Origin of the sequence: Streptomyces monashensis (genome assembly GCF_001866665.1) — a bacterium.
Classification (GTDB): domain Bacteria; phylum Actinomycetota; class Actinomycetes; order Streptomycetales; family Streptomycetaceae; genus Streptomyces; species Streptomyces monashensis.
On record NZ_MLYO01000062.1, the window covers coordinates 115,343 to 203,675 of the forward strand.

Annotated in this window: 81 protein-coding genes and 9 pseudogenes (1 of these 90 only partly in view); 46 read left to right on the forward strand and 44 right to left on the reverse strand. The window is 70.3% G+C overall.

What is annotated here, in order from left to right:
• The 3 genes and pseudogenes from BIV23_RS32755 to BIV23_RS32765 form a co-directional block, all read right to left on the reverse strand.
• Positions 1 to 267, reverse strand: a pseudogene (locus tag BIV23_RS32755) (molybdopterin-dependent oxidoreductase) (its annotated part extends 2,130 nt beyond the left edge of the window); the annotation flags it as partial.
• A 16-nt stretch (positions 268 to 283) separates the two neighbouring features.
• Positions 284 to 2,137: a chloride channel protein gene (locus BIV23_RS32760; protein ID WP_079173556.1), complete on the reverse strand. Its 1,854-nt coding sequence runs from the start codon at positions 2,135 to 2,137 to the stop codon at positions 284 to 286.
• Positions 2,138 to 2,276: 139 nt separating this feature from the next.
• Entirely contained in the window at positions 2,277 to 2,540 is a 264-nt protein-coding gene (locus BIV23_RS32765; RefSeq protein ID WP_071384693.1) for a hypothetical protein, read from the reverse strand.
• Between the two features lie 313 nt (positions 2,541 to 2,853).
• On the opposite strand from BIV23_RS32765, the gene BIV23_RS32770 reads away from it, so the two are divergent.
• The 4 genes from BIV23_RS32770 to BIV23_RS32785 all read left to right on the forward strand — a co-directional run bounded on the left by BIV23_RS32770 (position 2,854) and on the right by BIV23_RS32785 (position 6,943).
• Positions 2,854 to 3,384, forward strand: coding sequence for a MarR family winged helix-turn-helix transcriptional regulator (locus BIV23_RS32770; RefSeq protein WP_071384614.1), 531 nt, complete (start codon positions 2,854 to 2,856; stop codon positions 3,382 to 3,384).
• Between the two features lie 572 nt (positions 3,385 to 3,956).
• Entirely contained in the window at positions 3,957 to 4,850 is an 894-nt protein-coding gene (locus BIV23_RS32775) for a methylenetetrahydrofolate reductase (protein WP_177240119.1), read from the forward strand.
• Positions 4,851 to 4,937: 87 nt separating this feature from the next.
• Complete coding sequence (locus BIV23_RS32780) at positions 4,938 to 6,419, forward strand: AlkA N-terminal domain-containing protein (RefSeq protein ID WP_071384615.1); 1,482 nt, start codon at positions 4,938 to 4,940, stop codon at positions 6,417 to 6,419.
• A gap of 23 nt (positions 6,420 to 6,442) precedes the next feature.
• Positions 6,443 to 6,943, forward strand: a complete 501-nt coding sequence (locus BIV23_RS32785) for a methylated-DNA--[protein]-cysteine S-methyltransferase (protein WP_071384616.1) — start codon at positions 6,443 to 6,445, stop codon at positions 6,941 to 6,943.
• Positions 6,944 to 7,218: 275 nt separating this feature from the next.
• On the opposite strand, the gene BIV23_RS32790 is transcribed toward BIV23_RS32785, so the two are convergent.
• On the reverse strand, positions 7,219 to 7,758 hold the full coding sequence (locus tag BIV23_RS32790; RefSeq protein ID WP_071384617.1) for a MarR family winged helix-turn-helix transcriptional regulator: 540 nt from the start codon (positions 7,756 to 7,758) through the stop codon (positions 7,219 to 7,221).
• 68 nt (positions 7,759 to 7,826) lie between these two features.
• On the opposite strand from BIV23_RS32790, the gene BIV23_RS32795 reads away from it, so the two are divergent.
• Both BIV23_RS32795 and BIV23_RS50715 read left to right on the forward strand, forming a co-directional pair.
• A complete protein-coding gene (locus BIV23_RS32795; protein ID WP_245790762.1) occupies positions 7,827 to 9,119 on the forward strand; it encodes an MFS transporter in 1,293 nt (430 codons plus the stop codon).
• A 179-nt stretch (positions 9,120 to 9,298) separates the two neighbouring features.
• Positions 9,299 to 9,808, forward strand: a complete 510-nt coding sequence (locus BIV23_RS50715; RefSeq protein WP_177240120.1) for a transposase — start codon at positions 9,299 to 9,301, stop codon at positions 9,806 to 9,808.
• Positions 9,809 to 10,399: 591 nt separating this feature from the next.
• Here the strand turns inward: BIV23_RS50715 and BIV23_RS32805 are convergent.
• The 4 genes from BIV23_RS32805 to BIV23_RS32820 form a co-directional block, all read right to left on the reverse strand.
• Positions 10,400 to 10,684 (reverse strand): hypothetical protein, encoded by a 285-nt coding sequence (locus BIV23_RS32805; RefSeq protein WP_071384618.1) that lies wholly within the window; start codon positions 10,682 to 10,684, stop codon positions 10,400 to 10,402.
• A gap of 151 nt (positions 10,685 to 10,835) precedes the next feature.
• Positions 10,836 to 11,078, reverse strand: coding sequence for a DUF6233 domain-containing protein (locus tag BIV23_RS32810; protein WP_071384619.1), 243 nt, complete (start codon positions 11,076 to 11,078; stop codon positions 10,836 to 10,838).
• 853 nt (positions 11,079 to 11,931) lie between these two features.
• A complete protein-coding gene (locus tag BIV23_RS32815; RefSeq protein ID WP_071384620.1) occupies positions 11,932 to 12,426 on the reverse strand; it encodes an NUDIX domain-containing protein in 495 nt (164 codons plus the stop codon).
• Between the two features lie 28 nt (positions 12,427 to 12,454).
• Entirely contained in the window at positions 12,455 to 13,546 is a 1,092-nt protein-coding gene (locus tag BIV23_RS32820) for an ADP-ribosylglycohydrolase family protein (RefSeq protein ID WP_071384621.1), read from the reverse strand.
• Between the two features lie 150 nt (positions 13,547 to 13,696).
• Between BIV23_RS32820 and BIV23_RS32825 the strand changes: the two genes are divergently transcribed.
• Positions 13,697 to 14,848: a glycerate kinase gene (locus tag BIV23_RS32825; RefSeq protein ID WP_245790763.1), complete on the forward strand. Its 1,152-nt coding sequence runs from the start codon at positions 13,697 to 13,699 to the stop codon at positions 14,846 to 14,848.
• A 72-nt stretch (positions 14,849 to 14,920) separates the two neighbouring features.
• Here the strand turns inward: BIV23_RS32825 and pssA are convergent, their stop codons facing one another.
• The 9 genes from pssA to BIV23_RS32870 form a co-directional block, all read right to left on the reverse strand.
• Positions 14,921 to 15,742, reverse strand: coding sequence for a CDP-diacylglycerol--serine O-phosphatidyltransferase (gene pssA, locus BIV23_RS32830; RefSeq protein ID WP_071384623.1), 822 nt, complete (start codon positions 15,740 to 15,742; stop codon positions 14,921 to 14,923).
• 22 nt (positions 15,743 to 15,764) lie between these two features.
• A complete protein-coding gene (locus BIV23_RS32835; RefSeq protein WP_071384624.1) occupies positions 15,765 to 16,421 on the reverse strand; it encodes a phosphatidylserine decarboxylase in 657 nt (218 codons plus the stop codon).
• A 183-nt stretch (positions 16,422 to 16,604) separates the two neighbouring features.
• Positions 16,605 to 17,810: an acyl-CoA dehydrogenase family protein gene (locus tag BIV23_RS32840; RefSeq protein ID WP_071384625.1), complete on the reverse strand. Its 1,206-nt coding sequence runs from the start codon at positions 17,808 to 17,810 to the stop codon at positions 16,605 to 16,607.
• Complete coding sequence (locus tag BIV23_RS32845) at positions 17,810 to 18,322, reverse strand: MaoC family dehydratase (RefSeq protein WP_071384626.1); 513 nt, start codon at positions 18,320 to 18,322, stop codon at positions 17,810 to 17,812. Before BIV23_RS32845 ends, BIV23_RS32840 begins: the two co-directional genes overlap by 1 nt.
• A 5-nt stretch (positions 18,323 to 18,327) precedes the next feature.
• Complete coding sequence (locus tag BIV23_RS32850; protein ID WP_071384627.1) at positions 18,328 to 19,290, reverse strand: HpcH/HpaI aldolase/citrate lyase family protein; 963 nt, start codon at positions 19,288 to 19,290, stop codon at positions 18,328 to 18,330.
• Positions 19,287 to 21,335, reverse strand: a complete 2,049-nt coding sequence (locus BIV23_RS32855) for a protein meaA (protein WP_071384628.1) — start codon at positions 21,333 to 21,335, stop codon at positions 19,287 to 19,289. Before BIV23_RS32855 ends, BIV23_RS32850 begins: the two co-directional genes overlap by 4 nt.
• Before the next feature lie 25 nt (positions 21,336 to 21,360).
• Positions 21,361 to 22,698 (reverse strand): crotonyl-CoA carboxylase/reductase, encoded by a 1,338-nt coding sequence (gene ccrA, locus BIV23_RS32860; protein WP_177240127.1) that lies wholly within the window; start codon positions 22,696 to 22,698, stop codon positions 21,361 to 21,363.
• A 405-nt stretch (positions 22,699 to 23,103) separates the two neighbouring features.
• Complete coding sequence (locus BIV23_RS32865; RefSeq protein ID WP_245790764.1) at positions 23,104 to 23,919, reverse strand: TetR family transcriptional regulator; 816 nt, start codon at positions 23,917 to 23,919, stop codon at positions 23,104 to 23,106.
• Between the two features lie 160 nt (positions 23,920 to 24,079).
• Positions 24,080 to 25,891 (reverse strand): 3-hydroxyacyl-CoA dehydrogenase family protein, encoded by a 1,812-nt coding sequence (locus tag BIV23_RS32870; RefSeq protein WP_071384631.1) that lies wholly within the window; start codon positions 25,889 to 25,891, stop codon positions 24,080 to 24,082.
• Between the two features lie 385 nt (positions 25,892 to 26,276).
• Between BIV23_RS32870 and BIV23_RS32875 the strand changes: the two genes are divergently transcribed.
• Positions 26,277 to 26,861 (forward strand): adenylosuccinate lyase, encoded by a 585-nt coding sequence (locus tag BIV23_RS32875; RefSeq protein ID WP_071384632.1) that lies wholly within the window; start codon positions 26,277 to 26,279, stop codon positions 26,859 to 26,861.
• Positions 26,862 to 26,891: 30 nt separating this feature from the next.
• Here the strand turns inward: BIV23_RS32875 and BIV23_RS32880 are convergent, their stop codons facing one another.
• The 6 genes and pseudogenes from BIV23_RS32880 to BIV23_RS32905 all read right to left on the reverse strand — a co-directional run bounded on the left by BIV23_RS32880 (position 26,892) and on the right by BIV23_RS32905 (position 32,941).
• Entirely contained in the window at positions 26,892 to 27,290 is a 399-nt protein-coding gene (locus BIV23_RS32880; RefSeq protein ID WP_071384633.1) for a RidA family protein, read from the reverse strand.
• A gap of 59 nt (positions 27,291 to 27,349) precedes the next feature.
• Positions 27,350 to 28,915 (reverse strand): alpha/beta hydrolase, encoded by a 1,566-nt coding sequence (locus BIV23_RS32885; protein ID WP_071384634.1) that lies wholly within the window; start codon positions 28,913 to 28,915, stop codon positions 27,350 to 27,352.
• A gap of 177 nt (positions 28,916 to 29,092) precedes the next feature.
• Positions 29,093 to 29,629: pseudogene (locus BIV23_RS32890) on the reverse strand (Rv2578c family radical SAM protein); the annotation flags it as partial.
• Between the two features lie 167 nt (positions 29,630 to 29,796).
• Positions 29,797 to 31,650, reverse strand: a complete 1,854-nt coding sequence (locus BIV23_RS32895) for a hypothetical protein (protein WP_143079158.1) — start codon at positions 31,648 to 31,650, stop codon at positions 29,797 to 29,799.
• Between the two features lie 13 nt (positions 31,651 to 31,663).
• A complete protein-coding gene (locus BIV23_RS32900) occupies positions 31,664 to 32,116 on the reverse strand; it encodes a hypothetical protein (protein ID WP_071384636.1) in 453 nt (150 codons plus the stop codon).
• 99 nt (positions 32,117 to 32,215) lie between these two features.
• Entirely contained in the window at positions 32,216 to 32,941 is a 726-nt protein-coding gene (locus BIV23_RS32905; RefSeq protein WP_071384637.1) for a dienelactone hydrolase family protein, read from the reverse strand.
• Positions 32,942 to 33,104: 163 nt separating this feature from the next.
• Between BIV23_RS32905 and BIV23_RS32910 the strand changes: the two genes are divergently transcribed.
• Positions 33,105 to 33,332: a hypothetical protein gene (locus BIV23_RS32910; protein WP_071384638.1), complete on the forward strand. Its 228-nt coding sequence runs from the start codon at positions 33,105 to 33,107 to the stop codon at positions 33,330 to 33,332.
• A 43-nt stretch (positions 33,333 to 33,375) separates the two neighbouring features.
• On the opposite strand, the gene BIV23_RS32915 is transcribed toward BIV23_RS32910, so the two are convergent.
• On the reverse strand, positions 33,376 to 33,960 hold the full coding sequence (locus BIV23_RS32915) for a hypothetical protein (protein ID WP_342746394.1): 585 nt from the start codon (positions 33,958 to 33,960) through the stop codon (positions 33,376 to 33,378).
• Positions 33,961 to 34,127: 167 nt separating this feature from the next.
• On the opposite strand from BIV23_RS32915, the pseudogene BIV23_RS47235 reads away from it, so the two are divergent.
• Positions 34,128 to 34,391 (forward strand): annotated as a pseudogene (locus tag BIV23_RS47235) (Tn3 family transposase); the annotation flags it as partial.
• 157 nt (positions 34,392 to 34,548) lie between these two features.
• Positions 34,549 to 34,686: pseudogene (locus tag BIV23_RS54100) on the forward strand (IS630 family transposase); the annotation flags it as partial.
• Between the two features lie 29 nt (positions 34,687 to 34,715).
• Here the strand turns inward: BIV23_RS54100 and BIV23_RS32925 are convergent.
• Positions 34,716 to 35,693: an SMP-30/gluconolactonase/LRE family protein gene (locus BIV23_RS32925; protein WP_071384641.1), complete on the reverse strand. Its 978-nt coding sequence runs from the start codon at positions 35,691 to 35,693 to the stop codon at positions 34,716 to 34,718.
• 72 nt (positions 35,694 to 35,765) lie between these two features.
• Positions 35,766 to 36,626: an SDR family oxidoreductase gene (locus BIV23_RS32930; RefSeq protein ID WP_071384642.1), complete on the reverse strand. Its 861-nt coding sequence runs from the start codon at positions 36,624 to 36,626 to the stop codon at positions 35,766 to 35,768.
• Between the two features lie 145 nt (positions 36,627 to 36,771).
• Here BIV23_RS32930 and BIV23_RS32935 point away from each other — a divergent pair, with 145 nt between their 5' ends.
• The 5 genes from BIV23_RS32935 (at position 36,772) to BIV23_RS32955 (ending at position 41,061) form a co-directional block, all read left to right on the forward strand.
• A complete protein-coding gene (locus BIV23_RS32935) occupies positions 36,772 to 37,158 on the forward strand; it encodes a winged helix-turn-helix transcriptional regulator (RefSeq protein WP_245790765.1) in 387 nt (128 codons plus the stop codon).
• Between the two features lie 194 nt (positions 37,159 to 37,352).
• Entirely contained in the window at positions 37,353 to 37,607 is a 255-nt protein-coding gene (locus tag BIV23_RS52485; RefSeq protein WP_071384644.1) for a hypothetical protein, read from the forward strand.
• 126 nt (positions 37,608 to 37,733) lie between these two features.
• Positions 37,734 to 39,275 carry a circularly permuted type 2 ATP-grasp protein gene (locus tag BIV23_RS32945; RefSeq protein WP_071384645.1) on the forward strand — a complete coding sequence of 514 codons (1,542 nt, stop codon included), beginning with the start codon at positions 37,734 to 37,736 and terminating at the stop codon, positions 39,273 to 39,275.
• Positions 39,272 to 40,204 (forward strand): alpha-E domain-containing protein, encoded by a 933-nt coding sequence (locus BIV23_RS32950; RefSeq protein ID WP_071384646.1) that lies wholly within the window; start codon positions 39,272 to 39,274, stop codon positions 40,202 to 40,204. The genes BIV23_RS32945 and BIV23_RS32950 overlap by 4 nt, the downstream gene beginning before the upstream one ends.
• A complete protein-coding gene (locus BIV23_RS32955; protein ID WP_071384647.1) occupies positions 40,204 to 41,061 on the forward strand; it encodes a transglutaminase family protein in 858 nt (285 codons plus the stop codon). The genes BIV23_RS32950 and BIV23_RS32955 overlap by 1 nt, the downstream gene beginning before the upstream one ends.
• Before the next feature lie 136 nt (positions 41,062 to 41,197).
• On the opposite strand, the gene eutC is transcribed toward BIV23_RS32955, so the two are convergent.
• From eutC to BIV23_RS32985, 6 genes and pseudogenes are all read right to left on the reverse strand, one after another.
• Complete coding sequence (gene eutC / locus BIV23_RS32960) at positions 41,198 to 41,980, reverse strand: ethanolamine ammonia-lyase subunit EutC (protein WP_107471333.1); 783 nt, start codon at positions 41,978 to 41,980, stop codon at positions 41,198 to 41,200.
• Entirely contained in the window at positions 41,977 to 43,410 is a 1,434-nt protein-coding gene (gene eutB, locus BIV23_RS32965; RefSeq protein WP_071384648.1) for an ethanolamine ammonia-lyase subunit EutB, read from the reverse strand. Before eutB ends, eutC begins: the two co-directional genes overlap by 4 nt.
• A 46-nt stretch (positions 43,411 to 43,456) precedes the next feature.
• Positions 43,457 to 45,016 (reverse strand): APC family permease, encoded by a 1,560-nt coding sequence (locus tag BIV23_RS32970; protein WP_342746395.1) that lies wholly within the window; start codon positions 45,014 to 45,016, stop codon positions 43,457 to 43,459.
• A 623-nt stretch (positions 45,017 to 45,639) separates the two neighbouring features.
• A pseudogene (locus BIV23_RS54105) lies at positions 45,640 to 46,535 on the reverse strand (zinc-binding dehydrogenase); the annotation flags it as partial.
• Positions 46,498 to 47,721, reverse strand: coding sequence for a PP2C family protein-serine/threonine phosphatase (locus BIV23_RS32980; protein WP_071384649.1), 1,224 nt, complete (start codon positions 47,719 to 47,721; stop codon positions 46,498 to 46,500). The gene BIV23_RS32980 and the pseudogene BIV23_RS54105, both read right to left, overlap by 38 nt.
• A gap of 575 nt (positions 47,722 to 48,296) precedes the next feature.
• Positions 48,297 to 48,791 (reverse strand): annotated as a pseudogene (locus BIV23_RS32985) (MFS transporter); the annotation flags it as partial.
• Positions 48,792 to 49,063: 272 nt separating this feature from the next.
• Here BIV23_RS32985 and BIV23_RS32990 point away from each other — a divergent pair.
• The 3 genes and pseudogenes from BIV23_RS32990 to BIV23_RS54115 all read left to right on the forward strand — a co-directional run bounded on the left by BIV23_RS32990 (position 49,064) and on the right by BIV23_RS54115 (position 51,913).
• Entirely contained in the window at positions 49,064 to 50,422 is a 1,359-nt protein-coding gene (locus BIV23_RS32990) for a cation:dicarboxylate symporter family transporter (RefSeq protein ID WP_071384650.1), read from the forward strand.
• Positions 50,423 to 50,569: 147 nt separating this feature from the next.
• A pseudogene (locus BIV23_RS54110) lies at positions 50,570 to 51,308 on the forward strand (IS5 family transposase); the annotation flags it as partial.
• Between the two features lie 335 nt (positions 51,309 to 51,643).
• Positions 51,644 to 51,913: an integrase gene (locus BIV23_RS54115; RefSeq protein ID WP_425443548.1), complete on the forward strand. Its 270-nt coding sequence runs from the start codon at positions 51,644 to 51,646 to the stop codon at positions 51,911 to 51,913.
• Between the two features lie 66 nt (positions 51,914 to 51,979).
• On the opposite strand, the gene BIV23_RS33005 is transcribed toward BIV23_RS54115, so the two are convergent.
• Positions 51,980 to 53,161: a PucR family transcriptional regulator gene (locus BIV23_RS33005; RefSeq protein WP_071384652.1), complete on the reverse strand. Its 1,182-nt coding sequence runs from the start codon at positions 53,159 to 53,161 to the stop codon at positions 51,980 to 51,982.
• A 261-nt stretch (positions 53,162 to 53,422) separates the two neighbouring features.
• Between BIV23_RS33005 and BIV23_RS33010 the strand changes: the two genes are divergently transcribed.
• The 7 genes from BIV23_RS33010 (at position 53,423) to BIV23_RS33040 (ending at position 62,008) form a co-directional block, all read left to right on the forward strand.
• Positions 53,423 to 54,490: a Glu/Leu/Phe/Val dehydrogenase family protein gene (locus tag BIV23_RS33010; RefSeq protein ID WP_245790767.1), complete on the forward strand. Its 1,068-nt coding sequence runs from the start codon at positions 53,423 to 53,425 to the stop codon at positions 54,488 to 54,490.
• A complete protein-coding gene (locus BIV23_RS33015; RefSeq protein WP_071384654.1) occupies positions 54,487 to 55,677 on the forward strand; it encodes an MFS transporter in 1,191 nt (396 codons plus the stop codon). The genes BIV23_RS33010 and BIV23_RS33015 overlap by 4 nt, the downstream gene beginning before the upstream one ends.
• A gap of 475 nt (positions 55,678 to 56,152) precedes the next feature.
• The gene (gene hppD, locus BIV23_RS33020; protein ID WP_245790768.1) at positions 56,153 to 57,205 is read left to right on the forward strand and encodes a 4-hydroxyphenylpyruvate dioxygenase; all 1,053 of its coding nucleotides are present in this window, start codon (positions 56,153 to 56,155) and stop codon (positions 57,203 to 57,205) included.
• Positions 57,202 to 58,341: an alpha-hydroxy acid oxidase gene (locus tag BIV23_RS33025; RefSeq protein ID WP_079173563.1), complete on the forward strand. Its 1,140-nt coding sequence runs from the start codon at positions 57,202 to 57,204 to the stop codon at positions 58,339 to 58,341. The genes hppD and BIV23_RS33025 overlap by 4 nt, the downstream gene beginning before the upstream one ends.
• Positions 58,335 to 58,880, forward strand: coding sequence for a type 2 periplasmic-binding domain-containing protein (locus tag BIV23_RS33030; protein WP_071384656.1), 546 nt, complete (start codon positions 58,335 to 58,337; stop codon positions 58,878 to 58,880). Before BIV23_RS33025 ends, BIV23_RS33030 begins: the two co-directional genes overlap by 7 nt.
• Complete coding sequence (locus tag BIV23_RS33035) at positions 58,867 to 61,008, forward strand: malate synthase G (protein ID WP_071384657.1); 2,142 nt, start codon at positions 58,867 to 58,869, stop codon at positions 61,006 to 61,008. Before BIV23_RS33030 ends, BIV23_RS33035 begins: the two co-directional genes overlap by 14 nt.
• 37 nt (positions 61,009 to 61,045) lie before the next feature.
• Positions 61,046 to 62,008 carry a quinone oxidoreductase family protein gene (locus tag BIV23_RS33040; protein ID WP_071384658.1) on the forward strand — a complete coding sequence of 321 codons (963 nt, stop codon included), beginning with the start codon at positions 61,046 to 61,048 and terminating at the stop codon, positions 62,006 to 62,008.
• A 1,122-nt stretch (positions 62,009 to 63,130) separates the two neighbouring features.
• Here BIV23_RS33040 and BIV23_RS33045 read toward each other — a convergent pair.
• A complete protein-coding gene (locus tag BIV23_RS33045) occupies positions 63,131 to 64,063 on the reverse strand; it encodes an SRPBCC family protein (protein ID WP_071384659.1) in 933 nt (310 codons plus the stop codon).
• Between the two features lie 3 nt (positions 64,064 to 64,066).
• Positions 64,067 to 64,864 carry a hypothetical protein gene (locus BIV23_RS49810; RefSeq protein WP_079173565.1) on the reverse strand — a complete coding sequence of 266 codons (798 nt, stop codon included), beginning with the start codon at positions 64,862 to 64,864 and terminating at the stop codon, positions 64,067 to 64,069.
• A 148-nt stretch (positions 64,865 to 65,012) separates the two neighbouring features.
• Between BIV23_RS49810 and BIV23_RS33055 the strand changes: the two genes are divergently transcribed.
• From BIV23_RS33055 to BIV23_RS33095, 9 genes are all read left to right on the forward strand, one after another.
• Entirely contained in the window at positions 65,013 to 65,369 is a 357-nt protein-coding gene (locus BIV23_RS33055) for a gas vesicle protein GvpO (RefSeq protein ID WP_079173566.1), read from the forward strand.
• A 33-nt stretch (positions 65,370 to 65,402) separates the two neighbouring features.
• The gene (locus BIV23_RS33060) at positions 65,403 to 65,915 is read left to right on the forward strand and encodes a gas vesicle structural protein GvpA (protein WP_107471336.1); all 513 of its coding nucleotides are present in this window, start codon (positions 65,403 to 65,405) and stop codon (positions 65,913 to 65,915) included.
• A 2-nt stretch (positions 65,916 to 65,917) separates the two neighbouring features.
• A complete protein-coding gene (locus BIV23_RS33065; protein WP_071384662.1) occupies positions 65,918 to 66,631 on the forward strand; it encodes a GvpL/GvpF family gas vesicle protein in 714 nt (237 codons plus the stop codon).
• 12 nt (positions 66,632 to 66,643) lie between these two features.
• Positions 66,644 to 66,898, forward strand: a complete 255-nt coding sequence (locus tag BIV23_RS33070) for a gas vesicle protein GvpG (protein ID WP_071377853.1) — start codon at positions 66,644 to 66,646, stop codon at positions 66,896 to 66,898.
• 21 nt (positions 66,899 to 66,919) lie between these two features.
• Positions 66,920 to 67,348 carry a gas vesicle protein gene (locus tag BIV23_RS33075; RefSeq protein WP_071384700.1) on the forward strand — a complete coding sequence of 143 codons (429 nt, stop codon included), beginning with the start codon at positions 66,920 to 66,922 and terminating at the stop codon, positions 67,346 to 67,348.
• The gene (locus BIV23_RS33080) at positions 67,341 to 68,165 is read left to right on the forward strand and encodes a GvpL/GvpF family gas vesicle protein (RefSeq protein WP_071384663.1); all 825 of its coding nucleotides are present in this window, start codon (positions 67,341 to 67,343) and stop codon (positions 68,163 to 68,165) included. Before BIV23_RS33075 ends, BIV23_RS33080 begins: the two co-directional genes overlap by 8 nt.
• Positions 68,162 to 68,395 (forward strand): gas vesicle protein, encoded by a 234-nt coding sequence (locus BIV23_RS33085; protein ID WP_071384664.1) that lies wholly within the window; start codon positions 68,162 to 68,164, stop codon positions 68,393 to 68,395. The genes BIV23_RS33080 and BIV23_RS33085 overlap by 4 nt, the downstream gene beginning before the upstream one ends.
• Positions 68,392 to 68,826, forward strand: a complete 435-nt coding sequence (locus BIV23_RS33090) for a gas vesicle protein K (RefSeq protein ID WP_071384665.1) — start codon at positions 68,392 to 68,394, stop codon at positions 68,824 to 68,826. Before BIV23_RS33085 ends, BIV23_RS33090 begins: the two co-directional genes overlap by 4 nt.
• Before the next feature lie 129 nt (positions 68,827 to 68,955).
• Positions 68,956 to 69,129 carry a CsbD family protein gene (locus tag BIV23_RS33095; protein ID WP_071384666.1) on the forward strand — a complete coding sequence of 58 codons (174 nt, stop codon included), beginning with the start codon at positions 68,956 to 68,958 and terminating at the stop codon, positions 69,127 to 69,129.
• Positions 69,130 to 69,268: 139 nt separating this feature from the next.
• On the opposite strand, the gene BIV23_RS52505 is transcribed toward BIV23_RS33095, so the two are convergent.
• A complete protein-coding gene (locus BIV23_RS52505; protein WP_143076795.1) occupies positions 69,269 to 69,424 on the reverse strand; it encodes a DUF6131 family protein in 156 nt (51 codons plus the stop codon).
• A gap of 402 nt (positions 69,425 to 69,826) precedes the next feature.
• Positions 69,827 to 70,594 carry an ANTAR domain-containing protein gene (locus tag BIV23_RS33100; protein WP_071384667.1) on the reverse strand — a complete coding sequence of 256 codons (768 nt, stop codon included), beginning with the start codon at positions 70,592 to 70,594 and terminating at the stop codon, positions 69,827 to 69,829.
• A gap of 117 nt (positions 70,595 to 70,711) precedes the next feature.
• Here BIV23_RS33100 and BIV23_RS33105 point away from each other — a divergent pair, with 117 nt between their 5' ends.
• Positions 70,712 to 71,056 carry a helix-turn-helix transcriptional regulator gene (locus tag BIV23_RS33105; RefSeq protein ID WP_071384668.1) on the forward strand — a complete coding sequence of 115 codons (345 nt, stop codon included), beginning with the start codon at positions 70,712 to 70,714 and terminating at the stop codon, positions 71,054 to 71,056.
• A 138-nt stretch (positions 71,057 to 71,194) separates the two neighbouring features.
• Entirely contained in the window at positions 71,195 to 71,395 is a 201-nt protein-coding gene (locus tag BIV23_RS49820; RefSeq protein WP_143079160.1) for a hypothetical protein, read from the forward strand.
• 96 nt (positions 71,396 to 71,491) lie between these two features.
• Here BIV23_RS49820 and BIV23_RS33110 read toward each other — a convergent pair whose 3' ends face one another.
• The 3 genes from BIV23_RS33110 to BIV23_RS33120 form a co-directional block, all read right to left on the reverse strand.
• Positions 71,492 to 72,553: a 1-acyl-sn-glycerol-3-phosphate acyltransferase gene (locus BIV23_RS33110; RefSeq protein ID WP_071384669.1), complete on the reverse strand. Its 1,062-nt coding sequence runs from the start codon at positions 72,551 to 72,553 to the stop codon at positions 71,492 to 71,494.
• Entirely contained in the window at positions 72,550 to 73,425 is an 876-nt protein-coding gene (locus tag BIV23_RS33115; protein ID WP_071384670.1) for a patatin-like phospholipase family protein, read from the reverse strand. Before BIV23_RS33115 ends, BIV23_RS33110 begins: the two co-directional genes overlap by 4 nt.
• 63 nt (positions 73,426 to 73,488) lie before the next feature.
• A complete protein-coding gene (locus BIV23_RS33120; protein ID WP_071384671.1) occupies positions 73,489 to 74,382 on the reverse strand; it encodes an NADP-dependent oxidoreductase in 894 nt (297 codons plus the stop codon).
• Between the two features lie 70 nt (positions 74,383 to 74,452).
• Between BIV23_RS33120 and BIV23_RS33125 the strand changes: the two genes are divergently transcribed.
• Complete coding sequence (locus tag BIV23_RS33125; RefSeq protein WP_071384672.1) at positions 74,453 to 75,052, forward strand: TetR/AcrR family transcriptional regulator; 600 nt, start codon at positions 74,453 to 74,455, stop codon at positions 75,050 to 75,052.
• A gap of 13 nt (positions 75,053 to 75,065) precedes the next feature.
• On the opposite strand, the gene BIV23_RS33130 is transcribed toward BIV23_RS33125, so the two are convergent.
• A complete protein-coding gene (locus BIV23_RS33130) occupies positions 75,066 to 76,067 on the reverse strand; it encodes a YihY/virulence factor BrkB family protein (protein ID WP_071384673.1) in 1,002 nt (333 codons plus the stop codon).
• Between the two features lie 281 nt (positions 76,068 to 76,348).
• Positions 76,349 to 76,698, reverse strand: a pseudogene (locus BIV23_RS52510) (SDR family NAD(P)-dependent oxidoreductase); the annotation flags it as partial.
• A 648-nt stretch (positions 76,699 to 77,346) separates the two neighbouring features.
• On the opposite strand from BIV23_RS52510, the gene BIV23_RS50730 reads away from it, so the two are divergent.
• Positions 77,347 to 77,487 (forward strand): hypothetical protein, encoded by a 141-nt coding sequence (locus tag BIV23_RS50730; protein ID WP_177240124.1) that lies wholly within the window; start codon positions 77,347 to 77,349, stop codon positions 77,485 to 77,487.
• Between the two features lie 85 nt (positions 77,488 to 77,572).
• Here BIV23_RS50730 and BIV23_RS33145 read toward each other — a convergent pair whose 3' ends face one another.
• Together BIV23_RS33145 and BIV23_RS33150 are read right to left on the reverse strand one after the other, a co-directional pair.
• Positions 77,573 to 77,779, reverse strand: coding sequence for a hypothetical protein (locus BIV23_RS33145; RefSeq protein ID WP_071384675.1), 207 nt, complete (start codon positions 77,777 to 77,779; stop codon positions 77,573 to 77,575).
• 35 nt (positions 77,780 to 77,814) lie between these two features.
• Positions 77,815 to 78,075 (reverse strand): annotated as a pseudogene (locus tag BIV23_RS33150) (Rv2578c family radical SAM protein); the annotation flags it as partial.
• 148 nt (positions 78,076 to 78,223) lie between these two features.
• Here BIV23_RS33150 and BIV23_RS33155 point away from each other — a divergent pair.
• The 7 genes from BIV23_RS33155 to BIV23_RS33185 all read left to right on the forward strand — a co-directional run bounded on the left by BIV23_RS33155 (position 78,224) and on the right by BIV23_RS33185 (position 88,159).
• On the forward strand, positions 78,224 to 78,667 hold the full coding sequence (locus tag BIV23_RS33155) for an SRPBCC family protein (protein ID WP_071384677.1): 444 nt from the start codon (positions 78,224 to 78,226) through the stop codon (positions 78,665 to 78,667).
• A 153-nt stretch (positions 78,668 to 78,820) separates the two neighbouring features.
• The gene (locus BIV23_RS33160; RefSeq protein ID WP_071384678.1) at positions 78,821 to 81,241 is read left to right on the forward strand and encodes an MFS transporter; all 2,421 of its coding nucleotides are present in this window, start codon (positions 78,821 to 78,823) and stop codon (positions 81,239 to 81,241) included.
• 180 nt (positions 81,242 to 81,421) lie between these two features.
• Positions 81,422 to 83,887 (forward strand): ATP-binding SpoIIE family protein phosphatase, encoded by a 2,466-nt coding sequence (locus BIV23_RS33165; RefSeq protein ID WP_071384679.1) that lies wholly within the window; start codon positions 81,422 to 81,424, stop codon positions 83,885 to 83,887.
• Between the two features lie 174 nt (positions 83,888 to 84,061).
• Entirely contained in the window at positions 84,062 to 84,781 is a 720-nt protein-coding gene (locus BIV23_RS33170; protein ID WP_071384680.1) for a class I SAM-dependent methyltransferase, read from the forward strand.
• A gap of 341 nt (positions 84,782 to 85,122) precedes the next feature.
• Positions 85,123 to 86,502 carry a family 2B encapsulin nanocompartment shell protein gene (locus tag BIV23_RS33175; protein ID WP_071384681.1) on the forward strand — a complete coding sequence of 460 codons (1,380 nt, stop codon included), beginning with the start codon at positions 85,123 to 85,125 and terminating at the stop codon, positions 86,500 to 86,502.
• On the forward strand, positions 86,489 to 87,757 hold the full coding sequence (locus BIV23_RS33180) for a cysteine desulfurase (protein ID WP_079173567.1): 1,269 nt from the start codon (positions 86,489 to 86,491) through the stop codon (positions 87,755 to 87,757). Before BIV23_RS33175 ends, BIV23_RS33180 begins: the two co-directional genes overlap by 14 nt.
• A gap of 114 nt (positions 87,758 to 87,871) precedes the next feature.
• Complete coding sequence (locus BIV23_RS33185) at positions 87,872 to 88,159, forward strand: hypothetical protein (RefSeq protein ID WP_071384682.1); 288 nt, start codon at positions 87,872 to 87,874, stop codon at positions 88,157 to 88,159.
• Positions 88,160 to 88,333: the final 174 nt, after the last annotated feature.

Below are 88,333 nucleotides of genomic sequence, written 5' to 3' on the forward strand. Positions count from 1 at the left end.
CCGCGCCAGGCCGCCCTTGCCGCGCGCCGACTGGTGGCGCCGCCGCTTCACCGGGTCGGAGGTGACCTCCGCCCACGCGGCCACGGGATCGCCGAGCCGGGCGCGGGCCTCGCGGTACAACTCCAGGAGCACGCCGCGCACATGGGGGTACCGCACGCGGGTGGGGGAGTAGGTGTACCAGGAGAACGATGCGCCGCGCGGGCAGCCCCGCGGCTCGTACTCGGGCCGGTCGGGTCCCGTCGAGGGGTAGTCCGTCTCTCCATCTTCATTCCGCGACCGGGTTTCAGCTGGTGGCCGGGGCCGGAGCCGGGGTGCGGCGCCGGGGGCGCAGGGTCAGGACCCGCTCGGCGTGATGCTCCTCGTGCAGGTCGATGCGGCGCGCGGCCAGCAGATGGCGGAGGCTGACGATGCCCTCCAGACGGGGCTTCGGCTCGCGGGTGACCACCAGCAGCCGGGTGACCTCGTGCTCGGCCATGCGGTTGGCGAGTGTGCGCAGGGTCTCGTCGGGATGGGCGGTGACCGCGGGCCGGGCCAGCTCGCCGAGCGGAGTGGGGTCGGCCGGGTCGGCGTGGACGAGCGTGCCGCGCGTGACGACTCCGGCGAGAGCGCCGTCCGCGTCCAGGACCGGGTACAGCCGCTGCGCGAGCAGCCCCTCGGGGTCGCCCGCCTCGTGCGCGGCGCGCAGCTCGGCGGTGACCTCGCCCGCGGTACGGCCGGCGGCGAACGTGACGCCGACGGGCGTCTCCAACTGCCGTACGAGATGCACCTCCAGCGGGTCCACGGAGTACTCGCGGGTGAGGTGCATGCCGCGCCGGGCGAGCTTCTCGGTCAGTACCGAGCGCTTCAGCAGCACCACCGACAGCAGGTACGCGGCCGACGCGGTGATCACCATCGGGATCAGGGCGTTGACCTCGTGGGTGAGTTCCAGGCAGAAGACGATGCCGGTGAGCGGGGAGCGCATGACGCCGCCGAGCACGCCGGCCAGCGAGACCAGCGCCCAGAAGCCGGGGCTGACGTGCGGGAAGACCAGGGCCTCGGCCGCGCCGAGTGCGCCGCCCACCATGAACATGGGCGCGAGGACGCCGCCGGAGGTGCCCGAGCCCAGCGACAGTCCCCAGATCAGGGTCTTCACGACCAGGATGCCGATGATCAGTCCGGTGGTGGCGTGCCCGGTCAGCAGCGCGCCGATGACGTCGTACCCCACACCCAGCGCGCGCGGCTCGACGAGCCCGCCGAGGCCGATGATCACGCCGCCGATCGCGGGCCACCACATCCAGTGCACGCGCAGCCGGGCGAACAGGTCCTCGGAGAGGTACACGAGGGCGGTGGCGCCGAGAGCGAGCAGTCCGGCCGCGGTGCCCGCGACGACGCACAGCCCGTACGCGGACAGGCCGATGTGGTCGGGCACGTGCGCGCCGGCGAAGAGCGGCTTCGTGCCGAGCAGCGGACCGCGCACCAGGGTGGCGGTCACGGCGGCGACGGCGACGGGCAGGTAGGAGCGCGGCCGCCACTCGAAGAGCAGCAGCTCGACCGCGAGCAGGATGGAGGCGAGCGGCGCGTTGAAGGTCGCGGCCATGCCGGCGGCGGAACCGGCCACCAGCAGGGCCTTGCGCTCGTCCGTGGTGACCTTGAGGAACTGGGCGAGCAGGGAGCCGACGGCACCGCCGGTCATGATGATCGGCCCCTCGGCGCCGAACGGGCCGCCGGTGCCGATGGATATCGCGGCGGAGGCGGGCTTCAGCACGGCGACACGCGGCTGAACGCGGCTGCCTCCGACGAGAATCGACTCGATGGCCTCGGGCATGCCGTGCCCGCGTATCTTCTCCGAGCCGTAGCGGGCCATGAACCCGATGACGAGGCCGCCCACGACCGGCATCACGGCCAGCAGCCAGCGGTGCGCGGTGTCCGCGGGAACGGCGGTGCCGAAGCCGAGCCGCCCGAGGAAGGCGAGGTCGGTGATGAGCGCGATCAGCTTCAGCAGCCCCGTCGCCACGAGTGCGGCGACGGCGCCGATGGGTATGGCGAGCGCCGAGATGAACACGACGCGCGGGGGCACGTGGAAGTCGCCCAGGTGCGGGATCTTCAGGGCGGGTCGGTGGCGGCCGGGGGCAGGGGAGGGCGGTGCGGAGGTGGGCATGGTGGCTCCAGGTCGCGTACGGATGTGGCTACGGCGGCAGGGGGCGGCGCGCGGGCGGCGCTGCCCGCGCGGGAGGGCGTGGTGAGTGCGTCAGTGAGGGTGGGTGGTGAGCGGTGCGGCGAGAGGTGTCGTCGGCTCGTCACCGGGGCCGGGGCGCGGCCGCCCCGGTGCGGGCGGCGTCGACCCGGCCCGGGCGCAGGATCCGCACCCGGTGTCCGCCGCACACCCGGCAGGTGTTCGCCGTAAGCGGGGACGGCACGCGAAGCCCGCCGCGCACGTAGTAGGCGGCACGCAGGCGCCCGGCGGCATCCCGGACGTGCCGGATGTCGTAGGCGCCCTCCCAGGCGTGCCCGCAGCGCAGACACACGAAGGAATAGGCTTCGTGGATCGGCTCGGATCTCATCGTCATCACCTTCGGCACCGGCTCCGTCGCGCCCGCTCGGACCGGATGACCGGAGCTTACCATTGCATTCTGCAATGGTCACCATCGGTGAGGGACGATGTCCGGTTCGTGGACAGGATCAGAGGAACGAGGAGCCATGGCCCAGCAGGACACCGGCCCACGCCGGACCCCGGAACCGGAAGCCCGGGGGCGGGCCGCGGAACGGGGGACGACGGAACACGGGCGCCCGGGGCGCACGCCGGAGCACGGGAGTCCGGGGCGGGACACGGCGCCGGGGGCCCCGGAGCAGGGCCGGGTCCGGGGCAGGGGTCGGGTGGGTCTGTCGGAGGAAGCGCTGGACCGGGAGGCGGAGGAGGTCACCGTCGCCGTGATGGCGGCCTCCCGGCTGATCGTCGCCCTCTCCGCCCGTGCCCTCGCCTCCGTGGACGTTCCGCTGACCCTCCCCCAACTGCGCTCCCTGGTCGCCCTGCACACCTGCGGCCCGATCAAGCTGGCCGCCATGGCCGCGACCCTGGGCGTCACCCCGTCGACCGCGCTGCGCATGGCCGAACGCCTGGAGGGGCTCGGTCTGACCGACCGCCGGGTCAACCCGGACAACCGCCGCGAGGTCGTCCTACGGCTGACCGGTGCCGGTGAGGATCTGGTGGAGCGCGTCCTCGGCCACCGCCGAGCGGAGATCCGGGCCCTGGTCGAGCGCCTGCCCGCACCCCAGCGCGCCGGCCTGGTCCCGGCCCTCACCGCACTGGCGACGGCGGCCGGCGACCTCGACCCCGGCCTCGCCCCGACCGACGAGGCGGGCCGCCTGGCCGGCGTGCTCGACGACCCCCTGAACCCGGCACCGTAGCCACCCCGCCACCGAGCCGCCGCCCCTCCCGCGCCTGCGCCGCGCGGCGTCGGGCGACGGATCACGTGGCGGTGGGCTCAACGGCTTTCGCGGTGCTGGGCCGGCTGCGACGGTGCGAGCGGCGCCGCAGCCGGCGGCCGGGGTGACTCCGGATCTCCGGGTCGTCGTTCCGTGGCTCCGGGGCGGCGTCTCGGCGGCCACGAGTCGGCGGCTCCGGCGGTGCTGGGTCGGCGGCGTCGCTGTCGTGGGCCGGCCGCGGTTGCTTGAACAGCCTCCCGATCAGCGACCTCAGCGCCCCGGGATCGGCGCCTGCGGCGGGCGTTCCGTAGCCGTAGCCGTAGCCGTAGCCGTAGCCGCTGGCCCGGCGCCGAGCCGACGGCTGCGAGCGGACGGGATCGTGCCGCCGTGGAGGTGCCGCTCCGGCCCTGAGCCCCGTACGCTCCCTCAGCCCTCAGCCCTCAGCCCTCAGCCCTCAGCCCTCAGCCCTCGGCTCCCAGCCCCCTCCCTCCAGGCCCCCACGCCCCCGTGACATCATCGGTCGAGGTCAGGACCCCACCCGTACGAGGAGCGCGATGAAGCCCGGTGTCAGCGTCATGCCGGCGGTCGGCGCCGCTCTGCTGGACGACTTCTCGCTGGAGATGACCGCGAAGGACGTGTCCCGGCTGGAGGAGGCCCGGGACGGCATTCCGCCGGGTACGCGGATCAACATCACCTTCCTCGCCGGTGAGGACCTCGGCATGCGGCGCGCGGCCGCCCGCGCGGTCAAGCGCCTCGGCTTCGTCCCCGTGCCGCACATCTCCGCCCGCCGCCTGCCCTCCCGCGGTGCCCTCGACGCGTTCCTGTCCGCCCTCGCCGAGGACGGCACCGCCGAGAACGTCTTCGTCGTCGGCGGCGACCCCGCCCGCCCCGAGGGCCCCTACGAGGACTCCCTCGCCGTCCTGCGCACCGGTCTGCTCCAGCACCACGGCGTCCGCCACGTCGGCATCAGCGGCTACCCCGAGGGGCACCCCGCGATAGCCGACGGCACACTGTGGTCGGCGCTCACCGACAAGGCCGCGGTCATCGGGGCGCAGCGCTTGGGGGGTGACGTCATCACCCAGTTCGGGTTCGACGCCGACCCGGTCCTCACCTGGCTGGAGGCCACCCGCGCCCGGGGCGTCCACCTCCCCGTCCGCATCGGAGTGCCCGGCCCGGCCGGGGTCCGCCGGCTGCTCGGATACGCCACCCGGTTCGGCGTCGCGACGAGTGCCTCCGTCGCCCGCAAGTACGGTTTCTCGCTGACCAACCTCATGGGCACGACCGGCCCCGACCGCTTCCTGCACACCCTCGCCCGGCGCTACGACCCCGAGCGGCACGGCACGGTCAAGGTGCACTTCTACACCTTCGGCGGACTGCGCCACACCGCCCAGTGGATCACCGCCTTCCGGCACGGCGAGGGCACGGGCAGCGAGCGTCGTACCCCCTAGCCGCCGGACGTGACCGGGCCTTGCCGGGGAACGCTGGTGTCGGATTTCCGCCAGCGGCGGCCCCCGCCCGTGGTCGATCCTTGAGGCATGCAGACAGCGACGCACCTCGACCGGGAACACTGCGTACGCGCCGTGCAGTCCAAGGACGCGCGATTCGACGGGTGGTTCTTCACGGCCGTCCTGACCACCCGGATCTACTGCCGGCCCAGCTGCCCCGTCGTCCCGCCCAAGCCGGAGAACATGACGTTCTACCCGAGCGCGGCCGCCTGCCAGCAAGCGGGTTTCCGGGCCTGCAAGCGCTGCCGCCCCGACACCAGCCCCGGGTCCCCGGAGTGGAACCAGCGCGCCGACCTGGTCGCCCGCGCCATGCGGCTGATCGCCGACGGTGTCGTGGACCGCGAGGGCGTGCCCGGACTCGCCGCCCGGCTCGGCTACAGCACCCGCCAGGTCGAACGGCAGCTCCTCGCCGAACTGGGCGCCGGCCCCCTCGCGCTCGCCCGCGCCCAGCGCGCCCAGACCGCGCGCCTGCTCATCGAGACGAGCGCGCTGCCCATGGCGGAGATCGCCTTCGCGGCCGGCTTCTCCTCCATTCGCACCTTCAACGACACCGTCCGCGAGGTCTTCGCCCTCTCCCCGAGCGAGCTGCGCGCGAAGGCGCCCCGCAGCAGCCCGGCGAACACCCCGGGCACGCTCACCCTGCGGCTGCCGTTCCGCGCCCCGCTCAACCCCGACAACCTCTTCGGCCACCTCGCCGCCACCGCCGTACCCGGCGTCGAGGAATGGCGCGACGGCGGCTACCGGCGCACGCTGCGCCTGCCGTACGGCCACGGGATCGTGTCCCTCGCCCCGCGCCCCGACCACATCGCCTGCCGGCTCACCCTCGGCGACCTGCGCGATCTGACCGTGGCGATCAGCCGCTGCCGGCGTCTGCTCGACCTGGACGCCGACCCGGTCGCCGTCGACGACCGGCTGCGCGCCGACCCGTTCCTCGCGCCCCTGGTCGACAAGGCGCCGGGCCGCCGGGTGCCGCGCACGGTCGACGAGGCGGAGTTCGCGGTCCGTGCCGTCCTCGGCCAACAGGTGTCCACGGCCGCCGCCCGCACCCACGCGGCCCGCCTGGTCACCGCGCACGGCAAGCCCCTGGACGACCCCGAGGGCGGCCTCACCCACCTCTTCCCGTCCCCCGAGGCCCTCGCCGGCGTGGACCCCGGGACGCTGGCCATGCCCCGCACACGACGGACGACCTTCACCACCCTCGTCCGCCAACTCGCCGACGGAACCCTCCACTTGGGTGTCGAGTCCGACTGGTCCGAGGCCCGCGCCCGGCTCCTCGCCCTGCCCGGCTTCGGCCCCTGGACGGTCGACGTCATCGCCATGCGCGCCCTGGGCGACCCCGACGCCTTCCTCCCCACCGACCTCGGGATCCGCCGCGCCGCGGCCGAGTCGGGGCTGCCCGCCACGCCCGCCGCCCTCACCGCCCGCGCCGAGACCTGGCGGCCCTGGCGGGCGTACGCGGTGCAGTACCTGTGGGCGACCGACAGCCACCCGATCAACTTCCTTCCCGTATGAGCCCGTACAAGGAACAGCGACACATGAAGCAGCACACCGTCATCCCCAGCCCCTACGGCCCCCTCACGCTCGTCGCCGAGGACGGCGCGCTGTGCGGCCTGTACATGGAAGGCCAGCGCCACCGCCCGCCGGAGGAGTCCTTCGGCAGCCCCGGCAGCCCCGGCGACGCCCCCTTCGCGGCAGCCGAGGAACAGCTGTCGGCGTACTTCGCGGGCGAGCTGACCGAGTTCTCCCTCGAACTGCGCCTGGCCGGAACGCCGTTCCAGCGCAGCGTCTGGGGGCAGCTCTCCCGCATCCCGTACGGCGAGACCCGCTCCTACGGCGAACTCGCCGACGCCCTCGGCAATCCCCGGGCCTCCCGCGCGGTCGGCCTCGCCAACGGCAGGAACCCGATCGGCATCATCGTCCCCTGCCACCGGGTCATCGGCGCGGGCGGCGACCTCACCGGCTACGGCGGCGGCCTGGACCGCAAGCGCCGCCTGCTGGACTTCGAAACCAGAACACGCTCGTCTGAATCCAGCTGACCCACCCTCTCTCGCCTGCCGGAGCACCGAGATACAGCAGGTCAGAGCCTTGCTTGAGACGACAAAGGCCCTCCGTGGTCTTCACGGAGGGCCTTCGTCACGTCAGATGGGAACGGGAGGGGAACGTGCGGTCAGGCGGCCGACTTGCGTAGTCGCTGTTTTTCGATCCGATCTTGCGGGGTGCCGGTCGAACGCGAGTGCCCTTGGGTGGCTGTGGCGGCGGCCAGCGAGATACCGAGACCTGACGGCGAGAAGCAACACCATCGACTCGGGGTTCACCGGTGGCGGCTGTCCGCCTCCGCCTGGATCAGCATCCGCTTGAGCAGGGCGCTGAGTGCGTCCTGCTCTGCCGGGTCGAGCGGGGCGACCATCGAGTCCTCCGCCTGCCCGCGCAGCTCCATCGCGGCCAGCCAGCGGGTGCGCCCCGCCTCGGTGAGCTCCACGTCCACCCGGCGTCGGTCCTGACTGCTGCGCACACGCCGCACCAGCCCTGACTGTTCCAGGGTGTCCAGACGGCCTGTCATACCGGCAGGGGAGAGCATGAGTTCAGCCGCCAGCTCGGAGGGGGTGGCCCGCCCCGGGGCCTCGCGCGCGCCGAGCCGGTGCAGCGTGGCGAACTCGAACTCCTGCAGGCCAACCTCGGCCAGGGCGCGGTCTTTGGCTTGGCCGACATGCTTGGCCAGGAGCTGAATGCGGGTGATGATCCCCTCCACCCGCGCGTCGAACGGAGCCTTGCCGCGCCAGCGCGCAAGGTGCACGTCGACGGAGTCGTCCCCTTCGGCGGGCCGCTCCCGGCCCTGACTCTCGGTGTCCATGCCCTCAGTATGCTACGCCAGCTTATATTTCGTTGCCAAACTATTAGCTGGCGAAATACTATGTGTGCATGACGCAACCCATGCGCCGACTGCTGGTCGGCCGTACCTGCGCGGCGCTGGCCACCGCGCTGATACCCACCACGCTCACGCTCGCGCTGCTTCGAGGACACGCCGCAGGCTCGACGGGTTCGGCAGGGGATCTGGGCCTGGTGCTGGCATGCGAACTGCTGCCCATGCTGGTGCTGCTGCCGGTCGCCGGCGTGCTGGCGGACCGCTTCCCGCCACAGAGGGTCGTGCTCGCTGCCGATCTACTCAGGGGCGCGGCGCAGACCGCGATCGGCGCGGAGCTGCTCTGCGGCCTGGTCCGGGTGCCCGACCTCGCCGTGCTCGCCGCGGTCACCGGCGCCGCGGTCGCCTTCGGCACCCCGGCGGTCCGCACCCTGGTCGCGGCGACCGTCGACGCCGACCAGCGGCTGCGGCTGAACTCGCGGCTGGACGTCGCCACCGGCCTGGCCCAGACCGCCGGCCCTGCTACGGCGGGCGGCATGATGCTGACGCTCGGCGCCGGCTGGTCCTCGCTACTGACCGGCGCGCTCTTCATCGGCTCTGCGACCACCCTGGGCGGCCTGCACACCCGCCGGGCCACCAGGCCGGCCGACGGCGGCCACGCGGGGTTCCGGGCGCAGTTGCGCGAAGGCTGGACCGAGACCCGGCGCCACCGCTGGTTCCTCACCAATGTGCTGGGCCATGGAGTATGGCATCTGGCGGCCGGTTTCCTGCTCACCCTGGGACCGCTGATCGCTGTCCGGAGCATGGGCGGTGACGGCGCGTGGGTCCTGGTGGCCCAGCTGGGGACCGTCGGCGTGCTGGTCGGTGCTTTTGCCGCCGGACGGCTGCCGATACGCCGCCCGCTGGTCGGCGTGGCCGTGGGCGCGGCCGTCTTCGCGCTGCCGCTGGCGGCCTTCGGGCTGGGACTGGCGCTGCCCTGGGCGGCGTCTGCGTACTTCCTGGCGATGTTCGGTCTAGGAGTGCTCAGCCCGCTGTGGGAGACCGCCATCCAGCACCGCATCCCGCAGGAGGTGCTCGGGCGGGTAGGCTCCTTCGACGCGCTGATCTCGTTTGCCGCCCGCCCGTTGGGCCTGGCCGTGGCCGTTCCGGTTGCCACCCTCCTCGGCACCACGGCACCACTGCTGGCAGGCGCGGTGCTCGTGGCGGCGGCGAACCTGGCCGTGCTGCTGCTGCCCGAGGCATGGGAGCACCCGGAGCCGGTCACGGCACGGGGCGATGCCAGGCGCGAACCTGTGGCCACGGCGGGCCAGGGTCAGTCGGAGGCTGGCTCCAGGGCGGCGGACGGCAGGTAGCCGGAGGAATGCAGACCCGGTGTCGGCCCGTGCCGTTGCCTGACTGGCTGTCGTCGTGCCCATCTTGAGGGCCACGATGGGGTCCCGATGGGGTGATCGTGGCAGCTGCCGTGCACAGGAACAGAGCCTCTTGGCAGCTCGAAGGGTGTCTACGCCAACAAGCTGTCCAGGAGGCCCTGTTGCCGCGGTTCTACGGCATGGTGGGAGCGGAGTCCGCATCGGTCGCTCTCGCGTGTGACCGCCTGGCGCACGGGTTCGGGAACGCCGGCGACCACGGGGCGCGCCAACGCCGCTACCCGACCGGCATGTCGGACGCCGAGTGGGCGGTGGTCAGGCCGCTGCTGCCGGTGCCGGGCTGGCCGCGGGGCCGGGGCGGCCGGCCGGAGGCCCACTGCCACCGAGGGACACTGGACGCGATCCGCCACCTCGTCGACAACGGCACAAAGTGGCGGGCGATCCCGATCGACTTCCCGCCGCGGGACCGGGTCCATGCGTTCTTCCGACGCCGGCGCGATCACGGTCTGGTCCGGGAGTTCCACGACCGGCTCCGCCGCCGAGTGCGCGAGCAGGCGGGGCGGGATCCGGAGCCGAGTGCGGGCGTCATCGACTCCCGGTCGGTCAAGGCGGACGCGGTGGTCGGATCCGACAGCCGGGGCTTCGACGGCGGGGCCGTCGACCCTAGTACCTGAACAGCGGAAACACAGCCATCAAGACCGGAAAGACATCAATTACTCAGGCCATTGCTGGGAACGTCGGGCATGGCCTGGCGCTCCTGTTGCTTTCCGGCTCGCGGTACCAGGGCGACCGGTGCTTCGGCCCAAGGGGCCATCGCCCGAACGGTCAACCTGGTCGGTGCAGGCGGCCTGCTCGTCGGCCACTCCGAAGCCCTTGCGCCAGGTCGATACACAGTTCGGTGTCAGGCCGGCAGAACGTTTCCCTGTCAACTCCGAGTGTGTTGCATGTGCTCCGTGTCGATGTCCGGCACAATTCGGCTGACGCCGAGAACACCGTGTCGACGGCATCAGTGGCCGGCTGTGCGCACACCACTGCTGCCGGAGCTCCGAACTGCTGTGGCGGGCCTGCCGGATGTGGAGAACCCGGCTTGCCTGTCGTGGCACCTTGGGATCCGGCCCGGCGTCAACCGGGCCCACCGGACATCTCGGTCTGAGACCCGACCGACCGCCCCGCTCCTCCACAAAGACGGGGCGGTCGTGCGTCTGACATCCATCCTGATGCGAGACGCGGCGCGCCCCTCGATCCGCTGAGAGGCGCGCCTGCCATTAGAAGGCGCTGTTGTTGCAGCCCATGGTCGAGCCGAGGCTGCTGGCCTGGGCGCCCGGGTTGCCCTCGCCGTTCAGCGCGTTGCCCAGCGCGCCGTTGATCAGTCCGACCTCGCCGAGGACGTCGGCGTTCAGGTCATGCGACCTGCATTTGGAACTCTGCTGGATGTTGAAGCCGTCGCCGTGGCCGCCGCCCTCGCCGCCGGCGTGGGCGGTACCAGCGGCCATGAGTCCCACGCTGCCGAGGGCAGCGACCAGGACGGCAACCTTGCGAAGCTTGTGCATGTCGTTCTCCGTGAAAGTGAATGGATGCGATCTCCGATAGACCGACTTCTTTCTCTTATGGGACATTAATGCGAAGAGTTGTGAATCAGACATTGACGCGCCGGTTGCATAGTCATCGTGGGCGCCCCGCCCTGTGCGGGGCCACCCGCATTCAGTTGAGGATCCCCAACTCCGAATCCGGCCGGCAGTGGGGACACGGCGCGATGTTCGAGTCGGTGAGCGCGGCCTGTGCCTCGTCGGGTCTGATCCGGTGTGTCGTGCATTCGATCATGGCGCAGTCCGGCAGATGGAGGAAGGCGGGCTCGGGCCCGTGCGGGGTGCGTTCCTGCTGAACGACGTGGCCGGTCTTCGTACGCGCCGGGCTGAAGCCGGGGAGTGAACGGCTGCCCTTCATGCCACGTGCCGGTGGCTGCTGCTGAGCCGGACGTTCCGCTTGGGCGAGAGCCTTGTGTACCGCGTCGCGCTGGATCCGGAGGCAGGTGGCGAGCCTGGACCGGCAGGACCCACTCTCCGAACTCCACGTGCTGGTCAACGAAGTCACCGGGTACGGCTCGCTTCGAGTGACGGCTGGGGGCTGCCTGAGGCCGTCGTCATCCGGTCCGGCAGTGCCGACAGGTCCGGTAACGCGCCGCGAAGACATGCTCGCTGGAGCCAGGCCGCACGGGAGTGCGTTCTCGCGCCTGACCTGCTCCGCCAGTCGTGCCTCGTTCGCGTCGCTTGCGGGGATCGTGGCCGTGGAGCGAACGGCCGGGGCCAGTGCCGCAGCCGGCACTGCTTCGACGTGCGCCGGCCAGGGCCGCGCTTGGGCCGGCCAGAGGCGCACCCGGGCGCAGCCTCACGCTCGGGGCTGGTCAGTCGACCATGCAGAGGTCCCAACCCTGCCACCCGCCGTCCTGTGAGGGCCCGTTGCAGGGGTAGCCACGCAGCAGGTCCGAGCCGCCGCTACCGGCGTCGGAGTCGTCCAGGCAGCGGCCGGTGCCGACATTCCGGAGCACCTGCTGGAAGTAGGCGGGGTGGGTACCGGTGATCCGGCCGACGACCTTCCACTTCTGCCAGTTGTAGCCGTTGCACGGGAAGCTTCAGCAGCGGCCTTCTCCACCCGGTCGCGCTGGGCCTCGTCGAAAGCGAGGGGAGAACAGCAGCGCCCCGTTCCCGTGCAGGGAGAAGACGTCCGGCATGCCTCTTCCTCGGCGTCGGCTCTGTCGGACTGGCTCGCAAACCGGCGACGAGGACCGGAGAAGCACCCCTCAGGCCACCCGGTCGCCGTTCTCCAGTTCCGCGGTTCCGGAGCCGTCCGCGAGGACGTCCAGACAGACCACAACGCGGCGGCCGAGCGCGCCGGGCAGGTGGTCGGTGATCTCCTCGCGCGCCACCAGGCGCCAGGACAGCAGCTCCTCCTCCTGGAGCCGGATGGACTTCAGCTCGGACTCCGTGAGCACTCCGCCGTCGTACAGGTAGGCCACCAGCGGCGGGCGGGCCTCGCCGCGCACCCAGTCCACGGCCAGCAGCCGGCCCGGCGCCCGGTCGAGGCCGATCTCCTCCAGCGTCTCGCGGCGCGCGCCCTCGCGCGGGCCCTCGCCGTCGTCGGACTCGATCGTGCCGCCCGGAAGCGCCCAGCCCTCGCGGTAGTTGGGCTCGACGAGCAGCACCCGCCCCTCGGCGTCCCGGAAGAGCACGGCGGCACCGGCGAGGACGCGCGGCAGGCTCGCGATGTACGCGGTGAAGTCATCAGTCGTGGTCATTGCGGCAGCCTAACCAGCCGCCGCACGGCTACGGCACGGCCGTCGCCAGGCGCAGGGTGCGTTGGGCCAGCGCACTGATCCGTACGCCGTCGAAGCCGGACACCGCGCTCCGTACCGTGTCCCGGAGCGGTTCCGTCCACGGGGCGGGGATACCGGCCGCGCCGGTGCGGACTCCGGCCACCGAGCCGGCGGTCGCCCCGTTGGAGTCGGTGTCCAGGCCGCCGCGCACGGTCAGGGTGAGGGTCCGGGTGAAGTCGCCGTCGCCGTACAGCAGCCCGGCGGTCAGTACGGCGGCGTTCGGGACGGTGTGGATCCAGCCGAGTCCGGCGGTCTCCTCGGACAGCGTGGCCAGGGTCTGCTCCCAGGACATCCCGGACTCGTGCAGGGCCGCGACCCGCCGTACGGTCCGGGCGAGCCGGCAGCCGGCCGGGATCACGCCGAGCCCGCCCTCCACCGCGTCGCGCACGCTCGGCGCGGTGAACGCCGCCGCGATCAGCGCGGCCGCCCACATCGCGCCGTACACCCCGTTGCCGGTGTGCGAGAGCACCGCGTCCCGGCGGGCCAGCCCGGCGGCGCGGACCGGGTCGCCGGGGCAGACCCAGCCGTAGACGTCGGCGCGGATCAGCGCCCCGATCCACTCCTGGTAGGGGTTGTGGTACGTCGCCGTCAGCGGCGGTCCGAGCCCGGCGACGAGGTTGCGGTACGCGGCCCGCTCCGCGGTGAAGGTCTGCAGATACGGCAGCCTGAGCAGCCACAGGCCGCCGACCTGCTCCGTGCTGAAGCCGGGGCCGTGGGTCTCCAGCAGGTCCAGGCCGAGGATCGTGTAGTCCACGTCGTCGTCCCGGCAGCTGCCGTCGATGCGCCCGCGCACACAGGCGCGCCACTCCGGGCGCAGCACCGCCCGGTCGGCGGGGTCGACGGGCTCGGGCAGATACCCGGTGAGCGGCAGCGCCCCGGCGCGGCGCAGATAGCGGTCGATGCGGTCGCGGGTCCACACCTCGCCCTGTTCGACCGGTTTGCCGAGCATGTTGCCCGCGATCCGGCCGAGCCAGCCGCCGTGGATGCGGTCGGCGAGGTCGGGCTCGGTGCGCTGGGGGGCCGAGGCGGGCCGGAGCGTCATGGCTGGGGTGTACCCGTTTTCCCCGGGGCCCTCCCAGCCGCTTCCCAGCCTTCGGTCGGGGCATGACGACGGGGGCCGCTTGCGGTTATGGTCGCAGCGGCGCGACTGGCCCTGACGTGCGCGGGGCCCGGAGAGCAAGGGGAAAGCAAGGTGGCGGACGCAAGCGTGGACGAGCCCTGTCGGGTGCTCGTCGCCGCGGACAAGTTCAAGGGCTCGCTGACGGCCGTACAGGTCGCCGAGCGGGTGACGGCCGGGCTGCGCCGGGTCGTGCCGGACGTCGAGGTCGAGGCGCTGCCCGTGGCCGACGGCGGCGACGGGACCGTGGACGCGGCGGTCGCGGCCGGTTTCGAGCGGCGCGAGGTGCGGGTCGCGGGACCGCTGGGCCAGGAGGTGACGGCCGCGTACGCGCTGCGCGGCACCACCGCGGTCGTGGAGATGGCGGAGGCCAGCGGCCTCCAGCGGCTCCCGGCCGGTGTCTTCGCGCCCCTGACCGCCTCGACGTACGGCTCCGGAGAGCTGCTGCGGGCCGCGCTGGACGCGGGCGCGCGCAGGATCGTGTTCGGCGTCGGCGGCAGCGCCACGACGGACGGCGGCGCCGGGATGCTGTCGGCGCTGGGCGCCCGGTTCCTGGACGAGGACGGCGAGCCGGTGCCCCCGGGCGGCGGCGGCCTCGCCGACCTGGCCCGTGCCGACCTGTCCGCCCTGGACCCCCGCCTCTCCTCGGTCGAACTGGTCCTGGCGAGCGACGTCGACAATCCGCTGACCGGGCCGAAGGGCGCACCGGCCGTCTACGGCCCGCAGAAGGGCGCCTCGCCGGACGACGTGGACACCCTGGACGGGGCGCTCGCGCACTACGCGAAGGTGCTGGAGGCGGCTGCCTGGCCGCGGGCCGCCGAGTACGCGTCGGCGCCGGGCGCGGGCGCCGCGGGCGGCATCGGCTACGGCGCCCTGCTCCTGGGCGCCCGCTTCCGCCCCGGCATCGAGGTCATGCTCGACGTCCTCGGCTTCGCGCCCGCGCTGGAGCGGGCCTCGCTGGTGATCACCGGCGAGGGGTCGCTGGACGAGCAGACGCTGCACGGGAAGGCACCGGCGGGGGTCGCCTCGGCGGCGCGGGCCGCGGGCCGGCCCGTGGTCGCGGTGTGCGGCCGGCTGGCGCTTCCCGAGGAGGCGCTGCTGCGGGCCGGCATCGAGCGCGCCTACCCCCTGACCTCGGTCGAGCCGGACGTGGCCAGGTGCATCGCGGACGCGGGACCGATCCTGGAGCGCGTCGCGGCGCAGATCGCCGAGGACTACGTGGCCTGAGGCCCCGGGCGGGCTGCACACGCACAGGGGCCCCGGACCAGGAACGGTCCGGGGCCCCTCGTGCAAGCGCCGCTACGGCAACTGCGCCGTCCGCGCCTCGCGCCGGTTGTCGCGGAAGTTGTTCACCCGGCGGGCCGTGGCGAACAGCGGGATCACCGCGCCCATGACCAGCTGGAGCGCACAGCCCGTCTGGAGCAGCAGCTGCCCGCTGGGCGCGTCGAAGGCCCAGGCGGCCAGCAGGCCCATGTTCAGCACGATCCAGGACAGCATGGCCCCGGCGAGGCGGCCCCGCGGCTTCGGGTACTCCACCCGGCTCACCATCAGCCACGCGGTGCCGAGGATCGCCAGCAGCGTCGCCACGAAGGGCAGCTCCAGGAGCACGATCGAGACGACCGTCAGCGCCCCGAACGGGCTCGGCATGCCCTGGAACATGCCGTCCTTCATCGTCACGCAGGAGAACCGGGCGAGTCTGAGCACGACCGCCAGCAGCACCACGATCGCGCCCAGCGCCGCCATCCGCTGGTGCGCGTCGTCGGCGACCATGCCGTAGACGAGGACGAAGTACGCGGGCGCGAGCCCGAAGCTGATCAGGTCGGAGAGGTTGTCCAGCTCCGCGCCCATCGGGGACGAGCGCAGCTTCCTGGCCACCAGTCCGTCGAACAGGTCGAAGACGGCCGCGCAGAGCATCAGGATGACGGCCGTGGCCGCACTGTGCCGCGCCATGCCCGCGGACTCGTCCTTGCCCGTCAGGTGCGGGATCAGGATGCCGGTGGTGGTGAAGTACACCGCCATGAAGCCGCAGGTGGCGTTGCCGAGGGTGAGGGTGTCCGCTATCGACAGACGCAGAGAAAGAGGCATCTCCTCTTCTTCGTCCACCTCGTCGGCCTCGGGCACCCAGCCCGCCTGGGTCTCCGGATCAATCACGGTCAATGCGAGTCACCCCAGCCACGGTCTTCTGTCCGACCTCGACCGCGACCTCCACGCCCTCGGGCAGGTAGAGATCGACACGCGAGCCGAAGCGGATCAGACCGATTCGGTCGCCCTGCTCGACCTTCGTGCCCTCGGGGAGGTAGGGCACGATGCGGCGGGCCACCGCGCCGGCGATCTGGATCATCTCGATGTCGCCGAGTTCGGTGTCGAAATGCCAGACTACGCGCTCGTTGTTCTCGCTCTCCTTGTTGAAGGCCGGAACAAAGCCGCCGGGGACGTGCTCGACGGACGTCACCGTGCCCGCGAGGGGCGCGCGGTTGACGTGGACGTTCAGCGGGCTCATGAAGATCGCGACGCGGGTGCGCCCGTCCTTCCACGGCATGATGCTCTGCACCACGCCGTCGGCGGGCGAGATGACCCGGCCCCGGGCGATCTCGCGCTCGGGGTCGCGGAAGAACCACAGCATGCCCGCCGCGAGCGCGGTGGCGGGCACGGCGACGGCCTTGGCGGCGCCCGAGCGGCGGGCGCGGGCCAGGCTGAGGGCTGCGGTGGCGACGGTCGGGAGGAGCCACGGCGATGCTCCGCGCGCGAGGCGTACGCCGGCCAGGCTGTCTCGATGTGCAGAGGTTTGGCTGTGGGGCATGGATGACCTTCGTAGCGGATGATGCCGCGCGGTATGACGGGGGACGGCGGCTTTCCGGGGATCGTACCGGTCGCGGGCCGCAACTGGGCAAGCCAGGAAGCCGAGTCGGCGGCCGAAGACCGGCTGAACAATGAGTACAGGGTGTGATCTTCTTCTCGAAGAAAACACCCCGTACCCGGACAATCAGCCCTGGAATCGATACTCTTCGAGCAGTCTGCGGCCGATGATCATTTTCTGGATTTCGGCGGTACCTTCACCGATGAGCAGCATCGGCGCCTCGCGGTACAGACGCTCGATCTCGTACTCCTTCGAGAAGCCGTAGCCGCCGTGGATGCGGAAGGCGTCCTCGACGACCTCCTTGCAGTACTCGGAGGCCAGGTACTTCGCCATCCCGGCTTCCAGGTCGTTGCGCTCCCCGGAGTCCTTCTTGCGGGCAGCGTTGACCATCATCGCATGGGCGGCCTCGACTTTGGTCGCCATCTCGGCCAGTTTGAACTGGATCGCCTGGTGCTGGGCGATGGGCTTGCCGAAGGTGTGGCGCTGCTGGGCGTAGCTCACCCCCAGCTCGAAGGCGCGCTGGGCGACGCCGCAGCCGCGGGCCGCCACGTTCACCCGGCCGACCTCGACGCCGTCCATCATCTGGTAGAAGCCGCGGCCGGTGACGCCGCCGAGCACCCGGTCGGCCGGCAGCCGCAGGCCGTCCATGATCAGCTCGGTGGTGTCGACGCCCTTGTAGCCCATCTTGTCGATCTTGCCGGGGATGGTGAGGCCCGGACGGACCTCGCCGAAGCCAGGCTCCTTCTCGATCAGGAAGGTCGTCATCGACTTGTGCGGGGCCGTGCCTTCGGGGTGGCCTTCGTCACTGCGGACGAGCACGGCCACCAGCGACGAGGTGCCGCCGTTCGTCAGCCACATCTTCTGGCCGTTCAGGACGTACTCGTCGCCGTCCCTGACCGCCTTCGACGTGATCGCCGACACGTCGGAGCCCAGGCCCGGCTCCGACATCGAGAAGGCGCCGCGGATGTCGCCGGCGGCCATGCGGGGCAGGAAGTGGTCCTTCTGCTCCTGCGTGCCGTGCTGCTTGAGCATGTACGCGACGATGAAGTGGGTGTTGATGATGCCGGAGACGGACATCCAGCCGCGGGCGATCTCCTCGACGCACAGCGCGTACGTCAGGAGGGACTCGCCCAGGCCGCCGTACTCCTCGGGGATCATCAGACCGAACAGGCCGAGTTCCTTCAGCCCGTCCACGATGGCTTGCGGGTACTCGTCGCGGTGCTCCAGCCCGGTCGCGACAGGAATGATCTCCTTGTCGACAAAGTCCCGGACGGTGGAGAGGATCTCCTGCTGGACGTCGGTCAGACCGGCGGTCTGGGCGAGGCGCGCCATTACTTCTCCTGCTGCTTCAGCTCCGGGCGGCCGGGCTGCTCGCCGCCGCGCTCCTTGATGTACGTCTCGGTCGGCACCATCACCTTGCGGCGGAAGGTGCACACGAGCGTGCCGTCCTGCTTGTAGCCCTTGGTCTCGACGTAGACGATCCCGCGGTCGTTCTTCGACTTCGAGGGCCACTTGTCGAGCACGGTCGTCTCGCCGTAGATCGTGTCGCCGTGGAAGGTCGGCGCCACGTGCTTGAGCGACTCGATCTCCAGGTTGGCGATCGCCTTGCCGGAGATGTCCGGCACGGACATGCCGAGCAGCAGCGAGTAGATGTAGTTCCCGACCACCACGTTCTTGCCGAAGTCCGTCGTCTTCTCGGCGTAGTTGGTGTCCATGTGGAGCGGGTGGTGGTTCATGGTGAGGAGACAGAACAGGTGGTCGTCGTACTCCGTGACCGTCTTTCCGGGCCAGTGCTTGTACGTCGCCCCGACCTCGAACTCCTCGTACGTGCGTCCGAACTGCATCGCGCTCAGGCCTCCGGGATCTCGAACTTGCTGGTGCGCTGCATGCCGGCGGCCCGGCCCTTGCCGGAGATGACCAGGGCCATCTTGCGGCTGGCCTCGTCGATCATCTCGTCGCCGAGCATCGCGGAGCCCTTCTTGCCGCCCGCCTCGGACGTGTAGTAGTCGTACGCGTCCAGGATCAGCTCGGCGTGGTCGTAGTCCTCCTGGGAGGGCGAGAAGATCTCGTTGGACGCCTCGACCTGGCCCGGGTGCAGCACCCACTTGCCGTCGAAGCCGAGGGCCGCGGCGCGCTGGGCGACCTCGCGGTAGCCGTCGATGTTGCGGATCTGCAGGTAGGGGCCGTCGATCGCCTGGAGGTTGTTGGCGCGGGCGGCCATCAGGATCTTCATCAGGATGTAGTGGTAGGCGTCCGCCGGGTAGCCGGGCGGCTGCTCGCCCACGACGAGCGACTTCATGTTGATGGAGGCCATGAAGTCGGCCGGGCCGAAGATGATCGTCTCGACGCGCGGGGAGGCCTGCGCGATCGCGTTGACGTTGTTCAGGCCCTGCGCGTTCTCGATCTGCGCCTCGATGCCGATCTTGCCGACCTCGAAGCCCATGGTCTTCTCGATCTGCGTCAGCAGCAGGTCCAGGGCGACGACCTGCTCGGCCGTCTGCACCTTCGGCAGCATGATGCAGTCGAGGTTCTGGCCGGCGCCCTCGACGACGGTGACGACGTCGCGGTACGTCCACTCGGTCGTCCAGTCGTTGACGCGCACGACGCGCGTCTTGCCCGTCCAGTCGCCCTCGTTGAGGAACTTGACGATGGTGTGCCGCGCCTCGGGCTTGGCGAGCGGCGCGCAGGCGTCCTCCAGGTCCAGGAAGACCTGGTCGGCGGGGAGGCCCTGGGCCTTCTCCAGGAAGCGCGGGTTGCTGCCCGGCACGGCCAGGCAGGAGCGCCGCGGGCGAAGGCGGTTGACGGTCGTCATGCGGGGACCTCCAGGGGGTCGAGCTTGTTCGCTTTCCGGATCTCGTCGACGATGGCGCCGATGATCCCGGTGATGTCGAAGTCCTTCGGGGTGAAGACGGCGGCTACTCCGGCGGCCCTGAGCTGCTCGGCGTCACCATTCGGGATGATGCCACCGGCGATCACCGGTATATCTGTGGCACCGGCCACACGCAGTCGCTGGAGCACGTCCGGGACGAGCTGGGCGTGCGAGCCGGACAGGATCGACAGGCCCACCGCGTGCACGTCCTCGGCCAGGGCCGCGTCCACGATCTGCTCCGGGGTGAGCCGGATGCCCTGGTAGACCACCTCGAAGCCGGCGTCACGGGCGCGCACCGCGATCTGCTCGGCCCCGTTGGAGTGGCCGTCCAGGCCGGGCTTGCCGACCAGGAAGCGCAGCTTGCCCACCCCGAGGTCGCGGGCGGTGGCGTCGACCCGGGCGCGGACGCCGGCGAGCGCGGAGCCGGCCTCGACGGGGACGGCGACGGGCGCCGAGGAGACCCCGGTGGGGGCCCGGTACTCGCCGAACACCTCGCGCAGGGCGCCCGCCCACTCGCCGGTCGTGACCCCGGCGCGGGCGCACTCCAGCGTGGCCTCCATCAGGTTCTCGGTGCCCCTGGCGGCCTCCTTCAGCCGCTCCAGCGCCTTGCAGGGCCGCGGGTGGTTGAAGGGCGGCTGGTAGCGCGTGTCGCGCCAGTGCTGGAGCGCGCCGATGACGCGGGCCTCGACCGCCGGGTCGACCGTCTGGATCGCGGTGTCCAGGTCGGCCGTCAGCGGGTTCGGCTCGGTGCCCTCGAAGGCGTTGACACCGATGATCTTCTCCTCGCCGGACTCGATCCGGGCCCGGCGCTCGGCGTGCGAGGAGACCAGCTGCGACTTCAGGTAGCCGGACTCGACGGCGGCCATCGCGCCGCCCATCTCCTGGATCCGGCCGATCTCCTCGAAGGCGTCCGCGACCAGCTGGTCCACCTTCGTCTCGATCACCTTCGAGCCCTCGAAGATGTCCTCGTACTCCAGCAGGTCGCTCTCGTAGGCGAGCACCTGCTGGATACGCAGGCTCCACTGCTGGTCCCAGGGCCTGGGCAGGCCCAACGCCTCGTTCCAGGCGGGGAGTTGGACGGCGCGCGCGCGGGCGTCCTTGGACAGCGTCACGGCCAGCATCTCCAGCACGATGCGCTGGACGTTGTTCTCCGGCTGTGCCTCGGTCAGGCCGAGTGAGTTGACCTGGACGCCGTAGCGGAAGCGGCGCTGCTTGGGGCTCTCGATGCCGTACCGCTCGCGCGTGACCTCGTCCCAGATGCGGCCGAACGCCCGCATCTTGCACATCTCCTCGACGAAGCGGACGCCCGCGTTGACGAAGAAGGAGATGCGGGCGACGACGTCACCCATGCGCTCCGGCGGCACCTGGCCGCTGTCGCGCACGGCGTCGAGGACGGCGATCGCGGTGGACATCGCGTACGCGATCTCCTGCACCGGCGTGGCGCCGGCCTCCTGCAGGTGGTAGCTGCAGATGTTGATCGGGTTCCACTTGGGGATGTGGGACACCGTGTACGCGATCATGTCCGTCGTCAGCCGGAGCGAGGGCCCCGGCGGGAAGACGTGCGTCCCCCGGGACAGGTACTCCTTGACGATGTCGTTCTGGGTCGTGCCCTGGAGCCTGGTGATGTCCGCACCCTGCTCCTCGGCGACGACCTGGTAGAGCGCCAGCAGCCACATGGCGGTCGCGTTGATCGTCATCGAGGTGTTCATCTGCTCCAGGGGGATGTCCTGGAACAGCCGGCGCATGTCACCGAGGTGCGAGACGGGCACGCCGACCCGGCCGACCTCGCCGCGGGCGAGGATGTGATCCGGGTCGTAGCCGGTCTGCGTCGGCAGGTCGAACGCCACCGACAGGCCGGTCTGGCCCTTGGCGAGGTTGCGCCGGTACAACTCGTTGGACGCCTCGGCCGTGGAGTGACCGGCGTACGTGCGCATGAGCCACGGCCGGTCCTTCTCCCGCTTGTTCTCGGCAGGCTGACGCTCTGTCATCTATGACCCCGGTGTCCTCGTGTCCTCAGATGTTGCGGAAGCGGTTGATGGCGTCGATGTGCTGGGCGCGCATCGCCTCGTCGCGCACGCCGAGACCTTCCTCGGGTGCGAGGCACAGGACGCCGACCTTGCCCTGGTGCAGGTTGCGGTGGACGTCGTAGGCGGCCTGCCCGGTCTCCTCCAGGGAGTACACCTTGGACAGGGTCGGGTGGATCTTGCCCTTGGCGATGAGGCGGTTGGCCTCCCAGGCCTCGCGGTAGTTGGCGAAGTGGGAGCCGATGATGCGCTTGAGGGACATCCACAGGTAGCGGTTGTCGTACTCGTGGTTGTAGCCCGATGTCGAGGCGCAGGTGACGATCGTGCCGCCCTTGCGGGTGACGTAGACGGAGGCGCCGAAGGTCTCGCGGCCGGGGTGCTCGAAGACGATGTCGACGTCCTCGCCGCCGGTGAGTTCGCGGATGCGCTTGCCGAACCGCTTCCACTCGCGCGGGTCCTGGGTGTTCTCGTCCTTCCAGAACCTGTAGCCCTCGGCGCTGCGGTCGATGATCAGCTCGGCGCCCATCTTCCGGCAGATCTCGGCCTTCTGGGGCGAGGAGACGACACAGATCGGGGTGGCGCCGCCGGCGAGCGCGAACTGCGTGGCGTACGAGCCGAGTCCGCCGCTCGCGCCCCAGATGAGCACGTTGTCGCCCTGCTTCATCTGGGCGCCGTTGCGGGAGACCAGCTGGCGGTAGGCGGTGGAGTTGACCAGGCCCGGGGCCGCCGCCTCCTCCCAGCTCAGGTGTCCCGGCTTCGGCATCAGCTGGTTGGACTTGACGAGCGCTATCTCGGCGAGGCCGCCGAAGTTGGTCTCGAAGCCCCAGATGCGCTGCTCGGGGTCGAGCATCGTGTCGTTGTGCCCGTCGCTCGACTCCAGCTCGACGGACAGGCAGTGCGCGACGACCTCGTCACCGGGCTTCCAGGCGTTCACGCCCGGGCCGGTGCGCAGGACGACGCCCGCGAGGTCGGAGCCGATGATGTGGTACGGCAGGTCGTGCCGCTTGGTGAGCTCGCTGACCTTGCCGTAGCGCTCCAGGAACCCGAACGTGGACAGCGGCTCGAAGATCGAGGTCCACACCGAGTTGTAGTTGACCGAGGAGGCCATGACGGCCACCAGGGCCTCGCCCGGGCCGAGTTCGGGCACGGGCACCTCGTCGAGGTGGATCGACTTGCGCGGGTCCTTGTCACGGGTCGCAAGCCCCGCGAACATCTCCGTCTCGTCCTTGTGCACGGTGATCGCGCGGTACGACTCGGGGAGCGGCAGGGCGGCGAAATCGGCGGACGTGGCGTCCTTCGACTGGATCGCGTCCAGGATGTCCTTCACGGTCACGGTGTTGCCTCCGGCGGTGAACGCCCCTGAGGGAGGGGGCGCTGAGGGTTCGTCGGTGCTGCTGAGGGTCTGTGGTGCGAAGAAGGTGCCGTCGGTTCGGCGCGGTGGTGCTTCGGCAGCGCTTTGTGGCGCGGGAGGTTGCCTGTGACGCAGGCGTCCGGCACACGAGCTGGTGGGCTCGCCGGGACAGGCCGGACACCTTCAACGTATGACACCGCGTGTCAGGTGGCAAGGCACTGAGTGCCAGAACAACCCCTCAGATGAAATCTTTACGTAACAAATGAGCGATGATCGATCGAACGCGCTGGGAATTCTGCTCGAAAACAGGCCCTGACATGGCAAAACGGCCACCCCGAAGGGTGGCCGTCATCACAGCCGGGAGGCGGGAGGGGAAGGCCCTCAGCGCTCCTTCAGGGCCTCCTCGATGGTCCGCATGACCTCCTCCAGCGGGGCATCCGTCCGTGCCACCGTCACCAGGACCTCCCCCTGCACCGAGGTCGTGGCCGGCGCGGCGGCAGTGCGCGGGGCCGGGCCGCGGCCCGCGCCGATCCCCGTGCCGAACGTCTTGCGCACGATCGCGAAGGCGTGGTCGAGCTGCGTCTCCACGTCCCCCTGCCCGCCCGCCCGCAGCCAGCGCCGCAGCACGTGGTTGTGGGCGGTGACGACGGCGGAGGCGGCGACCTCGGCCAGCAGCGGGTCGTCGTTGGCGTCGTCGGCGTGCGCGTGCTCGTCGAAGTGGCCGAGCAGGTAGCGCGTGAACAGGCGCTCGTAACGGGCCACCGAGGCGATCTCGGCCTCGCGCAGGGTGGGCACCTCGCGGGTGAGCTTGTAGCGGGCGACCGAGATCGCCGGCTGCGCCGCGTACATCCTCATGACTTCCTTGATGCCGCGGCACACGGTGTCGAGGGGGTGCTCGTGCGCCGGGGCGGCGTTGAGGACCGCCTCGGCGCGGACCAGCGTGTCGTCGTGGTCCGGGAAGATCGCCTCTTCCTTGGAGCGGAAGTGGCGGAAGAAGGTACGGCGGGCCACGCCGGCGGCGGCCGCGATCTCGTCGACGGTGGTCGCCTCGTACCCCTTGGTCGCGAACAGCTCCATGGCTGCGGCCGCCAGCTCTCGACGCATCTTGAGCCGCTGGGCGGCGGCGCGACTGCCTGCGGCACTTTCCGGCGCGTCGGGCGTAGCTGGTGTACGTGAGGACTTGGCGGGCTGGGACATGCCCCGAACGTACTGCATGTGCGCAGCTCTTTGCGCAGGTGTGGGGGTTTCCCCACCCGGGACGGGCGGGGGACCGCCCGCCCGGGTGGCGAGGAGCTGCGCAGCGGGGTCGAGCAGCCCGCCCCAGTCCGTCTCCGCGTGGGACCAGTCGCCGACGCCGTCAGCGGCGGGCATACTCGCGGAAGCCGCGGCCGGTCTTGCGGCCGAGGCAGCCCGCCGCCACCAGATGCTCCAGCAGCGGGGCCGGGGCGAGACCCGGGTCGCGGAACTCGCGGTGCAGGACCTTCTCGATGGCCAGCGAGACGTCCAGGCCGACCACGTCCAGCAGCTCGAAGGGGCCCATCGGGTAGCCGCCGCCGAGCTTCATCGCGGCGTCGATGTCGTCGAGGGACGCGTAGTGCTCCTCGACCATCTTGATGGCGTTGTTCAGGTACGGGAACAGCAGCGCGTTCACGATGAAGCCGGCCCGGTCGCCGCAGTCCACCGCGTGCTTCCTGATCTTCGCGCAGACCTCGCGGACGGTGGCGTGGACGTCGTCGGCCGTGAGCACGGTCCGCACGACCTCGACCAGCTTCATCGCGGGCGCCGGGTTGAAGAAGTGCATGCCGATGACGTCCTGCGGGCGTGAGGTGGCGCGGGCGCAGGCGACGACGGGCAGCGAGGAGGTGGTGGTGGCGAGGACCGCGCCGGGCTTGCAGACCTTGTCCAGCGTCCGGAACAGCTGCTGCTTGACCTCCAGGTCCTCGGCGATGGCCTCGACGGCGAGGTCGACGTCGGCGAAGGCGTCGTAGGACCCGGCCGGGGTGATCAGGTCCAGGACCTGGGCCGCGGCCTCGGCGGTCAGCCGGCCCTTGTCGACCGAGCGGGACAGTGACGTGCCGATCCGGGCCTTGGCGGCCTGGGCCTTCTCCGCGCTGCGGGCGGCCAGCACGACCTCGTAGCCCGCCTTGGCGAACACCTCGGCGATGCCGGAGGCCATGGTGCCCGAGCCGGCGACGCCGACCGAGCGGACGGTGCGGCCGGCGGCCCCGGCGCCCCCGTCCGCCGGGGTCAGGGCGTCCGGGACGACCGTGGCGCTGCCCGGCGCCTCGTAGCTGTAGAAGCCGCGCCCGGACTTGCGGCCGGTCAGGCCCGCCTCGCTGAACTGCTTCAGGATCGGCGCGGGGGCGTGCAGCCGGTCGCGGGACTCGGCGTACATGGCCTCCAGGACCGTGCGCGCGGTGTCGATGCCGATCAGGTCCAGCAGGGCGAGCGGGCCCATCGGCAGGCCGCAGCCGAGCCGCATGGCCGCGTCGATGTCCTCGCGGGAGGCGTAGCGGGCCTCGTACATCGCGGCGGCCTGGTTGAGGTAGCCGAACAGCAGGCCGTCGGCGACGAAGCCGGGGCGGTCGCCGACCGCGACGGGCTCCTTGCCCAGCTCGACGGCGAGGTCGGTGACGGCGGCGACGGCGCTCGGCGCGGTCAGCACCGAGGAGACCACCTCGACCAGCTTCATCGCGGGCGCCGGGTTGAAGAAGTGCAGGCCCAGCACCCGCTCCGGGTGCGCGGAGTCGGCGGCGAGCCGGGTCACGGACAGGGCGTTGGTGCCGGTGGCGAGGATCGTGTCGGGGCGGACGACGCCGTCCAGCTCGCGGAAGATCCGGTGCTTGACCTCGTACGACTCCGGGGCCACCTCGATGACGAGGTCGGCTTCGGCCGCCGCCGCGAGGTCGATGCCGGTGCGCAGCCGGCCCAGGGCGTCGGCGCGCTCCTGCTCGGTGAGCCGGCCGCGCTCCACGGCGCGGGCGGTGGAGGTCTCCAGGGCCGCGACGCAGCGCGTGGCCTGCGCCTCGCTGACGTCGATGCCGATCACCTCGCGGCCGGCCTTCACGAGGACCTCGGTGATGCCGGTGCCCATGGTGCCGAGACCGACGACGGCGATCGTCTTCGGCGTGGCGGGGGTGCCGGACTGGGGGGACAGGGGAGTGGCCATCGCGGGACTCCAGGAATGAGGGTGACGACGAGGAGCGCGCCGGGTGCGCCGAAGACGCACCACGGGGCGTGAGGAATGCGGGTGTTGCCGGGCTGCGAGCGCACACGCCCGGTGCTGCCGGCGCCACGGGCGCGCACAACGCCCGTACGAACGGCGGGAGTCCGACCGGCCCTGTCCCGGAGCCCGGTCGTCCATCGGTACTGACGTACCGAACCGACTGCGCCTGCGACGGCTGCGTCACCAAACCATCGCCGGCGGAATATACGAGTGGGTAACTCGCTCGTCTGAGCTTAACCGGCCAGTAACGAGCGCGCCAGAGGGATGCGCGCATCGGACTGTGTGATGTAGCTCCCCCTGCGGTCGCCACCCGCCTACGCTGGACTTCGTGGACGAAGAGTTGCGATCGCTCACGGAGCGCTTACGGCAGGAGTCGCGCGGCTCGGCGGCGTTCGACCGGCTGCTGGCGACGCAGGACGACGACGAACTCGCGGAGGTGCTCACCGCTCCAGGACAGCCGCTGTGGGCCAGGGAACTGGCCGCGTTCCGACTCGGGCGCGCGGGCGACCGGCGCGCATTCGAGTCGCTGGTCCTGCTCCTGAACCACCGCGACCCCCCGCGCTGCGCCTCCGCCGCGCACGCCCTGGCCCGCCTCGGCGATCCGCGCACGGCCCGCGCCGCCGCCGCCCTCGCCACCAACGAACTGCGCGTCGCCTACGCGCTGCACCCGGTGCGCCTGCTGGCCCTGCTGCGCGCCCCGGAGTCCGTCCCCGCGCTCATCACGACCCTGGAGCGCCGGCTGCGCCCGCACGATCCCTACCGCAGGGTCGCGCTCGCGTGCGTGGAGGGCCTCGGCACCCTCGGCGATCCCCGCGCCCGCCGGGTCCTGAACGAGGCGCTGGCCCACCCGGCCCTCGCGGAGGCGGCCGTGCACGCCCTGGCGCGCATCCCCCAGCAGCGGGAGGCGAGATGACACACGGTCAGCGGCCGCCGCCCCGGGCGCTCACCCGGCCACCACCGCGAGCGCCTCGATCTCCATCAGGAACTCCGGCGCGACCAGCCCCGCCACCCGGACCGCGGAGGACGCCGGCAGCCGGTCGTCGGGTATGTGGGCGGCGCGGGCGGCGCGGATCGCCGGCAGATGGGCCGTGTCCGTCACGAAGTAGGTCAGCTTGACGACGTGCTCGAAACCGGCGCCCGCGGCGGCCAGGCACCGCCGCAGGTTCTCGAACACCTGCCGGGCCTGCGCCGCGGCATCACCCGCCCCGACCAACTCCCCCTTCTCGTCGAGGGGAAGCTGACCGGACACGACGACGAGCCGCCCGCTCGCGGTGACCACATGGCTGTACTGGGCGGCGGGCGCGACGCCCTCGAGGGCGGGAATACGGATCGGTTCGCTCATGGGTCCCATGGTGGCCCACGGCACTGACAACGCCCCGGGAAGGGGTCCCACCGGTGCCTCTACGGGCGCGTCCCGAGCAACCGGTGAAGCGTCGAACCCTGCGAGGACGGCGACGCCGCCCGCCCCTTCAACGGCTTCGGGTCGGCGGACTTCGCACACACCGCGTCGGCCACGTCGGTGGCCCTGCGCGGTACCCGGCCGTCCGCCAGATAGTCGCCGAGATACCGGTCCAGACAGCGGTTCCCGCCCAGCGTGATCCCGTGGTTGCCGCCGCCCTGCTCGACCACCAGGCTGGAGCGGGCGAGCAACTGGTGCACCCGGACACCGCCGGGGTACGGCGTGGCCGCGTCCTCGGTCGCCTGGAAGAGCAGCGCCGGCGGCAGCTCGGCGTTGGCGACGTTCAGCGGCGCGCGCCGCGCGCCCGGCCAGAAGGCGCACGGCGCGTTGTACCAGGTGTTGTTCCAGGCGAAGAACGGCGCCTTGTCGTACACCTGCCAGGTGTCCGCGCGCCACCGGTTCCAGGAGGCGGGCCAGGAGGTGTCCCGGCACTGCACCGCCGCGTAGACGCTGTAGCCGTTGTCTCCCGTGTGGTCCACGGCGCCGAGGTTCTCGTACGCCTCCACCAGCGGCCCGGTCTCGCCCTCGCGGACGTACGCCGCGAACGCCTCGGCGAGGTAGGGCCAGTAGCCGTCGTAGTAGCCGCCGGGGACGAAGGTGTCCTCCAGCTCGGCGGCGCCGATCCTGCCGTCGGCCGGCTTCTTCGCCAGGGCCGCGCGCATCGCGTACCAGCGGGCCTCGACCGCCGCGGGGTCCGTGCCGAGGTGGTACGTGGCGTCGTACCGGGCGATCCAGGCCATCAGGGCGCGGTGGCGGTCGTCGAAGGCGTAGTCCTGGCCGATGTTGTCCCGGTACCAGACGCCGGTCGGGTCGACGATCGAGTCGAGCACCAGGCGGCGCACCCGCGCGGGGAACAGCTTGGCGTAGACCGCGCCGAGGTAGGTGCCGTAGGAGTAGCCGAAGTAGTTGAGCTTCGGGGCGCCCAGGGCAGCGCGGATGGCGTCCATGTCGCGTACGGCGCTGACGGTGTCGATGTACGGCAGCACGTCGGCGTGTCTGCGGAAGCAGGCGGCGGTGAAGGCCTTCGCGCGCGCGAGGTTCGCCTCCTCCAGCGCCGGTGTCGTGGGCAGGGAGTCCGGGCGCACCGGCTTGGCGTGGCCGGGCGAGCAGTCCAGCGCGGGGGAGGAGCTGCCGACGCCGCGCGGGTCGAAGCCGACGACGTCGTACTGGGCGGCGACGTTCCTCGGCAGCGCGGAGGCGACGAATCCGGCGAGCCGCAGTCCGCTGCCGCCGGGGCCGCCGGGGTTGACCAGCAGCGGCCCCTGGAAGGTCCTCGCCGTGTGCGGGACGCGGGACAGCGCGAGCGTGATCTGCCGGCCCTGCGGGTTCGCGTGGTCCAGCGGCACCTTCAGGAAGGCGCACTGGAGCGTCGGGTAGTCGCTGGATCCGCAGGTCTTCCAGGCGAGCCGGGCAGCGGGGGCGGCCGGGGTCCCGTGCGCGGGGACGGCGGTGACCGAGCCCGCCATCACGGCGGCGGCAGCGCACAGCACGGCTGCGCGTCTTCTCATGGGTCCTCCCGGGATGGCGGGGTCGGCGGACCGTGATGATCACGCCGCTCGCCGCATCGTCCCGGCGCAGGGCCCCGGAGCTAACGCATGACGGGCGTACGTGACCCGATTGCGCCGCCCGATGCCCTCGAACGCTCCCACCCGGAGCCGGTCGTGAACGCCGCCGCCCGGCTCCGGTCACAGGGGGATCAGCTGGACCGGCTCGGCCGCGGCGTCCGGGGCTTTCGGGGTGTCCGGGGCGTCCGGGGCCGGGTCGGCGGGCGCCGGGGGGATCCGGCGGGCCAGTCCCGCGCGCGTGGGCCCGATGCCGTACTCCCGTGCGGGCTCGTGCACCTGACGGGTGATCCGGCGCTGGTACCACGTCGGGGCGCAGGCGCCCGCCGCGTACAGCCGCTCGTAGCGCCGCACCAGGTGCGGGTGGTGCCGGCCGAGCCAGCACATGAACCACTCCCGGGCGCAGAGGCAGCGTCAGCGGTGTGACCGAGGTGGCACCGGCCGCCGCGATCGCCCTTACCGTGGCCCGCAGTTGGTCCGGGCGGTCGCTCAGGAACGGGACGACCGGTGCCATCGGCACCCCGCAGCCGACGCCGTGCGGGCCGAGGGTGCGACGACGTCCGGACGGCGCTCGGGCGCGGGCGTGCCCGGTTCCACCGTGCGTCACAGCTCGGTGTCGAGGAAGGCGACCGAGACCGAGATGCCCACGCCCGTCACCTCGACGGTCGGGATCCTGTTGTCGTTCATGTCCGTCCCGGCTGGTCAAAGGCCCAGGTCAGAGCCCCAGGTCAGCCTGTCACATCACGGACTTACATGTTCTTTCAGACGCGCTCCCAGGGTTCGTGGGCCCTGGATGATCGCGCCGTCGGCGACCTGCGGGTCGGCTCTTATTGCCTGACGGTGAAGTACTGCCATGCGCCCCATGTGTTGAGGCTTCCGGTGTCCTTGTTGCTGTGGACGTACTCGGCGCGCAGCCGGAACCTGCTGTTGACTGCCTTGGTCAGGCCCAGCGTCGCGGAGGTGGTGCTCGTCATGCTGAGCGTGTGGCACGAGGAGGTGCTCTGTGTGTGCCAGGCACCCCCGTGGTATCGCTGGGTCTGGAATTGCACGCACTGGCCGGCCTTGTTGGGCGTGACCGTGACGTTCAGCTTTGCGTGGGCGGTGTGGTGGTAGACCCGGTAGAGGATGCTGCCGTAGTGAGTGCTTCCGTCATGGCCGCTGAGTGACTCGGACACCTTGGCGTAGGCGAATACGGTGCGGATGGCCGTGGCCGCGGCATAGCGGTAGTCACCGGCGAAAGATGCGGTGAAGACGGTACTGCCGGAGACCTTGTAGCTGGCGGTCAGGTTGCCGTGGCTGTCCACCGTGCCTGTCCTGACCAGCGCCTTCTTACCGTGGTAAGGCTCGGCGTAGATCGACAGTGTGTGTCCGTTGTAGGTCGTGCCGAGGTGGGCCGTGATCTTTGCGGTCGCGCTGTAGGCGTATGACGACGCGTTGCTGCTGATGCTCATTGCGGTCGTGCTGCGTGAGACTTGGACGGTTGCAGAGGCGCTGGTGGCCTGGTGTGTGGAGTCACCGGGGTAGGTCACGGAGTAGGTGTTGGCTCCGCCGACCTGCGGGACGTCGGTAATGTGGAATGTGCCGTCGGCGGACAGTGGCGCGTCGGGCAGCGCCACGCCGGCGGGATGGGCGAGGTCGCTCTTGACCACCTTGACGGCCTCACCGGACGGGTACGTATCCGCCGACAGCCGGCCGGACACGGTCAGCTGGGACGCACGGCCGCTTTGCGCCGGGGCGGCGAGGTTGATGGTGGTCGGCGCCGGGAGCTGCCATGGCACGTAGAACGTGTAGGCCGTCGGTTGCGTCGTCTGGTTCCCGGCTACATCGACGCCGACGACGTGGAGGGTGTGGCTCCCCCAGGTCAGGGAGGCTGTCAGGGTTCCCTTGCCCTGGGCGTCGGCCGGGGCCTGGGCGGCGCCGATGCCGGGCTGCTGGTCGAAGGCGTACTCGAAGTGATCCAGACCGCTGGCCCAGCAGTCCGGAGCCTCCGCTTCCGCGCATCCGCGGGGCAGGGGATCACGGGACGTGAAGCTGAACGTTGTGGGCTGCCCGGCACCCTTCTTGGGCGTTCCCGGGCTGCCCGCCGGGGGGAAGTCCGGGTTCGTGACGACCGGGGCGAGGGGCGCGCTGCCGTCGACCCGGAAGTAGCAGGACGCGGTTGGGTTCGAGTACGCCGTCCCGTCGTACGTCGACGCGTGCCAGCCGTAGGTATGTCCATCCGTCAGGGCCAGCGGGACATACACGGATTGGTAGGGAACCGGCACGCCGGAGACGGACCCGTCGGCTTCCTGCGAGCCGTCGACGTCCCCTGCGTGGACGACCCCCTGGTACGACACCCCACCCACCGTGGGCCGCGGCACGCCGATGGAGACCGTCATGCCCGCGGGAGGCGGAGTGGTCACGGTCTGCCAGGTCGGGCTGCCGTCGCTGCCGCAGGCCGAGCCGGCAGGCAATGTAGGCGTTGGCAGTGCCGGGTTGACGGGGGTTTCGTCGGCGACCGCTGCCGCCGGAACCGCTGCCATGACGGCGCAGGCCAGCAACAGCGCGACGCAGCCGCGCTGACGCACGGTTCGATTCACAGGTGTCTTCCTTCCGGGCCGCGCCCGCACATCGGTATCGAAGTCCTGCGCTCTCGCGGGGGCAGCGCCCGCAGACCTGGTCGCGCGCCCGGCGACCGCCATGACGGCATGCGTCTCACCATCTACGCGACCGCCCGCCCCCCTTGCTGCGGTACGGGACCGCAGGGTTCAGGTCGGGAATCCTCACGGCGACGGTGTCGCCTTGGGCGCTGTCGCCCGGGCGTAGCCGGGAGATGCTCCCGTCGCCGTTGGCGAAGGGCGGATTGCAGGTGGCCGCGGTGTCGCAGTCGGTCGGGGCGAGGGAATCACTGAACCCCGGCTCGGGGCCGTAGGAGGGCGGGGAACCCGGCTGGATGCTTCGGTCGTAGACGTAATCACCACCGCCTGCCCCGCGCTCGACCGTGTACAGCTTCCCGCCGCCGAGGGCCAGGCCGTCGACTGGGGCGGGCACGGCGGGGTCGGAGTCGACGGCGGTGCCTGTCGGGGTTCCGTCCGGTCCGGCGGTGAACAGGTGGGCCGCCCAGTCGGTGGCGGCCGGGCCGCCGTCGGCGACCGCCCCGTCAGCCACTGCCTGAGCGAGTTGACATAGACGTGGTCTCGCGGCGTTTGCCGAAAAGCCCCGTTCGACCGGCTTGGTTGCGGTCCAGGCTCGTGGTTGCCGACCAGATCACTCCGTTATGGGCAGGCGCTCGGCGAGCAGGTCGACGATGTCCCGCCAAGCTCGCTGCGCGTGCTGCGGGTGGTAGCCGATCCCGGGGCGCACGGTGTGGTCGACCGGCGGGTGATGGAAGGCGTGCAAGGCGCCGCCGTAGACCACGAGGCGCCAGTCGACGCCCGCAGCCTGCATCTCGTCGGTGAATGCGTCCCGTTGCGCGGGCGGCATGATCGGGTCTTCCGACCCGACCCCGGCCCACACCGGGCAGCGAATGCGCGCCGCCTCGCCCGGTCGGCCCGCGGTCAGCGCGTTGACTGTCGCGATCGCTCGCAGGTCGACGCCGTCGCGCCCGAGTTCCAGCGCGATTGCGCCCCCGGTGCCGTAGCCGACGGCGGCGATCCGGTCCGGGTCGGTCCGCGGCTCGGCGCGGAGCACGTCGAGCGCCGCGTGGCCGATGCCTCGCATCCGGTCGGTGTCGGCGAGCAGCGGCATACAACGGGCCAGCATCTCCTCGGGGTCGCCCAAATAGCGCCCGCCGTGGAGGTCGAAGGCCAGCGCCACGTATCCCAGCTCGGCGAGCGCATCGGCCCGGCGGCGCTCGACATCGCTGAGCCCCACCCCCTCGGGCCCGACCAGGACCGCCGGCCGGCGGTCGACACCGGCCGGGAGCGCGAGGTGCCCGATCATCGTCAGGCCGTCGGCCGCGTATTCGATCGTGCGCGTGGTAACCGTCGTCATGAGCCTGGACTGTAGTGATCGTCGAGCCCGGTCGGGCCGGTGTTCTGCCGCTGGCAGAAGGCAGGCCTATGGCGTATTCCGGAACCATCCCACGGACCAGACACTCAGTCAGTTCAGAGAAGCTTGCACCAGATGCCCCGTCCTTCGGCCGGATCCCGAGCAGATGCCCCGCCTGGAGGAGATCCACGCGAACCTGCTCGACCGGCTCCAGGAGGCCAAGGAACAAGGCTGGCTCGGCGAGGTCGCCGCGATCGAGGCACGCCTCGCCGCCGCCGAGCAGAAGCTCGCCGCCATGTGCGACCTCGAAGCCCGGCACGCCAAAGTCCACCTCGGCATGCCCGACTTCCGCACCAGCGCCGGCCGACTCACCGACAGCCCTGACAGCGGCTGACAGCCGTCCGACCCAGGGCCCTTCGCCCCTGGCTGCCCTGGTCTCAGGCGCGAGGCGGCAGGACCTCGATGATTTCGGCGATGCCAGCGGCCGGTTGGGCCTCGTGCATGGTGATCACGTCACCGGGCTTCAGATGCTGCCATTGCTCGGGCTGCAGGGGAGCCAGGCGAACGTCGGCTGTCTCTCCAGGGCCAAGCTGCGGCTCGAACTCCACCCAGAGCCGCGCGATGTTCAGATCCTGCTGTCCGTCTGCGGTGCGGTGACCGATGTCCCACAGCGGTCTGAGCTGGCCGTCCCCTGAGAAGGCACTCTGGCGTCCGCTCTCGTCGGCTCGCAGAAGGGTCAAGGTGGCACGGATCGTGCCGTGTTCGACTTCCCAGCCCCGCCACTCGCACCAACGGCGGCTGCGGTCGAGCATCATCTGCCCAGCAGCCTCGGAGAGCATCTCCCAGAACGTGATGGATACCGGATGGACATCCGCGATCTCGATGAGCACATCGAGCGCCATCTCCCACTCCTGGAGCTCGATCTCCTTGCGAACATCTGCAACCGTCTGGCCGTTCTCCGCCATGGCCTCCTCCGGCAGTACGTCAACGGCCTGGCGAAGGAGTGTGAACGCGTCATCCATATGCGGGATTGTCGCCTGGCCCCGGGCGCCTTGTCACAGGTGCGCAGGCAGAACGCAGCGGCGCGCGACACGCCCGGACACTCCAGGGCTCCAAGATCTCAGACAATTGCTTTCAGTGACTCGACCCGCGCATACCCCTGCCGGGCCGTCGGCTGGGCTCGTTCGGACAAGACCAGCTCGCCGCCCTCGGCCTGGTCCTCAACGCCGTCGTCCTGCGGAGCACCCGCTACCTGGATGTCGCCGTCGCCCAGCTCCGTGCCGAGGGCCACGACATCAAGGACGAGGACGCCGCGCGCCTCTCCCCACTCAAGGACCGGCACATCAACTTCCTGGGCCGCTACCTGTTCGACATCAAGGCCGGCGGTCCCGGCCAGGGCCTGCGGCCCTTCCGGGACCCGGACGCCAACGAGGACGACGAGGACGGGACCTGATCACGCATGGCGGGCGGACTTGACCGCCGAGACGAGCAGGATCACGGATTGTTCTCGAAGAAGGCCGGATACCCGGGGACACCGACTTCGGCGTTTCGGGGTCTGGATCTGTGTCGGGACTCGTGACGCGATGTGTCCGGGCTGGTGCACCGGAAGCATGCGGTATCCGGACGGGGGCGCGCTGACCGCCGAGCAGCGCAGGCGCCGGGAAGAGGTGCGGATGCTGGCCGTTGACCTCTTCGAGGAGAGCGTGGAAGTCCCGCGTATCGCCCGGGAGTTACGCGTGAGCTCCCGACAGACCGGACGGACCCCGATACGCCGAGATCAGTAGTGCAGGGGCAGGCTTTCGAGGGTGAACACCGGGCTGGTCAGCGGGTCTCCGTACAGGTAGGTGTCCATCTGGGAGTTGCTGACCAGGAGCTGGTCGCCGCTGAGGGCGACGGCGGTGGTGGTGTCGGCTCCGGGGTAGGTGCGTTCGGAGTCGAGGGTGGCCCGGGTGTCGTCGTCGGAGAGCCGCAGCGTGGCGATCTCGTTGTTGACGGAGCGGGCGATATAGAGGGTGTTTCCTCGTCGTGCGATGCCGTCGGCGCTGGTCAGGGGCGGTGCGGCGATCTTGTGGACTTCGCCGGTGGCGAGGGTGAGCCGGTACAGCGCGCCGCTGTACCAGTAGCCGATGATCAGGGACGTGCCGTCGGGACTGGTGGTGATGCCGTTGCCGTTGGACTGGCCGGCCACGTAGTCCGGCAGGTGGTAGGCCACCTGGAGGGTCCGGTGGGTGCCGGTGGCGGGGGCGTTCACCTGTGCCGCCGGGATCCGGTAGACCACGGAGCGGAAGGAGTCGGTGACGTAGACGTCCCCGTTGGGGGCGACGGCCGCGTCGTTGACGAGGGTCGACTCGCCGGTGCCGGGGACGGTGTAGCGGGCGACGAGCTTGCCGGCGTCGGTGTAGACGAAGAACCGTCCGGTGAAGGCGCCGGCGATCAGCAGGCGGTTGCCGGTGATCTTGATGCCGGTGGCCTGGGTGCGGCCGTCCTGCCCGGCGGGCAGGAAGGGTTCGAGCGTCCTGGATCCGACGCGGCCACGGTAGATGGTGCCGTCGTCGATGCTGCCGGTGTAGATGTACCGGCTGCCGGCCGCGATGCTCTCGGGGAAGGCGTTGGCGCCCTCGACCGTGATCGTGTGGGCGCTGTCCGTGGCGTCGTGGGTCGTTGCGGCGGTGGCGGGGACGGTGAGCGCGGCCAGGGCGGCGGATGTCGCGGTGAGAGTGGGCAGAGCGCGTCGCGCGGTGCGGCGGTTGGACATGATGACGGACCCTTCCGTTCGGTTTACAGGGGGTGTGGCTCTCTTCTTCGGTGCTCGCGGGCGGGGCCGGTGTCAGCGCAGGGCGGCGGCGAGCGCGTCGGCGAGGGTGGTGGTGGGCCGTCCGATCAGGCGGCGCAGGTCGCCGGTGTCGGTGAACAGTTCGCCGCGGCCCAGTCCGAGATCGGAGTCGGCAAGGATCCGGGCCAGTTCGGGGGGCACGCCTGCGCCGGTGAGCGCCTGGGTGAATGCGCCTGCGGGCAGGTCGCTGTAGGCGATGGGGGTACCGGTCGCGGCGGAGGCGGTGGCGGCCAGTTCGGCCAGGGTGAACGCCTGGTCGCCGCCCAGCTCGTAGAAGGCGCCGGTGTGGCCTTCGGTGGTCAGGACGACCGCGGCGGCCTCGGCGTAGTCGGCGCGGGTGGCCGCACTGACCCTGCCTCCGCCGGCCGCTCCGAGGAAGGTGCCGTGCTGGAGGGCCAGCGGCAGTTGGTCGGTGTAGTTCTCCAGGTACCAGCTGTTGCGCAGCACCACGGCGTGGGCGTCGCGCTCGCGCAGGTACTCCTCGGTGGCGCGGTGGGTGCCGGCGAGGATCGTGCGGGCTGTGTCGGCACGGGTCATGCTCGTGTACGCGATCAGGGACACCCCAGCGGTCAGTGCTGCGTCGATGGCGCGGCAGTGATGGGCCAGGCGCTCGTCCACGGGGATCGAGGCCGAGATCAGCAGTAGCTTCTCCGCTCCCGCGAAGGCCGCGGCAAGGCTGTCGGGGTCGGCGAAGTCCGCCCGGCGCGTCACGACACCACGGTCGGCCAGGTCCTTGATCCCGGCGGTGTCCCGGCCCGTGGCGACGATGTCCGCGGCTGGCCCTCCACGCCGCAGCAGCGCCTCGACGGTGAGTCGGCCCAGCTGGCCGGTGGCTCCGGTGACGACGATGGACATGTGAGGTTTCCCCATTTCCGCCGCGGCTTTCGCGGCACGACATGATCCTGACCTGGGAACTCTCCATCGGTAAGTAGCCACCTTTTGGTAAGGTAGCCACCCGGATGAAAGAAATGAGGTGGGAGCTGTGAGGACTGTCGAGACTGTGACCGACGCGACATCGTCCTGGGACCCGTACGAGCAAGGCTGCCCGTCACGGGACCTGCTCGACCGGATCGGCGACAAATGGTCGATCCTCGTTCTCGGCGAACTCGGGGAGCACGGGACATCCCGGTTCACCGAGCTGCGCAAGCGCCTGTCGGGGGTCAGCGAGAAGATGCTCACCCAGACGCTGCGCGCCCTCGAACGCGACGGCCTGGTCCTGCGAACGGTCCACCCGGAAGTGCCGGTGCGCGTCGAGTACGAGCTGACCCCGCTCGGGCACACTCTGCGCGGCCCCCTCAGAGGGCTCACGCAATGGTCCCTGCAGCACATGGCCGAGGTCCTCGCAGCCCGCGAGGCTTACGACGTCCGCACCGGGCAGACCGGCTGAGCACGCCGAAACGCAGTGGGTGCAAGCCGTGCGGACCCGCCAGGCAGGCGCGGTCGTCACCGAGCCGCTCTCCCAGCCCCCGGCAGGCCCGAGACGCCGACCGTCGGCAGCCGACGAGCCCCGAAGCCCTCACCGCCTCACTGCGCCCGACCCACCGCGCCCCCCGCGGACGCACGCCCCGCGGTGTCCTGCGCGTGTCCTGGACGGGGAGTCAGAACACGCCCCGTTCCTGCCTGCTCACTGTCGCCGTCGACTGCTGCCCCTCCGGCGAGCACCGTGTCCTGGCGCAGGTCCCCTACCGCGAAGCCGCCGAGCGGTTTCGTGCCTGGTCGGCCGAGACGGTCCCTGCCGTGGCCGCCGCGGCCGGTCCTGACCTCCTGGACGGCCTCCCTGCCCAGGCCCGGCCCGTCATCGCGGACACCAGCGGCGAGGGCCTGGCACTGTTCTGAGCGGGCGCCGGGAGACCTGACACCCCAACGTCACCGCGTGGCACCCCACAGGCTGCGCGGCCGCGAGTGCGCTGCCGGAAATCACGTAGAGATCGTCGCGTTACGCGCCGCACTTAACGTCCCCTCATGGCGGATATATTCGACGCATACGCGTTGGCCGACGCGTGGGACGAGATGTTTGTGCGGCCGGGTGAGGTCAGGACCGCCTATGAGCCGGTACTGGCGGCGCTGCAGCCGATCGCACCGAGTGAACTGCGTTTCAGAGCCGACCAGATGGCCCGGTCGTTCACCGACCGTGGTGTGACCTACGCCTTCGCGGGCGAGGAGCGGCCGTGGCCGCTGGACCTCGTGCCGCGCATCCTCGACGCCCTCGAATGGGATCTCATACAACGCGGCGTCGGCCAGAGAGTCAGGGCCCTGGAGGCCTATCTCGCCGATGCCTACGGTCCCTGCCGTGCCTTCGAGGACGGCGTCGTGCCCTGGCGGCTGCTCCTCAACTCCCCCCATTTCCACCGGGTCACGCACGGGATCGAGCCTCCCGGTGGTGTGCGCATCCACGTCGCCGGCATCGATCTCGTGCGTGACGAGGCCGGGGACTTCCGGGTGCTGGAGGACAACGTGCGGGTGCCCAGCGGGGTCTCGTACGTGATCGAGAACCGGCGCGCGATGACCCGCATCTTCCCCTCCCTCTTCGCCGAGCAGCACGTGCTGCCCGTCGACGGTTACGGACACCGTCTGCTGGCCGCCCTGCGCGCCGCCGCGCCCGACGGGACCGCCGACCCCCGGGTCGTCGTACTGACCCCCGGGCCCAACAACGCGGCCTACTTCGAACACGCCCTGCTCGCCCGGCTGATGGGTGTGCAGCTGGTGGAGGGGCACGACCTGCTGTGCCGGAACAACCGCGTGTGGATGCGGACCACGCGCGGCGAGGTGCCCGTCCACGTCGTGTACCGGCGTCTGGACGACGACTTCCTCGATCCGCTGCACTTCCGGCCCGACTCGGTGATCGGCTGCCCGGGGATCATGAGCGCGGCGATGGCGGGCAACGTCACGCTCGCGAACGCCGTCGGAAACGGGATCGCGGACGACAAGCTGCTCTACACCTACGTCCCGGATCTGATCCGGTACTACCTGTCCGAGGAACCGGTCCTGCCCAATGTGGAGTCCTACCGGCCCGACGAACCAGAGCAGTTGGAGGCAGTCCTCGACCTGATCGAGCAGCTCGTCGTCAAGCCGGTGGACGGAGCGGGCGGTCAGGGCATCGTCATCGGACCGAAGGCCGACCCCGACACCCTCGAACGCACCCGCAAAGCCGTCATCGCCAACCCGCGCGGCTTCATCGCGCAGCGGCCCGTCGCCCTCTCCACCTCCCCCACCCTCGCGGGCGAGCGCATGGCCCCGCGCCACATCGACCTGCGCCCGTTCGCCGTGCACGACGGCAACGATGTCTGGGTGCTGCCCGGAGGCCTCACCCGCGTCGCCCTCCAGGAGGGCAACCTGATCGTCAACTCCAGCCAGGGCGGCGGCTCCAAGGACACCTGGGTACTCGCCGAGGGCCCCGCCGAGCGGCCGGCCTCCGTCGGCTCCGGTGATCTGCCCGAGGTCGCTCCCCGCCAGCTGGGTCCCGACGGCACCACCACGGTCGTACAGGAAGGGGCGCAGCAGTGAACGACGTGATCCTCTCCCGGATAGCGGAGGCGCTGACCTGGACCGGGCGGTACGTCGAGCGGGCGGACGCCACCGGCCGGATCCTCGACGCGTATCTGCACCGCATGCTGGAGGACCCCTGGCGCGACGAGGACGCGGCCTGCCGGTCGCTGTACGCGATCCTCGGCGTGGACGCGGGGGCGCAAGCGGTGGACATGCAGCAGGTGCTGGACCAGCTCGCGTTCGACGCCCGCTCGACCGGTTCCATCGAGGGTGCGCTGGGCGCCGCCCGGCTCAATGCCCGCAGCGCCCGTGAGGCCGTCTCCTCGGAGATGTGGGAGTGCCTCAACTCCACCTGGCACGCCCTTGCCGACCAGCGGCTCGCGGCCCGCCGTACGGGCCCGTACGCCTACCTGGAACTTGTCCGGCGCCGCGCGGCCCTCTTCTTCGGGCTCGCCGACTCCACGATGAGCCGGGACGACAGCTGGCGGTTCGTCGTCCTGGGCCGGAGTCTGGAGCGGGTCGACATGACCGTACGGCTGCTGAGCGTGCGCGTGCTGGACGCGGCGCACGCGCCGGACTGGCCGACGCTGCTGAGCGCGAGCGGTGCCGACGAGGCGTACGCGCGCGTGTACGGCGGTTTCGGCGACACCCCGCGCGTGGCCGAATTCCTGCTTCTGGACCGGGACTTCCCGCGCTCGGCGCTGCACGCGCTGACGACGGCCGAGGAGTGCCTGACCGCGCTGGGCCGCCCGCGCCAGGACCCGGCACGCCGCCCGATAGGCCGCCTGCGTACCCGCCTGGAGTACCTGGACTCGCACGCTCTTGAGGAGCAACTACCGGTACTGCTGGGTGACTTGCAGCAGGCCTGCATGACGTCCGCCGACGCGGTGGCGGAGCAGTTCTTCCCGTACCAGGGGGCCGTCGAGTGGGCCCAGGAAGGAGCGTGATGGTGACCGACAAGGGAATCCGCCGCCTCCGCATCCGGCACGAGACCCGCGTCTCCTACGCGCAGGCCGCCGTCTCCTCGCACAACGAGGTCCGTATGACCCCGCTGACGCTGCCCGGCCAGACCACCCTGGACGGCCGGGTGACCGTCGGCCCGGCGGCCGCGACCTGGTCGTACTGGGACTACTGGGGCACTCAGGTGACCGGCTTCGACCTGATGGACCCGCACTCCGACCTCACCATCACCGCCTCCAGCCTGGTGGAGACGGCCCCGCCCGGTCCGCTTCCCGGGCCGCCCGGCTGGGCGGAGGTGGCCGAACGCACCGCGCGCTCCCGCCTGCTGGAGTTCGCGATTCCGACGGCGCGTACGACGGTCCCGGCGGAGCTGATCGCCCACGCGCGGGAGGTCACGGCGGGCCTCGACCCGCACGAGACGGCCGTCGCCGTCTCCTCACTGGTCGCCGACCGGGTGTCGTACCTGCCCGGCACCACCGGTGTGAACACCTCCGCCGCCGAGGCCTGGGAGCAGGGCACGGGCGTCTGCCAGGACATCGCCCACGTCACCATCGCCCTGCTGCGGGGCCTGGGGCTGCCGTCCCGCTACGTGTCCGGCTACCTGCACCCGGAGAAGGAGGCCGAGCTGCACCGCCCGGTCGCCGGACAGAGCCACGCCTGGATCGAGTACTGGGCGGGCGACTGGTGCGGCTACGACCCGACCAACCGCACCCGCGCCGACGAGTCCCACGTGGTGGTCGGCCGCGGCCGCGACTACGACGACGTGCCCCCGCACAAGGGCGTGTACCGGGGGGTGGCGGGCGGGCCACCGGAGGTGACCGTGGAGTTCACGCGGGTCGCCTGAACGCGGCGGGGGGCCGGGAGCCGCTCCCGGCCCCCCGGACGACCGGTCTGTGGTGGGAGCGAGGTCGCTCGGTGCATGGCGTGTGACGGCGCCGCAGACGATCGACGGCGCATCGCGGCACGGCCGGCGTGCTGGGTCAGCTCTCCAGCGCGGCAGGCTCCTTGACGGCCACTCCGCTCCGCCCGTCGGCCATCAGCGCCTCCACCAGCCCGACGATCCGACTCGCGGCTTCCCGCACCGGAATCCCCGCGCGGTGGATGTTGGAGAGGAGGTTGCGGTCCGCGTCGGTGTGCCCGGGACGCGGCCGGTACGCCAGGTACGCGGAAAGGCTTTCCGCCGTCGCCAGGCCCGGGCGTTCACCGATCAGCAGCACGACCACCGCCGGGTCCAGCAGATCGCCGATCTCGTTGAGCACTCCGACCCGGCACTGCCGCACCACGATCGGACGGCCCACGGACCAGCCGCGCACCGCGCAGCCCTCGTGCACCAGTGGCAGCAGAGCCGGCACCTGGGCGTGCACGGCGGTGGAGGACAGCCCGTCGCCGATCACGAGCTGCACGTCCGGGCCCGGTCCGTGCGCGGCGCGGATCGTCTGCCGCGCTTGCGGGGTGAGGCGCCGGCCCAGGTCCGGGCGGCGCAGGTAGCGGTGCCGGGAGTCGGCCATGGTGGCGACCACTGTCCAGGGGAAGCGATCGGCCAGCGCGGCCATCCCTGGGGCGTCGAGGTCCAGCGGCGTCGAGACCGCGTCCCGCGCGGCCGCGTGGTCGCCGCGCAGGGCCAGCAGGGTGGCGGTGTGGTAGGAACTGCCCGCCCGGCCGGTGAAGATACGAGCGGGGGTCGCCGCGCGCAGCCAGGCAGCGGTGCGCTCCGCGGGCGTCGGGTCGGCAAAAGGAGCGCAGAGCTCCAGGTGCTCCGTCACGCCACACCTCCGGGGAGGAGTGCGCGCAGCGCTCCGCTGTCCTCCAGCGCGGAGGCGAGCTCGGCCAGGCTGGTCGGCAGGCCGTGCGCTCCGCTGCCCGGGCGGCCGTCGCAGCGGATGCCCATCTCGGCCAGCCAGAACTCGAACTCCGGAGCGGTGCGCAGCCCCAGCGTCCGGCGGGCACTCACCACATCGTGGTAGCTGGTGGTCTGGTAGTTGAGCATCACGTCGTCCCCGGCCGGGATGGCCATCACGAAGGTGCACCCGGCGGAGGCGAGCAGCACCAGCAGGTTGTCGTTGGTGTTCTGGTCGGCGTCCGCGTGGTTGGTGTAGCAGACGTCCACGCCGGTCGGTACGCCCATCAGCTTGCCGACGAAATGGTCCTCCAGGCCCGCGCGGGTGATCTGCACCGAGTCGGCCAAGTACTCCGGCCCGATGAAGCCGACCACCGAGTTGACCAGGAACGGGTCGTAGAGCCGGGCCACCGCCTGTGCCCGCGCCTCCAGGGTGAGCTGGTCGACGCCGTGGTGGGCCTCGGCGGAGAGCGCACTGCCCTGGCCGGTCTCGAAGTACATCACCTGATCGCCGGCGAACTCGCCCGCCCGTTCGGCGTGGTGGGCGAGCACAGCCTCCCGGCCGCGAGCGAGCAGGCCGAGGTCGATGCCGAAACTCGCGTTGGCCGCCTCCGTCCCGGCGACCGACTGGAAGAGCAGATCCACGGGTGCGCCTGCCTCCAGTGCGGCCAGCTGGGTGGTGACGTGCGCCAGCACGCAGGACTGGGTGGGTATGCCCAGCCGGGCGATCAGCTCGTGCACGCCGCGCAGCACCTCGCCGATCACCGGCACGGACTCGGTAGCCGGGTTGACGCCGATCATCGCGTCGCCACAGCCGAACGCCAGGCCGTCCAGCGCGGACAGCATGATGCCGCGCACGCTGTCGGTGGGGTGGTTGGGTTGGATGCGAGAGCCGAAGACGCCCGCACCGCCCATGGTGTTACGGCAGCGGGTGGTACGGCGCAGCGGGGCAGCCGCCACCACCAGGTCCAGATTGCTCATCAGCTTGGCGCAGGCGGCGGCGATCTCCGGGGTGATCGTCGCGTGCAGCCCGCCCGACCAGCGCTGCCGGAAGCCGGGCTCCAGGACCGACTCGCGCAGTTCACCCACGGTGAGCGAGGCGATCTCCGCGAAGCTCGCCGGGTCGGCGGGCACGGAGACCGCCTCCGTCACCGCGTCCTCCACGACGGCAGTCGCGGCGATCTCGGCCACCCGCACGTCGGCCAGGGCGAGCTTGGCCGCTACCCGCTCCCGCTCGCTGCGTGCGGCGAGTCCGGCGAGCTGGTCACCCGACTTCACCTCGTTCGCCTTGGCCAGCAACTCGGGCAGCGTGGCGAACGTGAACCGCTCGCCACGCAGGGTGCTGCGGTAGACCATGCTGTCAACCTCTCCGAACTCTCTCCGCGGTACGCATGAGGGGCTGTCAGCGCTCGTGGGACTCGGCCAGAACCGTGCTGCCGATCTGCTCGTAGCGCGCCCGGTCGGTGGACCGGAGCACGAGCGCTGTCACCGCGCCCAGCACGCCCACACCGATCACCAGGTAGGGGGTGAGGGTGTAGACGGGACTGTCGGAGGCGGCGCCCGCCGCGAAGGAGAGGTTGCTGAACAGCAGGTAGACGACGTAGGCCATGCCCGCTGCGCCCACCGCCGGACAGAGCAGAGTCCGCCACCAGCTACGGGTCTCCGGGTGGCGTTTGCCGGCGTGGAAGTACCAGATCACCGAGACGGAGCAGATCGCCTGGACGATGAGGATCCCCATCGTGCCCATGATGGCCAGCAGGCCGAACTGGTAGTAGTACGCCACGTCCGGCGCGGCTTTGCTGGGAGCCTGGAAAAGGAAGAAGTACAAGGTGATGAGCAGGGTGATCACGGACTGCACGATCGAGGCGACCCACGGGGACCTGTGCTTGTCGTGGGTGGCGCCGAGCGGGGTGACGGCCTTGTGCAGACCCTCGCGGCCGATCGCGTAGAGGTAGCGGGAGGCCGAGTTGTGGAAGGCCAGCGCACAGGCGAAGGAGCCGGTGACGGCCAGGACCTGGTAGAGGTCCTTGGCCCAGACACCCACGAACTTCTGGGTGATGCCGAAGAAGAGGTCGAAGGGGTTGCCGGTACTGCCCTGGGCGATGGTGACGGCGTTGTGCGCGCCGTTGCCCGCGATGGTCATCCAGGAGACGAAGGTGTAGAGCGCGCCGAGCGCGATGACCACGAGCAGGGTGGCGCGCGGGATGATCCGGGTCGGGTTGCGGGACTCCTCGCCGTAGACAGCAGTGGTCTCGAAGCCCACCCACGACCAGAAACCGAAGAACAGACCGATCGCCACGCTGCCGCCGGCCACCGCGGTGAAACCGCGTGCCGGGTCGAGGGAGCCGGTCATCAGCCCGTCGGGGCCGCCGCCGTGGAAGAGCACCGAGCCGCCCATCAGCAGCAGGATCAGCACCTCGGCGACCAGGAAGACGCCCAGCACCTTCCCGGAGAGCTCGATGTCGAAGTAGCCGAGTACCGCGATGGCGAGGATGCCGACGAGCGCGTAGACGATCCAGCTCAGTTTCGGCCCGCCGAAGGTCTCCACGTCCGTCTTGAAGAAGGACGCGAAGATCCCGATCAGCGAGCCCTCGAAGACCACGTAGGCAAGGGTCGCGATGAGGCCGCTGGCCAGCCCGGCGACCCGGCCCAGGCCACGGGTGACGAAACCGTAGAAGGCGCCGGTGGCGGTGATGTGCCGGGCCATCGCGGAGTAGCCGATGGTGAAGATGACCAGAACGGCGGTGCAGAAGATGAAGGTGGCCGGGGTCCCCGTGCCGGCTCCGGAGCCTATCGCGATGGGCACGTTGCCCGTCATGGCGGTGATGGGAGCGGCCGTGGCCAGCACGGTGAAGACGACGCCCCACATGCCCAGTGCCCCGGTGCGCAGGCGCTTGGGCTCGGGGGTGGCGCCCGTGCCGGGACCGTTGAGGGGTGTGTGGGCGGATTCTGTAGCAGTCACGCGATCTGGCTCCGGATGTTGCGCTGGGCGGTGTAGGTGCCCGATCGTCGCTAACCCTCTTTACGGAATGCGGCGGCCGTCGTTTCATCTTCGTTAAGCAGGGCGAAAGACATATCTCACGCATTCGTGGCCGCGCAGGCCGTAGTGAGGAGGTTCTGCGAAACCTCCGCGAACTGCCATCGCGTCGGGGGTGGTTCACGTTGAGGGCCCGCGATCACGCCGGCGGCAGAGCCGCCGCGTGCGGAAAGACGGGGCCGCTGAAACCTGTGTGGCTGTGTCTGCCGGATCAGACGGCGACGTTGGGCTCGTCGAGCCGTCCGGCGAGTCGTTCAGCGCGTCCCAGCCGGGTCCCCGCCCCGGCTAGGGGTGGAGGGAGCACACTGCTCGCTCCAGCGAGTACGGCCTCCGTGCGGGGCGAGGCCCATGGACGTGACCATGCTGGCGATCAGGCAGGGCGAAGCCATCCGCGATGTCCTCGCGTGGCTGTACACGCAACTCGGCTGTGCGGAGCGCAAAAACGAACTCGCGCAGCGGTGATGTTGCCAGCTTGCGCCGTCGCTCTGCTTGCGCACCGCAACGGGTCAGGAGCAAGGTCACCGCACACGCAGCGGATCTGCCCGTGGGCCTGTGGCGCGGTCCAGATGCGACAGCCGAGCGATTCGGTATCGGCTGAGTACTCGGTGCACGGTAGCGGGGTTGAGGCCGAGCAGGTAGGCGATGCGGCTTGGGCCCCGGCGGCGCAGGACGCGAACTTCGATGATGCGCCGCTCGGTTCGTGTCGGCGTCTGACGTGGGCTGAAGTGTGGGCGGCTGGAGCGATCCGTCATTCCAGCTGGTCCCTGCTCGCGGTAGCGGTCAGCTCACCGTTTCGCAGTGGTGGGCGAGACTTGGAAGCGTTCAGCCGCGCGGCGGAGTGACCATTGATCGTCGAGCAGCCGGTGCGCGTCGGCGACGCGCTCGAACGGGAACGTCTCCTGCACATGGACCCGGAGGCTGCCCTGTTCGACGAGTTCGGCGAGACGTCGCAGGGCGACCGGATCCTGGTCGACCGCGATGCCGCTGAAGCGCATGCCGGCCGCCTCGTACCTGGCGATGAGTTCCACGTCCTCCTCGGCGACCGCCGTCACCAGGTGCCCGCCGGGCGGAGCACGTGCAGCGACTGCTCGACGGTGTCGCCGCCGATCGCCTCGAGCGCGACGTCGATGTCACGGACCACCCCGGCGAAGTCGACCGCCGTGTAGTCGATCACCTCGTCCGGGCCGAACCCCTCGACGAACTTCCGCTTGCTCCCGCCGGCGGTGGCCACCACGTACGCGGATGATGGCGCTCGTTGAACGACCACCCCCTGCTCGGGGTGACCCCACGCCTGCTCAGTGGATCTCCCCACCCTTATCACCTGTTTTCGGCAACGTGAGTGGGAGCCACCCCTTTCGAATGGCATCCGGCAGTCACCGGTTTCCGTCGGTGGGGCGACCGGATCCTCAGTCGAGTTCGGCAAGGTGGTCGGCGGCGCCGCCATGCCACTCGACCATGAAAAGGGTGGCGTCGTCGCTGGTGAGCCCGCCACGTTCCCTCTTCAGCGTGTGGGAGAGTTGGCGCAGATCCGCCCGCACCCCCTGGGACGGCTCCTGCCCAAGGCGGTTGATGCAGCGGACGAGTCGTTCCTCACCGAACGGCTCCCCGCCGTCGACGTGCTCCTCGATGATGCCGTCGGTGTAGCACAGCACCCGGTCGCCCCGCTGGAGCATGTGCTGTCTGACCCGGGGTGCCTCACCGCCGAAGCCGACGGGCAGCGTCGTCGCGCTCTCCAGCTGCTGCACGACCTGGCGATCGCGGATCAGCAAGGGCGCGGGGTGGCCCGCGTTGACCAGCTCCATCTCACCGGTGGCGATGTTGATGTGCATCAGCTGCGCGGTGACGAAGTGGTCGGGCCCGAACTGCCGGGAGATGGCGTCGTCCATGAACGCGTACTTCTCGGCCAGGCTGACGAACACGCGCCGGGCATGCCGGTAGGCGCCGATGGCGATGGTTGCCATCGCGGCGGCGTCCAGGCCGTGGCCCATCGCGTCGATCACGGCGATGTGCAGGATGTTGTCGTTGAGGGCATAGTCGAAGCTGTCGCCGGCGACGCGGTAGGCGGGCTCCAGGATGCCGGCCACCGCGACCTGCGGAATGGACATCGTCAGCGGCGGCAGCAGGCCCCACTGGATCTCCGCGGACACGCTCATCGGCTCCCGGCGTCGGGCCAGGAAGAACTGGTCGGTGTAGGCGTTCTTGGTGACCAGTATGTCGGCGACCAGGCTGGCGAGCCTGCCCAGCAGGCGCCGGTCGTCGTCGCCGATGGTGTCCAGGGTGAGGGACATCACGCCCACCTGGTCGCTGCCGTCCAGCAGCGGCAAGTACATCCGGACGCCGTGGGTCTGCTTCACCTCGACGACCTCCGCGTGCAGGAAGGACCGGCCAGCGGCGGAATCAGCCACCGGCTCGGGCTGGCTGACGTGCAGCTTCCTACCCGGCAGCGGCACCAGCAGCTCCTGCGCATAGTCCTGGAGCAGGATGGAGACGTCACGCCCGCCGATCCTGGCCACCTCTTCCGCGATCAGCGGACCGATCAGCTGCGGCGGCAGCAGCCGCGCCCGATCCAGCAACAGCCCCAGCAGCCGCTCACCGAAGCCTTCCGACCGGTCCACCGCACCGTTCGCCATGGCCCGCCTTCTCCCACTTTCCCGCTCGTATCCGGCTCACCGCACTCATTGGCGCCCGGTCATGCCGGACAAACCGGAGAGATAAGGCGGCTCGCGGGGCCCTCCTTCCGCCTCTCACATCCTGTCCGGTCAACCACCCCCCGGCCAGCCGAGCCACCATGACCCTCGCGTGACGCCGCCGAACGGCCCAACGACGGCGCATACTCCATCGGTGGCATGTCTCACCAGGTTGCGCAGAATGGCTCCCCATTCGGCTTCCGGAGACGTGGCTCCCGTTTCTGTTGCCGAGTAGCTCTACTGCACCCTGTCAGAAACAGGGCACCTGACCTGCGGGCGGGCGTCACCAGGGAGGGGCAGCCCGATCACCGGCCGGGTCCAGGGGCGGGACGGACTGTCCAGGGTGGCCGAAGGGCGGCTCCGGCGAGCTCTCCGTCTCCGCCTGGTCCGCCGGGTCGATCGGCGTCTTCACGGCCCGGTTACCGGCGGACGCCGCCGACCAGCAGTCAGTCGGGCGTCTGAAGGAGGAGGGGGAGGGAGGAGGCAACCAGATGGTTCGCCCTCCCTCCCGTAAGCGGTCATGGCGTGGGATTCGTACTGGTTGTCTGAAGCGTTTCCTCAGGTTGCCGCTCCTGAGCGTCTCGCCCACCCACACGGTCCATCTCGCGCCATTCCGGCCGCAGCCCGGCCAGGTTCGTGGTGAGGAAGTACGCGGCCCCGCCGGCGAGCAACACCGGCGCAAGTCCGACGGAGGCCACCGCCGCCCCAGCGATCAGTCCACCGAGAGGGATACCGGCCCAGGCCAGCGAGTCGCCAAGGGCGTTGACTCGGCCCAGCATCCGGCGCGGTACCCGCTCGAACAGGACGGCCCCCAGTACCGGATTCAGGAAGCCCGCCCCGAATCCACTGACGGCGAACACGGCCAATACCGCCCCCATCGGTGCATCGGAGGCGAGAATCAGGAATCTCGGCGCTCCGGCCAACAGGAACCCGGTGAAGAACACCACCCTGCGCGGCAGCCGGTGCGCGGCCGCCGCAGCAATCAGACTCCCAGCGACTGTCGCGGCTCGGCACGACGAGCGAGCGGTAGCGACCGTAGGGCCGGGCGTGCCGCTACGACCGCTCCCTGGCGACCGTCAAGGGGGGTGCTCACGGAGGACCGGGACGGCTGCTGAGGCCGGTTGCGTGCGATGGGTCACTCCGGGCGTGATTTACGCGTCCGTAACGCGGAAGTCTCCGGCGGGATCAAGAGCTCCTTGAGAGTGATCGTCACGGAAGTCGCTTTCCGTATCGCAGAAGTCTATCCCCGGCTTCTGCGTGTTCACCTCCCCTCTAGGAGTGCCCCGTGCCGCCGACTGCACCCTCCCTGCCGCGACGCGTCGCACGCATACTGCGTACCTCTCTCTTCGCGCAGGTCCTCTGCGCGCTCGTGCTCGGAATCGTCATCGGGAAGCTGTGGCCCGGCTTCGCCGCGGATCTCAAGCCGCTCGGCGACGGTTTCACCCGGCTCATCAAGACGATCATCTCGCCGCTGGTGTTCTGCGTGGTCGTCGTCGGCATCGCCAAGGCCGGTGACCTCAAGGCCTTCGGCCGGATCGGGCTCAAGGCCCTGATCTGGTTCGAGGTCGCGAGCACCGCGGCGCTGATCATCGGCCTGGTCGCCGCCAACGTCGTCCAGCCCGGCTCGGGGATGCATGTCGACCCGTCCACCTTGAGCACCAAGGCGGTCGACGCGAAGACGGGCGGCGCCGCGCTGCCCTCGACGACCGAGTTCGCCGTCAACGCGCTGCCCACCAGTTTCATCGGCGCGTTCGCCGAGAACTCCCTGCTCCAGGTGCTCATCCTGGCCTGTCTGGTGGGCGCCGCGCTGCTCCACCTCGGCCACACCAAGGTGCCGAAGGTCCTGCCCGCCGTCGAGCAGGCCCAGGAGATCATCTTCGTGATCGTCGGCTTCGTCATGCGCCTGGCCCCGATCGCGGTGTTCGGCGCGATGGCCGTCCTCATCGGCCAGTACGGGCTCGGCGTGATCAAGACCTACGGCGAGCTGATCATCCTGTGCTACGCCGCCGCCGCGCTGTTCGTCGCGCTGCTCGCCGTCGCCCTGCGCATCGTCACCGGGCTCAGCCTCTGGAAGTTCCTGCGCTACATCCGCGAGGAGATGCTTCTCGCGCTGGGCACCGCGTCCACCGAGTCCGTCATGCCGCGCGTGATGCAGAAGCTGCGCGGGGCCGGCGCCCGCGACGACGCCGTGGGCCTGGTGCTGCCCACCGGCTACTCCTTCAACCTCGACGGCGCCTCGCTCTACCTCTCCATCGGCACCCTGTTCATCGCCCAGGCCGTCGGCGTCGACCTCAGCCTGAGCCAGCAGATCACCGTCGTCCTGGTGCTGATGCTGACCAGCAAGGGCATGGCGGGCATCCCCGGCTCCGCCTTCCTCGCCCTGTCCGCGACCGCCTCCTCGCTCGGTGCCATCCCCGCCGGGGCGGTGGCACTGCTGCTGGGCGTGGACCGGATCATGGACTCGATGCGGGTGGTGACGAACCTGCTCGGTAACTGTGTCGCCGTCTTCGCCGTCTCCCGCTGGGAGGGCGCGCTGGACGTGGAACACGCGAAGAAGGTGCTGGACGGTTCAGCTGCCGCTGCCGCTGCCGCTGCCGAGTCGGAGGCCTCGGTGCCAGAACCGTCGGTGCGTGTCGCCCAGTAGCCCGGGGCGTGTTGTCTCGTGGGGGCTGCGGGTACGTGGGGGCTGCTCGCGCGGTTCCCCGCGCCCCTACGACGAGCTCGTAACAGGATCTTGCTGAGGTGTCCTGGTCGGGCGTGACCGACGGGATGATTCGGCCGTTCGTGTCGTGTGACAACGCGGCCTCGGATCGTGGACGACGGCTTGTGGGCACGGATCGAACCGCTGCTCCCGCCCTGGCCTGATCGGTCACCGGGGCCGAAGCCGGTGGACGACCGGCTGTGCCTTCAGGGCATCCTGTACGTCCTCCACCAGGACATCGCCTGGCAACTCCTGCCCCGGGAGCCGGGATTCGGCTCCGGACAGACCTGCTGGCGGCGACTGGACCGATGGCAGAAGGCCGGCGTCTTCGAGCAACTGCACCACGTGCTGCTCGCCGAGCTGAACGCGGCCGGCGAACTCGACCGGAGTCGCGCATGCGTGGACGGCTCCCACGTTCGCGCGGAAAAGGGGGAGCCGCGACCGGCCCGTCGCCGGTCGACCGGCGCAAGACGGGCAGCAAACACCACCTGACCTGCGACGGCAGGGGCACCCCGCTGCACGTCACCACGACCGCCGCGAAGGCCAACGACATCACCTGGTCGACGGCATCCTTCCCGTTGCCGGACGGCCCGGCCGCCCACGACGGCGACCCGAATCCATCCTGGGTGACAAGGCATACGACTCCAAGGCCGTACGCCGGGAGCTGCGGCGCCGCCGGATCCTGCCGGTGATCTGCGCCATCAGCTCATTGGTGCTGGAACGCCAACTCGGCGGGGAGAGGGCACGGTTCGCCCCGGGCGACCGGGCGTTCCTGGCCACGCTGCTGCACCGTCTCCCGCGTGGCGTGCTGCGCCAGGTGCGGCTGCTGGTGCACCCCGATACGGTGCTGCGGTGGCACCGCGACCTGCTCGCGCGTCGGCACGCGGCCCGTTCCCGGCCGGGCCGCCCGGGCCGCCCGGGCCGGCCCCGCACCGTGTGCTCCGTCCGTGTCCTGGTGCTGCGTCCGGCCCGGGAGAATCCCGGTTGGGGCTACCGTAGAGTGCATGGCGAACTGCTCGTCCTGGGCGTGCGGGTGGCTGCTTCCACGGTATGGCAGATCCTGAAGGGGGTCGGGATCGATCCCGCGTCCGAACGGAGTTCCAGCACGTGGGCAGGTTTCCTGCGTTCCCAGGCCGACGCCCTTGTGGCATCCGTATGCCGCGCATGAACTCGATCACGGAACGCTGGGTACTGACCTGCCGACGGGCGCTCCTGGACCGAACACTGATCTGGAACCAGCGCCACCTCCTCCACGCCCTGCGCGAGTTCGAGGACTTCTGCAACTCCCACAGGCCGCATCAGGGCATCACCAACACCCGCCCGCTGCAACGGCTCCCTACACCGATCACCGACCCGGACGCCATCGCCCACCTCGACATACGACGACGCGACCGCCTCGGGGGAATCCTCCACGAGTACGAACATGCCGCGTGACCTTCGCGGACGAGTTTTCCGGCAAGAGCAAGGTCACCGAGTTGCGGCCCTGGCCGGATGAGCGTTTCAGAGTGTCGGCAGGCCGAGCGCGATCATGGTGGACGACAGTCCGTGCCAGGTGCGTACGTCCCAGTCGGTGAGTTGCTGCCAGCGCTGAAGGCGGTACTTCACCGTGTTCGGATGCACGTGCAGGACGCGGGCTGTCGCGGTGAGCGAGAAGCCGTTCTCGGCGAACCTGAGCACGGTCTCTGCCAGGTCGGGGTGTTGCCGCGCGGCCTCTCGGCGCGGTTCGAGCAGCACCGCGAAGCGTTGCGCCGTGGGTGCCAAGGTGGCGAGCAGCCAGTGGTCTGCGAAGGATTTCACCTGTCCCGGATCCGCCAGGGGCAGCGCCGCTCTCGCGTCCGCCATGCTCATCGCGGCGCCGGGGAGCCCGGTCCGCGGCAGGCCGATGCCGAAGCTCGCGTCAGGGTTCTGCCGCTGGGCCGCTTCGACCACGGCCTGCGGCGAGATGTCCTGGACCAGGGCGATCATGAGGTTGCCGCGGGTCGCGCAGCGCAGCGTGCCCGGCCACCGGCGGTGCCGCAAATCCATCATGCGCTCGTCGGTCCAGGCCTCGGCCGGTGAGCACAGCGCCTGGAACCCGCCGGCAGGGTCGAAGGTGAGGGCGGCGGCCAGTTGCTCGAGGTCGACGCCGGCGGGCGCGGCGGTGGCAAGTCCGTCGAGGAACTGGTGGGTCAGCCTCAGGAGCGTGGCATCGGCGGCGCGGACGGCAACGCCGTACGCCTCGGCGGCCGCGCTGCTGGAAGCCTGCACCCACGTCCAGACCATCCCGACGATCGACAGGAGTTGCGCGCCGGCCCGGGTGTCGTGCGACTGAGCACGCGCGAGCAGCACGTTCCACATCTCGCGGTAGCCGACGTGGTAGGCCTCGATGAGGGCGTGCAGCGGCAGGCCGGTGGCGGCGCGTTCGGCTCCGAGCGCATGTGCGGCCTCGACCTCTTCGCGGGTGGGTGAGCGGCGTGCGGCCACGCCGGTCAGCAGTCCCTGGTAGTGACGGGTGACGTCGCGTTCCTGCTGCTCGCGGTCCACGATTCCGTAGCTCGGGATCTCGAGCCGTATGCGGTCGACGATCCTCGGGATCACCGTGGGCAGTTCTGCGGCGAGTGATGCGCAGAGTTCGACGACGGGCTGCCACGCCGCGGCGGTGTCGCCCTGCGCCCCGGCCCCTTCGGTCACGGGCTCCACCATGGCCCCTCCCGATATGTGGATTTCGTAGTGCTCTCTCTCGCGATTGCATGGCAGCGGCGCTGCGACCACGCCTCGACGATAGGAGATCAAGAACGCGCACGCTGCAGTTTTGTGGACTTCGCAAAAACGGTGCGGGGAAGTTCTCGGATTCGGTTCTGGTCCCGCTGACCGGCCGTCAGCAGGCTGGACAGCGGACGCCGCAGGGGCCTGGCCTGGCCCCCGGGTGAGGGGTCCTGAAGATCCGGGTGCACGGGAGGACGCGTGGAGACTCCGATGGAGTTCAGTCATGAATCGGTCGTGGTGCGACGCGGGCGGCGAAGCCGGCTGCCGATCGTCGTCGCAGTGCACTCCACTGCTCTCGGCCGTGCGGTCGGCGGCTGCCGGATGTGGGCCTACGACAGCTGGGAGGACGGCCTGCGCGACGCGCTGCGCCTGTCGGAGGGCATGACCCGTAAGTGCGCTGCCGCCGGACTGCCGAACGGCGGCGGCAAGACGGTCGTGGTCCTTCCCACCGGGCGGAGCCTCACCGCGGACGAACGCCGCGCGGCGCTGCACGATGTCGGCGACATCGTGGCGGAGTTCGGCGGCGCCTACGTGACCGGCCCCGACGCGGGTACCGGACCGGCCGACATGGCGGCCATCGGCGAACGCACCGAGTACGTGTTCTGCCGGCCGCAGGCCGCCGGCGGAAGCGGTGACCCCTCGCCGTTCACGGCCCTGGGTGTCGTCGCCGCGCTGCGCTCGACCTGCCTGGCGCTGTTCGGCTCGCCGGCCTTGGCGGGCAGGAAATTCGCGGTGATCGGTCTCGGACACGTCGGGGAGCAGATAGCCCGGCAGTTGGCGGCCGCGGGAGCCGGCCTGATCCTGAGCGACGTCGACCCGGCGAAGCGCTCCCTCGGCGCGGAACTGGGCGCGGTGTTCGCCGAACCCGACGCAGCGGCCACCGCCGAGGTGGACGTGCTCGTCCCCGCCGCGCTCGGCGGCCTGCTGACCCGGGATCTGGTGGCGCGGCTGCGCTGCGGCGCGGTGGCGGGCGCGGCCAACAACCAACTGGCCGATCCCGGCGTGGCGGAGCTGTTGCGGGAGCGCGAGATCCTCTGGGCCCCCGACTACATCGCCAACGCCGGCGGTGTCGTCAACGCGGTCTCTCGCGAAGTCCTGGGCGACGAACCGGAGGAAGCGGTCAAGCGCATCGAGTCGATCGCCGACACGCTGACCGGCCTGTTCGAAACGGCCGCGCGCACGAAGATCACGACCGCGCAGGCCGCCGACGACCTCGCGCGCCGGCGCCTTGCCGCACCGGTTCCCACCGCGCCGGAACCGGCATGAACCCCCGGGTGTACGTGCTGGCCCTGGCCACTTTCACCGTCGGCACCGAGGGGTATGTCATCGCCGGTGTGCTGCCGGAGGTCGCGCACTCCATGCATGTGTCCGTGTCGGTGTGCGGGCAGCTGGTCACGGTCTTCGCGCTGGTCTACGCCCTGGGCGGGCCGCTGCTGATCGGCGCGTTCCGCAGAGTGCCGCCGAAGTCGGTGCTGATCGGGGCCATGCTGGCTTTCGCGCTCAGCAACGCCCTCGCGGCGTGCGCACCCGACTATGCCGTGCTCGCCGCGGCGCGCGTGCTGGCCGCGTTGAGCGCGGCCCTGCTGGCCGCGCCGGCCGCCGCCGCCGCGGCGGCGCTGTGCCGTCCGCAGGACATGCCCAACGCGATCGCGGTCACCGCCAGCGGCAACGCGCTGGCGCTCACTCTGGGCGCGCCGATCGGCACCTTGATCGGCGGACTGCTCGGCTGGCGGGGTACGTTCCTGTTCGTCACGGTCCTGGCGCTGGTCACTGCGTTGATGCTGGTGGCTTTGCTGCCGACGGTGCCGGTGGCTCCCGTCGGCACCGGCCGGGCCGAACTGCTGCGCAACCCGGCCGTCCGGTGGAGTCTGCTGACCACCTTCGGGGTCTTCCTCGCCGCGTACTGCACCTACACGTATCTTGCGCCGATCGTCGAGCGGGCGACCGGGATGGGAAGCCAGGGCGTCGCGGCGCTGATGATCGTCTTCGGTGCGGGTGCGTTGCTGGCCGGGCGCACGATCGGCAGGATCCTGGTCAAGGTGCCCGTGGCACGGGTGCTGCGCGTGGCTCTCTCGCTGATGGCGCTGCTCCTCGCAGCCATTGCCGTCGGCACCGCCTGGCATCCCCGCACCACCGCGGCGATCGCCGCGTTTCCGGTGCTGTTCTGCCTGGGTGCCGCCTGGTGCTGCGGCGGGGTCTCCCAGCAGACACGGATCGCCGCCCTGGCGCCCGCGCAGCGGTCCCTGGCGCTGGGGGTGCACTTCTCCGTGCAGTTCCTGGGAGTCGCCGTCGGCGGTGCCGTCGGCGGCCTCGCCCTGTCGACGGGGGGACCGGTGGCCGTTCCAGCCCTGTCTGCGCTGATCGCGTGCGTATCGCTGCTCTCCGTGCGGCGGACCGTCCCGGAACCGGCCGAGACGCCGGCTCGCGAGGCGCCCGCGACGATCCCGCGGTGATCACCACGCGGGAGTGAGCAGGGGGACCAGCCCGTTACCCAGAAGCGCCTTCGCATGCGGAGGCGCTTCTGGTGTGTCAAGGGTTGCTCCTGGGGTTCGGAGGCTTCGACGAGTTGGCACCGCCGTTCGGTGAAATCCACAGAATGGCAGGCCTCAGATGTGCGAGAACTGCAACCGGCGATTACGTATTGCCTGCTCGGCGCGCACAAGATGTGCCGTGAAACAAGGACTTAATATCGACTCCGTTGTGCTGCCGAATGCGGCCATTGTCAAGTCGCATGAGGGGCCTGTAAGTTCGAGTTGAACGAGCAATAAAGGGGCCCGCGGCTCTCCTTAGCCGAGCCGCGGCTGCCAATGGGGTGCGTCAGCCGCAGGTCGGGGCGTTCTGGGGGATTGCTTATTCGAAGTCCCCTCTGATTTGGGTTGACTTCAAAGCGTTTGGAGAGCTGCCATGCAAGTTTTGCGTGATGCTCGGTTGGATCACGTCGAGTTCTATGTCGAAGACATTGACGCGACCGTCAAAGATCTCGCGTCGAAATACGCCTTCCAGCTAGCGGGAACGTCGAGCGCGAGCATCCAGTCCCACCGCTCGATTGCGTTGAGGCAAGGGGGCATCGTGCTCCTGCTCACCCAGGGGCTGACCGAGGATTCCCCGGTGTCCGCCTGGGTCCGCACCCATGGCGACGGCGTGGCCAACATCTGGCTGCGCACGCCGTCGGTCGATGCGGCCTTCGCGGAGGCCGTGGCCAACGGCGCCGAAGCCGTGCTTCAGCCGGTCGAGCGCGCCGGTGTGCTGGTCGCCGGTTTCGGTGCGTTCGGCGATGTCCAGCACGGCCTGGTCGAACGCCCGGATGATGCCGCACCTGGCCAACTGCCGCCGGGCATCGTCCCGGCACCGGAGTCCGCGGCGCAAGTGCCCGCGGAATTCGGTGTGCTGGACCACTTCGCCTACCTCGTCGGAGCCGGCGACCTTCGGAACGCGGTGAAGTTCTATGAATCCGTCCTGGGTTTCTCGGTGATTTTCGAGGACCGGACCATGGTCGGCGGTCAGGGTATGGATTCCCAGGTCGTGCGCAACGCCGCGGGCGACGTCACGTTCACCATCGTCGAGTCCGCCGCGAAGCCGGGGCAGTCCCTGGACTTCATCGCGGAGTTCGTGCAGAACAACGCCGGGCCGGGGGTCGAGCACATCGCGTTCAGCTGCGCGGACATCGTGACGGCCGTTCAGAAGCTGCGCGGGCGCGGGGTGGACTTCCTCGACACTCCGGGCGCTTACTACGACCTGCTGCCGGACCGCCTCGGCGGCGTAGCGCGTCACGAGCTCGAGCAACTGCGCGAACTGGGCATCCTCGCCGACCGGGACCACGGCGGCGAGTTGTTCCAGATCTTCACGCACTCCACGCATCCGCGCAACACCTTCTTCTTCGAGGTGATCGAGCGGGTCGGTGCCGAGACCTTCGGCAAGGGCAACGTCAAGGCGTTGTTCGAGGCCAGGAAGGCGGAGCGGAGCCAGCGGGAGGAACGGTGACGGAGGTGACGGAGACCGGGGAACCGAGTCGGCCGCAATCCGTGGCCGAGTTCTCCGACGCGGCCTGCGACGTGATATCGCCCGCCGCTTGGGATTTCATCTCCGGCGGCAGCGGTGCCGAGCGGAGCGTGGCGGCCAATCTGCGCGCCTTCGACAACCTGTATGTGGCGCCGCGGATGCTGCGGGACGTATCGCATGTGTCGACCGCATCCCGCCTGGTCGGCACCGAATCGAGCCTGCCGGTGGCCATCGCGCCGATGGCCTACCACGGGCTGGTACATCCGCAGAGCGAGGCGGCCACCGCACGCGCGGCGAAGACGGCGGGCGTACCGTTCACCGTGGCGATGCTCAGCGGGACACCGGTGGAGCGCATCGCCGAGTCGGGTGCCGACCTGTGGTTCCAGCTGTATTGGCTGCGGGACCGGGGCGCCACGAAGGAACTGGTGAGCCGGGCCGAAGCCGCGGGCTGCCAGGCGCTCATGCTCACCGTCGACGTGCCCCGACTGGGCCGCCGCCTCAAAGACCAGCGCAACGGCTTCGCGCTGCCGCCCGACGTCTACGCCGCCCACTTCCGCGGCGAGGCCGCGATCGGAGCGCAACGGGCCCCGGCCGGAGGTTCGGCCGTCGCCTCGCACACCACCGTGATGTTCGACCCCTCATTGGCGTGGAGCGACATCGAATGGCTGCGGGAGCGCACCCGGCTGCCGCTCGTCGTGAAGGGCATCCTGACGCGCGAGGACGCCCTCATGGCGACGCGCTCGGGCGTGGACGCGCTGGTGGTCTCCAATCACGGCGGGCGTCAGCTCGACGGAGCCGTGCCCGGACTCACGGTGCTGCCGGAGATCCGGGCCGCAGTGGGAGACACGGTGGACGTACTCGTCGACGGCGGCATCCGATCAGGCTCGGACGTACTCAAGGCGCTGGCTCGCGGCGCCGACGGCGTTCTGCTGGGGCGGCCGATCCTTTACGGGCTCGCCGTCGGCGGCGAGTCGGGCGTCGACGCCGTGCTGTCGCTGCTGCGCGAGGAACTCGAGACGGATCTCGCCCTGTCCGGCTGCCGTACCGTCGGCGAAGCCGCCCACCTGACAACCTACGAATTCAGCGCTTCCAGCAGTACGGGGACTGCATCATGGTGAAGCAGAGCGTCATCAAGACGCTCGGACCGTCGGGGACGGACGCGCACGCGGAGGCCCTCCGCATCGGAGGCGAAGACATCGAGCTCTTCCCCTCCTTCCGCGCCGCCATCGACGATTCCGAGACACACGGCGGCAGGGCGCTGGTCGCCGCCGGATATCTGGACATGAACAACGGATCAGTGGTCGACTCCTGGGTCGACCTTCATTTCAGCAAGCTCAGGTCGATGACGATGGTCGGAGTCTGGGAGTCGCCGACCAAGCCCATGTGCGTCGCGGTCCATTCGGACTTCTCCGGCGGGATCGCGGACATCCGCACGGCGGCGTCTCACCCGGCCACCCTGCAGTTCGTGCGCGAGCACATGCCGGCCGACGTGGTGGTCTCGACGGTCCGGGCGAAGCCGGAAGCCGCACGGCTGGTGAGCGAGCAGGCCGTCGATGCCTGCATCGGATCGGTGGACGTCGTCGAATCCATCGAGAATCTGAAGATCTTGAAGAAGCTGGAGGCGACGATGGTGTGGTGCCTGTATGAGCATCGCTGACGTCGCCGAGGACGCGCGGGTCCGGATCGGGGCCCTGCGGGTCGCGCGCGCGTTCCGGGATTTCGTGGAACGGGAGGCTCTCCCCGGCATCGGCGTGGCTGCCGGGGAGTTCTGGGCCGGATTCGAGCGGCTGATCGACGACCTCGCGCCGCGCAATCGCGCACTGCTGGACCGGCGCCGCGCACTGCAGGACAGCGTGGACGCCTGGCACACCGAGCACCGCGCCGAGGACTTCGACGCGGACGCGTATCGCCGGTACCTGACCGAGATCGGCTACCTGGTTGCGACACCGGAGCCCTTCTCCGTGGACACCGCCGGTACGGACGCGGAGATCACGCGGATCGCCGGTCCGCAGCTGCTGGTGCCGGTGGTCGACGAGCCCTTCGCGCTCGAAGGGGCCAACGCCCGATGGGGATCGCTGTATCGCGCCCTGTACAAGACCGACGTGATTCCTCAGGGCGACACCGGTGAACGCCGCGAGGCGGTCATCGACTTCGCCCGAGGCCTTCTCGACGTGATGGCGCCGCTCGACGAGGGCTCGCACGCGAAATCGACGCGCTATCACGTCGTCGACGGTGCGCTGCGCGTGCAGATGGCCGACGGCACGTTCAGCACACTGGCCCCTGCGGCGCGGCTGGCCGGATTCCGCGGTGATCCCGCTCGGCCGTCGGTCGTGCTGATCGAACATCATCACCTGCACGTCGAGATCCAGTTCGACCCGGATGGCGCGTTCGGCCGTCTCGACGCGGCCGGCATCCAGGATGTGGTCCCGGAATCCGGGATCTCCACGATCATGGACTTCGAGGACTGCGTCGCTGCCGTTGATGTCACGGACAAGATCGAGGTCTACCGCGCTTGGTTGCGCCTGATGCGCGGCAGCTACACCACGCGGCACGGTGGCGGCATGCATCCCGATCGCCGGTACACCGCCCCGGACGGCAGCCGCATATCGCTGCCCGGGCGGGCACTGCTGTTCGCCCGGATCGTCGGGCAGTTGATGACCACGGACGCGATCCTCGACCACGAGGGCGCCGAGGTGCCGGAAGTCATCGTCGACGCGGTGATCGCCACCCTCGCGGCGCTGCACGACCTGCGGGGCGACACCTCCCGCGTGAACTCCCGTGCGGGCGCGGTGTATCTGGCGGTGCCGAAACTGCACGGTCCTGACGAGTTCGCCTTCATCGATGAGCTCTTCGGTCGCATCGAGCGCTTGCTCGGACTGCCGGACCACACGGTGAAACTCGGTCTCCTGGACGAGGAGCGGCGCACCACCGTCAACCTGGCGGCGTGCCTCGAGGCGGTACGGCATCGAGTCGTCTCCACCAACAACGGCCTGCTCGACCGAACTGCCGACGAGATCCACACGTCGATGGCGGCCGGGCCCATGGTGCCCAAGGCCGCCATGAAGACCCAAGACTGGCGGATGGCGTACGAGCAGTGGCACGTCGACACCTGCCTGGCCCATGGCCTTCAGGGGCGGGCACTGATCGGGCTGGGCATGTGGCCCACACCCGAGCGGATGAGCGACCTGTTCGCGTCCAAGATCGGCCAGCTCTCTCTGGGCGCGGGGACGACCTGGGTGCCGACCGCCGTCGCCGCGACTCTGCACGCCGTGCACTACCACCAGGTGGACATCGCCGACGTGCAGCGCGAGATCGCGGCGGCCGGACCGCGACGTTCGCTCGGCGAGCTCCTGCGCCCGCCGGTCGCCGAAACCCTCACCGGCCTGCGGAGGGAGTTGGACGCCCACTGCTACACCGTTCTCGGCTATGCGGTGCGCTGGGTCGAGCGTGCCGTCGCCAGTGCCCCGATGCCCGCCTTCGACGGTGTCGTCGTACTCGAAGACCGCGCCACGATACGGATGTCGACCCAACTGCTGGCGAACTGGCTGCACCACAACGTGATCACCGTGCGGGATGTGGACGAGGGTCTACGCCGGACGGCGGCGGTCCTCGACGAGCGCCTCCACGACGAACCGGGTTACCGGCCGCTGCTCCCTGCACGGGAAGCCTCCCTCGCGTGGCAGGCGGCCCGCGAACTGATCATCCGGGGCGCGACGGCGCCGAACGGCTATACCGAACCGGCGCTGTACCGATTCCGTCGCGAACAGAAGGCCCGGACAGCGTGATGCGGCCGAACCGACGAGAGCGAGAAGGGGAGACCTCGTGCACGCAGTGGTGGTGACCGAGCCCGGCGGCCCTGATGCCCTTCGTTACCGGCGGATGCCGGACCCGGTTCCCGGGCCGGGCGAGGTGCTGGTGCGGACCAGAGCGATCGGCGTGAACTACCGCGACGTGTACGTGCGCAGAGGGGAGTACCCCGCTGAACTCCCCGTTCCGGGCCTCGAGGGAGCAGGCGAGGTCGTGGCGGCGGGCGAGGGAGCCGAGGTCGCCGTCGGGGATCGAGTGGCCTGGGCGTACGGCAGGGCCAGCTATGCCGAACTCGTGGCCGTGCCGGCCGGTCAGTGCGTGCCGGTGCCCGACGGGATCGACTGGCAGGTCGCAGGTGGGGCGCTGCTGCAGGGAATGACCGCGCACTACCTCTTGGAGTCGGTGTACCGACCGACGCCGGGAGACGCGATCCTGGTTCACGCGGGTGCCGGCGGCATGGGCCAGCTTCTGGTGCAGTGGGCCGCGGCGCGAGGTGCCAAGGTGATCACCACCGTGTCCACCGACGAGAAGGAGAAGCTCGCCCGGGAGGCCGGGGCCCGGCACGTGCTGCGATACGGAGACGATCTCGCCGAACACGTCCGGGAACTGACGGGCGGCGAAGGTGTCTCCGCCGCCTACGACGGCGTCGGTGCGGCCACCTTCGAGTCGAGCCTCGCCTCGCTTCGGCCGCGGGGCACACTCGCGTTGTTCGGATCCGCGAGTGGCCGAGTCCCGCCGTTCGATCTGCAGCGTCTCGCCGAACCGGGTTCGCTGTTCGTGACCCGGCCGGTGCTGCCGCACTTCGTCCGTACCCGCGCCGAGGTGCTGTGGCGCGCGAACGAGGTCTTCAGCGCGATATCCGAAGACATACTGCGCATACGGTTCGGTGGCACCTACGCCTTGTCCGACGCGGCGCAGGCCCATCGGGCGATCGAGTCCCGCGCCACAGCCGGTTCACTCGTGCTGCTGCCGGCATGATGGTGGACCTTGGCTTGACTCTGTTGGGGATCTTGGAGTTTCCCTGTGCGCCGACTTGGTCAGCGGGCGTGCTCGGGGCTGTTTCGCAGGCCGATGCAGTTGTCGAGGTGCACGTTGTCGCTGTGCCTGCCGAAAAACTCATCCGTCCTGGTGGGGGCTGGTGTACGGGTGGTGTCGAGCGCGGGCGCTCGGGCGGGTGCTCTGGGCGCCTGGTGAGTGCCCCGGCAGGATGATCTGTCGTGCTGCTTCGACTTGCCTGTCTGGGTGTGGCGAACGTGTTCACCCTGCTGCGGCTGCTGCCGGTGAGCAACCAGGACAAGGACGCAGAGATCCTTCGCGCTGCGTCATCAGATCACCGTGCTGGAACGCCGAATCGGCCGGGATCGGGTGCGGTTCGCCCCGAGTGACCGGGTGTTCCAGGCGTGCCTGAGGTCGCCCGCGGCCTCCTGGTCGCCGACGATTCTGTGGCGACTGTTGTCGCCGTCCTTGGCCTGTGGTGGCATGGCTGTGTCCCCGTGGTGATCAGCCGGTGCTCACGGACGACGAAGTCCGCTACATCGCCGAAGACTGCTCCGCCGCGATGGCGCACCTGGACGCAGCTCCCAGGTGGCAACGCGCCCTGGAGGAGCTGTTCGAGACGAGATCCTCGAGCAGTACGGTCTAGGCTCGTAGGCGTGGGAATCGACTGGGAGAACATGCTTGGCACAAAGGGCAACGGCCTCAACGATGCCTACGACAGCGCGGTCTCCGCGGTCATCTACGGCGAGGGCCCGGGGGAGGACCGTCGGCCACTCCCCGTCGGCGAAGGTACGGTGACCCAGGCGCCGTCGCGGACTTAGCCGTCCGGCTCGACGGCCGGCGTCCATGCTGATGCCGGGACTCTCAGGACGGCCTGGTGGATGGCATCGGTGATGGTCATGCCGACCGAGTGGGACAGCCACCGGCCGCGGGCGGAAAGCCGCTCTGCCCGGGTGAGGCGCCTCGTGTTCGGCCAGGTGGTCGAGCAGTTGTTGGAGGCCAGTGGCGTGGGCGCTGACCCTGGCCCGGACACCAGCGTGCCGCCGGCATCGACGAGGGCGCAGCATGACGACTATCCGCGAGGTGCCCTGCATCGTTATGGTTTCATGCCTCCTCGTCTTGATACTCGTCTTCGTATTCGTCTTCTGTTTCGTCCTCGGGGTATTCGTCCTCCGGTGCCTCTTCCTCTTCTTCGGGTTCTTCGTCCTCGTACTCGGCTTCTTCCTCTTCCAGTGCCTCTTCGTGGGTGCGCACCACCTCGCCCTGGCGGATCTCGCCGCGCCAGCCGTCGGCGTCCTCGTCCGAGAGGGTGACGTAGCGCTGGAAGTGTTTGGCGTCGAGCCGGAGTCGGCGGCCCTGGGCGCGCCAGAGGTTGCCGGTTTTCTCGAAGAAGCCCGAAGGGTAGTACTCGACGACGAGCACGATGTGCGTGAGCGTGGGCGTGAGTTCGTGGAAGCTGACGCAGCCTCGGGTGCTGCCTTTGGCGCCGTCCGAAGTCCACATGATGCGCTCGTCCGGGATCTGTTCTTGGATGGTGGCCTTCCAGGAACGGGTGGACGGACCTACCTTTACCTTCCAGTCACTGCTGGTTTCGTCTCCTTGTGACACGCTGCGCACGCCTTTGGTGAAGGAGCTGAACTTCTCGAACCGGGTCCAGTGGTCGTAGGCGACGCGTACGGGGACGCCCACATCCAGGTGTTCGATGATGGTCGTGACCTTGGGATTGCCGGACTTGCTACCCTTGCCGCCGAACAGGCTCGAAACCTTCTCGGCCGCGCTGTCCTTGATGCTTTTCGCCTTCTCGCCGATCAGGGCTCTGAGAGGTGAGTCCCCCTGGAGGACGCGGGCGCCGACTTTCGGAAGAACGCCGCCGTTCTCGGCCACGTCCAGCAACTGGTCGGTGAGGTCTTCCACTTTGTCGCCCGCCAGGTCCGCGAGATGCTCGACCTGCGCACCGACGTAGTCGACGAGTTCGTCACGCAACCGGTCGAGGCCGGAGGGTTCGTCCCGCCCGGTCTTCTGTGCCGTCCTGGCCATGGCCTACCTCCGCCGCGTGGTGGACGCCCTTTTGGCCGTCGCCTTCTTCGGGGCACTCTTCCTGGGGGCGGTTTTCTTCGCCGCGGTCTTCCTGGCTGGTGCGGCAGTCTTCTTCGCCGCGGCCTTTCTCGCTGGAGCCGCGGTTTTCTTCGCCGCGGTCTTCCTGGCCGGAGCCGCTTTTTTCATGGCCGTCTTCTTCGTCGGCTGTGCCTTCCTGGCGGTGGTCTTACGTGCCGGAGCCTTACGCGGAGTGGGGCGTGCGGACGGACGCTTGGCTGTGCGGCGCCGGGTGCGCGGCTCTTCCTGGGCGTCTTCAGCCCTGTGGCCGGGACGCCGACGCCTGGAGGTGGGCCTCTTCGCCCGGGGCTGCTCCTCTTCCTCTTCCGGCTCTTCTTCCTCGAGTCCCTCTTCGTCTTCGTCCCCCCCGTCCTCGTACTCTTCTTCGGCCTCTGGCTCGTACTCTTCTTCCCCGCTTCCCTCTTCCCTCTCGCTTCCGATGCGTGCGGTGCGCTCGTGCAAGGCGTCCGCGAGGTCGCCGAGTTTGCGGTCGGCAGTTGCCGCCAGAGCCTTGCGGCCCGCGTCCTTGAATTCGCCGCGCACCTGCTCGTTGAGGTCGGCGACCTGGGGGATCTCCTGGAGTTTGCGGAGCCCGTCACTGAGCAGTTGCTGCGGTTCCAGGCCGAAACGGCGGCCTGCGAGATAGGTGGCCACTCCGAAGGCGAGTCGCCCCTTCTTGGCCCGGCCGAGGACGTAGCCGCCGGCGACTGCGGCAGCGAGAGCGATCTTCGTTGAATCGTTCATCGATCATTCCCTCCGGCGAGCAGCGGCGCGGTCGCACGGCGGCGCAGCGGCCGCCAGTGGCCCGTCGCGGCACACTTTCAAGGTGCATATGGTGAAATAGTACATTTGAGTGATGGGGGGGTGCTGCTCCAGCAACGGAGTTGGGAACATGCCCGCCTCAGACAAGGACAGCACGGGGAGTGGCAGGCGCCCCTCCCGCAGTGACGACGCCACACGCCGCACCGGGCGCATGCGGAAATCCGCCCAGCACTCGGCGGCCTGGGCCATGCGCTCCGCCGCCCGGCAACTGGAGGAACTTCTCGGACGCGCCCCCGAGTCGGTGTCGGCAATCAAGCCGACCGAGGAGGGATGGGAGGCGGATGTCGAGGTACTCGAGCTGAAGCGAGTCCCCGAGACCACCAGCGTGCTCGGCACCTACCACGTGAGGCTTGACGCGGAGGGCGAGCTGCTGGCGTACGAACGGATCCGCCGCTACACGCGCGGCCAGATCGACCGACGTCGCTGATATATGCACGAGGGGGTGGTGAAGGGAGGTGCCATGACTGTGGTGCCGCAGGGCGAAAGCGGCATCTCGCGCGGTAGCACGAGCAGCCTGTACGACGTCCTGGACCTGATTCTGGACCGCGGCCTCGTCATAGACGTCTTCGTCCGTGTGTCCCTCGTCGGTATCGAGATACTCAAGATCGACGCCCGCATTGTCGTTGCCAGTGTGGACACCTACCTTCGCTTCGCCGAGGCCTGCAACCGCCTCGACCTCGAAACAGGCAGCAAACAGCCAACCCAGCTCACCGATCTCGTCGGCGAGATCACCGAAGGCGGGGCGGAGGGCAAGTCCAAGGGGGCTCTGACCGGCGCCGTCGAGGCCGTCAAGGACACCCTGACAGGTGACGGCGGTGAAGAAGGGGGCGACGCGGATGAAGACGAGGAGGAGGACTACGAGGAGCAGGACAACGAGGGCGGCGAAGGCGAACAGGAGGAGCCCGAATACGAGGAGGAGCCCCGGCAGCGTCGCCGACAGGCCAGGCGGACTTCCCGGCGGCAGAGGGAGTGACCATGGCCGTCTACGTCTACTCCATCACCTCGAAGGACCACCCGATGCGGCTGGACGACGTCCACGGCGTCGGCGAGCCTTCCAGCCCGCTGCGCACAGTGACAAACGGATCGCTGTGTGCGGTCGTCAGCGACGCGCCCGAGGACCTGCGTGCCCGGCGGCGTGATGTGCTGGCTCACCAGGAAGTCCAGGAGCGGCTGATGGTCGAGGGTGCCGTGCTGCCGCTGCAGTTCGGCATGACGGCCGAGAGCGACGAAGCCGTACGCGCAGCCCTGGAGGACAGGGCCGACGAATTCCGGGAACGACTGCGAAGCCTGGAAGGCGCCAAGGAGTACAACCTGAAGGTCTCCTGGGAGGAAGGGGCGTTGCTGCGCCGGATCCTGCTGGAGTCCGAGGAAGCCCGTGAACTGAACGCCGCCACTCGCGGCGGCAACGGCACCCCGCAGATGTCACTCGCGCTCGGCGAACTGGTCGCGCGGGAAGCCGAGGTCCGGCAACAGGCGCTCGCCACGGGCATCGTCGAGGCTCTGCGCCCGTACGCGCGCGACGAGACCCCCTCGCCCCCCGGCGGCCGTGACTTCCTCAACATCTCCTTCCTGGTCGCGGCGGACGAGGAGGAGATGTTCCAAGCCACGGGGACCAGACTGGCCAACCAATTGGGCGAGGAATGCGAGGTCCGACTGCGCGGCCCTCTGCCCCCGTACAGTTTCGTCTGAGAGGCGCAGCTCATGGGCCTGCTGTCTCAGCTCCTCACCTTCCCGCTGGCGCCCGTGCGGGGCGTGGGCTGGGTTGTCGACCGGGTGATCGAGGCCGCCGAGCGGGAGTACTACGACCCCGAGCCCGTCGAGCGTGAACTGGCCGCGCTGGAGCGAGCCCTGCTTGAGGGCCGCATCGATCAGAAGACGTTCGACGAGCACGAGGACCGGCTCCTCGACCGTCTGGAGGAGATCACAGCCTACTGGCGGGGCGACCCCGCTCCCTGAGCTGGAATCGAGGTGGCCGCAGTGTCGGAATCCCCCGCGAACCGGCTGAGCGCGTACCCGTCCAGGGCGACGGCCTCGTACGGCTACGGACAAGGTTCCTCCGCGAACCTGGCCGACATCCTCGAGCGCGTCCTGGACAAGGGAATCGTCATTGCCGGGGACATCCGGATCAATCTCCTGGACATCGAGTTGCTCACCGTCAAGCTCCGGCTCATCGTCGCCTCCGTCGACAAAGCCAGGGAAATGGGAATTGACTGGTGGGAGCACGATCCGTCGCTTTCCTCCCGGCCTGGCGAGCGTGCACTGGCCGAAGAGAACAGACGGTTGCACGCGGAGATCGAGACGCTGAAGGGCGAGTGTGAGCTGCCGCCCGACGAGGAGCGGACCGCCGCACGGCGCCGCCCGAGGTCCTCCACCACGCGACACCGGAACGGGGCTGCCGATGACTGAACCGGTCACCTATGCCTACGCCGTACTACGCACAGCGGAGGGGCTTGCTGAGGCCCTGGGCGATGTGAAGGGCGTGGCGGGGGCATCCGTTCGCCTGGTACGGGAAGAATCCGGGGGCGAACTGAACGCTGCTGTCAGTTCGGTGCCCGCCCAGGACTTCCAGGAGAGCGCTTTGCGACGCCATCTGGAGGACCTGGACTGGCTCGAGGCCGTCGCCCGCGCCCACCACGCGGTGATCGAGGCCCTGGCCGCACACACCACCGTCCTGCCCCTGCGGCTCGCCACGGTGTACCTGGACGACAAACGGGTGGGGACCATGCTGCGCGAGGAGACGGACGGGCTCTCCCGCGCCCTTCGGCGGCTGGCAGGACATCTCGAATGGGGCGTGAAGATCTACGTGGAACCGCAGCCGGACGCACAGGCCACCGGTGAGGCGGGCGCGGTCGGCACGGACGGCGGGCTCAGTCCGGGCCGGGCCTATCTGCGCGCTCGCCGCTCCCAGCGGCACTCGCGCGACGAGGCCTACAGGGCCGCCCGGCAGGCTGCCGAACGCGTCGAAGCGATCGGCCACACCATGGCGGCGGGTCACGTCCGGCACCGGGTACAGCAAGGAGAACTCGCCGCTGACGCCGGCGAGAACGTCGTCAACGACGCCTACCTCCTCTCGCGTGACGCGGCGGCAGGCTTCCGCACGCGGGTGCTCGAAGTCGCTCAGGGGCTGTCCGGCGTGCGGATCGACGTCACTGGACCCTGGGCGCCGTACTCCTTCGTCGCTCCGCCGGGCACGCAGACATCCGCAACGGACCGGGCGCCATGAACGACGTGACGTACTCGCCCGGGGCCGAACCGCTGGCGCAGCGCCAGGTGGCCCTCATCGACCTGCTCGACCGCCTGCTGAGCGGCGGCGTCGTCCTCACCGGGGACGTGGTCCTGTCGATCGCCGACATCGATCTGGTGCGCATCTCGCTGCGGGCCCTGATCGTCTCTGTGAGCGTCCAGAACCCGTCACCATGGATGACGCCGACACGCTCCGGGGAGGCGTCATGACGGGTGTGGTCGCCGGGGGCGGGCACACGGATCCGCCCGACCGTCTGGGCGAGGTCGCCGAAGCGGCCGCCCGGGCCTGCCGGCTGCTGTCCGCGGTACCCGACGTCACCACACCGGCCCGTCCGTCACCGCGCCCCGCCCGCCGCATCAGTACGGACCCGGACACCGTCGAACGGGACCTGGTCCGGCTTGTCCTCACCCTGGTCGAACTGTTGCGGCAACTCATGGAGCGCCAGGCGTTGCACCGCGTCGACCAAGGTGATCTCACCGAGGAGCAGGAAGAGCGGCTCGGTTCCACTCTCATGATCCTCCACGACCGGATGTCCGAGCTGTGCACCCGCTACGGCCTGACCATGGAGGACCTCAACTTGGACCTGGGCCCGCTCGGCCCCCTCCTTCCCCCTGATCGCGCAAGTGACACCTCTCCCTGAGCGGTCCCGTGGTCGTGATCATGCGATGGGTTGCGACGCGTCCCAACCGCAGTGACTGCTGTTTTCCTGCGAGATATGGGGTACCCGACGTGGGTGTCCGCAACCTCCCATCTAGGAGAGTGAACAACGATGGCCGTAGAGAAAAAGGCCAAAGGCAAGATGGAAGAAGCCGCAGGCAAGACCAAAGAGGCGGTCGGGCGCACCGTGGGCAACGAGCGGATGACAGCCGAAGGGCAGGCCAAGAAGTCAAAGGGTGCAGCGCGCCAGGCCAAGGAGAAGACCAAGGACATCTTCAAGCACTGAGCAGGAAAGTCCTGGGCGGGATCCCTGAAATCCGGATCCCGCCCCTCTATGCCGTCTAGTCGCACGTCACCAGCCTGATCGAGCAGAGCTCATACCATGAAGAGCTTCCGGATCCCAGGCAGACGGCACGCCACCAAAATCACCAGTAGTGACGTCGGCCGGCGACTGCGTGACCCATTGACCCCATGGCCCACAAGGCGATTCCGACCACCGCCAGAATGAGGCCTATGGTCCACAGGATCGATATTCCTGTGACGAAACCGACTATGAGCAGAATGATTCCGAGTGCGATCATGGCATGACTCCTGTAGTGGGTACTTTCTCCTCGTTCACGGGTTCCCGGAAAATGGTTCCTCTCATCGGCGGTGCGGCGAAAATCTGGAGCACGCCCGATGCTTCGTAGCGCCAATGGCCCACTCGTCGGCGGCAGGGCGACCTTGTGAGCCGGCCGGTGAGGGAGCCTGGGTATCCATCGGCCTGTGACCGGGCCTCGTCGTCGGGCCTGGGCCTTGTCCCTGATGTCCGCGAGTGCGGGGGACCGCCGATCTGTGGTGTCACGACTACTCCTGGGCTGTGCCGTGAGGTGCTACGTCTGAGGACGGGTGCCTCCCCTACGGGGAAGCAGCAGTGTTCGGCGCTGGAGCGGCACTTCGGCCCTCAGCCGTCCTGCGCACGCACCGAGTGACGTGCGCCCGGTCTATGCATGCTCCTGGCCTTGGAGCATCGGGCGCCGGGTCTGGCCTCCGCAGGTCCGGTGCTGGGGGTGTCCGTCGGCCAGACGTGTTCGGGCGACGGCTGCCGTGAGCTGCTTTTGGACCGGGTCCGGCAGAGACGTGCCCTGCACGGTGGTGACCACGTCTTCGGCCAGGCGGTGCAGTTTGGTGTTGGTGTTCTGTGATGCAGCGACCAGTACCTTCCACGCCTCGTCGGCGTTCAGGCCGAAGGAGGCCATGAGGATGCCGCGTGCCAGGTCTATCTCCGGCCGGGTCCGCAGCGCACGCCGCAACTGGATCACCTCGGTCTGCAGGAGGCCGTCCTCGGGGCCCTCGCGCATCCGGCCGGGCCTGTCGTCGGCCGGGTGGGCGTGGTCGTGCGCGGGGGAGAAGAGGGGGTAGGTGTCGGTGTAGGTCAGCAGGCGTTCCGTGGCGGGGCTGGCCTCGGTGACGGTGATCGTTTTTCCCGTCGTGAGTGCGTCGCGGCGTGCGGTCAGGAGCACGTTGAGCGCGGAGCAGTCCACGAACATGAGTTCGCCGAGGTCGAGGTCCACGCCCTCCTCCGACTTCGCGAGGGCTTTGCTGAGGGCGTGCCTGAGGCGCTGACTGTTGTCGAGGCAGAACTTCCCGCTCACGGCGACGGATACGCGGACGCCGGGCGGCCCCGCCTGCACGAGCAGAGTCGTGCAGGGCGACAGTGTGCCGTCGGTTTCGTCGCTTGCGGGGGACCTGTTCTGGGACGGTTGGTTCATGCTCGCCTCCTCCGCATGTCTCCTCCAGGCTCATCCGTACCCCATGACGCGTCAAGCCCTACACGAATCCAAGTTCGTACTTTGGAGTGCGTGAACGCGAGGTCGTACGATGGAGTCATGGCTGATGGAGTGCCCGAGCCGCACAACGGGTGGACGTTCCTGACCAATCACGCGCGGGTACTGGCCAGCATCGCCGATAACCACAACGCGCGCGTCCGTGACATCGCGGCGCGCTGCCGGCTTACGGAACGCGCTGTTCAAAAGATCATCGTGGACCTGGAGCAGAACGGGTATCTCTCGCACACGCGGGTCGGCCGCGTCAATCGGTACAGCATCGACCCGGACAGAGTTCTTCGCCATCCGGCCGAGGCAGGCCTGACCGTGGCATCCCTGCTGTCGGTGCTGGTCAGGGACGAGGACGAGCGCCGAGGCTTTGGCGAGCACGTCCGGCCCGACACGTGAGCGCGGCGGTCAGCCGCGGGCAGGCGCGGCTTGTCGGTCGGGCTCACGTGTCGGGCCGGTCAACGCCGCCGAGGCTGCGCCGGGCCTCATGGCGTCCGAGGCAAAGTTGATGGAGGGCTCGCCGGTGGAGGTTGCGAGGTGACACTGATGCGGGATTCACCCGACAAAGAGACGCCCGAGGCCGACGACGGCACGAAGCGCCGGGACACCGAACCGGAGCGGCGTTTCGACCCTGACGAACTGATACCTGCCTCAGGTGGAGAGATTTCCGCCGAAACCGTCGAACGGATAAGGCAGCGCATGGAAGAGCAGCGGGAGGCAGAAAGCGAGCAGCCATAGTCGTGGTGCCTGTGGCGACCGGCCGGGTGCCTCAGGCCTGGGTTTTGCCCGGGAGCAGTTCATCGGGTGACGAGGGCTTGGAAGCCACGCCATGGCTCAAGCGTGCGCCGCGTCTGGGGTGGCGTGGTCGGTGATCCAGTGGTCGACGCGGGCCCACTGGGTGAGCAGCCACTCGCTGCGGGCATCATCGCCCAGTGGGACGCGGCTTGCGGGTATGCGCCACCAGCGCGCTCGCACGCCGTCGCGGAGCGGCAGCTGGCTCCAAACGGTGCGCGCCGAGTGGACGACGTCGAGGCCGGTGTGGGCGACGAAGGCCACGTCGGCAGCGGGCGCGGCGGCGATCGCGGCGAGTGCGCCGGCGTCCAGCGGTGGGAGGACATGGTGCATCTGTGCCGCGCGGGATGCCCGGCGCGGCAATCCCCGGCGGCGCAGTGAGGCGATCGCGCGCCGGCGGCGGCGCGGTGTGAAGTTGCCGCCCTCCGGAAAGATCACGAGGGCGTCGCCCGGGCCCAGCTTGGCCGCCAGCTCCCCGATCGCGTCCTCGGCGCGGCCGTCGAGGGGCGGGAGGAAGCAGTGGGGGACCCGCCCGATGAGGACGTCGAGAGCGGGGTCGGCGCGTAGCGTCCGCTTCAGAACGGTGTGCGGGCGCAACCCGGCCTGGCTGAGCAATATCTGGAGCAGCAGGAAGGAGTCACCGACCCCGGCGTGCCGTGCGAAGACGAGGACCGGTACCACGGCGTGTCCGGTCTCGCCTGGTGGCGAGGGCATCACTTCCACCCGGAGCCGGAAGACTCGCTCGCCTGCGCGTCGTAGCAGCCGCAGCAGCCGCTCCAGCACGGCGAATGCGTCCGCGGCGCGTCGCTCCTCGCGGTTCTGTTTGTCGGGCAGCTGTCGCACCCACAGAATGGCGGCGGCCATCAGCCCGGCCAAGTCCACCAGGAGGTAGAAAAGCGCGAAGCTGGTGATCCGCACCGGTTTCCAGGGGCCGCGTGTGACGAGGGAGACCGGCGCGCAGAGCACGCCTGCGGCGAGGGCGAGCGTGGCCACCGTCGGGATGAGGGCGAACAGCAGCGTGGTGGTGGCTGTGCGGCGCAGCCCGGTTACCAGTGCCCCGGCCAGTCGCGCCGCGTGTCTTTGGGACGTACTCGCATCGGTCATGGCTCGCCGTCGGGTGTGCTGAGAGCGGTCTCGAGATAGCGGGAGGAGGCGGCGTAGGCGCGCTCGATGCGCTCGGCGGTCCGGCCGAAGCTGCGGTGGCGCAACTGCCGCAGCGTGGCTGTGCCTTCTTCGGGACCGGAGCCGGACGGCAGCACGCGGACCGTGACGCCGGGCGGCAGGTCCGCCATGTCGCGGGCGAATCGGTGTCTGCGAGCGATCTCGAACGCCACCAGCGCCACCTGCCACGGGGCCCGCGGCGGGCAGAGGGCTCGCTCGACACGGCCGACCTGCAGCACATAGACCTCGGTCGCACCGAGGGCCACCGCGCGGCCGACGGGGATGCTGTTGACCAGACCGCCGTCGACGTAGTGCTCGCCGTCAAGGGGGACGGGCGGCAGCAGCCCGGGTACTGCGCACGAAGCGAGCACGGCATCCACCAGCGGTCCGGCGGCGAACCAGTGCTCGGCGGCCCGCTCGATGTTCGCCGCCACGCACTGGAACGGCAGGGCCAGATTTTCGATGTCCGTCATTGGAAGGTGGGAGGAGAGCAGTTCGCGCAGGGGTGTGGGGTGGTACATGTGAGTGCCGCTGCGTACGACGGTACTCATCCGTCTGAGCAGTGATCCGGAGAACACTCCGGCACGTCCAAGGCCGGTCCACAGGTCGGCGAGCCGGGCCACCGACGCCCGCGACGGATCGGCGGCGACGGCTGCGCCGTTGATCGCGCCGACGGAGGTGCCGACGACGACGTCCGGGTGCACGGCGGCGGCGAAGAGCGCCTTGAGCATGCCGACCTCGTAGGCGCCGAGCGCACCGCCGCCGCCCAGCACGAAGGCGCGGGTCGGTGGGTGGGCTGGACGGCTGTCCTCCATGGCCGAAGGGTGCCCCGGTACGACGCCGTCAACCACCGGCGCGAGAGCCGACGGCGCCGTCGGTCAAATGACCAGAACCCGACGCCCGCGCGTGTGACCGGCCCGGCTGTCGATGTGCGCCGCCGCGGCCTCGGAGAGCGCGTACGACTTCTCGACCGGGATACGGAGCTTTCCCCGTGAGATGAGGCCGACGGCCTCGGCGAGCGCTTCTGGCATGCTCCCGGCCACGCCGGAGAAGCGGACACCGAATTCCGGCGCACCGAGATCGGCGATGGAGGTCACCTTCCGCGGATCCCCGGTCAGCTCGACGAGTTCGCGGATCACGCCCGAGCCGGCCAGATCGAGGGCCGCGTCGACATGGCCGAGCTGCCGCACCCGCTCGACCCAGCCTTCGCCGTACGTCGTCGCGAGGGCGCCCAGGCTGCGCAGATAGTCCTGGTTCGCTGCCCCAGCGGTGCCGATGACCGTGATGCCGCGGTCGCGGGCGATCTGCAGCACCGCCGAGCCGACTCCGCCGGACGCGCCGCTGACCAGCAGCGTTTGCCCGGACCGTACGCCGACCTCGCGGATGATGCGCAGCGCGGTCTCCACCACGGAGGGGTAACCGGCAGCCTCTTCGAACGTCAGTCTGTCGGGCATACGGGCCCAGGCCGACAGCACGGCGAACTCGGCATAGGTGCTTGAGCCCTCGCCGAACACGTGGTCGCCGACCCTGACCCCTTCGACGCCCTCGCCGACCTGGTCCACCACCCCGGAGGCGTCCAGCCCGACCCCGGAGGGCAACTCGACCGGATGAGCACCAAGGATCTGGCCTTCGCGGATCCTCCAGTCGACGGGATTCACGCCCGCCGCCCGCACGGCGATGCGTATCTGACCTGGGCCCGCGTGGGGCTCCTCGGCGTCCAGGAGTCGCAGTACGTCCGGACCGCCGAACTCGGCGAAGCTCACTCTCTTCATGCGGCCGACAGTAACACTAACCGTTAGGAGTTCACATCTGTTGTGATTTTGCATCTGGTAGTTTCAGATCATGACCGTGTCGCCCGGGCGCCGTGAGCGCAAGAAAGCCGCAACCCGCCAGAAGATCGCTGACACTGCCCTACGGCTCTTCCTGGAACGCGGATTCGACGCGGTGGGTATCCGTGACGTGGCCGCCGAGGCCGACGTGGCCGTCACCACGGTCTTCTCCCACTTCGCCTCGAAAGAGGCCCTGGTGTTCGAGCAGGACGACGACTTCGAGCAACGCCTCACGCAGGCGGTCACCGGCCGGGCGCCGCACGAGCCGCTCATTCCCGCGCTGCGCCGCGAGATCCAGTCCCTGGTGCGGCACTGCGCGGCGGACAGCGCCACCCCGGTCTGGCGCATGATCGACGAATCACCCGCCCTGCGGGAGTACGAGGAGTCGATGAGGCTGCGCCACGCGGAGTCGCTGGCAACGGCCATCGCCGCCGACCCCGACCTGTCTCGGACCACGACGGCCTGCCGAACCATCGCCAGGTTCGTGATCGACGCCTATTCACTGGCCCGTGAGGCGGCCGACCCGGATGCGGCGCTCGACGAGATCTTTCGGATGATCGAGGCAGCCTGGGCCGTCACCCGCCCCTCCGGTAGCTCCACCGTGGTCACGTGACGTTCCGCGTCGGTTACCGACCAGGGGGCCGCGGAGGTCCTGGAGGCCGGGTGAAGCGCACCCGGATCTTCTCGAAGCCCTTGAAGGCCTCCGTGGTCGCGTACGACTGATAGGCGCGGCGGTCCCCCGGGCTCAGGCGCACCCGGTCGGTGAACGGAGTCAGCAGGCTGCGCGGCCACATCCGTCCCACACGGACCGCGCTCACCTCCGCCGTGCTCAGGAAGATCAGGGCGCCCAGGTAGAGCCAGGCCAGCAGGCCGAGGACGATACCGAACATCCCGTAGGTCGCTGTGGCTCCCCGGAGCACATGGCTGACGTAGTAGGAGCCGCCCCACTGCACGAGCTGCCAGGCGCAGGCGCCGCCGAGGGCCGCCCGGGCCAGTCGGCGCACCGGCAGCTCGCGCTGGGTCAGGACCCGCTGGCTCAGCACGATCAGTCCGGTGTTCAGCACGACCGCCCCGGCGACCGCGGCGACCCGCGCCCCGGCCGCCGGCCGGGTGCCGAACACCGTTGCGGCCGCCACCGCCGAGGACAGCAGCGTGGTCACGCACAGCCCGGTTCCCAGGATCACCAGGAACGCAAGCCCCTTCAGCCGGGAACGGAGTGGGTCCGGCCGGGCGTGGCGGGGGACGGCCCAGATCTTGTTCAGCGCGTACTGGGCGGCCTGCCCCACGTTCAAGGCGCCGTACAGAGTGCCGATGACACCGGCCGCGAGGGCGAGTCCGCTGCCGTGCAGGGGGTGAACACTGTGGCCCAGCTGATCACCGATGACGGGGAACTCGGCCAGCGCTGAGTCGAGGACATGCTGTCGCAGGCCGGGATCGCCACTGAGGAGGGTGCCGAGGACGGCCACCAGGATCAGCAGGAGTGGGAAAAGGGACACGAAGGCGTAGTAAGCGAGCAGGGCCGCGAGATAGCTGCCCTGGTCGTCGAAGAACTTGTAAACCACAGCCAGCGGGAACCCCACCCAGCGGTGCCGGCGCTGGTACGCGTCCACGCGCGCGACGACTTCCATGGGACAACGAGTACCCTGCCCGCATCGCCACATGAGCGGGCCGTCGGCCGGGCACTCAGCCTATCGGGGCAGACGCCTGATCACCCGATTCTGCCACCAACCGTGCGAGGTGGTGGTGCGGGACGTCGCCTAGCGCCGCCGAGGGCGGTGCCGCACCGCCGAACCGGCCGCGGCCGTGGCCGCCGCGACTCCGGCCAAGGCGAGCGCGTCGTGATGACGAGACGCCCATGGCTGCGGGGCGCGCGATGCCGCCCGTTCGCCGAAGCGGCCGTGCGCGCCGCGCTCAACGACCAGTCGAACCGGGGGTGTTGAAAGCCGGCAGCTGGACCATGGTGACCGCCACCCCGCTGCGGCGGTGCAGGAGTTCGCAGCGCACTGCCTCGTTCCAGCCTTGGGTCGCGTGCTTGGCGCCGCAGTAGGCGGACTGCAGGGGGATGCCGCGGTAGGCGAGCGCCGAGCCGACCTGTACGACGACACCGTGGTCGCGCGGCAGCATCCGGCGCAGGGCTGCCTGCGTGCCGTACACGTAACCGAGGTAGCAGACCTCGGTGACCCGGCGGAACTCGTCCGGCTCGATGTCGGTGAGCTCCGCGAACACCGTGGTGAAGGCGTCGTTGACCCAGACGTCGATCGGGCGAGCGGACACGACCGGAAGGCGTCCTCTGGATGACACGGTCGGGTAGAGAGGCGGGTCCGCCACCACGGGGGAGTGACGGAACCCGCCTGAGCCCACGTTGCCACACCAGCCCCGTGTATGCGGGCACAGCAGGTGAAGTGCCCCTGGAAGGGATGTGACTTCGTGAAGGCCGGGCACGCATAGGGTGAGGGCGGTGTCCGCGTACGCGCAGTATCGGCCCGCTCGCATCTGGGGGCCGTTGCTGCAAGCGATGCCGGACTCCTCCAGCACGCGCAGGACGCCGACGACCTTGCTCGGGCGGGGGGACATCCTCGATCGTTACGGGCTGTGAATGAGCGTATCCCGCCTGATCAGTGCCGGAAAGTGACGCACGGCGGTATGGCACCGAGAACATCGTCTGGGCCGACCGGCGCGGCCTGCTCGTCTCACCCACGGCCCATCTCCTGAAGATCGGCGGAAACCGGATGCGTGCCCTCCGGAAGCAGGTCCGCCCCCTGCTCGAGCGGCACGGCCACCACAGCGAGCCGCTCCCCGCCCGCCCCGTCGACCCTTGTGAACTCGCCTGCTATGTCATGGCCGCAGCGTCAACGGCAACTTGACCCGACACGCATCTCACTAATTTCCCGGCAGCTCCGGGAGAACATGCTCGGCACAAAGGGCAACGGCCTCAACGATGCCTACGACAGCGCGGTCTCCGCGGTCATCTACGGCGAGGGCCCGGGGGAGGACCGTCGGCCACTCCCCGTCGGCGAAGAGCACGACGACACAGACGGCCTGCGCTGACCTGAGCGGACACACGAAAAGCGCCCCGGTGAGCGTCTTGGGCGGCTGACGCGTTCCTGAAGTGCGGCTGGTGCTGGTGCGTCGGTCACAGGCGCTTCGCTGTGCGGTCGCGCAGCAGCAGCCACTGACTCGCGTCGGCGCCGCCCGAGCGCGCAGCCGGTCCACGCAGCAGCACGGCGTAAGCCGTCCTCTCCGCCTTGCTCGGGGCGGCATACCGGCCTGGCGCCTCCGGGGTCGGGAATGACCTCGTCATGCCTTTCCAGGCCTTGTCCGCGTTCGGAGTGCTGAGCATCGGCCCTCCCGGGCTCAATAGGGTCATGCGGTGAAGTACACGCACGCGTGGCTGCACCCGCGGTAGGGATTGACGGTCCACTCGAACGGCGTGCGCGAGGCGCCCGGCACCCGGTTCAGCACCGAGCGCGCCCGGACCTCGTGGAAGGTGATCCCGCGGAACTCGGGCGTGTCGAACGTCCGGCTGACCACGGCGTCCGCGCCGAACAGGGCGGGCTCGGCGGCCCGGCCGTGCGCGGCCGGCTCCTGCGGTTCGACGGTCGCCGCAGGCCGGACGGTGAGGTTCTCCCAGCGCATGACGCCTCCTCGGTAGCACTGCCGCACACAATAGAACATCTGTTCCCGTGATCGTGCGCCCGCGTTGACACCCCCCGATTTGGGGGGCCGGGCACCGGGGTGGTTGGCTTGCCCCAACCCCGAGAAACGCAGGTCCTGGAGGAACGCAATGGCGCAGGTCGAGGCCACTACGGAGCGGGTCGTCGCGGCGGACGCGGAGAAGGTGTTCGACGCCCTCGCCGACTACAGCGGTACCCGGCAGAAGCTGCTGCCGGAGCAGTTCAGCGAGTACGAGGTCCGCGAGGGCGGCGACGGCGAGGGCACCCTCGTCCACTGGAGGCTCCAGGCCACCAGCAAGCGGGTGCGCGACTGCCTGCTGGAGGTCGGCGAGCCCACCGACGGCGAACTGGTCGAGAAGGACCGCAACTCCTCCATGGTCACCACCTGGCGCGTCACTCCCGCCGGCGAGGGCAGGTCCCGGGTCGTCGTCACCACCACCTGGCAGGGCGCCGGCGGCATCGGCGGCTTCTTCGAGAAGACCTTCGCCCCCAAGGGCCTCGGCCGGATCTACGACGCCCTGCTCGCCAACCTCGCCGCCGAGGTCGAGAAGTAGGTCCAACGCTCCACCGGTGAAGGGGTGTTGGGCCCCTTCACCGGTTCGAGTGCATCTCCGCCGTGCCCGGAACGATTCCGTAACTCACCGCAGTTGTTCACAGTTGACGCCTTACGCGGGAAATGTGAGCAGGTGTGACGAGAGGAGCGGCACGTGGGCGGCACGACACTGGTGGAGCAGGAGCGGGTCGTGGCGCCCGCCGGACCGGAGAGCCCCGCCGCACCGCAGACCCCCGCGCCCCGGCCGGGCGCCCGCCGTGTGCGGTTGGTGTTCCTCGGGCTGATGCTCGCCCTGCTCCTCGCGGCGCTCGACCAGATGATCGTCGCCACCGCGCTGCCGAAGATCGTCGGCGAACTGCACGGCCTGGACCGGATGAGCTGGGCGATCACCGCCTACCTGCTCACCTCCACCGTCGGCCTGCCCCTGTACGGCAAACTCGGCGACCTGGTCGGCCGCAAGGGCGTCTTCCAGTTCGCCATCGCGGTCTTCGTGCTCGGCTCCGCGCTCGCCGGCCGGGCCCAGTCCATGGACCAGCTGATCGCCTTCCGCGCACTCCAGGGCGTCGGCGCGGGCGGGCTCATGATCGGTGTGCAGGCGATCATCGCCGACATCGTGCCGCCCCGCGAACGTGGCCGCTACATGGGCCTGATCGGCGCCGCCTTCGGCCTCGCCTCCGTCGCGGGCCCGCTGCTCGGCGGCTACTTCACCGACCACCTCTCCTGGCGCTGGTGCTTCTACGTCAACGTCCCCTTCGGACTGGTCACCCTCGCCGTCGTCACCCTCGTACTGAAACTGCCCAAACCCGCCGCGCGCGGGCGCTTCGACGTCCTCGGCTCGCTGCTCCTCGCCGCCGCCTCCACCTGCCTGGTACTGCTGACCAGTTGGGGCGGCACCGAGTACGCCTGGGGCTCGCGGCAGATCCTCGGCCTGGGCGCGGGCGCCCTCGCCGCGTCCGTGCTCTTCCTCGTCGCCGAGCGCTTCGCCGCCGAACCCCTCATCCCGCTCCGGCTGTTCCGCGACTCCGTCTTCGACGTCAGCGGCCTGGTGGGGCTCGTCATCGGCGTCGCCCTGTTCGGCGCCGCCAGCTATCTGCCCACCTTCCTGCAGATGGTCGACGGCGCCAGCGCCACCGAGTCCGGCCTGCTCATGCTGCCGATGATGGCCGGCATCGTCGGCGCCTCGGTCATCGGCGGCCAGCTCATCAGCCGCACCGGCCGCTACAAGATCTTCCCCCTGCTCGGCAGCGCCGCCTCCGCCGTCGGCATGTGGCTGCTCTCGCGCCTCGAAGTCGACACGCCCCGACTGCACTACAGCATCTGGATGGCCGTCCTCGGCGCCGGCATCGGCCTCGTGATGCCGGTCCTCGTCCTCGCCGTGCAGAACTCCGTACGCCCCGCCGACCTCGGCACCGCCACCAGCGCCAACAACTACTTCCGGCAGATCGGCGGCAGCGTCGGCGCCGCGGTCTTCGGCACCCTCTTCGCCGACCGCCTCACCTCCGCGCTGCGCAGGGAGCTGCCCCCGCGCGCGGGCGCCCGGCTGCCCGACGCCGACTCCATCACCCCGCAGCTCGTCCATGCGCTGCCCCCGGCGCTGCGCGACGCCTACATCCGCGCCTACGCCGACGCGATGCCCCGGATCTTCCTCTACCTCGTCCCGGTGCTCGTCGCCGGCCTGCTCCTCGCCTTCTTCCTCAAGGAGAAACCGCTCGTGTCCCACCCCACCGCCGAACCCGACCACGAGCCCGAGGCCGTGCACGTGACCGTGACCGTGCCCGCGAACCCCCCGATCCCGCAGGCCCGCTCGGCGTACGCCGCCGGCGTCCCCGTCCGCGGCACGGTGCAGCACCCCGACGGCACCGTGGTGCCCCGCGCGGCCCTCACCCTCATCGACGTCTGCGGACAGCAGATCGGCCGGGGCGCGAGCGGCGACGACGGACGGTACGCGCTCAGCACACCCGGCTCCGGCGCGTACGTCCTCATCGCCGCCGCGGGCGGCCACCAGCCGCAGGCCGTCTCCGTCACCGTCGGCGAACGCCCCGTCGAACTCGACGTCGTCCTCGGCGGCGCCGGACGCCTCGCGGGCAGCGTCCTCACCGCCGACGGCACCCCCGTGCGCGACGCCACCGTCACGCTCACCAACGTGCACGGCGAGGTCGTCGCCGCCACCCGCAGCGGCCGCGAGGGCGGCTACGTCATCACCGAACTCGTCGCCGGTGAGTACACGTTGGCCGCCAGCGCCCCCGCCTACCGCCCCGCCGCCCTCCCGATCAGCGTGCAGGCCTCCCGGGAGACCCGGCAGGACGTCGAACTCGCGGGCGGCGCCGTGCTGCGGGGCACCGTCCGGGCGAGCGGCGGACGGCCCGTGGAGGACGCGCGCGTCACCCTCCTCGACGCCGCGGGCAACGTCGTCGACACCCTCACCACGGGAGCGGACGGCACGTTCCGCTTCGTCGACCTCGCCTCCGGCGAATACACCGTCATCGCCGCGGGCTACCCGCCGGTCGCCACCGTCCTCCAGGTCGCGGGCGGCGGTCGCACCGAGCGTGACCTGCAACTGGGCCACGAGGACTGACCGTCGGCCGCAGCGGGAGCCGGCGGGGGGCGCCCGCGCGGCACCCAGCGGCGCGCGCCGGGGCGATCCGGTGAATCCAATTCCAGGATTGCCACACATCGCGACCGTACCCCGCCGTACGGTAGTGGCAGGCTTCACAGATCGTTTGCGAACAGCCGTAGGGGAGAAAGGGCCTGGGCCATGGATTTCGGCGACGACCGTGGCAGCACGCGGGACACGCCTCCCGGCCGCGGCGAGGGGGACGCCGTCGCGGGCCGCATTCCGCTGGCCGTGGTCGTCGTCGACCGCGACGGCCTCGTGTCCCACTGGAGCAGCGGCGCCGGGCGGCTGTTCGGCGTCGGACGCGAGGACGCCGTCGGGCGGCCCGCCGCCGACCTGCTGCCGGTCTCCGGAGCCCTGGCCGACGACGCGCACGGCGAGGACACCCGGCACGCGTACACGCCGTACGACGAACCCGGACCTGACCTGGAGGCCTCGCTCGACGGGCACACCGGCTACGCCACGGCGGGCCGCGCCCGCCAGAGCGCGCACGGCGGGGCACCGGAGGGCGAGCGGCTCGACGTGCTGTGGTGGGCCTACCCGCTGGTCGGCCCCGGCCCGTCCCGGCTGCTCGTGCTCGCCGCCGACGCCACCCGGCTGCGCGACGAACGCGGCTACGACGACGAGACCGCCGAGCGCATCTCGCCCGGCTTCGCCCGCCACACCGAACTGCCCGCCTCCGACGAGCTGGCACGGCGGCTGCCCGAGATCCTGCCCAACATGGGCCCGGGGCTCAGCTCCCGCATCGTCGCCCAGGTCCTCGAACTGGGCTATCCAGTCCTGGAGTTCAGCCAGTCCGACCGGGTGCCCGTCACCCCGTACTGGGGCGTGCCCCGCCGTCCGGGCCGCCGGCACGCCGAGGCCGTCGTACCCCAGCAGCGCTCCGCACCGCCCCTCGTCCCGGCCGGCGCCGAGGCGGACCTGGAGTACGCCGCGGTGCGCGAGCGGCTGGAGTTCCTCAACGAGGTCAGCTCCGGCATCGGCTCCTCCCTCGACCTCGGCGAGACCATCCGCGAGGTCACCAGCGCCGCCGTGCCCCGCTTCGCGGACTTCGCCGGCACCCATCTGCGCGCCGCCGTCCTCGCGGGCGAGGGCTTCCCGGACGGCCCGCCGGACGCCAGCACCGTGATGTTCCGCGTCTGGGTCGAGCACAACGACGAACCCGGCCGCTGGGACGACACCGTGCCCGTCGGCGAGGCCTTCGCCTTCCCCGAACACACCCCGTTCTACAAGTGCATGGTCACCGGCGAGCCGGTGCTGGTCCCGCGGGTCACCGAGGAGCTGTCCGAGCGGATCTCGGGCGAGTTCGAGAAGCGCGACCTGCGGCCGCTCATCGGCGGGCGTTCGCTGCTGATCGTGCCGCTCAAGGCCCGCAACGTCGTCCTCGGCTTCATGGTGCTGATGCGCCGCCCCGACCGGCCCGCCTTCGACGACATGGACCGCACCACCGGCGCCGAACTCGCCGCCCGTGCGGGCCTCGTGCTCGACAACGCCCGCATGTACACGTACCAGGAGAACGTCGCCGACACCCTCCAGGACAGCATGCTGCCGCAGGTGAACCCGCGGATGGCCGGGTGCGACGTGGCCACCCGCTATCTGCCCGGCACCCGGCTCGGCCGGATCGGCGGCGACTGGTTCGACACCATCAAACTGCCCGGCTCGCGCACCGCCCTCGTCGTCGGCGACGTCATGGGCCACGGCCTCAACTCGGCCGCGATGATGGGGCAGTTGCGCACCGCCGTCCAGACCATGGCCACGATGGAGACCCCGCCCGCCCAGCTCCTGCGCAACCTCGACGACCTCGCCCGCCGCCTCGGCGACAACTACCTCGCCACCTGCCTCTACGCCGTCTACGACCCGATCCGCGGCGAGCTGCACCTCGCCAACGCCGGTCACATCCCGCCCGTCCTGGTGCGCGCCGAGGACGGCAGCAGCGAACTGCTCGACCTGCCCACCGGCGCCCCGATCGGCGTCGGCGGCGTCGCGTTCGAGTCCCTGCGCATCGCGGTCGGGCCCGGCGACCGGCTGGTGCTGTGCACCGACGGCCTGGTCGAGGTCCGCGGCTCCGACATCGGCGAGGGCCTCGCCGCGCTGTGCGAGTCCGCCGCGCACCCGGCCGCCTCGATGGACGACGCCTGCGACACCATCATCCGCGCCCTCAACACCCGCGGCGGCCGCAAGGACGACGTCGCCCTGCTCATGGCCCGCCTCAACGGCATCCCCGGCGGCCATGTCGCCGAGTGGCGGCTCGACCCCGACCCGCGCGAGGTGGCCCGCGCCCGCCGCCTGGTGCGCGCCCAACTCCTCGACTGGGGGCTGCCGCAGGCAGTGGACACCGCCGAGCTGCTGGTCAGCGAGGTCGTCACCAACGCCGTACGGCACGCCGTGAGCGAGCCGGTCGGGCTGCGGCTGATCCTCGCCGACGCCCTCCTCTTCGAGGTCACCGACGACGAACCGGCCCTGCCCGCCATGCTCGGCGCCGGTCCGCACGACGAGGCCGGGCGCGGGCTGCGTGTGGTCAGCCGGCTGGCCCGTGAATGGGGCGCCACGGCGAGCGGGCACCGCAAGACGGTCTGGTTCGAACAGGTGCTCACGGCAGGGCCGTGAGCGAAGGGCGTCCGGGGGAGGGATGAGCCGGGGAAGGGGCGTGCATCCCGACCTTGCGCGCCCCCGGCACACCCGGGGGCGCCCGCACATCTCGTGAAGGTGCCCACCCGGCACTTGCCCCGCTCCGGGCCTCCGCGATATCCCGATCACGGAACCGAACCGTGGGGAGATCGCATGAACGTGTCGGACAACTACCGCAATGCCTGGGAAAGTTACTGGAGAGAGACCTCCGACGAGGCGGGCGAGGCGATCTGGGACTGCGATCCCGCCCTCTCCGCCGAGCCGCACAGCGCCCTTCTGCTGCCCCACGCCGACGCGGAGCGGACCATCGTCGACCTGGGCTGCGGCAACGGCACCACGACCCGCTACCTCGCCACCCGCTTCGCCCGCGCCGTCGGCGTCGACCTCTCGCACGCCGCCGTCGAGCACGCTCGGCGCGCCAAGAACGACGACACGGTGGAGTTCCAGCAGCTCGACCTGACCGACGCCGGCGCCGTCCGCGCCCTGCACGAGCGGCTCGGCGACGCCCACGTCTACATGCGCGCCGTCATCCATCAGAGCGAACCGGAGGCACGGCCCGCGGTCGCCGCCGCCGTCGCCGGGATCATCGGCACCGAGGGGCGCGCATTCGTCGTCGAACTGACCTCCGGCTCCCGGGACGTCCTGAGGCGTGCCGCGACCCAGCCGACCGGCCCGGGGCCCAAGCTCCAGCGCGTCTTCCAGCACGGGCTCAAGCCCGCCGACGCCGACGACGAGGAGATCCCGCGCCTGCTCGACGCGGCGGGCCTGACGGTCCTCGCCGAGGGTGCGACGAGCCTGCCGCAGACCGAGTACCTCACCGACGGCACGCGCATCGACCTGCCGGCCCGCTGGTTCGTGCTCGCGGGACGGTAGAACCCGCCCGTTAGCGTCCGTCGTCGTCCCTTGCCGCCCGGCTCTGTCCGGGCGGCAATGATAAATACCTCTTTGGGTTTCACCAAGCATTCATATGAGATGAAATTCGGCCCTCTGTGGACGTTTTGGGGATACGACCGCTCCCGTGCCGATAGAAAATCCCCGTCATCCCGCTCGCCGCGACCTGCGGCAACGAAGGCCGTTCGGACACGCATGCGACGGTCCACGCGACGTGCGGCTGACAATTCCTGCCATCAGCAGATAAATGCTCCCTTGTGATGAACCATTCGTCGGGAAGACGATCGCTCCTCGTTCCCATGCCCTACCTGCGAGGAGTTCACATGAGCGAGCGGTTGACCCTCGGCCCGGACGCCGCACGGCAACTCGCCGACACGACCAAGACGACACCGCAGATGCGCGGCATCACGCCCCGCTATCTGCTGCGCGCGCTGCCCTGGGTGGACGTCGACTCCGGCGTCTACCGGGTCAACCGGCGCCGCACGTACGTCCTCGGCGACGACCGCATCAGCACGACCGACGACGACACGCCGCGCGTCATCGCGGGCGACCTGCGCGAACTGCCGTACCTGCGTGAGGCGGACGAGACGCTGCTCGCGGAACTCGCAGGCGCCTTCACGCAGGTGACCTTCGGGCCCGGCGAGATCCTGGCCCAGGAAGGCGCCCCCGCCGACCGGCTGTGGGTGATCGCGCACGGACGCGCGGAGAAGCGCGCGACGGGACAGTACGGCGCGGACGCACTCCTCGACGTCATCGGCGACGGCCAGTTCTTCGACCTCGCCGCCTGGACCGGCGCCGAGGCCCTGCCCTACCGGGTGCAGGCGCTGACCGCGGGCACCGCCCTCACCCTGGAGCGCGCGGAACTCGCCCGGCTCGCCGAGCGCGACGCGACCTTACGCACCGCACTGGACGCGTACGTCGCGGGCGCCCACGTCATGGCCGGCGCCGAGGTCCCCGTCGACCTCACCGCGGGACACGACGGCGAACCCGACCTGCCGGGGACGTTCGTCGACTACGAGGACACGCCCCGCGAGTACCACATGACCCTCGCGCAGACCGTGCTGCGCGTCCACACCCGCGTCGCCGACCTCTACAACGGGCCGATCGACCAGACGCGGGCCCAGGCCAACCTCACCGTGCACGCACTGCGCGAGCGGCAGGAGGCCTCGATGCTGTACCACCCGGAGTTCGGGCTCTTCCACAACGTCGCCTCCGGACAGCGTGTCCAGACCCGCACGGGCGCCCCGACCCCCGACGACCTCGACGAACTGCTGACACGGGTGTGGAAGCAGCCCGCGTACTTCCTCGCCCACCCGAAGGCGATCGCCGCGTTCGGCCGTGAATGTACGCGCCGGGGCGTACCCCCGGTGATCGAGAACCGCTTCGGCAGCCCCCTGCTGACCTGGCGCGGCGTGCCCCTGCTGCCCTCGGACAAGGTGCGCTTCTCCGGCGGCGCGGGCGTGGGCACGACCGAGATCCTGCTGATGCGCCTCGGCGAGGCCGAACAAGGCGTGGTGGGCCTGCGGCCGTCGAAGGTCGCCGACGAGGTCGAACCGGGCCTCGCGATGAAGAACATGGGCGTGGACCAGAAGGGCATCACGTCGTACCTGATGACGGCGTACTTCAACGCGGCGGTCCTGGTGGAGGACGCGCTCGCCGTGCTCCAGAACGTCGAGGTGTCCACGTACCATGACTACTCCTGACGTCGCGGCCGGGCAGCCCCAACCACCCGGCACCACCCGGGAATTCACGCCCGAAGCGGCCCGCCGGGACGTACCGGTCCTGCACCGGACCGTCAACGGCCGACCGCTGGTCTGGCTGGACAACGGCGCCACCACACAAAAGCCCCGCCAGGTCATCGAGGCACTCACGGCGTTCTACGCCGCCGCCAACTCCAACATCCACCGCGGCGCGCACACCATGGCGCGCGAGGCCACTCAGATGTACGAGACGGGCCGGGCCGCGGTCGCGGAGTTCCTGGGCGCGCCCTCGCCCGAGAGCATCGTCTTCACCCGGGGAACGACCGAGGCGATCAACCTGGTCGCCCAGAGCTGGGGACGTGCCCACCTCGGCCCCGGGGACGACGTCCTCGTACCGGTGCTGGAGCACCACGCCAACATCGTGCCCTGGCAGCGGATCGCCAAGGAGACCCGCGCCCGCGTCGTGCCCGTACCCCTGCGGCCGGACGGCTCCGTCGACCAGGGCGCGTACGCCGATCTGCTCTCCGCGCGCACCCGGCTCGTGGTCGTCAGCCACGCCTCGAACGTCCTCGGCACCGTGCCACCGGTACGGGAGATGACGGCTCTGGCGCACCGCTACCGGGCGAAGGTCCTGGTGGACGGGGCACAGGCGGTGGCGCACTTCCCGGTCGACGTGACCGGCCTGGACGCCGACTTCTACACCTTCTCCGGCCACAAGATCTACGCCCCCACGGGCATCGGCGCCCTGTACGCCAGGCCGGAGATCCTCCAGACCATGGCGCCGTGGCAGTCGGGCGGCAACATGATCGAGTCGGTGAGCTTCGACCGTACGACGTACGCCCCCGTCCCGCACCGCTTCGAGGCCGGCACCGGCCACATCTCCGGCGTGGCCGGGCTGCTGGCCGCCCTGAACTGGCTGACGGCCTTCGACCGAACGGCGGTGGCGGACTACGAGACGCGGCTGACGGCCTACGCGCAGCAGGCCCTGGCCCAGGTCCCGGGCCTCGAACTGCTCGGCCCCGCGGCCGGGCGGATCGGCGTCCTGACCTTCACCCTGCCCGGCCGCACCCCGGCCGAGATCGCCGACCGGCTCGACGGTGACGGCATAGCCGTCCGGGCCGGCCACCACTGCGCACAGCCGGCCCTGGGCCACTACGGCCTCGACGCGGCGGTCCGCGCGTCGCTGGCGCTCTACAACACGCGGGAGGAGGTGGACCGGCTGGTGGCGTCGCTGCTGAAGCTGGGGCAGGCCGCCTGAGGCCGGGCGCCCGCCCGGACGCTTCCGTGTCCGGCCGGTCCCGTGTCGGGCGGGCTCGCCCCGGCCGTTCAGGTGTAGGCCGCCGGAACCTGGGAAGGGGCCGGTGAGGAACGGATGACGAGCAACGGGGTGAACACCATGCACGGCGGCGGAGGATTCAGCGGGGGCGGCCACCACGGCGGTGGATTCAGCGGACACCATCACAGCGCCGGGCCGGCCCACCAGGGACACCACGGCCACCACCTCCATGACACCGGGGACGCGCAGGGTTTCGTCCTGGTCCCCTTCCGGCGCCGTGAGCCGTCGAGCCCCTCCACGGGAGCGGATCCCAGGCGCGTGGCACTGAGCCTCGTCGTGGTGCTGGCCGTGGTCGTCGTCGCGGCGCTGCTGGCGGCCCACTAGACGCAATACCGGTGACTTTGGTGTTTTCGGGTCGTTGGGTCAGGTGTGCCAAGGCCCGGACAGGTGAAGTCGCCGGCAGGCGAGCGGTTGTCGGATCGGATTGCGCTCGGGGTGCTGACCCGGGCGTTTCCGCCGGAGTTGGTGGACGAGGTGATCGCGGAGTGCGGCCGGGCC

Excerpts from the sequence above, each read along its gene's own strand:
- BIV23_RS49810 (WP_079173565.1), bottom strand. The coding sequence starts at position 64,864 with ATGAACGATTCAACGAAGATCGCTCTCGCTGCCGCAGTCGCCGGCGGC.
- BIV23_RS32925 (WP_071384641.1), bottom strand. The coding sequence starts at position 35,693 with ATGTCCAACCGCCGCACCGCGCGACGCGCTCTGCCCACTCTCACCGCG.
- BIV23_RS33180 (WP_079173567.1), top strand. The coding sequence starts at position 86,489 with ATGACTACTCCTGACGTCGCGGCCGGGCAGCCCCAACCACCCGGCACC.
- BIV23_RS32980 (WP_071384649.1), bottom strand. The coding sequence starts at position 47,721 with ATGGCGAACGGTGCGGTGGACCGGTCGGAAGGCTTCGGTGAGCGGCTG.
- BIV23_RS33055 (WP_079173566.1), top strand. The coding sequence starts at position 65,013 with ATGCCCGCCTCAGACAAGGACAGCACGGGGAGTGGCAGGCGCCCCTCC.
- BIV23_RS32805 (WP_071384618.1), bottom strand. The coding sequence starts at position 10,684 with ATGCACAAGCTTCGCAAGGTTGCCGTCCTGGTCGCTGCCCTCGGCAGC.
- BIV23_RS33170 (WP_071384680.1), top strand. The coding sequence starts at position 84,062 with ATGAACGTGTCGGACAACTACCGCAATGCCTGGGAAAGTTACTGGAGA.
- BIV23_RS32845 (WP_071384626.1), bottom strand. The coding sequence starts at position 18,322 with ATGCAGTTCGGACGCACGTACGAGGAGTTCGAGGTCGGGGCGACGTAC.
- BIV23_RS32905 (WP_071384637.1), bottom strand. The coding sequence starts at position 32,941 with ATGACGACGGTTACCACGCGCACGATCGAATACGCGGCCGACGGCCTG.
- BIV23_RS32760 (WP_079173556.1), bottom strand. The coding sequence starts at position 2,137 with ATGCCCACCTCCGCACCGCCCTCCCCTGCCCCCGGCCGCCACCGACCC.
- BIV23_RS32955 (WP_071384647.1), top strand. The coding sequence starts at position 40,204 with ATGGTGACCGACAAGGGAATCCGCCGCCTCCGCATCCGGCACGAGACC.
- BIV23_RS32795 (WP_245790762.1), top strand. The coding sequence starts at position 7,827 with ATGACGCAACCCATGCGCCGACTGCTGGTCGGCCGTACCTGCGCGGCG.
- BIV23_RS33070 (WP_071377853.1), top strand. The coding sequence starts at position 66,644 with ATGGGCCTGCTGTCTCAGCTCCTCACCTTCCCGCTGGCGCCCGTGCGG.
- BIV23_RS33030 (WP_071384656.1), top strand. The coding sequence starts at position 58,335 with ATGGTGAAGCAGAGCGTCATCAAGACGCTCGGACCGTCGGGGACGGAC.
- BIV23_RS33065 (WP_071384662.1), top strand. The coding sequence starts at position 65,918 with ATGGCCGTCTACGTCTACTCCATCACCTCGAAGGACCACCCGATGCGG.
- BIV23_RS33145 (WP_071384675.1), bottom strand. The coding sequence starts at position 77,779 with ATGCTCAGCACTCCGAACGCGGACAAGGCCTGGAAAGGCATGACGAGG.
- BIV23_RS32790 (WP_071384617.1), bottom strand. The coding sequence starts at position 7,758 with ATGGACACCGAGAGTCAGGGCCGGGAGCGGCCCGCCGAAGGGGACGAC.
- BIV23_RS54115 (WP_425443548.1), top strand. The coding sequence starts at position 51,644 with ATGAACTCGATCACGGAACGCTGGGTACTGACCTGCCGACGGGCGCTC.
- BIV23_RS33165 (WP_071384679.1), top strand. The coding sequence starts at position 81,422 with ATGGATTTCGGCGACGACCGTGGCAGCACGCGGGACACGCCTCCCGGC.
- BIV23_RS33015 (WP_071384654.1), top strand. The coding sequence starts at position 54,487 with ATGAACCCCCGGGTGTACGTGCTGGCCCTGGCCACTTTCACCGTCGGC.
- BIV23_RS32785 (WP_071384616.1), top strand. The coding sequence starts at position 6,443 with ATGAAGCAGCACACCGTCATCCCCAGCCCCTACGGCCCCCTCACGCTC.
- BIV23_RS32775 (WP_177240119.1), top strand. The coding sequence starts at position 3,957 with ATGAAGCCCGGTGTCAGCGTCATGCCGGCGGTCGGCGCCGCTCTGCTG.
- BIV23_RS33155 (WP_071384677.1), top strand. The coding sequence starts at position 78,224 with ATGGCGCAGGTCGAGGCCACTACGGAGCGGGTCGTCGCGGCGGACGCG.
- BIV23_RS52505 (WP_143076795.1), bottom strand. The coding sequence starts at position 69,424 with ATGATCGCACTCGGAATCATTCTGCTCATAGTCGGTTTCGTCACAGGA.
- BIV23_RS33125 (WP_071384672.1), top strand. The coding sequence starts at position 74,453 with ATGACCGTGTCGCCCGGGCGCCGTGAGCGCAAGAAAGCCGCAACCCGC.
- BIV23_RS32885 (WP_071384634.1), bottom strand. The coding sequence starts at position 28,915 with ATGAGAAGACGCGCAGCCGTGCTGTGCGCTGCCGCCGCCGTGATGGCG.
- BIV23_RS33095 (WP_071384666.1), top strand. The coding sequence starts at position 68,956 with ATGGCCGTAGAGAAAAAGGCCAAAGGCAAGATGGAAGAAGCCGCAGGC.
- BIV23_RS32930 (WP_071384642.1), bottom strand. The coding sequence starts at position 36,626 with ATGTCCATCGTCGTCACCGGAGCCACCGGCCAGCTGGGCCGACTCACC.
- BIV23_RS32865 (WP_245790764.1), bottom strand. The coding sequence starts at position 23,919 with ATGTCCCAGCCCGCCAAGTCCTCACGTACACCAGCTACGCCCGACGCG.
- BIV23_RS32765 (WP_071384693.1), bottom strand. The coding sequence starts at position 2,540 with ATGAGATCCGAGCCGATCCACGAAGCCTATTCCTTCGTGTGTCTGCGC.
- BIV23_RS32815 (WP_071384620.1), bottom strand. The coding sequence starts at position 12,426 with ATGACCACGACTGATGACTTCACCGCGTACATCGCGAGCCTGCCGCGC.
- BIV23_RS33105 (WP_071384668.1), top strand. The coding sequence starts at position 70,712 with ATGGCTGATGGAGTGCCCGAGCCGCACAACGGGTGGACGTTCCTGACC.
- BIV23_RS33100 (WP_071384667.1), bottom strand. The coding sequence starts at position 70,594 with ATGAACCAACCGTCCCAGAACAGGTCCCCCGCAAGCGACGAAACCGAC.
- BIV23_RS33130 (WP_071384673.1), bottom strand. The coding sequence starts at position 76,067 with ATGGAAGTCGTCGCGCGCGTGGACGCGTACCAGCGCCGGCACCGCTGG.
- BIV23_RS50730 (WP_177240124.1), top strand. The coding sequence starts at position 77,347 with ATGCTCGGCACAAAGGGCAACGGCCTCAACGATGCCTACGACAGCGCG.
- BIV23_RS33175 (WP_071384681.1), top strand. The coding sequence starts at position 85,123 with ATGAGCGAGCGGTTGACCCTCGGCCCGGACGCCGCACGGCAACTCGCC.
- eutB (WP_071384648.1), bottom strand. The coding sequence starts at position 43,410 with ATGGTCTACCGCAGCACCCTGCGTGGCGAGCGGTTCACGTTCGCCACG.
- BIV23_RS33120 (WP_071384671.1), bottom strand. The coding sequence starts at position 74,382 with ATGAAGAGAGTGAGCTTCGCCGAGTTCGGCGGTCCGGACGTACTGCGA.
- BIV23_RS32840 (WP_071384625.1), bottom strand. The coding sequence starts at position 17,810 with ATGGCGCGCCTCGCCCAGACCGCCGGTCTGACCGACGTCCAGCAGGAG.
- BIV23_RS33110 (WP_071384669.1), bottom strand. The coding sequence starts at position 72,553 with ATGACCGATGCGAGTACGTCCCAAAGACACGCGGCGCGACTGGCCGGG.
- BIV23_RS32820 (WP_071384621.1), bottom strand. The coding sequence starts at position 13,546 with ATGACGCTCCGGCCCGCCTCGGCCCCCCAGCGCACCGAGCCCGACCTC.
- BIV23_RS33060 (WP_107471336.1), top strand. The coding sequence starts at position 65,403 with ATGACTGTGGTGCCGCAGGGCGAAAGCGGCATCTCGCGCGGTAGCACG.
- BIV23_RS32850 (WP_071384627.1), bottom strand. The coding sequence starts at position 19,290 with ATGACGACCGTCAACCGCCTTCGCCCGCGGCGCTCCTGCCTGGCCGTG.
- BIV23_RS32870 (WP_071384631.1), bottom strand. The coding sequence starts at position 25,891 with ATGGCCACTCCCCTGTCCCCCCAGTCCGGCACCCCCGCCACGCCGAAG.
- BIV23_RS33185 (WP_071384682.1), top strand. The coding sequence starts at position 87,872 with ATGACGAGCAACGGGGTGAACACCATGCACGGCGGCGGAGGATTCAGC.
- BIV23_RS32810 (WP_071384619.1), bottom strand. The coding sequence starts at position 11,078 with ATGAAGGGCAGCCGTTCACTCCCCGGCTTCAGCCCGGCGCGTACGAAG.
- BIV23_RS32895 (WP_143079158.1), bottom strand. The coding sequence starts at position 31,650 with ATGGCGGTCGCCGGGCGCGCGACCAGGTCTGCGGGCGCTGCCCCCGCG.
- BIV23_RS32945 (WP_071384645.1), top strand. The coding sequence starts at position 37,734 with ATGGCGGATATATTCGACGCATACGCGTTGGCCGACGCGTGGGACGAG.
- BIV23_RS32910 (WP_071384638.1), top strand. The coding sequence starts at position 33,105 with ATGCCCCGCCTGGAGGAGATCCACGCGAACCTGCTCGACCGGCTCCAG.
- BIV23_RS32880 (WP_071384633.1), bottom strand. The coding sequence starts at position 27,290 with ATGAGCGAACCGATCCGTATTCCCGCCCTCGAGGGCGTCGCGCCCGCC.
- BIV23_RS32780 (WP_071384615.1), top strand. The coding sequence starts at position 4,938 with ATGCAGACAGCGACGCACCTCGACCGGGAACACTGCGTACGCGCCGTG.
- BIV23_RS33035 (WP_071384657.1), top strand. The coding sequence starts at position 58,867 with ATGAGCATCGCTGACGTCGCCGAGGACGCGCGGGTCCGGATCGGGGCC.
- BIV23_RS33090 (WP_071384665.1), top strand. The coding sequence starts at position 68,392 with ATGACGGGTGTGGTCGCCGGGGGCGGGCACACGGATCCGCCCGACCGT.
- BIV23_RS33115 (WP_071384670.1), bottom strand. The coding sequence starts at position 73,425 with ATGGAGGACAGCCGTCCAGCCCACCCACCGACCCGCGCCTTCGTGCTG.
- BIV23_RS33085 (WP_071384664.1), top strand. The coding sequence starts at position 68,162 with ATGAACGACGTGACGTACTCGCCCGGGGCCGAACCGCTGGCGCAGCGC.
- BIV23_RS32915 (WP_342746394.1), bottom strand. The coding sequence starts at position 33,960 with ATGGATGACGCGTTCACACTCCTTCGCCAGGCCGTTGACGTACTGCCG.
- BIV23_RS33080 (WP_071384663.1), top strand. The coding sequence starts at position 67,341 with ATGACTGAACCGGTCACCTATGCCTACGCCGTACTACGCACAGCGGAG.
- BIV23_RS32855 (WP_071384628.1), bottom strand. The coding sequence starts at position 21,335 with ATGACAGAGCGTCAGCCTGCCGAGAACAAGCGGGAGAAGGACCGGCCG.
- BIV23_RS32835 (WP_071384624.1), bottom strand. The coding sequence starts at position 16,421 with ATGCCCCACAGCCAAACCTCTGCACATCGAGACAGCCTGGCCGGCGTA.
- BIV23_RS33045 (WP_071384659.1), bottom strand. The coding sequence starts at position 64,063 with ATGGCCAGGACGGCACAGAAGACCGGGCGGGACGAACCCTCCGGCCTC.
- BIV23_RS33005 (WP_071384652.1), bottom strand. The coding sequence starts at position 53,161 with ATGGTGGAGCCCGTGACCGAAGGGGCCGGGGCGCAGGGCGACACCGCC.